The organism is Actinosynnema sp. ALI-1.44 (assembly GCF_001984155.1).
Lineage (GTDB): Bacteria > Actinomycetota > Actinomycetes > Mycobacteriales > Pseudonocardiaceae > Kibdelosporangium.
In genome coordinates this window covers 1-115,343 of record NZ_MTQO01000047.1, presented here as the reverse complement: position 1 = coordinate 115,343, position 115,343 = coordinate 1, and the positions used below count along the sequence as shown (strand labels likewise).

The 115,343-nt window shown below is 68.8% G+C and carries 103 protein-coding genes, 1 tRNA gene and 1 rRNA gene (1 of these 105 running past the window's edge); 54 read left to right on the top strand and 51 right to left on the bottom strand.

Features of this window, described 5'->3' with window-relative positions:
- The 3 genes in view from ALI144C_RS25630 to ALI144C_RS25620 are tightly spaced (each overlapping or abutting the next) and all read left to right on the top strand, a layout consistent with a single transcriptional unit that may run on beyond the window.
- On the top strand, positions 1 to 629 hold the 3' portion of the coding sequence (locus ALI144C_RS25630; RefSeq protein ID WP_076989719.1) for an ArsA family ATPase. Its footprint begins 532 nt before the window's first position; only the last 629 of its 1,161 coding nucleotides appear in the window; the start codon falls outside the window, past its left edge; its stop codon occupies positions 627 to 629.
- Positions 626 to 1,003, top strand: coding sequence for a hypothetical protein (locus ALI144C_RS25625; RefSeq protein ID WP_076989718.1), 378 nt, complete (start codon positions 626 to 628; stop codon positions 1,001 to 1,003). Before ALI144C_RS25630 ends, ALI144C_RS25625 begins: the two co-directional genes overlap by 4 nt.
- Positions 1,003 to 1,956: an ROK family glucokinase gene (locus ALI144C_RS25620; protein WP_076989717.1), complete on the top strand. Its 954-nt coding sequence runs from the start codon at positions 1,003 to 1,005 to the stop codon at positions 1,954 to 1,956. The genes ALI144C_RS25625 and ALI144C_RS25620 overlap by 1 nt, the downstream gene beginning before the upstream one ends.
- Positions 1,957 to 2,028: 72 nt before the next feature.
- On the opposite strand, the gene ALI144C_RS25615 is transcribed toward ALI144C_RS25620, so the two are convergent.
- From ALI144C_RS25615 to ALI144C_RS25590, 6 genes are all read right to left on the bottom strand, one after another.
- Positions 2,029 to 3,183: a glycosyltransferase family 4 protein gene (locus tag ALI144C_RS25615; RefSeq protein WP_193441226.1), complete on the bottom strand. Its 1,155-nt coding sequence runs from the start codon at positions 3,181 to 3,183 to the stop codon at positions 2,029 to 2,031.
- 9 nt (positions 3,184 to 3,192) lie between these two features.
- The gene (locus tag ALI144C_RS25610; protein WP_143230862.1) at positions 3,193 to 4,533 is read right to left on the bottom strand and encodes a hypothetical protein; all 1,341 of its coding nucleotides are present in this window, start codon (positions 4,531 to 4,533) and stop codon (positions 3,193 to 3,195) included.
- A 90-nt stretch (positions 4,534 to 4,623) separates the two neighbouring features.
- A complete protein-coding gene (locus ALI144C_RS25605; RefSeq protein ID WP_076989716.1) occupies positions 4,624 to 5,679 on the bottom strand; it encodes an NlpC/P60 family protein in 1,056 nt (351 codons plus the stop codon).
- Between the two features lie 398 nt (positions 5,680 to 6,077).
- On the bottom strand, positions 6,078 to 6,278 hold the full coding sequence (locus ALI144C_RS25600) for a hypothetical protein (RefSeq protein ID WP_076989715.1): 201 nt from the start codon (positions 6,276 to 6,278) through the stop codon (positions 6,078 to 6,080).
- Positions 6,279 to 6,373: 95 nt separating this feature from the next.
- On the bottom strand, positions 6,374 to 8,296 hold the full coding sequence (locus tag ALI144C_RS25595; protein ID WP_076989714.1) for a HelD family protein: 1,923 nt from the start codon (positions 8,294 to 8,296) through the stop codon (positions 6,374 to 6,376).
- A 68-nt stretch (positions 8,297 to 8,364) separates the two neighbouring features.
- Positions 8,365 to 9,960, bottom strand: a complete 1,596-nt coding sequence (locus ALI144C_RS25590; RefSeq protein WP_237774311.1) for a D-alanyl-D-alanine carboxypeptidase family protein — start codon at positions 9,958 to 9,960, stop codon at positions 8,365 to 8,367.
- A 104-nt stretch (positions 9,961 to 10,064) separates the two neighbouring features.
- Here ALI144C_RS25590 and ALI144C_RS25585 point away from each other — a divergent pair, with 104 nt between their 5' ends.
- From ALI144C_RS25585 to ALI144C_RS25565, 5 genes are all read left to right on the top strand, one after another.
- Positions 10,065 to 11,072: a LacI family DNA-binding transcriptional regulator gene (locus ALI144C_RS25585; protein WP_076989712.1), complete on the top strand. Its 1,008-nt coding sequence runs from the start codon at positions 10,065 to 10,067 to the stop codon at positions 11,070 to 11,072.
- Between the two features lie 111 nt (positions 11,073 to 11,183).
- A complete protein-coding gene (locus ALI144C_RS25580) occupies positions 11,184 to 12,545 on the top strand; it encodes an ABC transporter substrate-binding protein (protein WP_076989711.1) in 1,362 nt (453 codons plus the stop codon).
- A 52-nt stretch (positions 12,546 to 12,597) separates the two neighbouring features.
- The gene (locus ALI144C_RS25575) at positions 12,598 to 13,488 is read left to right on the top strand and encodes a carbohydrate ABC transporter permease (RefSeq protein WP_237774310.1); all 891 of its coding nucleotides are present in this window, start codon (positions 12,598 to 12,600) and stop codon (positions 13,486 to 13,488) included.
- Positions 13,488 to 14,357 carry a carbohydrate ABC transporter permease gene (locus tag ALI144C_RS25570; protein ID WP_076989709.1) on the top strand — a complete coding sequence of 290 codons (870 nt, stop codon included), beginning with the start codon at positions 13,488 to 13,490 and terminating at the stop codon, positions 14,355 to 14,357. The genes ALI144C_RS25575 and ALI144C_RS25570 overlap by 1 nt, the downstream gene beginning before the upstream one ends.
- 33 nt (positions 14,358 to 14,390) lie before the next feature.
- Entirely contained in the window at positions 14,391 to 16,016 is a 1,626-nt protein-coding gene (locus ALI144C_RS25565) for a glycoside hydrolase family 13 protein (RefSeq protein ID WP_076989708.1), read from the top strand.
- 48 nt (positions 16,017 to 16,064) lie between these two features.
- On the opposite strand, the gene ALI144C_RS25560 is transcribed toward ALI144C_RS25565, so the two are convergent.
- From ALI144C_RS25560 to ALI144C_RS25540, 4 genes are all read right to left on the bottom strand, one after another.
- Positions 16,065 to 18,026: an NPCBM/NEW2 domain-containing protein gene (locus ALI144C_RS25560; protein WP_076989707.1), complete on the bottom strand. Its 1,962-nt coding sequence runs from the start codon at positions 18,024 to 18,026 to the stop codon at positions 16,065 to 16,067.
- An 11-nt stretch (positions 18,027 to 18,037) separates the two neighbouring features.
- A complete protein-coding gene (locus tag ALI144C_RS25555; RefSeq protein ID WP_076989706.1) occupies positions 18,038 to 18,802 on the bottom strand; it encodes a hypothetical protein in 765 nt (254 codons plus the stop codon).
- The gene (locus ALI144C_RS25550) at positions 18,799 to 21,573 is read right to left on the bottom strand and encodes a glycosyl hydrolase family 95 catalytic domain-containing protein (RefSeq protein WP_076989705.1); all 2,775 of its coding nucleotides are present in this window, start codon (positions 21,571 to 21,573) and stop codon (positions 18,799 to 18,801) included. The genes ALI144C_RS25555 and ALI144C_RS25550 overlap by 4 nt, the downstream gene beginning before the upstream one ends.
- Before the next feature lie 380 nt (positions 21,574 to 21,953).
- Complete coding sequence (locus ALI144C_RS25540) at positions 21,954 to 23,660, bottom strand: DEDD exonuclease domain-containing protein (RefSeq protein WP_076990043.1); 1,707 nt, start codon at positions 23,658 to 23,660, stop codon at positions 21,954 to 21,956.
- A 298-nt stretch (positions 23,661 to 23,958) separates the two neighbouring features.
- Between ALI144C_RS25540 and ALI144C_RS25535 the strand changes: the two genes are divergently transcribed.
- Positions 23,959 to 25,302 (top strand): NYN domain-containing protein, encoded by a 1,344-nt coding sequence (locus ALI144C_RS25535; protein ID WP_143230860.1) that lies wholly within the window; start codon positions 23,959 to 23,961, stop codon positions 25,300 to 25,302.
- Here ALI144C_RS25535 and ALI144C_RS25530 read toward each other — a convergent pair.
- Positions 25,299 to 26,264 (bottom strand): helix-turn-helix domain-containing protein, encoded by a 966-nt coding sequence (locus tag ALI144C_RS25530; protein WP_076989703.1) that lies wholly within the window; start codon positions 26,262 to 26,264, stop codon positions 25,299 to 25,301. The genes ALI144C_RS25535 and ALI144C_RS25530 overlap by 4 nt on opposite strands.
- A gap of 53 nt (positions 26,265 to 26,317) precedes the next feature.
- On the opposite strand from ALI144C_RS25530, the gene ALI144C_RS25525 reads away from it, so the two are divergent.
- The 6 genes from ALI144C_RS25525 to ALI144C_RS25500 all read left to right on the top strand — a co-directional run bounded on the left by ALI144C_RS25525 (position 26,318) and on the right by ALI144C_RS25500 (position 29,844).
- On the top strand, positions 26,318 to 26,704 hold the full coding sequence (locus tag ALI144C_RS25525) for a cupin domain-containing protein (RefSeq protein ID WP_076989702.1): 387 nt from the start codon (positions 26,318 to 26,320) through the stop codon (positions 26,702 to 26,704).
- A gap of 30 nt (positions 26,705 to 26,734) precedes the next feature.
- Positions 26,735 to 27,016 carry an Lrp/AsnC ligand binding domain-containing protein gene (locus ALI144C_RS25520; RefSeq protein ID WP_054289701.1) on the top strand — a complete coding sequence of 94 codons (282 nt, stop codon included), beginning with the start codon at positions 26,735 to 26,737 and terminating at the stop codon, positions 27,014 to 27,016.
- 348 nt (positions 27,017 to 27,364) lie between these two features.
- Positions 27,365 to 27,661 carry a hypothetical protein gene (locus tag ALI144C_RS25515; protein ID WP_237774309.1) on the top strand — a complete coding sequence of 99 codons (297 nt, stop codon included), beginning with the start codon at positions 27,365 to 27,367 and terminating at the stop codon, positions 27,659 to 27,661.
- Between the two features lie 5 nt (positions 27,662 to 27,666).
- Positions 27,667 to 28,587: a hypothetical protein gene (locus ALI144C_RS25510; RefSeq protein WP_076990041.1), complete on the top strand. Its 921-nt coding sequence runs from the start codon at positions 27,667 to 27,669 to the stop codon at positions 28,585 to 28,587.
- Position 28,588: 1 nt separating this feature from the next.
- Positions 28,589 to 29,080, top strand: a complete 492-nt coding sequence (locus ALI144C_RS25505; protein ID WP_076989700.1) for a hypothetical protein — start codon at positions 28,589 to 28,591, stop codon at positions 29,078 to 29,080.
- The gene (locus ALI144C_RS25500) at positions 29,077 to 29,844 is read left to right on the top strand and encodes a hypothetical protein (RefSeq protein ID WP_076989699.1); all 768 of its coding nucleotides are present in this window, start codon (positions 29,077 to 29,079) and stop codon (positions 29,842 to 29,844) included. The genes ALI144C_RS25505 and ALI144C_RS25500 overlap by 4 nt, the downstream gene beginning before the upstream one ends.
- 35 nt (positions 29,845 to 29,879) lie before the next feature.
- Here ALI144C_RS25500 and qcrB (ALI144C_RS25495) read toward each other — a convergent pair whose 3' ends face one another.
- From qcrB (ALI144C_RS25495) to ctaE, 5 genes are all read right to left on the bottom strand, one after another.
- Positions 29,880 to 31,454 carry a cytochrome bc1 complex cytochrome b subunit gene (gene qcrB / locus ALI144C_RS25495; protein WP_076989698.1) on the bottom strand — a complete coding sequence of 525 codons (1,575 nt, stop codon included), beginning with the start codon at positions 31,452 to 31,454 and terminating at the stop codon, positions 29,880 to 29,882.
- A gap of 145 nt (positions 31,455 to 31,599) precedes the next feature.
- Positions 31,600 to 33,267 (bottom strand): cytochrome bc1 complex cytochrome b subunit, encoded by a 1,668-nt coding sequence (gene qcrB, locus ALI144C_RS25490; protein WP_076989697.1) that lies wholly within the window; start codon positions 33,265 to 33,267, stop codon positions 31,600 to 31,602.
- Positions 33,264 to 34,403, bottom strand: a complete 1,140-nt coding sequence (gene qcrA / locus ALI144C_RS25485) for a cytochrome bc1 complex Rieske iron-sulfur subunit (RefSeq protein ID WP_076990040.1) — start codon at positions 34,401 to 34,403, stop codon at positions 33,264 to 33,266. The genes qcrB (ALI144C_RS25490) and qcrA overlap by 4 nt, the downstream gene beginning before the upstream one ends.
- Positions 34,404 to 34,450: 47 nt before the next feature.
- On the bottom strand, positions 34,451 to 35,299 hold the full coding sequence (gene qcrC, locus ALI144C_RS25480) for a cytochrome bc1 complex diheme cytochrome c subunit (protein WP_076989696.1): 849 nt from the start codon (positions 35,297 to 35,299) through the stop codon (positions 34,451 to 34,453).
- A 60-nt stretch (positions 35,300 to 35,359) separates the two neighbouring features.
- Complete coding sequence (ctaE, locus tag ALI144C_RS25475) at positions 35,360 to 35,989, bottom strand: aa3-type cytochrome oxidase subunit III (RefSeq protein WP_076989695.1); 630 nt, start codon at positions 35,987 to 35,989, stop codon at positions 35,360 to 35,362.
- A 129-nt stretch (positions 35,990 to 36,118) separates the two neighbouring features.
- Between ctaE and ALI144C_RS25470 the strand changes: the two genes are divergently transcribed.
- Together ALI144C_RS25470 and trpD are read left to right on the top strand one after the other, a co-directional pair.
- A complete protein-coding gene (locus tag ALI144C_RS25470; protein ID WP_076989694.1) occupies positions 36,119 to 36,529 on the top strand; it encodes a hypothetical protein in 411 nt (136 codons plus the stop codon).
- A gap of 5 nt (positions 36,530 to 36,534) precedes the next feature.
- Complete coding sequence (trpD, locus tag ALI144C_RS25465) at positions 36,535 to 37,575, top strand: anthranilate phosphoribosyltransferase (protein ID WP_076989693.1); 1,041 nt, start codon at positions 36,535 to 36,537, stop codon at positions 37,573 to 37,575.
- Between the two features lie 229 nt (positions 37,576 to 37,804).
- Here the strand turns inward: trpD and ALI144C_RS25460 are convergent, their stop codons facing one another.
- Positions 37,805 to 38,203, bottom strand: a complete 399-nt coding sequence (locus ALI144C_RS25460) for a cytochrome c oxidase subunit 4 (RefSeq protein ID WP_076989692.1) — start codon at positions 38,201 to 38,203, stop codon at positions 37,805 to 37,807.
- A 19-nt stretch (positions 38,204 to 38,222) separates the two neighbouring features.
- Complete coding sequence (gene ctaC / locus ALI144C_RS25455; protein WP_076989691.1) at positions 38,223 to 39,155, bottom strand: aa3-type cytochrome oxidase subunit II; 933 nt, start codon at positions 39,153 to 39,155, stop codon at positions 38,223 to 38,225.
- A gap of 162 nt (positions 39,156 to 39,317) precedes the next feature.
- On the opposite strand from ctaC, the gene asnB reads away from it, so the two are divergent.
- Complete coding sequence (gene asnB, locus ALI144C_RS25450; protein ID WP_076989690.1) at positions 39,318 to 41,243, top strand: asparagine synthase (glutamine-hydrolyzing); 1,926 nt, start codon at positions 39,318 to 39,320, stop codon at positions 41,241 to 41,243.
- A 43-nt stretch (positions 41,244 to 41,286) separates the two neighbouring features.
- Here asnB and ALI144C_RS25445 read toward each other — a convergent pair whose 3' ends face one another.
- Positions 41,287 to 41,751, bottom strand: coding sequence for an XdhC family protein (locus ALI144C_RS25445; RefSeq protein ID WP_076989689.1), 465 nt, complete (start codon positions 41,749 to 41,751; stop codon positions 41,287 to 41,289).
- Entirely contained in the window at positions 41,748 to 42,683 is a 936-nt protein-coding gene (locus ALI144C_RS25440) for a carbohydrate kinase family protein (protein WP_076989688.1), read from the bottom strand. The genes ALI144C_RS25445 and ALI144C_RS25440 overlap by 4 nt, the downstream gene beginning before the upstream one ends.
- Before the next feature lie 205 nt (positions 42,684 to 42,888).
- Here ALI144C_RS25440 and ALI144C_RS55735 point away from each other — a divergent pair, with 205 nt between their 5' ends.
- The gene (locus ALI144C_RS55735; RefSeq protein WP_168211350.1) at positions 42,889 to 43,062 is read left to right on the top strand and encodes a hypothetical protein; all 174 of its coding nucleotides are present in this window, start codon (positions 42,889 to 42,891) and stop codon (positions 43,060 to 43,062) included.
- A gap of 89 nt (positions 43,063 to 43,151) precedes the next feature.
- Here ALI144C_RS55735 and ALI144C_RS25435 read toward each other — a convergent pair whose 3' ends face one another.
- On the bottom strand, positions 43,152 to 43,517 hold the full coding sequence (locus tag ALI144C_RS25435; RefSeq protein WP_076989687.1) for a HesB/IscA family protein: 366 nt from the start codon (positions 43,515 to 43,517) through the stop codon (positions 43,152 to 43,154).
- A 182-nt stretch (positions 43,518 to 43,699) separates the two neighbouring features.
- On the opposite strand from ALI144C_RS25435, the gene ALI144C_RS25430 reads away from it, so the two are divergent.
- The gene (locus ALI144C_RS25430; protein WP_076990039.1) at positions 43,700 to 44,344 is read left to right on the top strand and encodes a DUF3043 domain-containing protein; all 645 of its coding nucleotides are present in this window, start codon (positions 43,700 to 43,702) and stop codon (positions 44,342 to 44,344) included.
- Positions 44,345 to 44,406: 62 nt separating this feature from the next.
- On the opposite strand, the gene ALI144C_RS25425 is transcribed toward ALI144C_RS25430, so the two are convergent.
- The 4 genes from ALI144C_RS25425 to cobU all read right to left on the bottom strand — a co-directional run bounded on the left by ALI144C_RS25425 (position 44,407) and on the right by cobU (position 47,815).
- A complete protein-coding gene (locus tag ALI144C_RS25425; protein WP_076989686.1) occupies positions 44,407 to 45,393 on the bottom strand; it encodes an aldo/keto reductase family protein in 987 nt (328 codons plus the stop codon).
- Between the two features lie 61 nt (positions 45,394 to 45,454).
- Positions 45,455 to 46,168, bottom strand: a complete 714-nt coding sequence (locus tag ALI144C_RS25420; RefSeq protein WP_076989685.1) for an adenosylcobinamide-GDP ribazoletransferase — start codon at positions 46,166 to 46,168, stop codon at positions 45,455 to 45,457.
- Positions 46,168 to 47,274 carry a nicotinate-nucleotide--dimethylbenzimidazole phosphoribosyltransferase gene (gene cobT, locus ALI144C_RS25415; RefSeq protein WP_076989684.1) on the bottom strand — a complete coding sequence of 369 codons (1,107 nt, stop codon included), beginning with the start codon at positions 47,272 to 47,274 and terminating at the stop codon, positions 46,168 to 46,170. Before cobT ends, ALI144C_RS25420 begins: the two co-directional genes overlap by 1 nt.
- A 13-nt stretch (positions 47,275 to 47,287) precedes the next feature.
- Positions 47,288 to 47,815: a bifunctional adenosylcobinamide kinase/adenosylcobinamide-phosphate guanylyltransferase gene (cobU, locus tag ALI144C_RS25410; protein ID WP_076989683.1), complete on the bottom strand. Its 528-nt coding sequence runs from the start codon at positions 47,813 to 47,815 to the stop codon at positions 47,288 to 47,290.
- A gap of 62 nt (positions 47,816 to 47,877) precedes the next feature.
- Between cobU and ALI144C_RS25405 the strand changes: the two genes are divergently transcribed.
- A complete protein-coding gene (locus tag ALI144C_RS25405) occupies positions 47,878 to 48,075 on the top strand; it encodes a hypothetical protein (protein WP_076990038.1) in 198 nt (65 codons plus the stop codon).
- A gap of 43 nt (positions 48,076 to 48,118) precedes the next feature.
- Here ALI144C_RS25405 and ALI144C_RS25400 read toward each other — a convergent pair whose 3' ends face one another.
- Positions 48,119 to 49,210, bottom strand: a complete 1,092-nt coding sequence (locus ALI144C_RS25400) for a branched-chain amino acid aminotransferase (protein WP_076989682.1) — start codon at positions 49,208 to 49,210, stop codon at positions 48,119 to 48,121.
- 164 nt (positions 49,211 to 49,374) lie between these two features.
- Here ALI144C_RS25400 and ALI144C_RS25395 point away from each other — a divergent pair, with 164 nt between their 5' ends.
- Complete coding sequence (locus tag ALI144C_RS25395; protein WP_076989681.1) at positions 49,375 to 49,665, top strand: hypothetical protein; 291 nt, start codon at positions 49,375 to 49,377, stop codon at positions 49,663 to 49,665.
- 13 nt (positions 49,666 to 49,678) lie between these two features.
- Here ALI144C_RS25395 and gcvT read toward each other — a convergent pair whose 3' ends face one another.
- Positions 49,679 to 50,767 carry a glycine cleavage system aminomethyltransferase GcvT gene (gene gcvT, locus ALI144C_RS25390; protein ID WP_076989680.1) on the bottom strand — a complete coding sequence of 363 codons (1,089 nt, stop codon included), beginning with the start codon at positions 50,765 to 50,767 and terminating at the stop codon, positions 49,679 to 49,681.
- Positions 50,768 to 50,795: 28 nt separating this feature from the next.
- Positions 50,796 to 52,025 (bottom strand): APC family permease, encoded by a 1,230-nt coding sequence (locus ALI144C_RS25385; protein ID WP_083753374.1) that lies wholly within the window; start codon positions 52,023 to 52,025, stop codon positions 50,796 to 50,798.
- Between the two features lie 154 nt (positions 52,026 to 52,179).
- On the opposite strand from ALI144C_RS25385, the gene ALI144C_RS25380 reads away from it, so the two are divergent.
- The gene (locus tag ALI144C_RS25380) at positions 52,180 to 53,658 is read left to right on the top strand and encodes a leucyl aminopeptidase (RefSeq protein WP_076989678.1); all 1,479 of its coding nucleotides are present in this window, start codon (positions 52,180 to 52,182) and stop codon (positions 53,656 to 53,658) included.
- 595 nt (positions 53,659 to 54,253) lie between these two features.
- Here ALI144C_RS25380 and sucB read toward each other — a convergent pair.
- Together sucB and lpdA are read right to left on the bottom strand one after the other, a co-directional pair.
- Positions 54,254 to 56,020 (bottom strand): 2-oxoglutarate dehydrogenase, E2 component, dihydrolipoamide succinyltransferase, encoded by a 1,767-nt coding sequence (sucB, locus tag ALI144C_RS25375; RefSeq protein WP_076989677.1) that lies wholly within the window; start codon positions 56,018 to 56,020, stop codon positions 54,254 to 54,256.
- A gap of 52 nt (positions 56,021 to 56,072) precedes the next feature.
- Positions 56,073 to 57,443, bottom strand: coding sequence for a dihydrolipoyl dehydrogenase (gene lpdA / locus ALI144C_RS25370; protein WP_076989676.1), 1,371 nt, complete (start codon positions 57,441 to 57,443; stop codon positions 56,073 to 56,075).
- Positions 57,444 to 57,631: 188 nt separating this feature from the next.
- On the opposite strand from lpdA, the gene ALI144C_RS25365 reads away from it, so the two are divergent.
- Entirely contained in the window at positions 57,632 to 57,967 is a 336-nt protein-coding gene (locus ALI144C_RS25365; protein ID WP_143230858.1) for an oxidoreductase, read from the top strand.
- 10 nt (positions 57,968 to 57,977) lie between these two features.
- Here the strand turns inward: ALI144C_RS25365 and lipB are convergent, their stop codons facing one another.
- Genes lipB through ALI144C_RS25340 form a run of 5 tightly spaced genes read right to left on the bottom strand, consistent with a single transcriptional unit; the run spans position 57,978 to position 61,804 of the window.
- Positions 57,978 to 58,712: a lipoyl(octanoyl) transferase LipB gene (gene lipB / locus ALI144C_RS25360; RefSeq protein ID WP_076989674.1), complete on the bottom strand. Its 735-nt coding sequence runs from the start codon at positions 58,710 to 58,712 to the stop codon at positions 57,978 to 57,980.
- Positions 58,709 to 59,287 (bottom strand): phosphatase PAP2 family protein, encoded by a 579-nt coding sequence (locus tag ALI144C_RS25355; protein ID WP_083753373.1) that lies wholly within the window; start codon positions 59,285 to 59,287, stop codon positions 58,709 to 58,711. The genes lipB and ALI144C_RS25355 overlap by 4 nt, the downstream gene beginning before the upstream one ends.
- Positions 59,288 to 59,319: 32 nt before the next feature.
- On the bottom strand, positions 59,320 to 60,210 hold the full coding sequence (locus ALI144C_RS25350; protein ID WP_076989672.1) for a TIGR01777 family oxidoreductase: 891 nt from the start codon (positions 60,208 to 60,210) through the stop codon (positions 59,320 to 59,322).
- Between the two features lie 53 nt (positions 60,211 to 60,263).
- Positions 60,264 to 61,196, bottom strand: a complete 933-nt coding sequence (locus ALI144C_RS25345; protein WP_076989671.1) for an LLM class F420-dependent oxidoreductase — start codon at positions 61,194 to 61,196, stop codon at positions 60,264 to 60,266.
- 14 nt (positions 61,197 to 61,210) lie between these two features.
- Complete coding sequence (locus ALI144C_RS25340; RefSeq protein WP_076989670.1) at positions 61,211 to 61,804, bottom strand: TetR/AcrR family transcriptional regulator; 594 nt, start codon at positions 61,802 to 61,804, stop codon at positions 61,211 to 61,213.
- A 182-nt stretch (positions 61,805 to 61,986) separates the two neighbouring features.
- On the opposite strand from ALI144C_RS25340, the gene ALI144C_RS25335 reads away from it, so the two are divergent.
- Together ALI144C_RS25335 and ALI144C_RS25330 are read left to right on the top strand one after the other, a co-directional pair.
- Positions 61,987 to 62,487, top strand: a complete 501-nt coding sequence (locus ALI144C_RS25335; protein WP_076989669.1) for a hypothetical protein — start codon at positions 61,987 to 61,989, stop codon at positions 62,485 to 62,487.
- 19 nt (positions 62,488 to 62,506) lie between these two features.
- Positions 62,507 to 63,418, top strand: coding sequence for an oxidoreductase (locus tag ALI144C_RS25330; protein WP_076989668.1), 912 nt, complete (start codon positions 62,507 to 62,509; stop codon positions 63,416 to 63,418).
- Here ALI144C_RS25330 and ALI144C_RS25325 read toward each other — a convergent pair.
- The 3 genes from ALI144C_RS25325 to ALI144C_RS25315 form a co-directional block, all read right to left on the bottom strand.
- Positions 63,399 to 65,945 carry a M14 family zinc carboxypeptidase gene (locus ALI144C_RS25325; protein WP_237774308.1) on the bottom strand — a complete coding sequence of 849 codons (2,547 nt, stop codon included), beginning with the start codon at positions 65,943 to 65,945 and terminating at the stop codon, positions 63,399 to 63,401. The genes ALI144C_RS25330 and ALI144C_RS25325 overlap by 20 nt on opposite strands.
- A gap of 64 nt (positions 65,946 to 66,009) precedes the next feature.
- Positions 66,010 to 67,500, bottom strand: coding sequence for an alpha/beta hydrolase (locus ALI144C_RS25320; RefSeq protein WP_076989667.1), 1,491 nt, complete (start codon positions 67,498 to 67,500; stop codon positions 66,010 to 66,012).
- Positions 67,501 to 67,518: 18 nt separating this feature from the next.
- On the bottom strand, positions 67,519 to 68,976 hold the full coding sequence (locus tag ALI144C_RS25315) for an alpha/beta hydrolase (protein WP_168211348.1): 1,458 nt from the start codon (positions 68,974 to 68,976) through the stop codon (positions 67,519 to 67,521).
- A 158-nt stretch (positions 68,977 to 69,134) separates the two neighbouring features.
- Here ALI144C_RS25315 and lipA point away from each other — a divergent pair, with 158 nt between their 5' ends.
- Together lipA and ALI144C_RS25305 are read left to right on the top strand one after the other, a co-directional pair.
- Positions 69,135 to 70,136 carry a lipoyl synthase gene (gene lipA / locus ALI144C_RS25310; protein ID WP_076989665.1) on the top strand — a complete coding sequence of 334 codons (1,002 nt, stop codon included), beginning with the start codon at positions 69,135 to 69,137 and terminating at the stop codon, positions 70,134 to 70,136.
- 101 nt (positions 70,137 to 70,237) lie between these two features.
- Complete coding sequence (locus ALI144C_RS25305) at positions 70,238 to 70,927, top strand: DedA family protein (RefSeq protein WP_083753372.1); 690 nt, start codon at positions 70,238 to 70,240, stop codon at positions 70,925 to 70,927.
- Between the two features lie 7 nt (positions 70,928 to 70,934).
- Here the strand turns inward: ALI144C_RS25305 and ALI144C_RS25300 are convergent, their stop codons facing one another.
- Positions 70,935 to 71,972 (bottom strand): saccharopine dehydrogenase family protein, encoded by a 1,038-nt coding sequence (locus ALI144C_RS25300; protein WP_076989664.1) that lies wholly within the window; start codon positions 71,970 to 71,972, stop codon positions 70,935 to 70,937.
- A gap of 50 nt (positions 71,973 to 72,022) precedes the next feature.
- Between ALI144C_RS25300 and ALI144C_RS25295 the strand changes: the two genes are divergently transcribed.
- Positions 72,023 to 73,186, top strand: coding sequence for a GNAT family N-acetyltransferase (locus ALI144C_RS25295; RefSeq protein ID WP_076989663.1), 1,164 nt, complete (start codon positions 72,023 to 72,025; stop codon positions 73,184 to 73,186).
- 57 nt (positions 73,187 to 73,243) lie between these two features.
- On the opposite strand, the gene ALI144C_RS55730 is transcribed toward ALI144C_RS25295, so the two are convergent.
- A complete protein-coding gene (locus tag ALI144C_RS55730; protein ID WP_168211347.1) occupies positions 73,244 to 73,726 on the bottom strand; it encodes a malectin domain-containing carbohydrate-binding protein in 483 nt (160 codons plus the stop codon).
- Positions 73,727 to 74,143: 417 nt separating this feature from the next.
- On the opposite strand from ALI144C_RS55730, the gene ALI144C_RS25285 reads away from it, so the two are divergent.
- A complete protein-coding gene (locus ALI144C_RS25285) occupies positions 74,144 to 74,632 on the top strand; it encodes a LamG domain-containing protein (RefSeq protein ID WP_076989661.1) in 489 nt (162 codons plus the stop codon).
- A gap of 7 nt (positions 74,633 to 74,639) precedes the next feature.
- On the opposite strand, the gene ALI144C_RS25280 is transcribed toward ALI144C_RS25285, so the two are convergent.
- From ALI144C_RS25280 to ALI144C_RS56405, 3 genes are all read right to left on the bottom strand, one after another.
- Positions 74,640 to 76,085 (bottom strand): hypothetical protein, encoded by a 1,446-nt coding sequence (locus ALI144C_RS25280; RefSeq protein WP_076989660.1) that lies wholly within the window; start codon positions 76,083 to 76,085, stop codon positions 74,640 to 74,642.
- Positions 76,082 to 77,881, bottom strand: coding sequence for a dynamin family protein (locus ALI144C_RS25275; RefSeq protein ID WP_076989659.1), 1,800 nt, complete (start codon positions 77,879 to 77,881; stop codon positions 76,082 to 76,084). Before ALI144C_RS25275 ends, ALI144C_RS25280 begins: the two co-directional genes overlap by 4 nt.
- A 115-nt stretch (positions 77,882 to 77,996) precedes the next feature.
- Positions 77,997 to 79,493: an IniB N-terminal domain-containing protein gene (locus ALI144C_RS56405; protein ID WP_076989658.1), complete on the bottom strand. Its 1,497-nt coding sequence runs from the start codon at positions 79,491 to 79,493 to the stop codon at positions 77,997 to 77,999.
- 393 nt (positions 79,494 to 79,886) lie between these two features.
- Here ALI144C_RS56405 and ALI144C_RS25265 point away from each other — a divergent pair, with 393 nt between their 5' ends.
- From ALI144C_RS25265 to ALI144C_RS25245, 4 genes are all read left to right on the top strand, one after another.
- The gene (locus tag ALI144C_RS25265) at positions 79,887 to 81,287 is read left to right on the top strand and encodes an Hsp70 family protein (protein ID WP_076989657.1); all 1,401 of its coding nucleotides are present in this window, start codon (positions 79,887 to 79,889) and stop codon (positions 81,285 to 81,287) included.
- A 20-nt stretch (positions 81,288 to 81,307) separates the two neighbouring features.
- Positions 81,308 to 83,689, top strand: coding sequence for a helix-turn-helix transcriptional regulator (locus ALI144C_RS25260; protein WP_237774307.1), 2,382 nt, complete (start codon positions 81,308 to 81,310; stop codon positions 83,687 to 83,689).
- 242 nt (positions 83,690 to 83,931) lie between these two features.
- On the top strand, positions 83,932 to 85,185 hold the full coding sequence (locus ALI144C_RS25250) for a M14 family metallopeptidase (RefSeq protein ID WP_237774306.1): 1,254 nt from the start codon (positions 83,932 to 83,934) through the stop codon (positions 85,183 to 85,185).
- A 21-nt stretch (positions 85,186 to 85,206) separates the two neighbouring features.
- Entirely contained in the window at positions 85,207 to 86,490 is a 1,284-nt protein-coding gene (locus ALI144C_RS25245) for an MFS transporter (RefSeq protein ID WP_237774305.1), read from the top strand.
- Here the strand turns inward: ALI144C_RS25245 and aceE are convergent.
- On the bottom strand, positions 86,433 to 89,207 hold the full coding sequence (aceE, locus tag ALI144C_RS25240; RefSeq protein ID WP_076989652.1) for a pyruvate dehydrogenase (acetyl-transferring), homodimeric type: 2,775 nt from the start codon (positions 89,205 to 89,207) through the stop codon (positions 86,433 to 86,435). The two genes, ALI144C_RS25245 and aceE, sit on opposite strands and share 58 nt — an antisense overlap.
- Before the next feature lie 346 nt (positions 89,208 to 89,553).
- On the opposite strand from aceE, the gene ALI144C_RS25235 reads away from it, so the two are divergent.
- From ALI144C_RS25235 to ALI144C_RS25225, 3 genes are all read left to right on the top strand, one after another.
- Positions 89,554 to 89,985, top strand: coding sequence for a DUF3052 domain-containing protein (locus ALI144C_RS25235; RefSeq protein ID WP_076990035.1), 432 nt, complete (start codon positions 89,554 to 89,556; stop codon positions 89,983 to 89,985).
- Positions 89,986 to 90,081: 96 nt separating this feature from the next.
- Positions 90,082 to 90,543 carry a peroxiredoxin gene (locus tag ALI144C_RS25230; protein ID WP_076989651.1) on the top strand — a complete coding sequence of 154 codons (462 nt, stop codon included), beginning with the start codon at positions 90,082 to 90,084 and terminating at the stop codon, positions 90,541 to 90,543.
- Positions 90,544 to 90,577: 34 nt separating this feature from the next.
- Positions 90,578 to 90,649 (top strand) — tRNA-Val (locus ALI144C_RS25225).
- 357 nt (positions 90,650 to 91,006) lie between these two features.
- On the opposite strand, the gene ALI144C_RS25220 is transcribed toward ALI144C_RS25225, so the two are convergent.
- Both ALI144C_RS25220 and ALI144C_RS25215 read right to left on the bottom strand, forming a co-directional pair.
- Complete coding sequence (locus tag ALI144C_RS25220; protein ID WP_076989650.1) at positions 91,007 to 91,993, bottom strand: hypothetical protein; 987 nt, start codon at positions 91,991 to 91,993, stop codon at positions 91,007 to 91,009.
- A gap of 30 nt (positions 91,994 to 92,023) precedes the next feature.
- Positions 92,024 to 93,298: a Shedu anti-phage system protein SduA domain-containing protein gene (locus ALI144C_RS25215; RefSeq protein WP_202819059.1), complete on the bottom strand. Its 1,275-nt coding sequence runs from the start codon at positions 93,296 to 93,298 to the stop codon at positions 92,024 to 92,026.
- A gap of 180 nt (positions 93,299 to 93,478) precedes the next feature.
- Between ALI144C_RS25215 and ALI144C_RS25210 the strand changes: the two genes are divergently transcribed.
- A complete protein-coding gene (locus tag ALI144C_RS25210) occupies positions 93,479 to 95,800 on the top strand; it encodes a CHAT domain-containing protein (protein WP_076989648.1) in 2,322 nt (773 codons plus the stop codon).
- Here ALI144C_RS25210 and ALI144C_RS25205 read toward each other — a convergent pair.
- Positions 95,797 to 96,438 (bottom strand): nicotinamide mononucleotide transporter family protein, encoded by a 642-nt coding sequence (locus ALI144C_RS25205; protein WP_076989647.1) that lies wholly within the window; start codon positions 96,436 to 96,438, stop codon positions 95,797 to 95,799. The two genes, ALI144C_RS25210 and ALI144C_RS25205, sit on opposite strands and share 4 nt — an antisense overlap.
- A gap of 42 nt (positions 96,439 to 96,480) precedes the next feature.
- Positions 96,481 to 97,800 (bottom strand): NAD(P)/FAD-dependent oxidoreductase, encoded by a 1,320-nt coding sequence (locus tag ALI144C_RS25200; RefSeq protein WP_076989646.1) that lies wholly within the window; start codon positions 97,798 to 97,800, stop codon positions 96,481 to 96,483.
- Between the two features lie 587 nt (positions 97,801 to 98,387).
- Between ALI144C_RS25200 and ALI144C_RS25195 the strand changes: the two genes are divergently transcribed.
- The 12 genes from ALI144C_RS25195 to ALI144C_RS25140 all read left to right on the top strand — a co-directional run bounded on the left by ALI144C_RS25195 (position 98,388) and on the right by ALI144C_RS25140 (position 109,901).
- Positions 98,388 to 99,512, top strand: coding sequence for a PucR family transcriptional regulator (locus ALI144C_RS25195; RefSeq protein ID WP_237774304.1), 1,125 nt, complete (start codon positions 98,388 to 98,390; stop codon positions 99,510 to 99,512).
- Positions 99,513 to 99,679: 167 nt separating this feature from the next.
- A complete protein-coding gene (locus ALI144C_RS25190; protein WP_330359608.1) occupies positions 99,680 to 100,615 on the top strand; it encodes an ACP S-malonyltransferase in 936 nt (311 codons plus the stop codon).
- Entirely contained in the window at positions 100,612 to 101,589 is a 978-nt protein-coding gene (locus ALI144C_RS25185) for a beta-ketoacyl-ACP synthase III (RefSeq protein WP_076989643.1), read from the top strand. The genes ALI144C_RS25190 and ALI144C_RS25185 overlap by 4 nt, the downstream gene beginning before the upstream one ends.
- A 66-nt stretch (positions 101,590 to 101,655) precedes the next feature.
- Complete coding sequence (locus ALI144C_RS25180) at positions 101,656 to 101,898, top strand: acyl carrier protein (RefSeq protein WP_042189672.1); 243 nt, start codon at positions 101,656 to 101,658, stop codon at positions 101,896 to 101,898.
- 72 nt (positions 101,899 to 101,970) lie between these two features.
- Positions 101,971 to 103,200: a beta-ketoacyl-[acyl-carrier-protein] synthase family protein gene (locus ALI144C_RS25175; RefSeq protein ID WP_076989642.1), complete on the top strand. Its 1,230-nt coding sequence runs from the start codon at positions 101,971 to 101,973 to the stop codon at positions 103,198 to 103,200.
- A 93-nt stretch (positions 103,201 to 103,293) separates the two neighbouring features.
- Positions 103,294 to 104,343: a BMP family lipoprotein gene (locus ALI144C_RS25170; RefSeq protein WP_076990034.1), complete on the top strand. Its 1,050-nt coding sequence runs from the start codon at positions 103,294 to 103,296 to the stop codon at positions 104,341 to 104,343.
- A gap of 7 nt (positions 104,344 to 104,350) precedes the next feature.
- On the top strand, positions 104,351 to 105,814 hold the full coding sequence (locus ALI144C_RS25165; RefSeq protein WP_076989641.1) for an ABC transporter ATP-binding protein: 1,464 nt from the start codon (positions 104,351 to 104,353) through the stop codon (positions 105,812 to 105,814).
- Entirely contained in the window at positions 105,811 to 106,830 is a 1,020-nt protein-coding gene (locus ALI144C_RS25160; protein WP_083753367.1) for an ABC transporter permease, read from the top strand. Before ALI144C_RS25165 ends, ALI144C_RS25160 begins: the two co-directional genes overlap by 4 nt.
- The gene (locus ALI144C_RS25155; RefSeq protein WP_076989640.1) at positions 106,827 to 107,681 is read left to right on the top strand and encodes an ABC transporter permease; all 855 of its coding nucleotides are present in this window, start codon (positions 106,827 to 106,829) and stop codon (positions 107,679 to 107,681) included. The genes ALI144C_RS25160 and ALI144C_RS25155 overlap by 4 nt, the downstream gene beginning before the upstream one ends.
- Positions 107,682 to 107,684: 3 nt before the next feature.
- Positions 107,685 to 108,281 carry a cysteine hydrolase family protein gene (locus tag ALI144C_RS25150; protein WP_076989639.1) on the top strand — a complete coding sequence of 199 codons (597 nt, stop codon included), beginning with the start codon at positions 107,685 to 107,687 and terminating at the stop codon, positions 108,279 to 108,281.
- Positions 108,278 to 109,147 (top strand): carbohydrate kinase family protein, encoded by an 870-nt coding sequence (locus tag ALI144C_RS25145; RefSeq protein WP_076989638.1) that lies wholly within the window; start codon positions 108,278 to 108,280, stop codon positions 109,145 to 109,147. The genes ALI144C_RS25150 and ALI144C_RS25145 overlap by 4 nt, the downstream gene beginning before the upstream one ends.
- A complete protein-coding gene (locus tag ALI144C_RS25140) occupies positions 109,140 to 109,901 on the top strand; it encodes a nucleoside phosphorylase (protein ID WP_076989637.1) in 762 nt (253 codons plus the stop codon). Before ALI144C_RS25145 ends, ALI144C_RS25140 begins: the two co-directional genes overlap by 8 nt.
- Positions 109,902 to 109,904: 3 nt before the next feature.
- Here the strand turns inward: ALI144C_RS25140 and ALI144C_RS25135 are convergent, their stop codons facing one another.
- Both ALI144C_RS25135 and ALI144C_RS25130 read right to left on the bottom strand, forming a co-directional pair.
- Complete coding sequence (locus tag ALI144C_RS25135) at positions 109,905 to 110,522, bottom strand: hypothetical protein (RefSeq protein WP_076990032.1); 618 nt, start codon at positions 110,520 to 110,522, stop codon at positions 109,905 to 109,907.
- A gap of 20 nt (positions 110,523 to 110,542) precedes the next feature.
- On the bottom strand, positions 110,543 to 111,046 hold the full coding sequence (locus ALI144C_RS25130) for a DUF3145 domain-containing protein (protein WP_143230856.1): 504 nt from the start codon (positions 111,044 to 111,046) through the stop codon (positions 110,543 to 110,545).
- 352 nt (positions 111,047 to 111,398) lie between these two features.
- On the opposite strand from ALI144C_RS25130, the gene ALI144C_RS25125 reads away from it, so the two are divergent.
- The 4 genes from ALI144C_RS25125 to ALI144C_RS25110 all read left to right on the top strand — a co-directional run bounded on the left by ALI144C_RS25125 (position 111,399) and on the right by ALI144C_RS25110 (position 114,937).
- Positions 111,399 to 112,688 carry a hypothetical protein gene (locus ALI144C_RS25125; protein WP_076989635.1) on the top strand — a complete coding sequence of 430 codons (1,290 nt, stop codon included), beginning with the start codon at positions 111,399 to 111,401 and terminating at the stop codon, positions 112,686 to 112,688.
- Between the two features lie 233 nt (positions 112,689 to 112,921).
- Positions 112,922 to 113,272: a histone-like nucleoid-structuring protein Lsr2 gene (locus tag ALI144C_RS25120; RefSeq protein WP_076989634.1), complete on the top strand. Its 351-nt coding sequence runs from the start codon at positions 112,922 to 112,924 to the stop codon at positions 113,270 to 113,272.
- A gap of 213 nt (positions 113,273 to 113,485) precedes the next feature.
- On the top strand, positions 113,486 to 114,325 hold the full coding sequence (locus tag ALI144C_RS25115) for an alpha/beta fold hydrolase (RefSeq protein ID WP_168211346.1): 840 nt from the start codon (positions 113,486 to 113,488) through the stop codon (positions 114,323 to 114,325).
- Between the two features lie 33 nt (positions 114,326 to 114,358).
- Positions 114,359 to 114,937 (top strand): N-acetylmuramoyl-L-alanine amidase, encoded by a 579-nt coding sequence (locus ALI144C_RS25110; protein WP_076989632.1) that lies wholly within the window; start codon positions 114,359 to 114,361, stop codon positions 114,935 to 114,937.
- A gap of 188 nt (positions 114,938 to 115,125) precedes the next feature.
- Here ALI144C_RS25110 and rrf read toward each other — a convergent pair.
- Positions 115,126 to 115,242 (bottom strand): 5S ribosomal RNA (gene rrf / locus ALI144C_RS25105).
- Positions 115,243 to 115,343 lie beyond the last annotated feature (101 nt).

Sequence of the window (115,343 nt, the reverse complement as noted above, 5' to 3'; positions counted from 1 at the left end):
GCAGGCTCGCCGCGCACCTGGCGGAACTGCGGGACATCCTGGCCGATCCCCAGGTCACCGGCGTGCGGCTGGTGCTGACGCCGGAGCGGCTGGTGGTGGCCGAGAGCAAGCGGACATTGGCGGCGTTGGCGTTGCGGGACATCCGGGTCGACGGGATGATCGCCAACCGGCTGGTGCCCAAGGCGGGCCTGCGGCGCGGCCCGGCGGCCACGTGGCTGCGGACGAGGCGCGGCGAGCAGGACACGGTGCTGGCCGAGCTGAAGGCGTCCATACCGATCGACCTGCACGTCGTCGAGCACCGCGCGGCCGAACCGGTCGGCCTCGAGGCGTTGGGGTCGCTGGCCGACGAGCTCTACGGCCGGGCGGATCCGTTGGGCACCACCACCTCCCGCCCGCCGTCGTTGCTGCAGATCCGCCCGGAGGGCACCGGATACGTACTGCGGGTCGCGATACCGTTGACCGACGAGTCCGATGTGAACCTGGCGAGAGTCGGTGACGACTTGGCGATCACAGTGGACGGCATGCGCAGACTGGTGCCGTTGCCGGCGGTGTTGCGGCGCTACGAGGTCGCGGATGCCTCTGTGGACGGTGACGGCCTGCTGCTGCAGTTCGCCGGGGCCACGCCGTGAGCGCGGAGCCGGGAACGCGGCTGCTCGAAGAGATCGTGCTGCTGCTCGACGCGGTGGCCGAACGGCTCGGTCCGTACCTCGACCAGGTCGCGGCCGAGCACGACGGCCCGGCGGACAAGTGTCCACTGTGTGCCATCGGGGCGCTGGTGCGTGGCGAGCCCAACGACCTGGCCGCGACGACACTGGACCGCGCCGCCGACATCGTGGCGCTGCTGCGTGCCGTGCTCGCCGACCGGTGGGAGCCCGGTGTGCCGCACATGCCCGGTTTCCGCCCGCCGGGGCGTCCCGGCCGCGCGCCTGAACCGAAACGGCGCGAGAATAGGCCCGTGCAGCACATCCAACTCCGCCGCTCGCGACGCCCCGGAAACGACTGATGCTGACGGTCGGTGTCGATGTCGGCGGGACGAGCGTGCGAGCTGGTGTCGTCGACAAGCGCGGCACGATCCTGGACACCGCCCGAGTGGGCACGCCGTCCGGCGCGGAGGCGCTGAACGACGCGGTGGTGTCGGTGATCACCTCGCTGACCGCGCGGCACGCCGTCTCCGCGGTGGGCCTGGCCGTCGCCGGGTTCGTGGCCACGGACCTCAAGACGGTGATGTTCGCGCCGCACCTGGCGTGGCGCCGGGCCGACGTGGCCGACCGGATCTCCCGCAAGATCGACCTGCCGGTGGTGCTGGAACACGACGCCAACGCGGCGGCGCTGGCCGAGTACCGCTACGGCGCGGCGCGGGGCGCGAAGGTCGCCACGCTGATCGCCATCGGCACCGGTATCGGCGGTGGCCTCTTGTTGGACGGCAGGATCTTCCGCGGCGCGCACGGTGTGGCGCCCGAACTGGGGCATTTGCGGGTCGTCCCGAACGGCAGGCCGTGTTCGTGCGGCAAGTCAGGCTGCTGGGAGCGGTATTGCAGCGGCACGGCGTTGAGCGCGACCGCGATCGAGCTGCTCGCCGGGCATCCCGGCCAGTCGACGGTGCTCGCGCGGGAGGCCGCGGGTGATGCGCGGTCCATCACCGGCCGGAAAGTCGCCGGTGCCGCACGCGACGGGGACCCCGTGGCGTTGCGTGCGATGGCTGAGCTGGCCCGGTGGCTGGGTGAGGGCCTCGCACTGGTCGCGGACATCTACGACCCGGAGGTCATCGTGATCGCCGGGGGCGTGTCCGAGTCGGCGCCGCTGTTCTTCGACGACGCCCGCGAGATCTACCGCGACCTGGTCACCGGTTCCGGCTACCGCCCGCTGGCCCGGATCCGCACCGCTCAGCTGGGCGACGACGCCGGTCTGGTCGGCGCCGCGACCCTGGCCAGGGACGTCGCCAACGGCAGGCGCTGACGGCAGGCGTTGTGCAACCAATGTGGCCTTCGTAGCCAAAAGCGCACCCAAAGTGGCCTTCGTTGCGTCCGGCTAGCGGCGGAAGGGCGAGAGCCGCGTGTGCTCGCCGGACAGCAGGGTGGACAGGCGGCTGGCCAGCGTGTCCCACCGCCAGGCCGACGACACCCACTGGCGACCCGCCTGGCCCATCGCGGCCGCTGCGGCCGGGTCGGCCAGCAGCGCGCCCACCCGGTCGGCGATCTGCTCGACGCTGCGGCCGTCCACGACGTGCCCGGTGACGCCTTCCCGGACGGTTTCCGGCGCGCCGCCCGAATTCCCCGCCACCACGGGCAATCCGCACGCGGACGCCTCGAGGAACACGATTCCCAGGCCTTCCACGTCCAGTCCGCCGCCGCGGGTGCGGCAGGGCATGGCGAACACGTCACCGGCGACGTAGTGCGCCGGGAGTTCCTCCCAGGACACGGATCCGGTCAGCACCACGCTGTCTTCGACGCCGGTGCTCCTGGCCAACGCGGTGAGGTGCTCGGCGTGCCTGCCGCCGCCGACGAGCAGCAGCGCGGCGCCGGGGACCTGGCGGCGGATCGCGGGCAGTGCCCTGATCAGCATGTCCTGGCCCTTGCGGGGCACCAGCCGGGACACGCAGACGACCGTCGGCCGGTCGGAAAGGGTGTGGCGCTTGCGGATCAGCTCACGCCCCGCCGGGTCCGGGCGGTACAGCCCGGTGTCCACACCGGACGGCAGGAACTCCAGCGCCGCGTACCGGCCGAACGCCGCCGCGAACCGGGACCGGGTGTACTTGCTGACGTAGGTGATCACGTCCGCGGTGGATCCGATGCGGCGCAACGCCTGGCGGGATCCCGGCAGCATGGACCAGCCGACCTCGTGGCCGTGGGTGGAGGCGACGACTCGCCGCGCTCCCGCCTCGCGCAGCGTCGGGCCGAGCAACGCCAACGGGGCCGCGGCACCGAACCACACCGAGGTGCACGCCTCCGCACGCAGGATTTCCTTGGCGCGCTTGGCCACGTCCGGCGTCGGCAGCATCAGCGAAGTCGGGTGACGGACCACCGGGAAGGGCATGGCGGCGTCGAACGCCTCCGCGCCGTCCCACGACGGCGCGTACACGACCAACTCCTCGGCGGGCAGCCTGGTCGCCAGTGCCTGCAGGTAGGCCTGGATGCCACCGGGCCTCGGCGGGAAGTCGTTGGTCACCAGAAGGGTCCGAGCCACGCGAGCACCCTATCCGAGGGTCTCGCGCAGGTACTCCTGCCAGCCCGCGACGAACTGCTCCGTGTTCAGCCCGATCACCGAGACCAGCAGGTTGTCGATTTTGTCCTGGCCGACCCGGCCCGTCTTGGCCAGCACCCGGTACAGCTCGACCAGCTTGTCCTCGCCGAGTTTGTCCGCGACGAACCGGGCGGCCGAGAAGGACTTCTGGTAGGCCATGTCCAGTGTGCGCCCCTGGCCGCGGAACTCCTCGTCGGACGGCAGCCTGCCGGGCGGGCCGCTGGTCAGCATGGACGCGTTCAGGTCGGGCGCGGCCTGGGCGAGCGGGATGCCGCTGTCGCGGTAGCCGACGTAGTCGGCGAACCCCTCGAGCACCCACATCGGCGAACCGTCCACAGTGGAACCACGGGCGGCGATGTGGGTGAACTCGTGCCGCAGCACGATCCGCAACGCGGTCACCGACAACGCGTCGGCCGAGGTCGCGCTCATCACCACCCGCTGTCCCTCGGCGGCACCGCGGTCGGTGTCCACCCGGTCGGCGACCGAGACCGCCACAACGGACTCGACCGGGAAGTTGGGGCCGACCAGTGCCTTCATCTCTTCGTTCGAGTCCGGCAGCACCACGACGGCCTGCTGTGACCACCCGGTCGGCCACACCCCGGCCACTGACTGGACCGCGCCGTCCAGTTCGGCCGCGACCCGTTTGGCCATCGCCTCCCGCGCGGGGTGCGTGAGCACCACGCCCCGCGCGGTCGTGATCACCAAGCACGGCCCGAAGTCCCATGGCCCGCGCCAGGTCCGCCTGCCGACGCCCAGCAGGTCGGTGTCCGACCGGATGAACCACGAGTCCGCGCGTTTGACCAGCAGGTAGCCCATCGGGCGGTGGGTCGGCGACGGATCGGCGCCACGCAGCGCGTACACCAGGTCGATCTCCGGCGCCCACAACTCCTGCGCTCCGGGGACGTTCGGCAGCACGGACGGATCCAGCGACCGCAGCGGCTGCAGGGTGTAGGACCACTCCCGCAACGGCACGTTGGCGAGGTTGGCGAACAGGGCGCGTTGCGCATCGCGGAACGCGGGCTCGGCGTCCGGGTCGACGCTGGCCATGAAGGCCCTCTCGTCCCGCTTGCCCAAGGCCTCAGCGCGCGAGCGCAACATGGACTGCGCCGCTTGGGCTCGATCACCTGACGGGGGCGGGACGACGGCGGCCTGGTTGGGCGGCGTGGACGACTGGGTCGTCGCCGGCGGCGGCTGGACGGCTTCCTGCCGCCACGGTGGGGCTGTGACCAGGGCGAGACCGCCGAGCAGCGCGACCGCCACTCCGGCTACCAGCAAGGCGCGCAACCGGGCCACACCTGAGATCGTATTGCCCCGGTCACCCAAAATGACGAGACCCCTGGCCCGCACCACCGGCCAGGGGTCTCGGTCAAGAGATGCTCGGCGTCAGCCGACCACGCGCTTGGCACCGAAGTAGTCACGACCGCCGCCCTCGACGGACGTCTCGGTCTTGACCGGGGTACCGGTCGTCGACGCGTGCACGATCCTGCCACCGCCGATGTACATGGCGACGTGGTGGATCGAACCCGCGCTGCCGCCGTAGAACAGCAGGTCACCGGGCTGCAACGCGTCCCTGGCGACCGGCTTGCCGACGCCGTACTGAGCGCGGCTGGAGCGCGGCAGGCTGACGCCCGCCTGGGCGTAGGCCCACATCATCAGACCGGAGCAGTCGAAACCACCCGGCTTCGACCCACCCCACACGTAGGGGTCGCCACGGCGGCTGAGCGCGGCGTTCATGGCCGTACCGGCGGAGCCGGGCGGGCCGATGTACACGCCGTTGTCGGCGGGTCCCTTCAGCTTGTCCGTCTCAGCCTTGGTGAGCTTCGCCTGCGCCGCCTTGACCTCGTCGATCTGCGTCTGCAGGGCCCGGCGGCGGTTGTCGATCTCGGCCTGCAGCTTGGCCGCCGCGTCCCGAGCCTCGGCGGCGCGCTTCTGGGCGTCCGCGGCCTTGGTCTCGGACTCCGTCGCGGTGGTGACGGCCTTGTGCAGCTCGGTGAGCGCTTTGTTGTTGTCCGCCGCCAGCACGTTCAGCGCCGACGAGCGGTCGAGGAAGTCCTCGGCGGAGGTACCGGTCAGCAGGGCGGACAGCTTGTTGAACCGGGCACCGCGGAAGGACGCGGAGCTCAGCTCCTCCACCTGACCGCGGTACTGGGTCTCGGTCGCCGCCGCGGTGGTCTTGGCCTGGTTGGCCGCCGCGAGGTCCGCGGTCGCCTTGTCCAGCTCCGCCTGCTTGGCGTTCTTGTCGTCCGTCGCCTTGTTGAATTCCTCGTTGATGACCTCGGACTGGGCCGACAACTCGCGGAACTTCTTGAGCGCTTCGGATTCGTTGTTCTGGGCGGGAGGTTGCGCGATCGCCGGAGCGGGGATGGTGCTGACCATCGCGATGACGGCGGACGCTGTCAGTGCTCCACGCATGCCGCGCTTGAGTCTTTGCGACGCCACGTCGCGCGTGTCTCCTTCGTTTCCGCTACCGCCGAGGGAAGGGACAACGCTCGCTGGGGCGCGGGGGCACCCTCGGCGAGCGGCCGGACAAGCGAGTGGACACGCACTCTGTGCTCCGGCATTGCTCCCAAACCGGTGGGGGTCCGGTTCAGTTCCCGACGAACTGACCCGGCGGCGTTCTCGCGTCATCACCCTTGGTGGGTGACCGGGGGCCGCGAGATCTCGGACAGGTTACGAAAGGAGGCGGCACCCGTCCAGCGGCTCGGCGAAAAAACTCGGTTGAGTGACCGTCAAACCCCAACGGAGCAGTGCGGACCGCCCGATGTGACGACGACAACAGCCCAGGTCACCACGCTGTGCCGCCGTTCACCGCTTGGTGGGTACCGTTTACCGCCCGATCAGGCGACCTCGGGCGTGTTCACCGGGGTGATCGGGATCAGCCGGAGCTTGGGAACCATTCCCGCGCCCGCGAGGACGTCGATCGCGCGACGCTCGGACGAGTCCAGCTCGACCGTGCTCGGCGGACCGAGAAGGACACTGACAACGCACTCCTGGCAAGCCTTTCCCCGCACTTCACAGCTGTCGCAGTCGACGACCATGTCCAGCTCCCATGCCAGTCATTCGATCGTATGTTCGATCGACTGACGCAACCATAGCGGTCACCACTGACAGGTTTGGACGGGCTAGCCGATCATCACCGAAGACGTAGAACTGCCAGTCGGTGCGTCGGCCGGGTCATGGCCACGTACAGGTCATTGCGGCCACGCGGAGCGCCGTCGACGATCCCGTCCGGATCCACCACGACCACCGAGTCGAACTCCAGCCCTTTGGCTTGTCCGGGTGTCAGCACCACAGCGTCCGCACCGTGGTGCGCCACATGCGTCAGATGCCGTTCCGGTGTGATGAGGGCCACTCGTCCCGGCAGTCGCGCGACCAGTTCGCCGACCACGTCCAGGCTTCCCGTCACGTCGAGCGGTGGCACCCCGGTCGACCGGACCGAGGTGGCCAGCCGGACGCCCGGCTGGTGCGCGGCGAGCACGTCGTTGGCGGCGGCCATGATCTCGGCCGGTGTGCGGTAGTTGACGGTCAGCTCGGCCTGCTTCCACCGGTCGGCCACATGCGGCTGGAGCACGTCTTGCCACGCTGTCGCCCCGGCCGGGTCGCTTGTCTGGGCCAGATCACCCACGACCGTCATGGACCGGCTGGGACAACGGCGCATCAGCATCCGCCACGCCATCTCCGACAGCTCCTGTGCCTCGTCCACCACGATGTGCCCGTAGGTCGTGCCGTCACAGGCGTCGATCAGGGCGGCTGCCTCGTCGAGCAACGGGATGTCCGCAGGCGACCACGGCCCCGGCACCAGACCGGTCACGGCCAACGGCGGCCAGATCACGTCCAACGTGTCCTGGAGGCGGGCGTCGGCGAGCAGGGCGTCCCGCAGCCGTGCCACGTCCGTGTCGTCCAGCAGGCTCCGGGGCGCGGTGTCCGTCCAGTCGACGATGACACCCGCCGCCTCCAGCGCCCGCAAGTCCGCCGCGCTCAGCCGTCCGTCGGGGTCGCCGCCGTCGATGGCCTCACCGCTCTCGGTTAGCGTCACGGCCTCCAACCGCGCTGCGAGACGGTCGGCGAGCACCGCGACAACCTCACGGTGGAACACCAGCCGCGCCTGGTTGTGCGGCAGGCCCGCGTGCCGAGCCCGGTCGACCGCCCGGCGGCAGTCCACGGGCGACAGCGACAGCGTTTCCTGTTCGAACAGGACGTCCACCGGCTCGCCGGGCACCCGGACACTGCCGCGCACGGCCGCCGCGAGTTCCTCGGCCGCCCGCGCGCTTCCTTTGCGTCGGGCCTCCTCGGGTGTGGCGGGCCGGTCGATCGGCGTGCCCGGGTACAGGTCGGCGATGGTGGCGGTCACCACGCTGTTCTCGCCGAGGCCGGGCAGCACCTGTCCGATGTAGTCCAGGAACAACGTGCTGGGCCCGATCACCAGGACGCCGCGGGTGCGCAGGTGCGGCCGGGTGTAGAGCAGGTGCGCGACCCGGTGCAGCGCGACGGCTGTCTTGCCCGTTCCCGGCCCGCCCTGCACCACCAGGACACCGGCGTAGGGGTCACGGATGATCCTGTCCTGTTCGGCCTGGAGGGTCGTGACTATGTCCGCCATGTGCTCGGTGCGGCCCGCGCTCACGGCGGCCAGCAACGCCGCGTCACCAGCCAGGTCCTGCTCGCCGACCGCGCCGGCGATGAGTAGTTCGTCGTTCACGTCGACGACCGTGCGGCCCCGGGTCGTGATCCGCCGTCGCAGCCGCACGCCCTCGGGCGCCGCTGCCGTGGCTGTGTAGAACGGCCGCGCCGCGGGGGCGCGCCAGTCGATCAGCAGCGGTTCGTCGTCCTCGAACAGCCCCGCTCGGCCGATGTAGAGCCTGCTGCCGTCGGTCAGGTCGACCCGGCCGAAGCAAAGACCGTCGGCAACGGATTCCAGCCGGGCGGCCTCACCGGCCCAGTAGGCGCGTTCGGCCGGTTGCGCCGTGGCGAGGTGCCGGACGGCTTCGGCGCGCAGTTCGTCGAGCCGGTCGTAGAGGACGGTGAGATGGGCCTGTTCCAGGTCTACCTGTGCGGACACGCCGTCGAGGGTGCCTGGCTGACCTGCGAAGAAACAGTCTTGTTCTTTCCGTCCCCGTCAGCCGCCCGTCAGCCGCTGCCGAATTCCCAGTGCCACGGTTCCTCCCGGCCACGCCCCGGCTGGGCCCACGGCGGGTTGCGCCAGCCGAACCGGCCCGCGTTGGCACGCAGCCACGCGTGCTCGGCCGTGCCGAACGACTGGGCGCCGCCGCAAAGGTCGACCGCGAGGCCCCAGCCGTGGTTGCTGGTCCCTGGCACCGCGGCCAACGCGGGTTTCACGCCGTACAGCCGGACCTGCTCCTCGAACGTGCGGTACGAGTCCGTCACGCACAACGGCCGCCCGAACGCCGAACCGAACGCGGCGGACAGTCCCTGGAACGAGAACGCGGCGTCACACCGCAACCGGTGGGTGCCTACGCCGATGGGGCACAACGCGGACGCGGGGATGAGCCCGTTGGGATAGCCACTCCACCCACCCGTGGGCAGGTCCACTCCCCCGCATCGCCACACCAGCCCGGTGTCCGTGCGCTGGGGGACGGGTTGTGCGGGACGACGAGGCGACGATGGTCGTGCGTAACCGAGCACGGACGGCGGGATGTCCGACACGACGACACTGACGAGCCGGGCGTCGGCGGTGATCATCGTGCGCGGGTCCAGCACCACGCCGACGCTCTGCACGCCGTAGCGCTCCGGCCCGATGAACACCAGGTCACCCGGCCGCGGGTCGGTGACGGGCTGCAGCACGGCCATCTGCTCGGCCGCGGAGCCCCGCAGGCCGAAGGCGGAGCGGGTCAGTCCGTCGCACGAGTAGGCGTCCGGGCCGTCGCCTTGCGGCGCGTACGGCTTGCCCAGCGCCCCGACGGCGGCTGTCACCGCGCGGATCGTGCTCTCCGGCATGACTTGCAGACGCTCGCCCGACGGCAGCGCGACTTCCGTGGCGCTTGCGCCAGGCTTGATGCCCGCAGCGGCCAGTTTGTCGGTGTAGGCGCGCCAGTTCGCCGCTGTCTGCTCGTTGCGGGTGCGTTGCGCTTGTTGCAGCGCCACGACAGCGGAGTTGGTCGCGGCGAGTTTCGCCCGGAACTCACCGGTGAGCGCCGCCGCCCGGTTGGTGGCGTCGCCGTTGCGACGGTCCAGGTCCGCCTTGCGGTCCGTGGCGTTCTTCACCGCGGCGGATGCCGCCTCTTCGGCACGCACGGCGGCCTGGTGGCGTCGAATGGCGCCGGTCAGTTCTTCGGTCTCGGCTTCCTGCACACGGGCCATCAGGCTGGAGCCGCCGAGGAAGTCCGCCGGGGACCGGGCCAGCAGGAACACCTTGAACTGGTTGGGACGGCCGTGCGCGGCGAGCAGCGCCGCGGCGTAACGGTCCATGTCCGCCTGACGCGCCCGTACGGCGGCGTCGGCTTCTTCGCGGGCGGCGCGTGCCGTGTCCAACCCGGCCGACGACTCGCGCACGGCTTGCTCAGCCGTGTGGATGTCGTTGGCGAGCGAGCCGAGTTCACGTTGCACGTCTGATGCCGTGCGCTGCAATTGCGCGACAATTGGGTCCGCGAACGCCTCGCCCGGCCGCGTGTCGGGCACTGCGGTACCTGGCGCGACACCCGCCTCTTCCTGCGGCTGCGCACCCAGCAACACGGCCACAGCCAGCAGTCCCGCACCTACTCGCACACCAGGCACAACGGCCGGGCCGCTGGTTCGTAACGCCCTGATCCGGTGAACGTGACTGCAAATGGCCGCAAACAGCCTGCAAGGATTGTCATATAGTTGCGGTCATGACGCGAAGACTTGCCGAAGTCGCCCGCAAGGTCGGCGTGAGCGAGGCGACCGTGAGCCGGGTGCTCAACGGGAAGCCGGGTGTCTCGGAGAGCACCCGGACCGCCGTGCTGACCGCGCTGGACGTGCTGGGCTACGAGCGGCCGACGCAGCTGCGCGGCGAACGGGCCCGGCTGGTCGGGCTCGTGCTGCCCGAGCTGCAGAACCCGATCTTCCCCGCGTTCGGCGAGATCATCGGCAACGGGCTGGCCCAGCAGGGGTTCACGCCGGTGCTGTGCACCCGCACGGCAGGCGGGGTCTCCGAGGCCGACTACATCGAGTTGCTGTTGCAGCAGCACGTGTCCGGCGTGGTGTTCGCCGGTGGCCTGTACGCGCAGGCCGACCAGGGCCACGACCACTACGGCAGGCTGACCGAACGCAACCTGCCGACCGTGTTGATCAACGCGGCCATCGAGCACCTCGGTTTCCCCCGGGTGTCCTGCGACGACGCGGTGGCCGCCGAACAGGCGCTGACCCACCTGGTCTCGTTGGGGCACACCAGGGTCGGCATGGTCCTCGGCCCCAGCGACCACGTGCCGTCCCAGCGCAAGCAGGACGCGTTCGCCGCGGCGGCCAAGGCGGCGGACCTGGCCGTCGAGCCGGACTGGTTCGAACACGCGATGTTCTCGCTGGAAGGCGGCCAGGCCGCGGCGGCGCGCCTGGTGAAACGGGGGATCACGGGCATCGTGTGCGCCAGCGACCCGCAGGCGCTCGGCGCGATCCGCGCGGTGCGCCGCCAGGGGCTGTCGGTCCCGCAGGACGTGTCGGTGATCGGGTACGACGACTCGGCGTTCATGAACTGCGTCGACCCGCCGCTGACCACCATCCGCCAGCCGATCGAGGCGATGGGCCGGGCCGCGGTCGACCTGTTGACCATGCAGATCAACGGCTCGTCGGTGACCGACGAGGAGCTGCTGTTCGAGCCGGAACTCGTCGTCAGGGGGTCGACCGCGCCAGCTGCTCGGTAAGCTGTTCGTTAGTTGCGAAATTTCATCGACATATTGCGGATACTCGTTCACGTCTCTTAAGGTGAGCGCCATCACACAGCGTCATCGGAAGCTGAGATGGGGCGGCTTGCCATGCAGAGAACCCTTGCCCGCAGGGCGGCAGTTCTTGTCGTCATCACCGCATTAGGCCTGCCGGCCTGCGGGAGCGAGTCATCGAACCAGCAGACCGGCAGCGGCAAGGTGGCCATCACGGTCACCGGCCAGCCGCCGAGCAGCCAGGCGGTCGAACGCAGGATCTTCGACGCGGACGTGGCCGAGTTCGAGAAGCTCAACCCGGACATCGACATCGTCCCGCACGAGGGGTTCATGGACCCCAAGACGTTCTCCGCGAAACTCGCGGGCGGCCAGCTGGAAGACGTCTACTACGTCTACTTCACCGACCCGGCGAGCATCATCGCCCGCAGGCAGGCCGCCGACATCACCGACCACGTCAAGGACATGGCGGTGATCAAGCAGCTGCAACCGGCGCTGCTCGACATCTTCAAAGACCGCAACGGCAAGGTCTACGGCCTGCCGACGGCCAACTACTCGATGGGCCTGCTCTACAACCGGGCGCTGTTCACCAAAGCCGGACTCGACCCGGACAAGCCACCGGCCACCTGGGACGAGGTGCGCACGGCCGCGCAGAAGATCGCGGCGCTGGGCAACGGCACCGTCGGGTTCGCCGACCTGAGCAAGAACAACCAGGGCGGCTGGCACCTCGTCACCTGGGCGTATGCCATGGGCAGCCAGATCGCCAGGCAGGAAGGCGGGAAATGGACGGCTGACTTCAACAACGCCAAGGTCAAGGAGGCCCTGCGGTTGCTCAAGGAGATGCGCTGGACCGACAACGCCATGGGCGACAAGCAACTGCTTGAGGCCACGGACGTGCAGCGCCTGATGGGAGCGGGCCAGCTGGGCATGTACCTCGGCGCACCGGACAACGTCCCCGTCCTGGTCAAGGAGTTCAAGGGCAAGTACGACGACTACGGCGTAGCCGCGATGCCCGGCGGGCAGGGCACCCTGCTCGGCGGCGAGGGCTACATGATCAACCCGAAGGCGTCGCCGGACAAGATCAAGGCCGGGTTGAAGTGGATCGACTGGAAGTACCTCGCACCGGACCGGATCGAGCCGCGGATCAAGCAGTACCTGGACGAGAAGCAGCCGATCGGCCTGCCCGCGACCCCGACGCCGGACATCTACACCGGCGACACGCGCGCCAAGCAGTCCGAGCTGAAAACCAAGTACGCCAACGTGCCCGAGAAGAACTTCGCGTCCTACCTGGACGGCAACACCAAGCTCAAGGGCAACCTGGAACCGCCGAACGCCCAGCAGATCTACGCCGCGCTGGACAACGTGATGCAGGGCGTGCTGACCAACAAGGACGCCACCGTCGACCACCTGCTGTCCGAAGCGGAAGCCAAGGTCAACAGTGCCCTCGCTCAAGTCAAGTGAGGCACCGGCCTCGACCGGCTCCCCCCAGTGGCCGGTCGAGGCCCCGCCCGCGGTGAGGACGACGACCAGGTTGCGGCGCAAGATCAACGACAACCTGACGGCGTACGGGTTGCTGGCCGCGGCGCTCGTGGTCTTCGCTCTGTTCTCCTGGTACCCGATCGTGCGCGGAGTCCTGTTGTCCTTCCAGGAGGTCAACTTCGTCGACCCGCCGAAGTGGGTCGGATTCGACAACTTCGCCCGGCTGTTCGCCGACCCGCTGTTCGCCACGGCATGGCTGAACACGCTGCAGTTCACCGCGATCGCGTTATTGCTCGGCTTCGCGGTGCCGTTCGTGACCGCGGTCCTGCTCAACGAACTGCGGCACGCCAAGGCGTTCTTCCGCGTCGCGGTGTACCTGCCGGTGATGCTGCCGCCGGTGGTCGTGGCGATGCTGTGGAAGTGGATCTACAACCCGGGCCCCGGGCTGGCCAACGCCGCGCTCGGCGCGGTCGGCCTGCCGGACAGCGCATGGTTGGATTCTTCAAGCACGGCAATGGTTTCGTTGGTTATCGTGTCCACATGGGCCAACATGGGCTCGACCACGCTGATCTACCTTGCCGCGTTGCAGACCATCCCCGGTGAGCTCTACGAATCGGCCGAACTGGACGGCGCCGGGTTGTTCCAACGCCTGTGGCACGTGACGATCCCGCAGACCCGGTTCGTGCTGATGGTGTTGTTGCTGTTGCAGGTCGTTGCCACGATGCAGGTGTTCACGGAACCGTACGTGATGACCGGTGGCGGACCGGAGGACTCCACGGTCACCGTGCTGTTGTTGTTGTACCGCTATGCGTTCACGTACAACGACTTCGGATCGGCGAGCGCGATGAGTCTGTTGCTGCTGGTGGCACTGGGCATCTTCGCCGGCGTGTACCTGCGACTGACCAGGACGAGGAGCGAGGACTGATGCGTACCCTGGTCTCGCCGACCCAGCTGCGCAGCGGGCGCGGCAAGGCGATCTACTGGCTGGTCTTCACCGTCGTCATGCTGCTGTTCCTGCTGGCGTTCGTGTTTCCCTTGTACTGGGCCATCACCGGCGCGATGAAGGCACCGGCCGAGCTCGTCCGCACGCCACCGACGTTGTTGCCGGAGCAGTGGCACCCCGATGTGTGGGGTGAGTCGTGGCAACGGCTGGACCTGCTGAAGTACTTCGGCAACACCGTGCTCGTCGCGCTGGGCGCGTGGCTGGTCCAGCTGGCGGTCGACGTCCCGGCCGCGTACGCCCTGTCGAAGCTGCGGCCGGTTCTGGGCAACAAGATCCTGGCGCTGATGCTGGCCACGCTGATGGTGCCCGCGTCCGCGCTGCTGGTGCCGACGTACGTCACGATCACCGACTTGCCGATCTTCGGTGTCAACCTGATCAACTCGCCGACCGCGATCTGGTTCCCCGCCGCCGCGAACGCGTTCAACATCTACCTGCTGAAGCGGTTCTTCGACCAGATCCCCGGCGAGCTGCTCGAAGCGGCCGTGCTCGACGGCGCCGGTCAGCTCCGCATCCTGGTGCGGATCGTGCTGCCGATCGCCAAGCCGATCATCGCCGTGGTGTCGATCCTGGCCGTCGTGGCCGCGTGGAAGGACTTCATCTGGCCGCTGCTGGTGTTCCCCGATCCGACCAGGCAGACGCTCTCGGTGGCGCTGCAGCGGATGGAGATCGACATGCCGCTCAACATCCTGCTCGCCGGGCTCGTGCTGGCCAGCGTGCCGATGGTGCTGCTGTTCCTGTTCTTCCAGCGGCACATCCTGGCCGGCCTGACCGCGGGCAGCGTCAAGGGCTGACAACCCAAGCAGCCATCACAGGGAGGAACCCCCGTGTCCGTTTCCAATGACCTCTCCCCGGACACGCCCACCGCTTGGTGGCGTGGCGCGGCGATCTACCAGGTGTACCTCCGCAGCTTCGCCGACGGCAACGGTGACGGGATCGGCGACCTCGCCGGCGTCCGCTCGCGCCTGCCGTACCTCGCGGACCTGGGCATCGACGCGATCTGGTTCTGCCCGTGGTACCCGTCGCCGATGGACGACGGCGGCTACGACGTGTCGGACCACCGGGACATCGACCCGTCGTTCGGCACGCTCGACGAGGCGGAACTGCTGATCGCGGAGGCGCACGCGCTGGGTATCCGGATCATCATCGACATCGTGCCCAACCACTGCTCGGACGAGCACCCGTGGTTCGCGGCCGCGGTGGCGGCGGGGCCGGGATCACCCGAGCGGGACCGGTTCTGGTTCCGGCCCGGTCGCGGCGAGCACGGCGAACTGCCGCCGAACGACTGGCAGTCGAGGTTCGGCGGGCCCGCGTGGACCAGGGTCGCGGACGGCGAGTGGTTCCTGCACCTCTACAGCTCGCGCCAGCCGGACTTCAACTGGACCAACCCCGAGGTGCACGCGGAGTTCCGCGACATCATCCGGTTCTGGTTCGACCGCGGCGTCGACGGGCTGCGCATCGACGTGGCCGACGGGCTGATCAAGGACCCGGAACTGCCCGACGTGCACGGCGTGGCAGGCGGCCCGTTGCCGTTCTCGGACATGGACGGCGTGCACGAGGTCTACCGCGCGTGGCGTGAGATCGCGGACTCCTATCCGGGCGAGCGGATCTTCGTCGGCGAGATGTGGCTGCCCGACCCGGTCCGGTTCGCCCGCTACCTGCGGCCGGACGAACTGCACTCGGCGTTCAACTTCGACTTCCTGTCGTGCCCGTGGGACGCCAAGCGGCTGCGCGAGGTGATCCAGTCCAGTATGGACTCCCACCGGCCGGTCGGCGCCCCGCCGACCTGGGTGCTGTCCAACCACGACGTGACCAGGCACGTCACCCGGTACGGCCGGTCCGGCGACACGGGGTTCGAGTTCGCCGACCGGCGGCACGGCACCCCGGTCGACCGTGACCTGGGCACCAGACGGGCCCGCGCGGCGGCGTTGCTGACCATGGCGTTGCCCGGGGGCGTGTACGTCTACCAGGGCGAAGAGCTGGGGCTGTGGGAGATCGAGGACATCCCGGACGAGCTGCGCCAGGACCCGGTGTTCGAGCGCACGAAACACGCCGACCCGGGCAGGGACGGCTGCCGGGTGCCGATCCCGTGGGGGTCGGCCGCTCCCCCGTTCTCGTTCGGCACCGGCGGCGCGTGGCTGCCGCAGCCCGCGGAGTGGGCGGCGTACACGGCGGAGGCCGAGGCGGCGGACCCGGACTCGATGCTTTCGCTGTACCGCAGGGCTTTACGAATCCGGCGGGACGAGCGGGCACTGGGGGACGGCGAGATGCACTGGGTCGTGTCGTTGGCCGACGTGATCGCGTTCAGCCGTGAACCGGGGTTCACGTGTGTGGTGAACCTCGCCGCCGAGCCGGTGCCGCTGCCCCGGCACGAGTCGATCATCCTGGCCAGTGGGCCGGTGCCCGGGGACCACCTGCCCCCGGACACCGCCGTCTGGCTGCGGACTCTCTGAACAACCCTGCACGGTTCCTCCCCGGCTGTCGGCCGGGGAGGAACCGTTTCAGCAGGCCAGCGTAGGTGTGGCCCAGTCGCTACGGTCGTAGCTCACGCCGTCACCGCCGTCGGTGACCACCAGGCGCAGGAACTTGGCGCCCCGCAACGCACCGCTGATCGAGATCGGGTCGTCCCGCCAGGTCCGGACGCCGCTGTCGGCGACCTTGGTGCCGTCGGCCCAGATCTCGAACGAGGCCGAGCCGACCTTGTTGGCGTCGTTGCGATCGTCGTCGATGCCGACGATCGACGTCACGGCCGAGCAGCGGCCGCCGAGGTAGTAGACGATCTCGGTCGGCGCGTGCGCCCCCATTCCCTTGGCGTAGACATTTCCGTTGATGGTCAACGGTTTCCCGTCCTTGGGTTTCCACGCGCCGTTGGACATGTCCCGTTCGACCGGGCCGTACCCGCCGCTTTCCCACGCCGACGGCACGTCACCGAGCGCGGACGTGCCGCGTGGTATCTCCGGCGGGACGATCAGGTCGGTCGTCGTGGTGACACTGCCGCCACCGTAGTCGACGCCGCTGGTCAGCTCGGGTTTCCCGGTCGTCGCGGCCGGGGTGATCCGCCACCGCCCGGAGATCGACTCGCCCGAGGTGAGCACCAGCTTCCGCTGCTGGGACAGGACCTCCACGCGCCAGCCGGACGGGACGGACAGCCGCAGACGCGGGTTGATCACCGGCAGCACCGCGTGGTTGGTCGCGCTGACCGTGACCTCGAACGCCTGTCCCGGTGGGATGATCCTGGCCGGGATGCCCGGCGTGGCCGCGCCGAGTTCCAAGCCCGAGCTCACCAACGGGTCGGCGGACCACCAGTTCCTGCCGGACACCCGGTAGACGACCGTGCCGTGCGCCGGGACGACCGAGGTGATGTCGCCCGCGGTCTGGAAGTCCTTGTGCTGCCACAGGTCGCGGACCACGTATCCCGGTCGGCGCGGCAGGCCGAGCGCCGACGCCGAGGTGCCGATCTTCGTGGCGGTGGCGTTCTCGTTGAACAACGCGACCGCCGTGTCGCCGTTGGCCAGCGGCTTCACGAACACCCATTTACCGTCCATCTGGGACACTACGCGTCCCTGAACACCGAGCCTGTCCTGATCGAGCGCGATGATTTCCTTGTTACGCAGGATGTCCAGGTTCTCCGGGGAGATCTTGCGCAGGTCGGCGCCGATCAGCAGCGGCGCGGCCATCATCGCCCACAGGCTGAAGTGCGACCGGTACTCCGTGCCGGTCATGCCGCCGTTGCCGACCTCCAGCATGTCCGGGTCGTTCCAGGCGCCGGGTTTGGCGTACGGCGCCAGCGGCGCGTTCTTCTTGAGGATTTCGACGACCTTGGGCCAGGTGTCGGTGATGTCGCCGGTGGTCCGCCACAGGTGCCCGACGTCGGCGCCCCACTCCCACGGCTTGTTCTCGCCCCACTCGCAGAGCGAGTAGACGATGTCGCGGCCGGTTTTCCGCAACGCGTCCCGCATCTTCGTGTAGCGCTGCTTCGCATCCACGCCCTGGTTGTTGCAGTTGTCGTATTTGAGGTAGTCCACGCCCCAGTCCGCGAACGTCTGCGCGTCGACCTCCTCGTGGCCAAGCGCACCGGGCATGGTCTTCGCGCACGTCATGGTGCCCGCGCTCGTGTAGATCCCCAGCTTCAGGCCACGCGCGTGCACGTAGTCGGCGATCGCTTTGATACCGCTGGGAAACCGTTGCGGGTGGTGTGTGAGCCTGCCGTTGGCGTCGCGTTCCGGCGCCGCCCAGCAGTCGTCGATGTTGACGTACTGGTAGCCCGCGTCCTTCAGGCCCTGCCGGACGAACAAGTCCGCGGTGTCCTTGATCAGGTTCTCGTCGATCGCGCAGCCGGTGGCGTTCCAGTTGTTGAACCCCATCGGCGGTGTCAGCGCCTGCCCGTCCGGCAGCGCCGACGCGGGAGCGGGCGGGACGACCACGAAGGCCAGCCCGACCGCCAGTGCGACAAGTCTTTTCACCCCGTGCCTCCTCAGACGAGCTGGTAAGCGCGGTAGTTGCGGGTCAACTGGTATGTGTTGCGCAGGCCGGAGCTCTCGATGCTGCGGTAGATGCCCCACTTGGGGCGCAGGTAGTTCTTGTCACGCCAGAGGTCCACGTCCGTGGTGCGGCCACTGGCCTTGACCGTCGAGCCGTCCTTGACTGTCCACGCGAGGTAGCCACCGCTGTTGGCCGCCTTGAACTCGAACTCGATGTCGATCCACTTGTTCTGCAACTGCTCGTAGTCGCACAGGACGTGCTCGGTGTTGGCGTCGTTGTCCTTGAGCGTCAACACCGTCAGCGTCGGCTTGCTCTTCTGGCGGGGCGTAAGCGTCCACAACGGACCACCGACGTCCTGCACCTTCATCTGCATGATGTGGGTGAACCTGGTGGTCGCGGTCAGCGAGCTGGGCCAGAACGCCTGGTAGGCCAGCCGCCACGTGGTGTCCTTGTTGATCTTCAGTGCGTTGCCGTTCTGACGCATGCCCTTGCACTCGTTGCGCTGCCGGTCCGAGCCGTCCCGGTCCCCTGTGTGCATGTCGAACCGCCAGTGGTCGCCTTCGACGTAGATGTGCTTCACACCGGGGTGCGACTTGGCCCGGTCGTCTTCCAGGCCCTCGAACGCGTTCAGGCCGTTCTTGGCCGGATCCGGGCTCCACTTGAGCTGCCACGACGCGGCCGCTGCCGTCCCGGTGCCCAACGCGAGCGATGCGCCCACGCCGAGTGCCAGCGCTGTCCGTCGGTTCATGGTGTTCATCGGTGATCTCCTCCTTCAGCAGGGGCGGCGGAGGACTTCTTCTGCAGGGTGATGGCGAAGATGTGCGGCCTCGGGGTGGCGGCCGCGGGCAGGGTGATCGAGACCAGGTCACGCACCGGGTCGAGCGTGATCTTCTGGTGGAAGATCGCCAGCCGGGTGGGTGACGGGCCGGTGCGGGTGTGCATCTGGTTGGTGCGTAGGGCTTCCGTCTCACCGAACGCCGGTGCCGTGCGCCAGTCGGTGATCCGCAGCGGAGCGTTCGCCGCCCCGTCTGCGTAGTTGATGGTCACTGTCCGGTCGGTGTTACCGTTGTCGCTGGCCGCGAGCAGGTGCACGGTCGTGTACTTGCCCGGCGGGAGCTGGATCGTCTGGGCTTGCGGAACGATGTTGTTCGGGGCGCCTTCGTTGCCGTTGACGAACTCGAACGGGATCCCGTCGTCGTTGGCCTGCCCGGTCTGCGGCAGCTGCGCGGCCGGGTAGGTGTTGCCCGCACCGTCGAAGTCCCCGTCGCCCATGTGGAACTCGTTGGTGAAGGCATCGTTGTTGAGGACGGCTGCCAGGTCGACAGTGACGGTTGTGCCCTGGTTCGGCAGCGGGGGCAGACCCCACGGCCGGGCCGGTGTACTGATGGGCACCGGTTTGATCGCCAGGTCCGGTTTCCGGCCCTTCGCGTGGACCAGGACTTCCTGCCCCTGGGCGAGGTCGATGACGAGGGTGCCGTCAGCGTCCTGGTGCCACTTGCGCGTGCCGTGGACCTCCGGGTCCGGGATGCCTGCCTTGAGCTTGAGCGGCTGCCCGGCCAGGCTGCGCACCGAGACGAACTCGGTGCGGCCGTCCTTCATCGACGCGGTGACGAGAAAGGCCCCCTCGGTCCGGAAATCCCGCAGTGCGACATCCCGCCACCCGGTGGGTACGGCCGGGAAGACCCGGATGACACCACCCCAGCTCTGGCAGAGCATGTCGTGTACCGACTGCGCGCCCGACAACGGCGTTTCGATGACCGGGCCCGCCTCGAAGTACATCGTGTTCGCCTGGGCGAACCGCGCGACGAACTCCCGCAGGTGCTTGAGCGCGTCGTCACCGCGGCCGAGCCCGGCGGAGATCGAGGACGCGCCGGTGAAGCTGTACCCGCGCAACGCGCCTTCGAAGCTGATCCAGTGCTTGAGCGAGCGCTCGATCAGGTCCCGCTGCCCCGACTCGGCGCTGACCAGGTACAGCGGATACACCGCGAGCATGTGCGAGTAGTGCCGGTGCGACTTGGCGAACGGCACACCGGCCCCCACCATGAAGCCGTCGGCGTCGACCGGGTAGTCGACGAGATCGCGCAGCACTTCCCGCCACTTCGGCGCGAGCGGGTCGTCCGGCTTGGTCTCCAGCAGAGTCCGGCAGCTCCACCGGATCAACGCCAGGTCGTAGTTGCAGTCGGGAGCGGTGCCGTACTCCGGTGAGAACGTGGGCGCGAGATGCAGGCGGCCGTCCATCCCCTTGGCCAGGAAGTGCAGGTAGTAGTTCATGGCCCGGCGCAACGTCGGGAACAGGATGGCGAGGACCCGGTCGTCCATGCTGTGCCGGTAGTGCAGCCACACGTTGTGCAGCAACCACGGCAGGTCGCCGATTTCCGGGTCGGCGGAGAATCCGGGGGCGCCGACGTAGCCCGCGTCGTCGAACTGGGCGTCGGTGCTGCGCCGCAAGCCCATCGAGTCACCGCGGAACTGCGGCCTGAGCGCGTCGATGAGGATCTTCTGCGTGGCTTGGACCGTGCGTGGGATCGGGTCGAGTTCGAGGTGGTTGGAGCCGTACGCGAGCCAGTACTCGAGCTGGACGTTGAGGTTGTTCCACAGCGACGGCCATGGCGTCGGCTCGATCCACGGCCCGGTGGTGGCCATGATCGGGCCGTTGCTCCGGGAAGCGGAAGCGATCTTGTAGAGCTGGATCCAGTAGAAGCTCTGCAGGAGCTGGTCGGGGATGGACAGGAAGCTCTTTCGGTAGAAGGCGTGCCACCAGTCCCTGTGTTGCTGCCGGAGCAACCGGTCCGGCGCGGCGAACCGCACGGCTTTCCTGACATCGGCCTCGGCCGTCGTCTGTGGGTATGAGTGCTGCACAGACAGCAGGAAAGTGTTGCCGCGCTTACGATAAGCTGTCGCCGTCTGTCCACCCGCGACCATCGGTTGCGTGACGACGGTGATGTCCCGCTCAGTGGTGGTCACCGGCTTGGGGTTGCGCGGGAAGTTCACGGGCGGCGGTTCGCGAATGGTCCTCGGGCTCAAGGCCTCGGCGGGTTCGAATGCGAGCGTGTGCTCGCCGTCGACCTCCAGACTCAGCAGATCGGTCTCGGCGTGCACGAACAACCGGATCCGGACGTCGCCCTCGTCGGTTCTGATGGCGCCGGTGAGTTCCGCGTTCCAGAGGTCAAGCCGCCAGTCGACCCCGGTGATGGTGCCCTGGGGCGTCAGCAGCAACTTGCCGACGGGAAGCCGCGCGACACCCCACTCGTTGCCGAACTCCGGCCGATGATCCTGGACGCGACTGTGGTCGACGGTGATCCGAACGGCATTGACCCCCGGCTCCCGATACAGGGCGACGGCGAGGAAACCGTTGCCCAGGAACGGTCCCTCGTACCAAGCCCTCGGCACCCGTTGCCACACCATGTCGCACGAGCCGAGAAACCGCGCCCAGTCGATCTCCTGCGCGGCGTCGGCACTCGCGGGCAACGCCCCCAACACGGTCCCGGCGACAGCGCCACCCAGCAGCCCCCGGCGAGAGATCTCCATCCGCACTCCACACTGAGTCGCCCGAAAGATCGGATGTCTAGCTCCCGGTGAGGGTATGGAAACCTTTTCAGCGCGTCAACACCCGCCCGTTCAGGGAGGTGAAGCGCCAGGTAGACAGCTTCTCGTCCGCCGAGGGCAAGATAGATCGGATGTGGAACGGCTGTCGTGACGGTGGAACCCTGCAACCACCATGGGCGTACTCCGCCATGCCATCAAGCCCTGATCGATGCCGGGATCACCAAAGTCCTGATCGCGGTCATCGACCCGACGTCTCGCGGCAGGGGTGGAGCGGCCAGGCTTCGCGATGCGGGATCGCGGTGGAGGTCGGCGTCCTCGCTGACGAGGCGCTGTTTTCTGGTGGTGATCGCAGATCATCGGGATCAGTCGGACCGCGGGGCGTGATTGGCGCCCCAGGCCGAGTCGACCCTGTGCAGCCATGGCCGCCAGCTCGCGGCCGACGCGGCGGGCACTGCCCACGGTGACGTGCACCGGACCATCCGGGTGCCGGGGCGCTCCAGCCAACGCAGGACTGCGGCGACCTCCTCGTGCGGGGCACCGTACAGCGGCCCGGCGGACGGGATCACAGTCTCCGCGGACGCCACAAGCATCTCGACCACAGGCATCGGCGGTACGCCCCGTGGCGCGTTGCCTGCTGATGCCAGCCGACCGTGCCGCACGACCGCGAAGTCCCAACCGCCTGTGCCGTCCGGGCGTGCGCCGATGAGCTCGGTGATCGACGCGAGAGCCGCGAGGTGTTGGCCGCGGTCGAGCGTGCGGACGAGCACCGCTAGACGATCACGGCCCTCCGCTGCCTGCTCGAACCTTTGCGCGTCCGCCAACTGCGACAGCCGGGCGGCGGCGCGCCACAGGGCGTCGACGCGCTGGCCGGCGACGAGACTGTGTACCGCCTCCACATAAGGCCGGTATTCGGCGACCGTCTGGTGCCCGGCGCACGGCGCGGCGCAACGGCCGATTTCCGCCAACAGGCACGGCGTGCCCTTGGGGGACCGCACCGGGATTCGTTGCGTGCAGGGTCGTATGCCCGTGCCCTCCTGGAGCGCGACTGCCGCGCCTTCCGCCGCGCGGTGCGACCGGAACGGCCCTAATGCGCCGTCTCGGGGCATGCGTACGACCGACAACCGTGGGAACGCCTCGTCGGTGAGCGTCAGCCACCAAGCCTGGTGCTTGTTGCGGGAGCGACGGTTGTACATGGGTTTGTGCGCCGCGAGCAGCCGTAACTCCCGCACTTCCGCTTCGAGGGCGTGCGCGCACGTCACCGAGTCCACCCGCACCGCGAGGCCGACCATCTCACGCAGCCGACGACGCGTCTCGCTCGCGGTGAAGTACTGCCGGACGCGTCTGCGCAGGTTCGACGCCGTACCGACGTACAGCACCTCCTCACGCGGCCCGCGGAACATGTACACGCCGGGGTCCGTCGGCAGGTCCGCCGCGAGGGTTCGTTTGCGCCGCTGTTCCGGCGTGACCTCAGGGATGTAGTCGAGCAGTTCCTCCAGCGACTGCACGCCGACCGACCCGACTCGTTCCAGCAGGCTGTGCAGGACGTCCACGGTCGCTCGCGCGTCCGCCAGCGCGCGGTGGTTGGGCGTGGTGCTCGCCTGGAACAGCGCGGCCAGCGCCGACAGGCGGCAACTCGGCGCCTCCTCCTTGCTCAGCACACGCCTGGCCAGACGCGCCGTGCAGACGACCGCGGGCCGGGGCCAGTGGTAGCCGTGCCGTCGGCACGCGGCCTTCATGAAGCTGACGTCGAAGCCCGAGTTGTGCGCGACGAGCACCGCGCCCGCCGCGAACTCCAGGAACGCCGGGAGCACCTCGTCCAGCGGCGGCGCCTGGTAGACCATGGCGTCGGTGATGCCGGTGAGCGCCACGATCTCCGGTGGGATGCCCCTGCCCGGGTCGACGAGCGTGGCGAACTCGCCGATCACCTCCCCGCCGCGGACCTTGACCGCGCCGATCTCCGTGACCATGTCCTGCTCGGCGCTGCCACCCGTGGTTTCCAGGTCGAACACCACGAAGGTGGTGGTCCGCAACGGCGTGCCGAGTTCGTCGAACGACAGCTGCGTGTTCATCAGGCGGCACACTAGAGCCGACCACCGACAGTGTTGGATGTCCTCGCTTCGCTCGGACGGGTTCGGCCGCCGGAAGCCGGTCGTTGCCACTCCACCCCACGCGACCGACATCTACGCTCTGACCTGCTGACCAGCGTGGCTGGGGCGGTGTCGGGCGTGGTGCGGAGCGTCAACGACCGGCGCGGCCGAACCAGGGCCGGATTGCCCGAGCCCCACCAGGATGGGCCGCGGCCGGACCTGGTTGGTCCAGCCGGGGTCCCGGCGGGTCAATTCGGACTCAGCCAACTAACCTGGAGAGATGGCGCCGCACGAACGGGACGAGAACGACGAGCCGATGGACGAGCTCGTCGAGACGTCCGAGGTGGACTGGGACGGCATCCCCGACGCCGTGCGGTCCCGCCTTGCCGAAATCGGCGCGGAAGCCATCAGCGGCCTCAACCGGGTGGACATCCCCCAGTCGCTGCGCGCGGTGGCGAAGTTCGCCCCGGCCAAGCGCGCCCGTCTCGGCGGCGCGTCGATCATGGCGGCGCTGCGCAGCTCGACGAGTTTCCGCACGGCGGTGGTCGAATGGTGCCGTGAGCACCGGCCCGGCGCGCTGGAGGTCAGCGGCGCCGAACCCGCCTCGGCGGCGGCCGCGGCCGTTCTGCTCGGCGACGAGACAGCCGTGCACTACCTGGAGCTGGTCTCGCGGCGCGCGGGTGACGCGGTGTTGCGTGCCGAGCGCGACGCGGCGCTGACCAGGGCAGACCGCCTGGAGAACGAGCTCAAGCAGACCATCGGCAAGCTGGAGGTGGCGCAGGGCGCGGCCGAGGTGGTCCGGGCGGACACCGAGGTCGAGCTGGACCGGCTGCGCAAACGTCTGCGCGAGCAGGGCGTGAAGCTGCGCGAGGCCAAGGACGCGGCCCTGGCGGCGCAGAACGAGATGGAACGGCTGCGCACCGAGGTGGCGGCCCAGATAGCGGACCTGACGGGCCAGCGCGACCGGGAACGCGACCGCGCGGAGTTCGAGCGCAAGAAGGCACGCCGCGCCGAAGCGGACGCCGAGGTGGCGCGCCAGTCGGCCAGAGAGGCCAGGCAGGCCGACGAGGTGCGCCTGGCCCTCCTGGTGGACACATTGGACGGAGCGGTGACCGGCCTGCGCCGGGAACTGGCCCTCGGTGGCGGCGGCCCCCGCCCCGCCGACCTGGTCCGAGGGGCGACAGCGGCACAGGGCACAGTCGGCCGCGTCGAGGACCCGGCGGCGTTGGACAGGCTGCTGGCGCTGCCGTCGGTGCACCTCGTGGTGGACGGGTACAACGTCACGAAAACGGGCTACCCGGACCTGCCGTTGGCCGACCAGCGCGAACGCCTCACCCACCAGCTGTCGGCGTTGGCGGCGCGCACGTCGGCAGAGGTGACGCTGGTGTTCGACGGCGCGGGCGTGGTCGCGGTACCGTCAGCGGCGCCGCGTGGTGTGCGGGTGCTGTTCAGCGACCCGGGCGTGCTCGCCGACGACGTCATCCGCGCGTTGGTCGCCGCTGAGCCCGAGGGTCGCCCGGTGGTCGTGGTGACGTCCGACCGAGCCGTGGCGGATTCCGTGCGACGGCGTGGAGCGCACCCGGTGCCGTCAGCTGTGCTGCTGGCCCGTCTCGGCCGGGTCTAGGCGCCCGGCCCGAACCGGCGGCGATAAGCCGACGGGCTCAGGCCCGTGTGCCGACGCAACTGGGCACGCAGGTTCGCGGCCGTGCCGAACCCGCTCTCCCTGGCCACCAGTTCCAGACGCAGCTCACCCCGTTCGATCAGCCGACAGGCCAAGGTGATTCGTTCTCCGGTCAGCCACGCCAACGGGGTGGTGCCCAACTCGGTGCGGAAACGGCGGTGCAGCGTCGCCTGGCTGGCGGCGGCGCGGGACGCCAGGTCGGCCACGGTCAACGGCTGCTCCAGCCGGGACCGGGCCCATTCCAGCACCGGGGCGAGAGAAGTGTCCGGCACATCGGGAATCGGGCGTTCGACGAACTGCCGCTGCCCGCCGTCCCGCCTGCCCGTGAACACCAGACGGCGGCTCACCGCGTTGGCGACCTCCGCGCCGTGGTCGCGGTGGATCAGGTGCAGGCCGAGGTCCAGTGCCGCCGCGCTGCCCGCGGCCGTCAGGATGTCGCCGTCGTCGACGAACAACACGTCTGGTTCCAGGTGGACAGCGGGGTGGCGGTTCGCGAATTCGTCCGCCCACTGCCAGTGCGTGGTCGCGCGGCGTCCATCGAGGACACCCGCGGCCGCGAGGCTGAACGCGCCCGTGCAGAAGCTGACCAGGCGGGCACCCCGGTCCGCCGCGCGGGCGATCGCCGCGAGCACCGGTGCCCCCGGGCCGTTGAGCGGGTCAGGGCGGTTCGGCACGATCACGGTGTCCGCTTCGTCGACGGCGTCCATTCCCGACACCCCGGTCATCGTGAACATGCCGAGGTGCATCCGGATCCCGGGCTCCGGCGCGCACAGCGAGAACGAGTACCACGGCCGGTCCAGTTCGGGCCTGCGCAGGCCGAACAGCTCGGTCGCCACGCCCAGTTCGAACGGGTTCGAGCCCTCGTCGACGATCACCGCCACCCGGTGCGAGGATTCTTGCGCCATATGCGATTCCTAGCACTCCCCCGGTCCGGGTGCCAGGGATCAGGATCGACGCCATGAATCCGATCGACCTGAAGACCGCCCTCGAGAGCTTCGAGGACGCGTGGAGCCCGCGGATCGTGGCCTACCTCAACGACTACGACATCCGGATCGCCAAGTTCGCCGGTGAGCACGTCTGGCACGTGCACGAGAACACCGACGAGTTCTTCCTCGTCCTCGACGGCGAGATCGAGATCGGCCTGCGTGAACCGGCAGGCGAACGCACCGTCGCACTCCAGCGGGGCCAGGTGTTCGTGGTGCCGCGCGGCACGTTCCACAAGCCCTCGGCCAAGCTGGGCGCGTCGGTCCTGCTGGTCGAGCCGACCGGCACGCTGTCAGTCGGTGACCAGCACGACGAGGTACCGGACCACGTCGACGTCACCACGGGACACGTGGCCGTCTAGGCTGGTGGCACCGACCAGGGAGGACACGCCGTGATCAAGGCGATCGTGATGATCCAGGTGAATGCGGACTCGATTCCCGAGACCGCGCAGGCCATCGCCGACGTCGAAGGCGTCACCGAGGTGTACTCGTGCGCCGGTGACGTCGACCTGATCGCCATCATGGGCGTGGCCAGGCACGAGGATCTCGCCGAGCTGATCCCCGGCCGGATCAGCAAGATCCCCGGCGTGGTCGCGACCGACACGCACATCGCGTTCCGGTCCTACTCCCGGCAGGACACCGAGGCCGCCTTCTCGATCGGCGCGGACGCGTAGCTGTCGCGGGTCGCGAAGTAGGTGACACTTCTTCCAGTTTCCGCATGTCCCATCGCGTTTCGCGAACAGCGGATGCCCGAAAGACAGCTCCGGCACGCCCAAACGGGAACGCCGGTTTCCGCAACGAGTCGTTCGCATGAAGAGATCAAAGAAACCTCGCGGTGTACGACACAGCGGATACTGCATTTCGGTGAATTGCCGCGACGTTCGATGCGGTGACCCAAGCAGTCCGGGAACATGTCCCACGACGTCACTCGACTCCAGGGGGACGATGTGGGGACACACGGAGCGGAACTCGGAGCTGATCTTTACAAGCTTCTGGTAGTCGCGAAGGACAACCTGCCGTCAGTGGCTGCCGAATACCGCGAGGCCACGAGCAAACTGAACGCGGTGCTGACCAACCTCGACGGCGTCATGCGCAGGCCCGACCGGTTCGGGGATTCCCTCGGGCCTGTGCACAGCGCTTGGGCCACACTGCAAGGTGATCTGGCCAAGTTCCTGACTGAGACGGATGTCAGCCTCACCGACACGGCCGACGCGTTGAGCCAGGCGGTGGAACAGTACGCGGCCACGGACCATGGTGCCAAGACGGAGCTCGACCGCCTGCGTCAAACAGTCGGTGAGCCCAAACCGGACCAGGGGTGAAGCGGATGAGCTTCGACGAACTCATGACGCACGCCGCCGCCATTCAGCAGAAAGCGATAAAACGTGCCGTAACGAACAACGAAACGGATCCCGAGTATGCTCGCGGCGGCGTCGAGGGCTATTACCGCGACATCCCCGAGCTGTTCCGGCCGTTCGCCGACATGCCCGAACCCGCTGGTTATCAGCCTCTGATCGACGATCTCAAGGTAGTACTGCGAAAACTGTCCAGCGGCGAGAACAAGGACCCGGTCACCAACGACATCTACCTGGCCAATGTCGTCCTGGCCAACATGACCACCGCGAGTGACTACCTGGAGGACTGGACCGGCAAAGCCGCGATGGCCTTCAAGCAGAACTTCCTGGACACGTTTCCGCCTGTCGCCCGCAACCAGTTCATCCTGGCCAGTGTCCTGAAGGCGTCCCTGGAAGCACACCAATCCATGTGGGCGAAGGCCCGCGACGACGTGGACAAGATCGCGCACACGACCATGGACGCGCTGGACAACGCCGCTTGTAGCAACAAGAACGCTTGGACCATCGGCTTCACTGTGGTCGCGTCGGTAGCGGCGGTCGGCGCGTCCTTGCTCACCGCAGGCACCGCCGCGCCGATCGCGGTCACCGCTGTAGGCGCCGCGGCTCAGGTAGCCGCGGCTGCGCCGCCCTCGAACACGGAGAAGCAGTACGCGGGCGAAACGGCTGTCCAGATCACCAATGCGATGAAACAAGCTCTCAACGCGTTGGCAGACCTCATCCGTGACGTCGAGACCAAGGGCAACGGTGGCGTTCCGGGGATCGCGCCCGCACTGACCGCGGTAGGCGACCTGGTCGGCGCGAACCGTGCGCTCCTGGTCGCCAATCGACCCGCACTGGCGGACGGCCGTGGACGCCCCATGACCGGGGCCGACCAGATGGGTGAGGCGAGCTGACATGGACTCACTCGCCGACCGGCTGGACAGCATCCGCCTGAGAGTCCAGGCCCCCGGGTCGGAAATCTACGCCGACCTGCGCAACCGCAAGGAAGTCTCGATCTCGTTCGGCGAGAGCGTCTACGAGTGGATGACCGAACGCACTCTGGAACACCTCCTCGCGAGTATGGGCCGGCTGCTCTACGTGGAGTGGATCCGGAAGTACCGCGCTGAACTCGACGAGTCCTTCCTCAACGCGGCAGGACCGGAGACCCAGAATGACCGGGACTTCATCGCGGCCCGTGCCGCCATGGAGTCGAGCGGACGTTCTCAGGACGGGCGCGTGACGCTCTCGGTGGTGGGAATGCAGAATCTGGAAGTCCACATTGTCCGGGGAACGATCCGTGAACTGAACGAGAGCGAGTTCGCCGCCCGGCTCCACGAGGCTGTCCAGGATCTGGCCGACAGCTACCAGGCAGGTATACGCGATCTCAAACTCAGGTACTTCACGTGACACGACGTCAACGGTGGATCGTGATCGTGGTTGTGGCCGTTGTGGGGACGGCCACGGCTGTCTTGCTCGGCTCCAGGTGGTTCGGGGCGTCGTGCGACATCCCTGAGGCGGTGCCGCCGAACGAGGGCTCGGCCGACGCGTCTCCGGGCGGTCTGCACGTGATCGACCAGGGGTTCACACAACCGGTGGACGAATTCAACTCGGTGAGTCTCGGCGTGGTGCTGGAGAACCCGCACGACCGGATCGCGTATCACACACAGGTCACTCTTCGGCTCCTTGACGCGCGAGGCGCGGAGATCACCGGTTACGAGAAGGCCACGGATGAGATCCCCATCATCATGCCGGGCCAGCGGATCGGTGTCGGGATGACGATCAGCCCGGCCAGGGCCAGCGAACTGCGAGTGACCAAGTTCGTGACCGAGACGCGGACCTCTCAGTGGCTGGCTGTCGACGCGTTGGGAGACGACTTCGGACCAGTCACCGCCGAGTATCGGCAGACCGTTCGCAAGGATCCCCAAGTCGCACACAGCACGGAGATCCGGTTTGTGCCGCAGTCAGTCGCGTGCCGCCCGTTGTGGGGTGCGAATCCGGCAGCCGTTTTCCGCGACGCCAACGGAACCGTCGTCGGCGGCACCCGGCAGTACACGGTGGTCACCGGGGCCTGCTCGAGCTTCGGCCGGGAAACGTGGGTCATCCCCCGCAAAGCCATCCCGCCCGTCGACGACAGCCGTACTCAGCTGTACCCCTACTGCGACATCCGCTGACTGCGCGTTCGGTCGACCATCGCCAGGAGAGTCGGCTAGGTTCGCTCTGAGCGGGCGCGCTCCAACGCCTTGGTCTCGTCGAGTGGGTCCGGGCTCAGCAGTGTGCCCGCGACCGGGCGTCCGGCTGAGCCGAGCTTGTTCATCTTCTTGGGCACGGCCGTGCCCTGGTAGACCAGTGGGCGGTCCGCCAGCGGCTGGTGCAGTTCGATGAATTCGCCGTGTGGCAGTCGCTTGATGATGCCCGTCTCGACTCCGTGTGCGAGCACCTCGCGGTCCGCGTGCTGCAGGCCGAGGCAGATGCGGTACGTGATGAAGTACGCCAGCGGCGGCAGCACCAACAGTCCGATCCGGCCCATCCACGTGGTCGCGTTCAACGAGATGTCGAACTTCTCCGCGAACACGTCGTTGGCCGCTGACAGCAGCATCACCATGAAGTACGTGATCGCCATGGCACCCAACGAGGTGCGGACCGGCACGTCACGCGGACGCTGCAGCAAGTTGTGGTGCGCGTAGTCCTTCGTGAACTTCCGCTCGATCCACGGGTAGGCCGCCGCGATCCCGGTCAGCAACGGCAGGCCCAGCATGAACGGGAAGAACGCGGCCGGGATCGTGTAGTCCCACAACGAGATTTCCCACGCGGGCCACAGCCGGACCAGACCGTCCGTCCACGCCATGTACCAGTCCGGCACGATGCCCGACGAGATGTGCGCGGTGTTGAAGGGCCCGAAGTTCCAGATCGGGTTGATCTGGAACAGGCCGCCCAGCAAGGCGATCACGCCGACCACGATGGCGAAGAAGCCGCCGCCCTTGAGCGAGAAGTACGGCATGATCCGCACACCGACCACATTGGACTCCTTGCGGAGGTGGCCGGGGAACTGCGTGTGCTTCTGGTACCACACCAGCCCGACGTGCACGGCCACCAGCGCGAGGATGAGGCCGGGGATGATCAGGATGTGCGCGGTGTAGATGAACGGGATGAACTCCTCACCGGGGAACTCACCGCGGAACAGCAGCCAGTTCAGCCAGGTCCCGATCACCGGGATGGACATGATCAGCCCGGAGGTGACCCGGATCCCCGCGCCGGAGAGCAGGTCGTCGGGCAGCGAGTACCCGGTCAACCCCTCGATCGTGCCGATCAGGAACAGCACGATCCCGATCACCCAGTTGGTCTCACGCGGGCGCCGGAACGCGCCGGTGAAGAACACCCGCAACATATGCAACACGAGCGCTGCCATGAACAGCAACGCGGCCCAGTGGTGCACCTGGCGCACGAACAAGCCACCGCGTACCTCGAAGGAGATGTTCAACGCGGACTCGTAGGCGCGGGACATCTGCACGCCACGCAGGTTCGTGAACGACCCCTGGTACTCCACGTGCTGCATCGACGGGTCGAAGAACAGCGCGAGGTACGTACCCGACAGCAGCAGGACGATGAAGCTGTACAGCGCCACCTCACCGAGCAGGAACGACCAGTGCGTCGGGAACACCTTGTTGAACTGACGCCGTAGGCCACCGGCCGCGTGCAGCCGGTCGTCAGCCCAGTTCCCCACCGCCGCGGCCGCTTTGGCCGCCGGATTCGGACCCTTGGTCGGTGTCGTCAGGCCACTCATGGCGCCTCCCCAGGCTTCGCCTGATCACCATTCTGTGGCCGCCGGGCACCCGCACCCTAGGGACCTAGGTCCCGGACGCGGCAGGACCCCCTCCCGGGCGAAATCGCCCGAAAGGGGGTCCTGAGAGGTGTTGCGCCAGGTCAGGTCAGTGCTCGACCGGCCCGCCGCCTCCGGCGGCACCGTGGCCGTTCGTGCCGTGCCCGTTCGTGCCGTGCCCGTTGTGCTGGGCAGCGCGAGCCGCCTCCAGGGCCTTGGTCTCCTCGACCGGGTCCGGGGCCAGCAACGTGCCCTTGACCGGCCGTCCGGCCGAGCCGAGCTTGTTCATCTTCTTCGGCACAGCGGCACCCTGGTACGCCAGCGGGATCGGGTGGCCGTGGTCGTCGACCGGGCCCAGCGGCTGGTGCAGCTCGATGAACTCACCGTGCGGCAGCCGCTTGATGATGCCCGTCTCTACACCGTGTGCCAGGACCTCGCGGTCCGCGTGCTGCAGGCCGAGGCAGATCCGGTACGTGATGAAGTACGCCAGCGGCGGCAGCACCAGCAGTCCGATCCGGCCCATCCAGGTCGTCGCGTTCAACGAGATGTCGAACTTCTCCGCCAGGACGTCGTTCGCGGCCGACAGCAGCGAGACCATGAAGTACGTGATGGCCATGGCACCGAGCGAGGTGCGGACCGGCACGTCACGCGGACGCTGCAGCAAGTTGTGGTGCGCGTAGTCCTTGGTGAACTTCTTCTCGATCCACGGGTAGACCGCCGCGATCCCGGTCAGCAACGGCAGGCCCAGCATGAACGGGAAGAACGCGGCCGGGATCATGTAGTCCCCGAGGTAGATCTCCCACGCGGGCCACAACCGGATCAGGCCGTCCGTCCAGCCCATGTACCAGTCGGGCACCGTGCCGGCCGAGATGTGCGCCGGGTTGAAGGGCCCGAAGTTCCAGATCGGGTTGATCTGGAAGAGGCCACCGAGCATGGCGATGACGCCGACGACGATGGCGAAGAAGCCGCCGCCCTTGAGCGAGAAGTACGGCATGATCCGCACGCCGACGACGTTGGTCTCCTTCTTGAGCACACCGGGGAACTGCGTGTGCTTCTGGTACCACACCAGGCCGACGTGCACCGCGACCAGCGCCAACAGGATGCCGGGCACCAGCAGGATGTGCGCGGTGTACAGCATCGGGATGACTTCCTCGCCGGGGAACTCGCCCCGGAACAGCAGCCAGTTCACCCAGGTGCCGATCACCGGCAGCGAGAGGATCAGGCCCGACATGATCCGCAGACCGGCGCCGGAGAGCAGGTCGTCCGGCAGCGAGTAGCCCGCGAAGCCCTCGATCGCGCCCAGCATGAACAGCAGGATGCCGATCACCCAGTTGGTCTCACGCGGGCGCCGGAACGCACCGGTGAAGAACACGCGGAACATGTGCAGCACGATCGCGGCCATGAACAGCAGCGCCGCCCAGTGGTGCACCTGGCGGACGAACAGACCGCCACGCACCTCGAACGACAGGTTCAGCGCCGTCTCGTAGGCCCGGGACATCCCCAGACCACGCAGGTTGGTGAACGCGCCCTGGTACTCGACGTGCTGCATCGACGGGTCGAAGAACAGCGCGAGGTACGTACCCGACAGCAGCAGGACGATGAAGCTGTACAGCGCGACTTCACCGAGCAGGAACGACCAGTGCGTCGGGAAGACCTTGTTCATCTGCTTGCGCAGGCCACCAGCGGCGTGCAGCCGGTCGTCGGCCCAGTTGCCCGCCGCCGCGGCGAACTTCGCCGCGGGGTTGGCCTGTTTGGTTGGCGTCGTGAGTCCGCTCATGACTTCCGCTCCCAGAAGGCCGGTCCTACTGCCTCGTTGAAGTCCGACCTGGCGTAAAGGTAACCCGTCTCAGTGTCGACCTGAATGGGCAGCTGCGCCAGTTTGCGGGTGGCCGGGCCGAAGATCGGCTTGGCGTACTGCAACGCGTCGAACTGCGACTGGTGGCACGGGCACAGGATCCGGTTGGTCCGCTGTTCGTACAACGAGGTCGGGCAACCGAGGTGACTGCAGATCTTCGTGTACGCGTAGAAGTCGCCGAAGTTGTAGTCCTCCTGGCCCTGGTGCTTGACCACCCGCTTGGCGTCGTCGGGACGCAGGCGGATGAGCATGACCGGGTTGTCCGACCGGCGCAGCGCCTCGACCAGGGCGTGCTCGTCGACCCGCTCGGTGCCGGCCAGCATGCCCTCCAGCTTGGCGTAGTCGACGCCGCCGGACGAGGTCTTCGGCGCGTGGAACGGGAACACCGTTTCCATCGCGCCCGCGTCCAGGTCCTCCGGCTTGACCAGCTCGAGGGCGTGCGCGTCGCCCGTGTCGCGGCGCAGGAAGACGCGCTCGCCGTCCTTCGCCAGCCACCCGGTGTGCCACAGGCCGTTCTCGTTGGCCGACTCCTTGTGCGGGTTGTGGATCAGGCTGCCCAGCGGCAACGCGGCCGTGGCCAGCCCGAACGCACCCGCGCCGAACAGGGCGGAACGCTTGATGATCGACCGGCGGGCGATGGTGCTGCGGTCGCCCGCGTCGGCCAGGTGCGCCACGAACGTCTGCCGGTCCACCTCGGACGACGGACCTTCGTGCCGCTGCTGGATCGCCACCTCGTGGGGCAGGAACTTCTTCGCGTACATGACCACACCGACGCCGACACCGAGGATCGACAGACCCAGCGTCAGGCCGAGCAGCGGGGTGTACAGCAGGTACAGCCAGTGCTCGTCGTTGGTGGGCGGGACGTACTCCCACGGCCACCAGAGGAACACGCCGATGAACGCCAGCCCGGCCAGCCCGGCGAGGGTGAACCAGGCGGCGACGGCGCGCTCGGCGCGCTTCTCCGCCTTGGTGCCCTTGACCGGCCACGGGTCGGTGTACTCGGCGAACTCGACCCCGTCGAGCTTGCCGCCCAGCTTGAGCAGCTGGTCGCGGTCCATCTCGGCGAGCTCGGCCTCGGTCGGCAGGCCTTCTTTGTTCTGCTCGCTCACGACTTGGCTCCGATCCACAACGTGATGCCAATCAGCGCCGCCATACCCACGATGAACGCGATCAGTCCCTCGGACTGCGGGCCGATCCCGCCGATGGGCGCACCACCTGGGTTGTTGTTCCCGTCGGTCACCGACTTGACGTACGCGATGATGTCCTTCTTCTCCTCCGGCGACAGCTGGCGGTCGGAGAACCTGGGCATGTTCTGCGGACCGGACAGCATCGCCGCGTAAAGCTGCTCCTCGGTCGCCGGGTCGAGCTCCGGGGCGAACTTGCCGGAGGACAACGCACCGCCGCGACCGGTGAAGTTGTGGCAGGAGGCGCAGTTCATCCGGAACAGCTCGCCACCGCGCGCCGGGTTGTCCCCGCGCAGCTTCTCGCCCTTTTCCTCGGGCAGCTTGGGCCCGGGGTTGGCGCCGGCCGACTTGGACTCGATGTACGCGATCACCGCGTCGATCTCTTCCGGCGACAGCTTCGGTGGCTTGCGCTCGGCCTGGGCGGTCTGCGCGGCCATCGGCATCCGGCCGGTGGAGGTCTGGAAGTACACAGCCGCCTCACCGATGCCGATCAGGCTGGGGCCGCGGTCCTTCACGCCCTGCGCGCCCTCGCCGTGGCACGTGATGCAGGTGTTGTTGTAGATCTGCTCACCCTTGCGGATCAACGCCGGGTCCTGCGAAGCGTTGGCTGTCTGCGGCTCCGGGGCGATCGCGCTGTACAACGCGCCGACACCGATCAGAGCCACGAACAACGCGAGCAGTCCGGAGATCCGCCGACGCCGCTTGGAGGAGCGGGCTTGCTTGCGCGTCGCCTTGCTCTCCCCGGCGGCTTCCGCCTTCTTACTCGTCATGGTGATGGGCAACCTTGCTGGAGTCAGTTCGGGTTTCGGTTATCCGGTGTGGCGACCGTGTCAGGGGACGATGTAGATCACGGCGAAGAGGCCGATCCACACGATGTCGACGAAGTGCCAGTAGTACGAGACCACGATCGCGGCGGTGGCCTGAGCGGGCGTGAACTTGCTCATCCGGGTGCGGATCAGCAGGTACACGAAGGCGATCAGACCGCCGATCACGTGCAGACCGTGGAAACCGGTGGTCAGGTAGAAGACCGTGCCGAACCCGCCGGAGGGGATGGTGACACCCTCGTGGATCAGGTTCACGTACTCGATCGCCTGACCGGCCACGAAGATCGCGCCCATCACCAGCGTGAGGGTGTACCAGCGCCGCAGCCCGAACACGTCGCCCTTCTCGGCGGCGAACACACCGAGCTGGCAGGTGACCGACGAGAGGATCAGGATCACCGTGAACGGCGTGGCGAACGGCAGGTTCAGGTGGATCGGCTCACCGCCGGGGGTGAGCGGGGGCGGCCAGTGACCCGTGGAGTTCTGCGCCTTCACCGTGAAGAACATGGCGAACAGCCCGGCGAAGAACATCAGCTCACTGGACAGCCACACGATGGTGCCCACACTGACCATGTTCGGCCGGTTCAGCGAGTGCACACGCTGGCTGATCGAAGGCGCTGCTGTTGTCACGCGACGCATTATGGCTTGCGGATATTCACCTCGCCCGGTCGGGTACCGGTTGGGCCGTGGGGCGTGTCGCGGGCCGCTGGCGATAGCATCAGCAAGGTCGTGAACAGGACTGGTGAGTAGCCGGAGGGCGCTGAAGATATGAGCACGCAGCCGCTGACGATCCTTGTCTTCAGCCACCGCCCCCAGGTGCGCGAGAGCATCATCACAGCAGTCGGCCGCCGACCCGCGGCCGACCTCGGCAGGGTGACGTTCGTCGAGGCGGAAACGGTCGCCGACGTGATCTACCACATGGACGAGGGCGACTGTGACCTGGCGATCCTCGACGGGGAGGCGCAGCCGACCGGCGGAATGGGCCTGTGCCGCCAGCTCAAGCACGAGATCGAGGACTGCCCGCCGATCGTGATCGCGGTCCGCCGGAAGGACGACCGCTGGCTGGCCACCTGGTCGCAGGCGGACGCCGTGCTCGTGCACCCGCTCGACCCGCTGACGGCGGCGGAGACGGTCGCGGACGTGCTGCGCTCGCACAAGTTGCCCGTCGTCCGGGGCTGAGCCGGATGCGGCGCGATACCTGGCCTGCGCTGCTCAACCACTTAGTCGACGGCGGTGACCTGACCGCCGAAGACACCGCGTGGGCGATGAACGAGATCATGTCCGGCAACGCCACGAACGCGCAGATAGCGGGGTTCGCGGTGGGACTGCGCGGCAAGGGCGAGACACCAGCCGAGATCGCCGGAATGGCGGCCGGGATGCTCGAGCACGCCACCCGCGTACCGCTGGCCGCCCGCGCGGTGGACGTGGTCGGCACAGGCGGCGACCGGTCCGGCAGCGTGAACATCTCGACGATGAGCGCGCTCGTGACGGCGGCGGCCGGGGTGCCGGTGGTCAAACACGGCAACCGGTCCGCGTCGTCCAAGGCGGGCACGGCGGACGTGCTGGAACTGCTGGGCATAGCGATCGGCCTCGGCCCGGCGGGAGTGCTCAGCTGTGTCGAGGAACTGGGCATCGGCTTCTGCTTCGCGCCCGTCTACCACCCGGCGCTGCGGCACGCCGGTCCCGTCCGCAGTGAGCTGGGGATCCCCACGGCGTTCAACACACTGGGGCCGCTGACGAACCCGGCGCAGCCCGCGGCGGGACTGATCGGCTGCGCGTTCGAGCGGCTCGCCCCCGTGATGGCGGAGGTGTTCGCCGCCCGTGGGGCGTCGGTGCTGCTCGTGCGTGGAGACGACGGGCTCGACGAGATCACCACCTGCGCGACGACCACGGCGCGAGTGGTCGAGGGCGGCAAGGTCCGGACCGAACGTATCGATCCGGCTACATTTGACGTCCCCCTGGCGACACCAGCAGACCTGCGCGGCGGCGACGCGGCACACAACGCGGAAGTGGTGCGCCGGATGCTCGCGGGGGAAAAGGGCCACGTGCGCGATGCCGTGCTGTTGAACGCCGCGGGCGCGGTGGCCGCGTATCGGGGCTTCACGGACGATCTGACGGCCGATCTCCGCGCCGGAATGGACCAAGTCGCCGACGCGGTTGATTCGGGCGCGGCGACGGCCCTGCTGGACCGCTGGGCGGCGCTGTCGGCGGCCCTGGCCAAGTAGACCGCACGACGAGGTGCAAACCACAACGGCTCGCACGCAAGTGCAGAGCAGGCGGCGTGCGCGCAAGCGCAGAGTGGTGCTTCGGGGGTCATAAAACATGCGCCGGGAAGAACACGACGCGAAGACCTCCTGCCCAGAGGTCAGCCCCCGGCGAGGGAAATCTTGAACCCTCAAACCAACGGCAAAGGGCCTCCCACCACAGGCGGGAAGCCCAGAGCCGAAAGAAAAGTCAGTCCTTGTCAGGCTGAGTGTGGTACTCGAACACCAGCCCACCAACGGTGATCAAGATCAGCACCATGCCGATCACGATCAACCAGATGTGGAAGAAAGCCAGAGCGAACCCGGTCAGTGCCGCCGACGCGGCCACACCCACCGGCCAGTAGCTGCCCGGGCTGAAGAAGCCCAGCTCACCGGCACCGTCGCTGACCTCGGCGTCCGGGTTGTCCTCTGGGCGCTCTTCGACGCGGCGGGCCACGAAGCTGAAGTAGCTGCCGACGATCAGCGACAGGCCACCGGTCAGCGTCAGCCCGACGATGCCGACCACCTCCTTGGCCCACAGGCCGTAGAGGATCGCCGCCACGAAGAAGAACGACGTGCAGATGTGGAAGATCTTGGCTTCGACCTTCATTGGTTCTCTCCCCTGCCCCTCAGCCCGACGCCGTCCGCGCGGTGCGGTCGGTGTTGAACGGGGACGTGGTCGTCGCGTACGGAGCACACAACTGGCCGCAGTTCATCTGGGTCAGCGCCTCGGACGTGGTGTACGGCGCGCCCGTGCTCGGGTTGGTCTGGCCACGCAGGCTGATGAACTGGTCGAACTGCTCGCCTGGCAGCGCGCGGACCTCGAAGTTCATGAAGGCGTGGTACGAGCCGCAGAGCTCGGCACACCGGCCGACGAACGAACCGGGGCGGGCGATCTTGTTCTGGAACGTGTTGTCCTGGTTGTTCTTCTCCGGGTACGGGAAGACGTCCCGTTTGAAGTGCATCTCCGGCACGTAGAACGAGTGGATCACGTCACGCGACCGCAGCTGGTACTCGACCGTGCGCCCGGCTGGCAGGACCAGCAGCGGGATCTCCCTGCTGCTGCCGACGGTGTGGATCTCGCCGCCACCCGGTGCCGTCGGCTTCCTGCCGCCGACCTCCTTGTAGCTGAAGTCCCAGTTCCACTGGAAGGCGAGTGCCTCGACCTTCACGTCCGGCTTGTCGGTCTCGGCGAGCACCTTGTTCTCGGTGCTCGCGGTGAAGACGAACAGCACGACGACGATGATGACCGGCACACCCGTGTAGATCAGCTCGAGCGCGTTGTTGTACTGCGTCTGCTTGGGCAGCTTGTCGGACTTCTTGCGGTGGAACGCGACCGGCCACAGGATCAACACCCACGTGATCACACCGACGACCAGCGACGCGATCACCGACCCGGTCCACAGCTTGCGCATGTCCTCGGCCTGCTCGGTGACACCGACGGGCCAGCCGAACCGCAGCACCTCGTCGGTCGAGCAGCCGGTCACCGCGAACGCGACCAGGCCGACCAGCCCGATGACCTTGGCCAGCCTGCGCTTGCGCGAGCGCTCCTCTTGGCTCACCGTTCGCTCTCCTCCTTGCCGCGACTTGCAGCGATTGCTCCTGCGGGAGCGTAGCTCAGCGACATATGTGACGCGGATCAGGGGCCGGGGCGCGTCGCCCACGTTCCGTGTCCGGGCATACTGGCCATTCCAACACCACTCGAATGGAAGGTTCTCAAGAGAGTGTGCGGTCTGCTTGGCCTGGTCTGCCCTTCCGAACTCGACGCCGACACGGCCCGCGCCGCGGTCGACGCCGCGCTGCGCTGCCAGCGGCACCGCGGTCCCGACGAGAGCGGTACCTGGGCCGACCGCGGGGTCATCTTCGGGTTCAACCGGTTGTCGATCGTCGACATCGCGCACTCCCACCAGCCGCTGCACTGGGGCCCGGTGGACGCGCCGAACCGGTACACCATCCTGTTCAACGGCGAGGTGTACAACTACCTCGAGCTGCGTGCGGACCTCAAGCGCGAGTTCAACCTGAAGTTCGCCACGGACGGCGAGGCCGAGGCGATGGTGGCCGCGTACCACTTCTACGGCCCCGATGTGGTGAAGCGCTTCCGCGGCATGTTCGCCTTCCTGATCTGGGACTCGTACAAGGGCGAACTGTTCGGCGCGCGTGACCCGTTCGGCATCAAACCGCTGTTCTACACCTCCGGCCCCGGCGGGATGGCGTTCGCCAGCGAGAAGAAGAGCCTGCTCGCGCTCAGCCGCGCACTGAGCGTGTCGCCGCGGATCGACAAGACCGCGTTGCAGCACTACGTCGTACTGCAGTACGTGCCGGAGCCGGAGACCATGCACGACACGGTCCGGCGGATCGAGTCCGGCACGTCGTTCAGGGTCACGCACGACGGCACGATGACCACCAACCGGTACTTCGACCCGGTGTTCCAGCCGTTGTCGGTCAGCCAGTACGAGTCCGGCCGCCTGCACTCGGACATCGCCGCTGTGATGCGCGACTCGGTCGCCAAGCACATGCGCGCGGACGTGACGGTCGGCTCGTTCCTGTCCGGCGGCATCGACTCCACCGCGATCGCGGCGCTGGCCAAGCAGCACAACCCGGACCTGATCACGTTCACCACCGGGTTCGAGCGCCAGGGCTACTCCGAGGTGGACGTGGCGGCGGAGTCCGCGGCGGCGATCGGCGTGAAGCACGTGGTCCGCACGGTGTCGGCGCAGGAAGTGATGGAGTACCTGCCGCTGATCGTGTGGTACCTGGACGACCCGGTGGCCGACCCGGCGCTGGTGCCGTTGTGGTTCATCGCCCGCGAGGCCAGGCAGTACGTGAAGGTCGTGCTGTCCGGCGAGGGCGCGGACGAGCTGTTCGGCGGTTACACGATCTACCGCGAGCCGATCTCCCTCGCGGCCTTCGAGAAGGTGCCGGGCGCGCTGCGCAAGGCGATGGGCAACCTGTCGACGAAGATGCCGGAAGGCAAGCGCGGCAAGGACTTCCTGCGCCGCGGCGCGCTGTCGCTGGAAGAGCGCTACTACGGCAACGCCCGGATCTTCCGCGACGACCAGATCCGGCGCGTGCTGCGGACGTTCAACCCGGCCATCGGCCACATGGACGTGACGGCGCCGCACTACCGCGCCTCGCGCGACTGGGACCCGGTGACCCGGATGCAGCACGTCGACCTGTTCACGTGGCTGCGCGGCGACATCCTGGTCAAGGCCGACAAGGTGACCATGGCCAACTCGCTGGAGCTGCGGGTGCCGTTCCTGGACACCGAGGTCTTCAAGGTCGCGTCCCGCATCCCGTTGGAAGAGAAGATCACCAAGGAGACCACGAAGTACGCGCTGCGTGCCGCGATGCGCGACATCGTGCCCGCGCACGTGCTCAACCGGCGCAAGCTGGGTTTCCCGGTGCCGGTGCGGCACTGGCTGCGTGAGGAGCTCTACGAGTGGGCCGCGGGCATCATCCGCGACTCCGGAACCGACCCGTTCCTGGACAAGGCCGCCATCCTGGAGATGCTCGAGGAGCACCGCCGCAACGAGATCGACCACAGCCGCCGGTTGTGGGCGCTGCTGGTGTTCATGATCTGGTACGGCATCTTCGTCGAGGGCCGGATCCGCCCGCAGGTCCCCGAGCCGCACTACCCCGTTCGTCTCTGACCATGAAAAAGGGGCCCCAGCTGGGGCCCCTTTTCCGTGCGCCTCAGAAGTCGAAGCCGCCGGGGCGGGCGTTGCGGTCCGCCACCAGGCCCGCGATCGTCGCGACGGCGATCTCGGGCGGGGTGCGCGACCCGATGTTCAGGCCGACCGGGCGGTGCACCCGCTTGATCTGCTCGTCGGGCACGCCCAGCGCCTTGAGCGCCTGCACGTGCGGGCCTTCGTGGCGGGGGTTGCCCATCACGCCGACCCACCTGACCGGGTACGCCAGCACGTCACGCAACACGGTGCCCAGCTCGTCGCGGTGGTGGTCGGTCACCACGACGTCGTAGGTGCCGTCCAACTCCGGCAGCGCCTCGGACGGCTCGTGGACGAAAGCGGAGAACCCCAGGTCCTGCGCGTAGCGCACGAGGTGCCGGGCCACCGGTGTGTCGAACACCGCGACCAGGCCGCGGTGCTCGACCTCCGGCACGACCCTGCCGTGCGCCACGTCGCAGGAGGGGTCTGTCATGACGGCAGGATCGCCGCGATGTCCTGCGCCGCTTCCGGGCCGAACGCGCCGCTGATCCGCGTCACGGCCTCGGCGGCGTCGAAGGTCCACTCCTGCGGGCCCATCGTCTCCAGGACGAGCACAGCGATGTAGGAGCCCAGCTGCGCGGCCCGCTCCAGGTCGAGGCCGTGGGACAGCCCGGCGAGGAACCCGGCGCGGAACGCGTCGCCGACGCCGGTCGGGTCGGCCTTGGCCAGCTCGGGCACGGCGGTCACGTGCACGACCGGGCCCTTGCGGTCGATGATCTCCGCGCCCTTCTCGCCGAGCGTGGTGATCCGCATGCCGACCTTGTCGAGCACCTCGGCCTCGGTCCAACCGGTCTTCTTGAGCAGCAGCTCCCACTCGTAGTCGTTGCTGAACAGGTACTTGGCGCCGACGAGGAACTCGCGGACCTGCTCGCCGTTCATCCTGGCCAGCTGCTGCGACGGGTCGACGGCGAAGGTGTAGCCGCGCTGGCGGCACTCCTGTGCGTGCCTGATCATCGCGTCCGGGTCGTCCGGACTGATCATCACCAGGTCGAGCTCGCCGACCTGGTCGACGATCGGCTTGATCTCGATCTGCCGGGACTCGGCCATCGCGCCCGCGTAGAACGAGGCGATCTGGGACATGTCTTCGTCTGTCGTGCAGACGAACCGCGCGGTCTGCGCCGTCTCGGAGATGTGCACTCCCCGGCAGTCGACGCCGTGCCGCTCCAGCCACGAGCGGTAGTCGTCGAAGTCCTTGCCCGCGGCGCCGACGAGGACGGGGTTGCAGCCGAGCACGCCCATTCCGAAGGCGATGTTCGCGCCGATCCCACCGCGGCGGACCTGGAGGTCGTCAACGAGGAAGCTGAGCGAGAGCCGGTGGATCTGTTCCGGCAGGACCTGCTCGGCGAAGCGTCCCGGAAAGTGCATCAAGTGATCGCTTGCGATACTTCCGGATACGGCAACGGGCACTTCAGCCCTCCTGTCTTGTGCGAGCGACGACGTCAGCCACCAGTGTCCCGCCTCGGCAGGACACACGACATCGCCACCCGTGCGGGTGGTTCACCGGCTGCCACACCACACTACCGAGCGGTAAGCATGGGAAGTTCGTTTTCCCCTCAATAACGTGAGGTCTGTGAACATCACCGAGGCCGATTCGATCGACGAGCTGATCGCCGACTGCGCCGACATCCCGCCATCCGTCCGGCAGTCCCCGGCTCAGGGATTCCCGCCGCAGCGGCTGGCACCGGCGTGGGAGGTCACCGAGGGCTGCCACGCACAGGTCAAGGACCTCGACGAGTACGTCTGACCCGTCCGCCGAGATCGTCTGACAGGGCGCGAAAGGGCCGCTGCCGAGTACGGCAGCGGCCCTTTTGTCGCTTTTGTCGCCCGTGGGGCTCAGTGGAACGAGTCGCCGCAGGCGCACGAGCCGGTGGCGTTCGGGTTCTCGATCGTGAAGCCCTGCTTCTCGATGGTGTCCACGAAGTCGATGACGGCACCCTCGACGTACGGGGCGCTCATCCGGTCGACGGCCACCTTGAGGCCGTCGAAGTCACGGTAGAGGTCGCCGTCGAGCGAGCGCTCGTCGAAGAACAGCTGGTACCGCAGACCGGCGCAGCCCCCTGGCTGGACGGCGATCCGCAGGTGCATGTCGTCGCGACCTTCCTGCTCGAGCAGTGCCTTGGCCTTGCTCGCGGCGTTCTCGGACAACGTCACGCCGTGCGTGGTCGCCGCTTCGGTCGTGTTCTCCTGCGCGGTCGTCATGACACTCCCTTGAAGATCCGACTACAGCGGTGCGAACACATCGCCGTGGTGTCTTATTCCATGGTGACACACGTTCGGGGGCAGTCGCCTTGACGCGTGGTCGCACGGCACCACCGCACCTGCCGCGCGACGTGGCGCATCCGGCGAACCAGCCGGTCGGGGCTTGTCATAACCTAGTGGACGTGAGGTTCCTGCGCCGCAATTCAGATGACAAGGCCGACACCGCCGCTGTCGAGGAGACAGGGGTCGATGTCGAGGAGCCCGCGAACCGCGCGTTCACGGCGGGCAAGGGCAAGCCGACGCCCAAGCGCCGCGACGCGGAGGCCCGCAGGCGCGGCCCGGTCGCGCCCGCTCCGCAGACCACGCGCGAGGCCATGCGCCGCGCGAAGCAGACTCGCCCGTCCAAGGACGAGCGCCGCGCCGCCACCGCGGAGCGCCGTGAGCGGATGATGGCGGGCGACGACAAGTACCTGATGCCGCGTGACCGCGGCCCGGTCAAGGCCTACGTGCGTGACCTGGTGGATTCGCGCCGCAACCTGCTCGGGCTCTTCATGCCGCTGGCAATTGTGGTGTTCGTCGCATTGCTGATGCCCAACCCGATCGTGCAGAACTACGCGACGCTCGTGTGCCTGGCGATGCTGATCATGATGATCCTCGAGGGCGTCATCAACGGCCGCAGGGTGACCAAGCTGGTCAGGGAGAGGTTCCCGAAGGAGACGGTCCGGGGCGCGTCGATCGGCTGGTACGCGTTCGTGCGGGCGAGCCAGATCCGCAAGCTGCGGGTGCCCAAGCCCCGCCTCAAGCCCGGCGACGCCATCCCCCGCTGAGTTTCCAGTCAGTTCTTCCCGGTGAACCGGCCCGTGCGAGTCACGCACGGGCCGGTTTCGGCTCACGGGGTCTGGGTGAGCCTCGGGTCGGTCGTGACGACGTCGTCGAGGACCGCGTCGATCTTGTCCAGCAGGCCCTGCTCCAGCACGACACCGGACGCCTTGACGTTCTCGGTGACCTGCTCGGGCCGGGAGGCGCCGATGATGGCCGACGAGACGTTCTTGTTCTGCAGCACCCACGCGACGGCGAACTGGGCCAGGCTCAGCCCGGCCTCGGCGGCCAGCGGCTTGAGCTGCTGGACGCGCTCGAGCACGTCGTCCCGCAACCAGCGACCGACGAAGTTCTTGCCGGACTCGTCGGTGGCCCGCGACCCCTCGGGAACCGGCTGGCCGGGCAGGTACTTGCCGGTCAGCACGCCCTGCGCGATCGGCGAGAACACGATCTGGCCGAGGCCCTCCCGCTCGGACGCGGGGATGACCTGCGACTCGATCACCCGCCACAGCATGGAGTACTGCGGCTGGTTGGAGATGAACGGCACCCGCAGCTCACGGGCCAGCGCGGCGCCCTGGGTGATCTGCTCGGCGGTCCACTCCGACACACCGATGTAGAGCGCCTTGCCCTGCCTGACCAGCTCGGCGAACGCCAGCATGGTCTCCTCGAGCGGGACCGTGCGGTCGAACCGGTGCGCCTGGTAGACGTCGACGTAGTCGGTCTGCAGCCGCTTGAGCGACGCGTTGGCCGACTCGATGATGTGCTTGCGGCCGAGGCCGCTGTCGTTGGGCCCCTTGGGGCCCGTCGGCCAGAAGACCTTGGTGAGGATTTCCAGGCTCTCCCGCCGCTGCCCGGCAAGCGCCCGCCCCAGCACCGACTCGGCGGCGGTGTTGGCGTAGACGTCGGCGGTGTCGAACGTGGTGATCCCGGCGTCGAGCGCCGCCCGCACGCAGGCGACCGCCTGCTCCTCCTCGACCTGCGAGCCGTGCGTGATCCAGTTGCCGTACGAGATCTCACTGACCGTCAGTCCACTGCGGCCAAGCCTCCGAAACTCCATGCCGACAACTTAACGCCAAATTCGTTCGCAACGCTAACCGTGTCCCCCAAGTCCGCCCAGGTCAGCTGCTCGCCAGCGCACAGACGACCAGGATCACCGTGACTGTCAGCTCACACGCCGCGCCGAGGACGTCGCCGGTGATGCCACCGAACCGCCTGCGGATGTGCGCGGTGAACACCGCCAGCGCGGCGGCGGCGAGCAGCACAGCGAGCGGCCCGGCCCACAGGCGGTCCGGAACGGCAGGAACCGCCGCGGCGGTGAGGAAAACGAACCACCCGGCAGGCACGTACACCGACTGGGACCCGGCGACCAGCGCCCCGAGCCCGTCCGGACGGGCCGCAGGCGTTCCCCGGCGGCAGCACCACGCGAAAGAGGCACGCCCCGCGGCGAACGCCAGCACGACCGCTCCCCAGTGGGCAGTCGCGAGCGCAACCGATTGCAGGCCCAGCACGACAACGAGGGCCACCACGGCGAACGCGCCGACGCCGCCGTCCTTCATCACGGCCAAAGCGCGCTCCGGCGGCCCGTAGCACCCGAGGCCGTCCACGGTGTCGGCCAGACCGTCGAGGTGCATTCCCCGCGTCGCCAACGCCACCAGGCCCACGCACAGAAACCCGCCGAGCAGGCCGTGCGCCCCCTGCAGCACGGCCGCCACGAGCAGGCCAAGAACCACCCCGACCAGGGGCGCCACGGCGATCGCCCGGCGTGCCCCGGCCGCGTCGACCCGCCCTGGCCGCAGCGGCAGCACCGTCAGCCAGGAGAAGGCGAGCAGCACTAGGCGTCGGCTGGGTCGGAGAGGTCGGCTGGGGCGGAGGTGTCCGTGTCGGCCGGACGGGCGGCGTCGGCCGGGCCGGAGATGTTGGCGTCCTGGAACGTCGCCATCTCCGCCAGGATCCTGGCCGCCATCGCCACCAGCGGCAGCGCGGTCAACGCACCCGAGCCTTCGCCGAGGCGCATGTTCATGTCCAGCAACGGCTCCAGGCCCAGCTGTTCGAGGGCCAGCTTGTGCGACGGCTCGGTGCTCTGGTGGCCCGCGACCCACCACAGGCGGGCGCCCGGGGCCAGCTCCTCCGCGACGAGGGCCGCCGCGCCCGACACCACGCCGTCGAGGATCACCGGTGTCCTGCGAACCGCCGCCTGGGCGAGGAATCCCGCCATCGCGGCGATGTCCGCTCCGGCCGTCGTGCGCAGCAGCGCCGCCGGGTCCGCGCTGACCTTGCGGGCGCGGCGCAGCGCGTCCCGGATCGCGGCCGTCTTGCGCATCCACGTCCGGTCGTCGATGCCGGTTCCCCTGCCGACCACCGCGACCGGCTCGGCGCCGGTCAGCGCCGCGACGATGACCGCGGCCGGGGTCGTGTTGCCGATGCCCATGTCGCCGGCGACCAGCAGGTCCGCGCCGCCGTCGACTTCCTGGTCGGCGATGGTCTTGCCCGCTTCGACCGCCGCTTTGACCTCGTCCTCGGTGAGCGCGTCCTCGTGGTCGATGGACCCGGAACCCTGCCTGACCTTGAACTCCGTCACCTGCTCCGGCGCGGCCGTCCGCACCGCGACCGACATGTCCACGACCCGGACCGTCGCACCGGCGGTCGCCGCGAGCACGTTCACCGCCGCACCACCGGCGAGGAAGTTCGCCACCATCTGCGCGGTGACCTCACTGGGGTACGCCGACACGCCCTTGGCCGCGACGCCGTGGTCACCCGCGAACACCACCACCCTGGGCCGGGTGAACGGCTTCGGCGGGCAGACGCCCTGGCACGCCGCCACCCACACCCCGAGCTCCTCGAGCCTGCCCAACGCGCCCGCGGGTTTGGTCAGCTGGTCCTGCCTGGCCAGCGCGTCCCGCTTGGCCGACTCGTCGGGTGGGGAAACGTACGGGAACACCCCGGAACCTCCATCAACGCAACCGCATCGGTATACCGGCCACGAGCAGGAGGACCTCGTCACAGCGTTGCGCCAACGCGGTGTTGAGGGCGCCGAGCTCGTCACGGAAGAGCCTGCCAGAGCGCGTGTGCGGGACAACGCCCAGCCCGACCTCCGACGACACCAGCACGACGCGGGCCTCGGTCGCGGCGACGGCCTCCACCAGCATCGCGCCCTCCCGGCGGACCAGGTCGAGCCCCGCGCCTTCCCACGCGCCTGCCGCGTCCATCACCCCGGTCAGCCACGTGGCGATGTCGTCGACCAGCGTCCAGCCCTTCGCCGCGCGCACCACGTCGGCGAGTTCCCGTGACGCCTCGACGGTCCGCCACGTGTGCGGCCGCCGGGCGATGTGCGTGTCTATCCGGGCCGTCCACTCCGGATCGGTCGGGTCCCTGCGGCCGGTGGCCACGTACAGGACCTCTTCGTCGGCGGGCAGCAGGCCCTCCGCGTGCGCCGACTTGCCGGAGCGTACCCCGCCCAAAACCAGTGTCCTGCGCGTCACGTGTCCCTCACGTAGCCGGGTGACATAGCCTCGGCCCAAAGCTACCGGTGAAGGCGGTGGATGTGGACTACCGATGGCGCTGCCAGGACGCGGGCGGCCGGGACGTCCCGGGCGACGAGCCCCTGTTCGGTGGCCAGACCGAGGCGGAGGACTGGCTCAGCCAGTCCTGGCAGGACCTGCTGGCCGCCGGGGTCGACCGCGTGACGCTGCTGCACGGCGAAGCCGAGGTCTACGGCCCAATGTCCCTGCACAGCTCGTGAGTGGTTTCCGGGGTTGGAACCCCGGAAAACACTCACGAGAGTTTCAGGCCAGGCGGTGCAGCCAGCCGTGGGTGTCCGGGGTCACGCCGCGTTGCAGGTCGTTGAGCGCCGCGCGGAGCTTCATGGTGACCTCGCCGGGCTGTCCGCCGTTGACGGTGAACTCGCCGGTCGAGTTCTTCACCGTGCCGACCGGGGTGATCACCGCGGCCGTGCCGCAGCCGAAGACCTCGGTCAGCTCGCCGGTCGCGGCCTTCTTCTCCCACTCGTCGACCGAGATCCTGCGTTCCTCCACTGTGTACCCGAGGTCGCGGGCCAGTGTCAGCAGGCTGTCCCGGGTGATGCCCGGCAGCAGCGCGCCCGACAGCTCCGGGGTCACCAGGCGGTCGCCGAACACGAAGAACAGGTTCATCGCGCCGACCTCCTCCACCCAGCGCCGCTCCACGCCGTCCAGCCAGACCACCTGGTCGCAGCCCTCTTCGACCGCTTGCGCCTGTGCGACGAACGACGCCGCGTAGTTGCCCGCGCACTTGGCCGCGCCGGTCCCGCCTGGCGCCGCGCGCACGTAGTCGGTGCAGATCCACACCTTCACCGGCTTCACGCCGCTGGCGAAGTACGGGCCCGCCGGGGAGGCGATCATCGCGTACAGGTAGTGGTTCGCAGGCCGGTTCACGCCCAAAGTGGACTCGTCGGAGATCATGAACGGCCGCAGGTACAGCGACGCCTCGGCGCGGTCGGGCACCCACCGGCTGTCGATGGACACCACCTGGTGCAGCGACTCGAGGAACAGGGACGTCGGCAGTTCGGGCATCGCCAGGCGGCGCGCGGAGTTCTGGAACCGCTCCGCGTTCGCGTCCGGGCGGAAGGCCACGATCGAGCCGTCCTGGTGGCGGTAGGCCTTGAGGCCTTCGAAGATCGCCTGACCGTAGTGCAGCACGGTGGCCGCGGGGTCCAGCGTGAGCGCGTGGTACGGCTCAAGCGAGGCGGAATGCCAGCCCTGGTCGCTGCTCCAGCGAATCGTCACCATGTGGTCGGTGAAATGCTGTCCGAAGCCAGGATCGGCCAATACCTCCGCGAGCCGCTCCGGGGTCGCCGGGTTCGGGCTGGAGGTCTGGTGGAACGACAGCGTGGACGTCATGGGTGCACGTTAGTCGGCGTCAGCGCCGCGAGAAAGTCGTCATCCCGAGGATCGGACGTCCTACTTTCGGGTACACCTGGGAATCGGGCGGCCCGGCGCGGATTGGCATCGAATTAGGCACCAATCCGAACTGTCCGCCACGGCGCCGCGACTAGGATGGCGCCGTGGTGAACAGTGGTGAGAACGCCGTGTCCGCTGGGACCGGATCCGACTTCCGCGTCGCGATCGTCGGCGCGCTGATGCCGTTCGGCCTCGGCCTGCTCGTGCTGCTCGGCTACGCGTGGCTGAGCTTCTTCGGCGCGATCCTCGGCCTGCTCGGCGCGCTGTGGTGGGCCCTGTGGTGGCGCAAGAAGCACAACAAGAAGTTCTTCCCGCGCGACGTCGAGGGCGGCCCGTTCGTGCTCACCCTCGTCCTCGCCGTCCTGTTGTTCATCGTCACGATCGCCGCCACGTAGGCCCCGGGCGCACTCAGCGCACGTTCGTCTGCACGAACGGCGGCTTCACGACCTCGAACCGCAGTTTCCGTCCCCGCACGTCCAGCGTGACCTCGGTACCGAAGTCGACATCCGCCGAAGTGTCGATCAGGGCGAGCGCGATACCGGTCTTGAGCGTCGGGGAGAACGTGCCTGACGTGGTCACGCCGATCTGCTTGCCGTCGGCGTCCAGCACGGCCATGTCCGGCCGCGGCACACCGCGCTCCAGCGCACGCAGGCAGCGCAGCCGCCGCGCGGGCTCCTTGCGCTCGGCCACGAGCGCCTCGCGGCCCCAGAACTCGTCCTTCTTCCAGCCCACCGCCCACGTCGACCCGGCCTGCACCGGGCTGATCTCCAGCGACAGTTCGTGACCGTGCAGCGGGTAGCCCATCTCGGTACGCAACGTGTCACGCGCGCCCAGGCCACAGGCCGTGGCGCCCGCCTCACGCAGCGCCTCCCACACGACCGGCGCGTCGCCCCATGCGGGGATCAGCTCGTAGCCGTGCTCGCCGGTGTAACCGGTGCGGCACACGCGCACGTTGATGCCACGCCACTCCGCGTCGCGGTAGGCCATGTACTCCAGCTCGGTGGGCAGTCCGAGTCCGTCGAGCAGTTCAGCCGAACGCGGGCCCTGCACGGCCAGCACGGCGTGGTCGCGGTGCTCGTCGGTGACTGAGATGCCCTCGGGCGCCGCGGCGATGAGCATGCGGGCGACCTCGGCGGTGTTGGCCGCGTTCGGCACGAGGAACACGTCCTCGCTGCCGACGAGGTAGACGATGATGTCGTCGACCGTGCCGCCGGTCTCGGTGCAGCACAGGGTGTACTGGGCCTTGCCCGGTGCGATCCGGTTCAGGTCGTTGGTCAGGCACCGGTTGACGAAGTCGGCCGCACCCGGTCCGGTCACGCGGACCTTGCCGAGGTGCGACACGTCGAAGATGCCCACGTCCTCACGGACCGCCGTGTGCTCGGCGACCACACCGGTCTTGTACTGGATCGGCATCTCCCAGCCCCCGAACGGGGCGAAGGTGGCGTCTAGGCTCGCGTGCAGGTCGTGCAAGGGCCCTCGTAGCAGCTGCTCAGTCACGCCAGCGAACGTTACAGCGCGCCCGCACCTACTTTCGGGCGTACCTGGAGGTGACGGCGCCCGCGACACAGCCGACGACCATCACGAGCACCACGACAGCCAGGTACTTCACCGACATGTTCATCCCGATGAGCACCGAGAGACCCAGCCCGAAACACGCCGCCCGGCGCGGCCACGCCCGGTCCGACGGCAGCAACAGGCGGGCGGCGGCGTTGGTGAACGCGTAGTAGAACAGCAGCAGGCACGCGGCGATGCCGATCGCCTGCGGCGGGTTCAGCAGACCGGCGGCGACGGCCACGGCGGCACCACTCAGGCAGGCGGCGGGGGCGGACACCCCGCGTGAGCCGACGATCGCCAGCGCGGGTGGTACGTCGGAGAACTCGGCCATCGCGCTGAGCGTGCGCCGGATCGACCCGATCGCCAACAACAGCCCGTACGCCGTGGCGATCCCGGCGACACCAGCCATCAGTGGCTGGAGTGACAACGCGTCGGCGGCGGCGAGCGCGTCCATCAGCGGCGCGGGTGACAGCGCCAGCCGCGGTCCGCCCAGCTGGTGCAACGCGGCGCTGCCGACGGCGACGGTGACGGCGAGGGTGCCGACCATGATCACCGGGACGGCGACGTGCAACTGACGGGCCGAGTACTCCTGCTCGGACGAGGAAGTGACGTACTCGAACCCCAGGAAGCCGAAGAACATCGCCCCGGCAGCGGCGAGCAGGCCACTGGCGTCGTCCGCACCCGCGACATCGGCGGGTAACGGCAACGGCGGTGGTGGCGCGATGGCGAACGCCACAGCTATGAACAACGCCATACCGATGAGCGTGATCACCATTACGGCGATGGCCACGCCACGGGACGGGCGGACCCCGAACGCGTCGGCGACAGCGGCGACGAGACTCACCACGATCGCCGCCACGACCGGCTGCTCCGGTACGACGTACACACCGAACGTGCCCGCGATCGCGGCACCGGCCACGATGCGACCGACCAGCGCGGCACTCCCGGCCATCCGGCCGGGCAGAAGCCCCAGCTGGTGGCGGCTGTACAGGTAGCCGCCGCCCACGCCGACGAACCGGCGCGACTGGTCGGATGTGGAGAAAGCGCTGCACAGGGCAGCCAGGAACGCGACGACGGCACCGGCCAGCAGCCAGGTACCCGCAGCCGCTGCCGCGGGCGAGACGGCGACCAGCAGCCCGGCACCGAGCATCCCCGACAGGCCGGGGATGATCCCGGCGGTGGCCCTCAGCCGGTCCGACACGGCTCGTTGCACCTGGACACAGTGTCAGACGGGGCCGGTGTACCGGAACAGCGGGCCACTTGGTTCACTCGTTTTCTCCATCACCCTGGCGGGTCACAAGGCCGCCGGTGGTCGTTAGCATGCGTCACTAAACAAGCCCGACGAGGAGTAGCCCGTGACCGCCCCCAAACTAGCCCTGTCCGAACAAGCAGCCGCTGATATCACCGCCGACGTCGTGGTGGTCGGGACAGTGCAGCAGGACGGCGATGGCTTCACCCTCGCACCGGGTGCCGATGCCGTCGACGCCGCGTTCGACGGTTCGCTCGTCGACGTGCTGACCAGCCTCGGTGCGACCGGCAAGGCGGAAGAGGTCGTGAAGCTGCCGACGCTCGGCAAGCTCAAGGCCGGTGTGGTGCTGGCAGTGGGCCTCGGCAAGCAGGACCCGACCTCGGAGCAGGTCCGTCGTGCGGCGGGCGCGGCGGCCCGTGCGCTGTCGGGTGTGAAGCGCGCGCACAACCTGCTGTCCCAGGTGGACTTGCAGGCAGCGGTCGAAGGAACCGTGCTCGGTGCGTACACCTTCACCGAGTACAAGTCCGACGCGGGCGACGGCCCGGTCGGCCGTGTCGACTTCGCGGCGGAGAACTCCAAGGAGAACAAGGCGACGCTGAAGGCCGCGACGGCGATCGCGGAAGCGGTGTCGACGGCCCGTGACCTGATCAACACCCCGCCCAACGACCTCTTCCCCGCCTCCTTCGCCGACCGCGCGGCCAAACTGGGCGAAGCGGCGGGCCTGACGGTCGAGGTGCTCGACGAGAAGGCGCTGCGCAGGGGCGGCTTCGGCGGCATCCTCGGCGTGGGCAGCGGCTCCTCGCGGCTGCCGCGCCTCGTGCGGCTGTCCTACAAGGGACCGAAGGCGTCGAAGAAGGTCGCGCTGGTCGGCAAGGGCATCACGTTCGACACGGGCGGTATCTCGCTCAAGCCCCCGGCCAACATGGAGGAGATGACCTCCGACATGTCCGGCGCGGCGGCGGTCGTGGCGTCGGTCGTGCTCGCGGCGAAGCTGAAGTACCCGCTCGAGGTGATCGCGACCGTGCCGATCGCGGAGAACATGCCGTCGGGAACGTCCTACCGGCCCGGCGACGTGCTGACGATGTATGGCGGCAAGACGGTGGAAGTGCTGAACACCGACGCGGAAGGAAGGCTGATCCTCGCCGACGCGATCGTGCGCGCGGGCGAGGACAACCCGGACTACCTGATCGAGACCGCGACCCTGACCGGCGCACAGCTGGTGGCGCTGGGCAAGCGCACGGCGGGCGTGATGGGGTCCGACGACTTCCGCGACCGCGTGGCCCGCATCGGCCAGGCAGTGGGCGAGAACTCGTGGGCGATGCCGCTGCCGGACGAGCTGCGTGGCGACCTGGACTCACGGATCGCGGACCTGGCGAACGTCACCGGCCACCGCTGGGGCGGAATGCTGGCGGCGGGCCACTTCCTGAAGGAGTTCGTCCCGGCCGACCTCGAGTGGGCGCACATCGACGTGGCAGGCCCGGCCTACAACAGCGGCGGTGCGTTCGGCTACACCGCCCGCGGCGGCACGGGCGTACCGGTCCGCACGATCGCGGCGGTCCTGGCCGACATCGCCGAGAACGGCTGACAACCCCAAGGCACACGGTCCCTCTGTCCACTGGGCAGAGGGACCTTTGTCGTTCAGCGCAGGACGAGTTGCGCGGCGTGCACCCCTTGGTCGGCGAGTGTGTCGTGGAGCATCCGCGTGTAGACCGACTCGGCCGCGTAGGCGATGCCCGACACCGCGCGGCCACGGTAGTGAACAGCAAGGTGCCGTGGCCCCTGTGCCGCATGTCCGGCACAACCGCGTGGACCACCGCTGCCGCAGCCACAACGCTGAGTGCCAGCGCGCTTCTGATGTCCGCCACTGTGGTGTCCAGGACGGGCTCTGCGAGGTCTCCGTCCGGCAGCCGAATCCAGGACCTGACACAGCAACCAGCGAAGCCCACAGCCAGCCTGCGCTAGTGCAGAGCAACCGCAGCCCGAGAAGACTTGCGCGCAAGCGCAAGCCGTCAGCATCGCGCCTGCCCACCCATCGACCAGACCCCACTTGCCCGCTGGCCGATCAGGCTCGGGTTGCGCACCAGCCGATAGGGTTGGCTCTCCCTCACTCCGCCTGGATCGACAACGTGAAAAAGGCCCTTCCCGTCGTTCGGCGGGAAGGGCCTTTCTCGTTGCTGCCGCTACAGACCGAGTTCGGCCTCGAAGTTGCCTTCCTGCAGGCGGCGCTTGATCGTCGTCAGGAAACGACCGGCGTCCGCGCCGTCCACCAGGCGGTGGTCGTAGGTCAGCGACAGGTACACCATCGAACGGATCGCGATCGAGTCCGCGCCGTTCTCGTCGGTGATCACCACTGGGCGCTTCACCACCGCACCGACTCCGAGGATGCCCACCTGCGGCTGCAGGATGATCGGGGTGTCCGACAGGGCTCCCGCCGTACCGAGGTTGGTCAGTGAGAAGGTTCCGCCTGCCAGCTCGTCCGGCTTGATCTTGTTCGACCTCGCGCGGGCCGCGAGGTCCGCGATCTTGCCTGCCAGGCCCGTCAGGTTGAGGTCACCCGCGTTGTGGATGACCGCGTTGAGCAGGCCCTTCTCCGTGTCGATCGCGATCCCGAGGTGCTCGGCACCGTGGTAGGTGACCTCTTTGGCCTCCTCGTTGATCGACGCGTTCAGCTTCGGGTGCTGCTTGAGCGCTTCCACCGTCGCCTTGGCGAAGAACGGCAGGAACGTCAGCTTCACGCCTTCGCGGGCCAGGAAAGAGTCCTTCGCCTGCTGCCGCAGCCGGGCGATCTTGGTGACGTCCACTTCGAACAGCTGCGTCAGCTGAGCCGAGACCTGCAGCGACTCACGGGTGCGCTGCGCGACGATCTGGCGCAGCCGCGGCAGTTTCTCGGTCTTGCCGCGCAGTGCGGACGCCTCGGCGGTCGGCGCGGCCGACGGGGCCGGAGCCGCCGCTGTCGCTGCCGGGGCCGCGGGAGCGGGCGCGGGCTTCTTCTTGGCCTCGACCGCCGCGAGCACGTCCTGCTTGCGGATGCGGCCGCCGACACCGGTACCGGTCACCGAGGACAGGTCGATGTCGTTCTCGGACGCCAGCTTGCGCACCAACGGCGTCACGTACGGCGCGTCGCCGCCTGCCGAGCCGTTGTTCTGCGCAGCCGGAGCGGGCGCTGGCGCCGGTTCGGGCTTGGGCGCCGGGGCCGGTGCTGGTGCCTGGGCGGGAGCCGGGGCCTGGGCGGCGGGCTCGGGTTTCGGTTCCGGCTTGGGCTCGGGCTTCGGTTCCGGCTTGGGCTCCGGTGCCTGCTGTGCTGGTGCCGCGTCGGCCGAGCCGACCACCGCGAGCTGGCCGCCGACCTCGACGGTGTCGTCCTCGCCCGCCGTGATCTCCAGCAGCGTTCCGGCCACCGGGGACGGGATCTCGGTGTCCACCTTGTCGGTGGACACCTCCAGCAGCGGCTCGTCGACCGCGACCGAGTCGCCGACCTGCTTGAGCCAGCGGGTCACGGTGCCCTCGGTGACGCTCTCGCCGAGCTCCGGCATCGTCACCGGGGTTCCGGACGCCGCGCCGCCACCACCGCCGGACGAGGCCTGCGGGGCAGGCTCCGGCTCGGGGTCCGGCTCTGGCTCGGGCTCCGGCGCAGGAGCTTCCTCCTGCTGCGGTGCCGACTGCTGGGGCGCCGACTGCTCGGGCGCCGAATCCCCACCGGAGGCGCCGCTGCCGTCACCGATCACCGCGAGTTCCGCGCCGATCTCGACGGTCTCGTCCTCCTGGGCGACGATGCGCTCAAGCACACCGGCCGCGGGCGACGGGATCTCTGTGTCGACCTTGTCGGTGGAGACTTCCAGCAAGGGCTCGTCGACCTCGACGGTGTCGCCCACCTGCTTCAGCCACCGGGTGACCGTGCCCTCGGTGACACTCTCACCAAGGGCCGGCATCTGGACGGAGAAGGCCATTGTTTCGCTTACTCCTCGTGCGTTTGAGCTTGGCTGACCTCGAGCCCGTGCGTCAGCCGTGCACGTGCAGGGGCTTGCCGGCAAGGGCGAGGAATGCCTCGCCGATGGCTTCGGTCTGCGTTGGGTGTGCGTGGATCAGCGGGGCGACGTCTTCCGGATACGCCTCCCAGCCGTAGATCAGCTGTGCCTCGCCGATGAGTTCCCCGACTCGTTCACCGACAAGGGTCATGCCGACCACGGGGCCGTCCGGTGCCTTGATGACCTTAACGCCCCCGGACGTCTTCAGGATCTTGCTCTTGCCGTTGCCGGCGAGGTCGTAGACCAGGGTTTCCGCCGAGCCGTACTTCTCCTTGGCCGCGGCCTCGGTCAGGCCGACCGACGCCACCTCCGGCTTGCAGTACGTCACGCGCGGGATCCCGGCCTCGTCGATCAGCTTCGGGTTCTGCCCGACGATCTGCTCGGCCACGAAGATGCCCTGCTGGAAGCCGCGGTGCGCGAGCTGCAGGCCTGGCACGATGTCGCCGACGGCGTACACGTTAGGCAGGTTGGTGCGCAGCCGCTCGTCGGTGAGCACGAAACCGCGGTCCATGGTGACCCCGGCCTCCTCGTAGCCCATCGCCGCGGTGTTCGGGCCACGGCCGACGGCGACCAGCAGCAGGTCCGCCTCGAACTGGTCACCGGACTCCAGCGACACGGTGACCGCGTCGTCGGTCTGGGTGGCGCCGGTGAACCGCACGCCGGTCTTGAACTTGATGCCGCGCTTGCGGAAGGCGCGCTCGAGCTGCTTGGAGGCGTACTCGTCCTCCAGCGGGACCAGCCGGGGCAGCGCCTCGACGATGGTCACCTCGGCCCCGAAGGAGCGCCACACGCTGGCGAACTCGACACCGATCACGCCGCCGCCGAGCACCACGACCCGCTCGGGCACGTAGTCCAGGTTCAGCGCCTGGTCGGAGGTGATGATCCGGCCGCCGATGTCCAGGCCGGGCAGGGTCTTGGCGTACGACCCGCTGGCCAGCACGACGTTCTTGCCGGTGTAGCGGGTGCCGTCGACGTCGACCGCGTTCGGCGCGACGAACGTGCCCGTGCCCTCGACCATCTTGACCTTGTTCAGCTTCGCCAGGCCCTGCAGGCCCTTGTAGAGCTGCGAGATCACGCCGTCCTTGTACGAGTTCACGCCATTGATATCGATGCCTTCGAGCGAGCTCTTGACCCCGAACTGGTCACCTTCGCGCACGTTGTCGGCGATCTCGGCGGCGTGCAGCAGCGCCTTCGTCGGGATGCAGCCGCGGTGCAGGCAGGTTCCGCCCAGCTTGTCCTTCTCCACCACGATCACGGACAGGCCGAGTTCGGCGGCGCGGAACGCGCAGGCATAACCGCCCGACCCGCCACCCAAGATCACCAGGTCAGCGGAGGTGTCACTCACAAGGTCTCCTCGCGAAGCTTTCGTCTCTTTCGGACCACGCCGGTGGGCGGGAGGTCCGACCACACGCCATCTTGTCACTTCACCGGGCAGGCTTGCGAACTGGCCAGGTGTGTCGTGCGGGTGCACAGGTACGTCTCAGGTCACCGGTGGAGAATGTGCGATATCGGACAGTGAAGGAGGTCGTCCAGGTGGGGATTTTCGACAAGCTGCGCCGCAAGCCGAAGGCAGGCGTCACACGCACCGCCACCTCGAAGGACATCGATCACCTGGCGGCGTGGGCCCAGTCCAGGCGGGGTGTCGAGGCGTACGTCGAGCCGCGCACCAATGTGACACATACGACTGTGGTCCTCATCGCCTCCGACGGCGAGTGGACGCGCAGGCGCATCGACGACGAGGCCGCCGCCCGGAGCTTCGGCAAGAAGCACAGCATCCCGGTGTACGACGCGGGGATCGTCGGCTACCCACAGCGCATGCGCGACTACACCCGGCGCAAGGCCGAGGAGGAGAAGCGCCGCAACTCCTGAACCCGGGACCTCAGGACTTCAGCGCGAACGTGACGCCGGGCGTGGCGGGTTCGCCCGCGCGGGGCAGCCAGTGGTCGGCGACGGGCAGGGTGCCGTCCAGGGCGGCCAGCACCGCGTCACGGGCCAGCGGCAGCACCTCGGCGACGGTCACGTCGCGGCCCAACTCCCAGCTCAGCGACGTCACCCCGGCGTCGCGGATGCCGCACGGCACGATCCGGTCGAAAGCGGTCAGGTCGGCGTTGCAGTTGATCTCGAAGCCGTGCATGGTCACGCCGCGCTGCACGCGGATGCCGATCGCGGCGATCTTGCGCTCGGGCCCGCGCGAGTCGGCGGCCAGCCAGACCCCGCTGCGGCCCTCGACCCGGCCGGTCGCCAGGCCGAACCGGGCGCACACGGAGATCAGCGCCTCCTCGATCCGCCGGACGTACTGCACGACGTCGATCGGATCGGCCAGGTGCACGATCGGGTAGCCGACCAACTGGCCCGGACCGTGCCAGGTGATCTTGCCGCCGCGGTCGACGTCGATCACGGGCGTGCCGTCGGCGGGGCGCTCGTCGGGCTGGGTGCGCTTGCCCGCGGTGTAGACCGAGGGGTGTTCGAGCAACAGCAGCGTGTCGGGGGCGGTGCCGGAAGCGCGGGCGTCGGCCAGTTCACGCTGGAGGTCCCACGCGGCGAGGTAGTCGACGACGCCGATCTCACGCGTGTCCACGGGTCGCGTGGTGGCACGGCAGGATGTCTCGATCACGGGGAAACCCTACGCTCCCGGAGCGGGATCAGCCGCAACGCGGCGGCAACCAGCAGCCCGACAGCGGTCACCCCGAGCGTGCCGCCCAGCACGTCGGTGAACCAGTGCACGTCCAGCAGCACCCGGCAGGCGGCGCTGATCACGACCAGCGTGACGCCGAGCGCGATCGCCTTGCGCAGCAGGTGGCGCGCCAGCCAGCCGCACAGCACGATCCCGGTGAACGCGACGCTGGCCATCGACACCACGTGCCCGCTGGGGTAGCTGAAGTCCACATAGTCCCGTGGCCGGACCCGTTCGTACACGCCCTTGAACAACGACACGGCACGGCACGCGGCGAGCAACACCATGCACCGCAGGAGAACGTTCACCACGAAGGCGTCGCGCCGCGCCCGGACCGCCGCGATCGCGAGGACGAAGAACCACACGATCGGCTGGACCGGTCCGAGGATGTCGGACACCACCCAGATCACGGTGCCCGCGGTCGTCTGCCAGATCCCGCCGGTGATGTCGGACACGGCGAGATCCAGCGACCACGCCGAATCCCGCACCAGGTACCCGAGCAGGAGAAACGTCACGAGCAGGGCAAGTCCCCACGCACAAGCTCGGGTCAACGCTTGGCCACCGAGCCCAACGCCTCGTCCACGGTGGTGTACGCGAACGCGAAGCCGTTGTCCTGCAACACCTTGGGTATGACGTGCTGGCTGGCGAGCGCGCCTTCGTCGGCCAGTTCGCCCAATGCCAGCCGCAGCGCGAACTTCGGCGCGACCCACGGCGCGGGCCTGCCGAGCGCGCGGCTCAGCGCCCGGGTGAACTCGGCGTTGGTCACCGGGTTGGGCGCGGTCATGTTCACCGGGCCGCGCACCGATTCGGTCCTGAGGATGTGCAGCACGGCGTTGATGTGGTCGGCCTGGTGGATCCACGGCATGTACTGGCGCCCGTCGCCGAGCCGCCCGCCGAGCATGAACGAGAACAGCAGCCGCAGCGGACCGAGCAGCCCGCCGTCCTTGCTGAGCACGAGCCCGGTCCGCAGGATCGCGACGCGGGCGCCCGCGTCCACCGCCGCCTGGGTGGCACCTTCCCATTGCTTGCACATCTGGGACAGGAAGCCGACGCCGGGCGGCGTGGTCTCGTCGACGACGCGGCCGCCCGTGTCGCCGTAGTAACCGACAGCGGAAGCGTTGACCAGCAAGGGGATGTCGCGTTCGGCGACCTCGGCGGCGAGCACCTCGGTCGGTTCGACGCGGCTGTCGAGGAGTACCTGCTTGCGCGCGTTGCTCAGCCGGGTCAGCGTGATCGGGGCGCCGCAGAGGTTCACGACCGCCTCGGCGCCATCCAGTGCCCCGTCGTCGATCCGGCCCGACGGCGGATCCCACGAGCGCTCGTCCGGCGCCGACGCCGTGCGCCGGACCAGCCGCACCACGTCGTGGCCTTCGCTGCGCAGCGCCGAAACGAGCAGGGTCCCGATCATGCCGGACGAACCGGCGACGACGACGCGCATGGGCCGATCCTAGTGAGGAACGCCCATTCGCGCCGATCCGCCCGAACGGGTGGTCACAGCTGCGGCGCGACCTCGGCCGCGATCAGTTCGAGGTGGTCGAGGTCGTTGAGGTCCAGCACCTGGAGGTAGATCCGGCTGACACCGGTGCTCTCGCGCCACTGCCCGATCCGGTCGACGATCTCGGCCGGGGTTCCGGCCAGTCCGTTGCGCTTGAGCTCGTCCACGTCCCGGCCGATCACGCCTGCTCGCCGCGCGACCTGGGCGTCGTCCCAGCCGACGCAGACGACCTGCGCGATGGACCGGACCATGCCCGCCGGGTCGCGGCCGATCGCCCGGCAGGCGTCGTCGACCCGCTCGTACTGCGCGGCGGCCACGTCCTGGGTGGTGAACGGCAGGTTGAACTCGTCGGCGAACCGGGCGGCCAGCGCCGGGGTGCGCTTGGTCCCCCGACCGCCGATGATCACCGGCGGCCGTGGCCGCTGCGCCGGTTTCGGCAGCGCGGGCGAGTCGGTGACCTGGTAGTGCTTGCCCGCGTACGAGAACCTCTCGTGCAACGGGGTGGTCCACAGGCCGGTGATCACCTCGAGCTGTTCGGTGTACATGTCGAATCGGTCACCCAGTTCGGGGAACGGGATGCCGTACGCGGCGTGTTCCTCGGCGAACCAGCCGCTGCCGATGCCGAACTCGACACGGCCGCCGGACATCTGGTCGACCTGGGCGACGGTGATGGCGAGCGGTCCTGGCAGCCGGAAGGTCGCCGCGCTCATCAGGGTGCCCAGCCGGACGCGGCTGGTCTGCACCGCGAGCCCGGCGAGCGTGGCCCACGCGTCGGTCGGGCCGGGCAGCCCGTCGACCGTCCCCATCTTGAGGTAGTGGTCGGAGCGGAAGAACCCGTCGTAACCGGCGTCCTCGGCGGCTCGCGCGACCTTCAGCAGGTCGCCGTAGCCGGCCCCTTGCTGCGGTTCGGTGAAGATCCTCAGTTCCACCGCCCCAACGTAACTCAGTGGTCACGCCGGATCCCATCGATCATATGGATCAGAACGGTGAACACCTCGGCACTGGCCTTCTTCGAGTCGCTCGCCTCGGCGATGATCTGCGCGCCCGCCGCCAGCGACGCGTGCATCATCCGGGCGGTCGCCTCCAGCGGGACGTCGCCGAGTTCACCCTCGCCGATCAGCTGTTCGAGCATGCCGCGCACGATGCCGTAGCTGTACTTCTCCTCGGCCTCGCGCCAGCGCTCGAAGCCCATCGCGATCGGCGCCTCGCGGATGACCAGCCGCTGGTAGGTCGGGTCAAGGCAGACCTTGATGAACTCCTGCACGCCTTCCAGCGCGCGTTCCCACGGCGCGCCCTCGCCCTCGACCGATTTGTGCAGCTGGGCCGACGCGCGGTTGGACACCTTGTTGAACGCGGCCTCGAAGAGCGCCTGCTTTCCGCTGAAGTGGTGGTAGAGCGCGCCTTTGGTGACGCGGGCGCGCTTGACGATCGCGTCGAGCGAGGTGGACGCGTACCCGTTCTTGGTGAACAGGTCGATGGCGGAGTCGACCAAGGCCTCCTTGGTGGATTCCGAGTAGTCCGCTCGACGCGACCGCATTATCGACATCCTCGCAACAGTACGACATACCGATGGTACGTACTCGTGGTATGTTGACCGTGTCGCACATACCGATGGTATGCCGCAAACCGGCGGTATGACCCAGGTCACGAACTCAGGAGGGGACTCGGGGCCGGGCGGACACGTGCGCGGTGGCCTGACCAAGGCTGGAGGGAACCGACATGAGCTGGAACGACTACTACGAGCGGCGCGACGCGATCGACTCGGTACTGGTGCGGGCCGGGAAGAACCCCGGCGGACCGCTGCCGCAGTCACCGGCGTTCACCGACCCGGCGCAACTGCTCCTGGCGATGCACTACCGGTGGACGATGAAGCTCACCGGCAGGCTGGGAACGGCACTGTCCGAGGCGGAGAACGACCCGTCGGCCGACATGGTCGACGCGATCTCGGACGCGTGGCGACAGGTCGTCGCCGACAACCCCACGTTGTACGCGGTGCTTGAGGCCCACGCCGACCGCTACGAGGAACTGCGCCCGCAGCGCCAGGCGGAGAAACGCACGCTCGCACTGGCCGCGGGCCTGGCCGAGGCGCACGAGCCGACCGAGGAGATCACCCGAGTGGGAGCGGCATTCCGGACGCTGCTCCAAACGGCCGCCGAGCAGCCCGCCCGCAAGTGCGGCGTGGTGGAACAACTCCTTCGCAGGCTCGTGGCGAGCGCCTGACACGGCATATATTCGCCGGATGGCGCACTGGTCAGAGGCTGACATCCCCGATCAGACCGGCCGGACGGCGCTGGTCACCGGTGCCAACTCCGGTCTGGGTCTGCGCAGCGCCAAGGTGCTCGCCGGGATGGGGGCGCGCGTTCTCGTCGCCGCCCGCGATCCGGAACGCGGCCGCAGGGCAGTCGCCGAGGTCGGGCGCAACGCCGAGCTGATCGAGCTGGACCTGGCCGACCTCGCCTCCGTTCGCAAGGCCGCGACGAAGGTGCGGGAACGGACCGGCGACAAGCTCGACATCCTGATGAACAACGCGGGCGTGATGGGGACGCCGTTCACCAGGACCACGGACGGTTTCGAGTTGCAGTTCGGCGTGAACCACCTGGGGCACGCGGCGTTGACGTGGCTGCTGTTGCCGGCCGTCAAGGATGGCCGGGTGGTCACCGTGACCAGCCTGGCGTCCCGGGGCGCGGGCCTGGACCTCGACGACCCCAATTTCGAGCGCCGCCGCTACTCGATCGCCGCGGGCTACAGCCAGTCCAAGCTGGCCAACCTGATCTTCATGGTCGAACTGGCCCGCCGCGCCGAAGCCGCGGGCCTGAACCTGATCAGCACCGGCGGCCACCCGGGGATGGCGGCGACGAACCTGGTGGGCAACTCGGTGCGGATGCGGGACCGCAGTGTCCCCGGCCAGATCCTGGACTGGGGTATGCGCCGGGTGCTGCCGTCGGCGGCGGTCGGGGCCTTGCCCCAGTTGTACGCGGCGACCGCGCCGGATGTGCGCAACGGCGACTACTTCGGTCCCAAGTGGGCGATGGAGTTGTTCGGCCCGCCGGTGAAAGTACGGCCGAGAGCCGCCGCCACGAACGAAGCGCTCGGGCGGCGGCTCTGGGACGTCACTGCCGAACTGACCGGTGTCACACCGGATTTCTCGTAGCACTCCAATACACGGCGTTGGCGACCTGGGCGTAGAGGCCCTTGGGGTGCGCACGGAACAGCGGCTCCGTGCCGAACATGACCACCTTGGCGCCACGCTCGTCGGCACCCGAGACGACCACGGGCTGCCCGCTCGCCGCGACCGGACCGCCGGTTCCGTCCGCGTTGGGCCGCCAGTGCCCCGCCGCCAACAGATTGCCCGTGGCGTACCGCTGTTCCACGGTCACACCCGCGCCGAGCCCGGTGAACCACTGCGGCGAGTACACAAAGGACTGTGGTAGTGCGTCGGTCCCGATCGGTCCGGTTCCGTTGGTGACGTTGACGATCCCGTTCGCGTCACCGCGACCCGCGACCGCCGTGACTTCCAACAGCTTCGCGTCGGCGTTGAACTTCGACCCCGTGGCACCACGGGTGATCACGCCGCCGCGTGCCGCGAACGCGTCCACCGCGGCCTTCGCCGCCGCGTTGAGCTGGTCGTAGCGCAGCCCTGACGACACCAGCAGGACGTCCACCCGCGACAGGTCGAAGCCGTCGTTCAGCGTGGCAGTGGACACCGGGCGCACCTCGAAGCCCATGTCCCGCAACGCGAACAACTCGTCACTGCCGACCGCCGCCGCCAAGGTCGGCCGCCGCAGCACCACACCCGCCTCGCCCGACGGGGCCAGGCCGAAACGCACGCCGTAGCGGTCCGCGACCTGCAAGGCGGCCACCCGGGCCGAAGCCGGGACGACCACGGACCCGTTCGACCGCCGCCGGAGCTCGATGCCCCGGCCCAGCAGGTCGTTGACCGCCGAGGCGTCCTTGCCGTCCCGCACGGTGATCGCCAGGTCCTGGCCCGGCCCGGCGTCGACGCCACCGGTCGGCGACGCCGCGGTCACGGGCTTGCTCGAGACCCGCAGGTCACCGCCCTGGACGATGTCCACGGACGCGCCCCACAGCAGGCGGTGGCTCCAGCCGGAGATGTCGTACATCACCTCGGCGCTGGCCGAGACATCCCTGCCCTGCTCCAGCATCGCGTTGGCCAGTGCCCGCTTGGGCTGGTGCATGTCGACGATGTACGACCCGGCCGGGTAGGTCCGTCCCGCCAGCGAGAACGGCCGCTCCGCCTGACGGACGCGGACGTCGTGCGCGACGAGCTGGTCGACCAGGCGCGCGGCGGCCGCACCGGATCGCTGGGTGGAACCGGCCGGGATCACGTAGGCGCGCGGGAACTTGGTCGTGAACCGGTCCTCCGGCCCGAAGCCGGGCACGAACCCGTCCGGGATGTGGCGCTGCGCCTCACCGGCCGCGCCACGCCGGAAGATCTCGATCTGGTTGGCGACCAGGGCCTGTCGGTTGTCCCGCACGTACGCGAGGCTGGCCGTCATGCTCGCCTCGGACACGTCGGTGTTGATCGCCGAGCGGCGGCGCAGCTCGGTCTCCGGCAGGGTGTAGGCGTCGTTGTTGACCCGCTGCGGGATCTCGATGGTGTACGAGATCGCGCCGTGGAACATCGAGTACTGGGCGGTGTAGATCGGCGCCCAGCCGTCCCACTCGCCGGACGGGTAGTCGCGGAACGGGATCTGCGTGTTCTGCGCCTCCGGGTGGCCGGTCGCCTTGACGGCCTTCTCGATGTTCAGGCCGTTGGCGTAGCCGTGCTTGATGAACAGGTCGAAGTCGTAGTTCTGGCCGTGCGGCGGGCCGGTCGGCTCGATCAGCGTGCCGTCGACGTACCCGTGCTCGTCGAGCATCAGCACCGGCTGGACCGTCTTGACGATGTCCCGCATCGCGACGCCCTCCGGCTGCGTGGAGGTGACGAAGTCGCGGTTGAGGTCGAAGCCGTTGGCGTTGGCGCGGGTGCCGAGGTTGCGGCCGTCCGGGTTGGCCGTGACGTTGAAGTAGATCCGGCTGTGGGACAACAGGTCCAGCGCCTTGCGGTCCCGGGTGGTTGCCAGGTACTCGATCTGCCGCAGCGCGGCGTCGGTGCCTTCCCACTCGTTGCCGTGGATGTTGTTGTTGATCCAGACCGGCGTCTTGTACTCCCGCGCCAGGCCGCGGTCACGGGCCGCCGACGCCGGGTCGTTCTCGATCTGGTCGCGCCAGCGCTCCTGCTGCCGGGTCTCCGACGGGCGCTCCGGCGCGGTCAACGTGACCAGGTACAGGTCACGGCCGAGACCGGACTGCCCGACCACCTCGACCGAGATCCGGTTGCTGCGGCCCTGCAGCGCGTTGAGCCTTGGCGCGATCGCGTGGTACGGCGTGAGCCCCAGTTTGATGGACTTGTCAGCGGGATCTTCGGGGTAGACCCGCAGCTGCGTGGTGCGCGGGTAGCCCTCCCGCGACCCGGGTTTGTTGCCTGCCAGCGCGGAACGGTTCGCGACCGACGGCGGATCCACCGCCGCGACCTCGTTGCGTTCCGGGCCGTTGCCCGGCTCCTCCCCCTTGGGCGACCGCGCGGGCGCCGCCGCGGCGGACGGGGCCAGCGTGACGACCATCAGCAGTGACAACAGCGAAGCGACTACCGGTCTGCCGACCGGACGTTTCTGCACGAAAAGCACCTCCCAGTGGACTGGGGTAGTCAGTCAACTGGGAGGTGCCCGTGTCAACCCTTCCTCAGAGGGGGAATTGCCCTTGGCGCAACTGCTTGACCAGCTCGGCGTGCTGACCGGACGTGACGGCCGGTGTCTGGCCCGCTGGCCCGCACGCGACGTCACGGGCCGGGAGTTTGCCGTTGACCAGGAACTCCGTGCCGATGGCGTCGACACACGGGTTGCCCGCGATGATGTACGTACCGTGCCCGCTCTCGTCCGCTGTCACCAGCTTCGCCCGGTCGCCCATCGCGGCTCGCATGTTCCGCGCGCCGCCCAGCGGCGTGGCCGGGTCGCGCAGGTTCTGCGTCAGCAGGACGTTGCTGGGGCCACGGTCGGTGATCCGGACAACCGGCTCGATCGGCTTTGTCGGCCAGAACGCGCACGGCCACACGTTCGACGGCATGCCGTTGGTGATCGGGTACTTGTGCTTGTCGCGCAGCACCTGGAGCTGGTGCAGCGGGAGGTTGCGGGGCCAGGGGGCGTCCCCGCACACGACACCCCACAGGGTGGCAACGGTCTCCTGGCTCCCTCCTGGAGCGTTCGGGACCCCGCTGGGATCGCCACGCAGAAGCTGCTGCCACATTGCGGCCAGCTGCGGGTACTCGGACGGACCGTAGAGCGCGCCGCGAGTCACCCCACGAAGCATGTTGCCAGTCACGTGCGCGATGGGCTGGGCATCCAGCTTGGTGGTCAGCGCGAGGTATGTGTCCCGGACCGCTTTGGGTGTCGCGCCGAGGCCGTAGGTGGCGTGCCGCTCGGCGGCCCACTTGGCGAAGTCCTCGAAGACCTCCTCGGTGGACGCGCCCCAGTTCTGCCAGACGCCACGCCAGACCCCGCGCGGGTCGACCACGCTGTCCAGCACGATCCGGTCCGACTGGCGCGGGAACATCGTCGTGTACACCGCGCCGAGGTACGAGCCGTAGGAGATGCCGAAGTACGAGATCTTCTTCTCGCCTAACGCCTCCCGGATCCGGTCCATGTCACGCGCGGTGTTCGCCGTTGTCACGTAAGGCAGTCGGTCGCCCGAGTTCTCGAAACACTGCTTCGCCACTTGGCGCGCGTACTCCACCGACGGCCGGATGTCCCCGTTCGGCGACGGGTACGGGATCACCCTGGTGCCGACGATCTGCTGCGGGGTCAACGCGCAGCTGTTCGGGGTGCTGCGGCCGGTGCCGCGCGGGTCGAACCCGATCAGGTCGTACGCGTCGGTGACGCTCTTGGGCGCCATCTGCCCGATGATGTGCGGCAGGCCGAGCCCGGGGCCGCCGGGACCGCCCGGGTTGAGCAGCAGCACGCCCCGCCGGGCGGCCGGATTGGTGGACTTCCTGCGTGACACCGCGACGTCGATCTTCGTGCCGTTGGGCTTGCGGTAGTCCAACGGCACGCTGAGCGTCGCGCATTCCAGCGGTATCCCGTCGCAGGGCCGCCATTCGAGTCCCGGTGCCGCGTTCGCGGCAGTGACCGGGACTACCAGTGTTCCGGAGATCAGTGCGCTCACCAGGAGCGATCGCATCCGCTTTCCTCCATGAAGTCAGGAGATCCCTTTCCGGTTGTGCGGCGCGCCCTCCTTGCGCGCGGTTCGGGGCTCGGGGCCACAGTGCACGTCCGTCGCCGGACGTACGCCTGAGACGAGGAAGTCCGTGCCGATCCGGTCGACGCAGGCGTTGCCGGCTGCCAGATAGGAGCCGTGGCCGCCCTGGTTCACGGTCGCCAGGCGGGCCCGGTCGCCCAGCGCCGCCCGCATCGCGCGTGCCCCGGACACCGGTGTCGACGGGTCGCGCATGTTCTGCGTCAGCAACACGTTGCCCGGGCCACGGTCGGTGATCCGCACCTGCGGCTCGATGCGCCTGGTCGGCCAGAACGCGCACGGCCAGACGTTCGACGGCATCCCGTTGCTGATCGGGTTCCGCGCGCGGTCGGCGAGCACGTCCCATTGGTACCGCATGACGTCACGGGACGAGGGCGCGTCGTTGCAGGCGACGCCCCACAGGGTGGCCGCCATGCTCTGGTCGATCGGGAACTCGATGTCCGGGACCGTCTCGCCGCGGTCGAGCGCGCGCCACATCTGCGCCGTTCCGGGGAAGTTGTCGTCGCTGATCAACGCGACCCTGTTCAGCGCACGGAACGTGTTGCCGGTCAACTTCCCCACCGGATGGGCATCCAGCTTCGCGGCCAACGCGAAGTACTTGTCCCGCACCGCTTTCGGCGTGGCCCCCAGGCCATAGGTCGAGTCCCGGCCCGCCATCCACGCGGCGAGGTCGCCGAAGCGCTCCTCGATCGCCGGACCCCAGTTGCGCCACGCGCCCTGCCACAGATCGCGCGGGTCGAGCACGCTGTCCAACAGGATCCGGTCCGACTGGGCCGGGAACAGCGTCGTGTACACCGCACCGAGGTACGACCCGTACGACGTGCCGAAGTATGAGATCTTCCGCTCCCCCAACGCGACCCGGATCCGGTCCATGTCCCGCGCGGTGTTCGCCGTCGTGATGAAGGGCAACCGGTCGCCGGAGTTCTCGAAACACTGCTTGGCGACCTCACGCGCGTACTCCACCGACTGGCGGATGTCCCCGTTCGCGGCCGGGTACGGCACCAGCTTGCTCAGGTTCGCCTGATCCGGTGTGAGCGCGCACGTGTTCGGTGCGCTGCGGCCGGTGCCCCGCGGGTCGAACCCGATCAGGTCGTAGGCGTCGGTCAGGCTTCTCGGCGCAGCCTCGGCCATCTGCAGCGGCATGTCCAGCCCGGAGTTGCCCGGCCCGCCCGGGTTGAGCAGCAGCACGCCCCGCCGGGCCGCCGGGTTGGTGGACTTCTTGCGGGACACCATCACATCGATCCTGCGGCCCGCGGGTTTCCGGTAGTCCAGCGGCACGCTGACCGTGGCGCACTCCAACGCCAGCCCGTCACACGGCTGCCAGGACAACTGCGTGGCTTCGGCGGCAGCCGGGATGGCCAGCACCCCGGCGATCATGACACTCACAACGAGCAGTCGCATGCGTCCCCCTCTTGGCATGTCACCGCCATAAAGTGGCTGCGACCTCGCCGACGTTAGGGATCACCACGGCACCTCCGCATCGGCTTGCCGGACCATGCGAGCCCTTAGGGGTCTCACGTGACCCCGGACACGTTCGGACAAGGCGTAACCTGTGATCTGTGACTGTGGCGCCGGAGGGACGAAAGCTGCTGCGTGTGGAGGTCCGCAACAGCCAGACCCCGATCGAGAAGAAGCCGCCGTGGATCAAGACCAAGGCGCGGATGGGCCCGGAGTACACCGAGCTCAAAGCCCTGGTCCGGCGGGAGGGCCTGCACACGGTCTGCGAGGAGGCCGGTTGTCCCAACATCTACGAGTGTTGGGAGGACCGCGAGGCCACGTTCCTCATCGGCGGCGACCAGTGCACGCGGCGGTGCGACTTCTGCCAGATCGACACCGGCAAGCCCGCGACGCTGGACCGCGAGGAGCCGCGCAAGGTCGCCGAATCGGTTCAGGCGATGGGCCTGCGGTACTCGACCGTCACCGGGGTCGCCCGTGACGACCTGGCCGACGGCGGCGCGTGGCTGTACGCCGAGACGGTCCGCCAGATCCACACGATGAACCCGGGCACCGGCGTCGAGCTGCTGATCCCGGACTTCAACGCCGACCCTGACCAGTTGGCCGAGGTGTTCGGCTCGCGGCCCGAGGTGCTCGCGCACAACCTGGAGACCGTGCCGCGGATCTTCAAGCGGATCCGGCCGGGCTTCCGCTACGAGCGGTCACTCGAGGTGATCACCCAGGCTCGCGAGTTCGGCCTGGTGACCAAGTCGAACCTGATCCTCGGCATGGGCGAGACGCCGGACGAGGTCACCGAGGCGCTGCGCGACCTGCACGAGGCAGGCACGGACATCGTGACCATCACGCAGTACCTGCGCCCGTCGCCGCGCCACCACCCGATCGACCGGTGGGTCAAGCCCGAGGAGTTCGTGCAGCACAAAGAGGCAGCCGAAGAGATCGGGTTCGCCGGCGTGATGGCCGGTCCGCTGGTGCGGTCCTCGTACCGCGCCGGACGGCTCTACGCCCAGGCCATGGCCCATCGTGGCGAGGCTGTGCCGGAGAACCTGGCGCACCTGGCCGAGCAGGGGCCCGCCAGCCAGGAGATCGGGTCGCTGCTTTCCCGGTAGGGTGGACTCCATCGACCGGGGGACGTTTCGTGGAACCAGCACGCTTGCCTGTACGTCTCTCATGGGCATAACCGCCCGATGACCGGAGAGGGACGAATCCAGTGGCTTTGGTAGGCGACGTTCTCGACTGGCTGGCGCAGCTGCCGCAACCCGCGCTGGTCGGCGCGACCGGCGGACTGATCCTGCTGGAATGCACCATCGGCCTCGGTTTCATCGCACCAGGCGAGGCCGGGCTGCTGATCGCGTCGACCACGGTGTCGGCCGGGCCGGAGGGTTTCTCACTGGCCCGGTTCCTCGTCCTGTGGGCGGTGGTCACGGTGGCGGCGGCCTGCGGTGACTCGATCGGCTACGCCATCGGCAAGCGGTTCGGCCCGTCGCTGCGCGAGACGAAGCTGATCCAGAAGTACGGCGCGGAAGGCTGGGACAAGACCACCGGCATCCTGCGCAAACGCGGCGCGTGGGCGGTGTTCTTCGGCCGCTGGCTGCCGGTGGTGCGCACGCTGATGCCCGCCGCGGCGGGCACGGCCGGTCTGCCGTACCGCAAGTTCCTGCCTGCCGCGATGCTCGGCGCGGCCACGTGGTCGCTCGCGCACATCTCGATCGGCGCGTCACTGGGCGCGGCGGCCAAACAGCTCGAGAAGTACCTCAACACCGGTGGCCTGATCGTGGTGGCGGCGCTCGTGCTCGTGGGGTTCATCGTGTTCACGGTCCGCAAGCGCAAGAAGGCCAAGGCCAAGGCACTCGCCGCGACCCAGGCACCCGAGTCCGAGCGCGCCGTCGAGTCGGCCTGAGCCTCTTTCAGGACGTGACGGTGACCGCACCGGCGGTCACCCCGTCCAGAGTCCGCACGAACCCGGCCCCGAACGCGGTGGCCGGGGTGTGCGAACCGGGTTTCACGCGGGCGATCCCGGTCGCGATCCGCACGACGGCGTCCGCGGTGATGTCGTAGGAGTTGGGCGTGACCAGGGTGGCGGTCGCGGTGCGGCCGGAGTCGTCGCGGGCCTCGCCCCAGAACTCCGCGCGGCTGCCCGCCCGCCGCTTGTCCCCCGGCCCGGCGATCAGGCCGACCAGTTTCTTGCCGATCCGCTGCGCCACGTCGGTGCGCATCACCGGCGCCGAGAACCGCTGGGCCCGGCTGACCAGCCCGGCGGGCAGCCCGACCGCCGTGTAGTTGGTGATGTTCGGGATCCCGGTCGACCGGTACGCGGAGGCGACATCGCCCCACGGCAGCGACACGACCCCGCGCGTGCCCGACGGGAACGCGGCGCTCACCGTGGAGTGTCCGACTGGGACAGTCACCAGCTTGCCGTCCCTGCGGACCCGGCCACCGGCCGCCATCCCCTCGACGGTGGTCTTGAGCGTGCCGGGGCTGAACCCGCCGCCCGCGATGAACGCGAGCTTCAACGACGTGGCCCCCGGCAGCGCCTCGGCCAGTGACGCGGCCAGGCAGTCGCTGGGCACGACGTCGAACCCGGCGCCGGGCAGCAGCACGACCCCGGCGGCCTCGGCCTCGTCCGAGCGGCGGAAGATCTCCTCGAACACGGCGATCTCGCCGGTGATGTCCAGGTAGTGCGTCTTCGAGGTCAGACAGGCGTTCACCATCGGCCGGGCCGTCGCGGAGAACGGGCCGGCGCAGTGGGCGACCGCGTCGATCCCGTCGAGTCCGCCCGATGCGCTGTCCAAGCCGAAGATCCGGTGCTCGAGGCCCAGTTCGGCGGCCAGTTCCCGCACTTCGGGGTTGCGCCCGGCCAGCACGGGACGCTCCCCTCGCTGGACCGCCAGACGCGCGACGAGCTTGCCGGTATAGCCGTTGGCGCCGTACACCATCCACGTCATGACCCTGGATGTTACCGCCGAGTAGCAGTGTTCGCCGATAAGTTGGCGACATGGGAATTCGCCGGATCTCCGCAGACCAGGCCGACCTTCGTACGATCGAGTACGCCTTCTCCCACTCGCCGCTGCCCGAGGACAGCCGCGCGAAGTGGCAGGAGTCCATGTCGTACTTCACCGAAAGCGTTGTGCTGATCAACGAGGAGAACGGCGTTTCGGTCGCCGAAGCCTCCGCGATCCCCCTGCGGCAGAACGTCCGCGGCACGGTCCACCCGATGGCCGGTGTCGCGGGCGTGGCCGCACAGCCCCAGGTGCGGCGCCGCGGTTACATCCGGGATCTGCTGACGGAACTGCTCGGCCAAATGCGCGACGAGGGCCACGCTGTCAGCGTGCTCTACCCGTTCCGTGCGTCCTTCTACGCCAAGTTCGGCTACGTCGGCATGCCCAAACCGCGCTATGCCCGGTTCGACCCGGCGGGACTGGGCGAGCTGCGCGCGCTGGAACTGGACGGAGAGACCGAGTGGCAGCAGATCGGCACCGGGCATCCGCTCTACCGCGGGCTCAAGGAGCGCCTGTTGACCCAGCGACACGGGTTCGCGGTGTTCCCCGAGTCGCGGGACGTGCGGTTCCGGGACCGCAACGAGCACTGGCTCGTCACCGCCAAGTCGGGTGGCGAGGTGATCGGCGCGGCCGCGTACCGCATCGAACGGGACGGCGGCAAGGCCATCCTGCGCGCCGACAGCTTCCTGTACACGAGCCCGCTCGGCCGTTCGCTGCTGTTGCAGTTCTTCGCCATGCACGCCGACCACATGCAGGAGATCGTGGTGCCGGTCGCGCCGGACGAGTTCCCCGAACTGTGGGCCACCGACCTCACCGGCCCCATCGAGGTCAAACCGTCGGCCGGGCACGCGCCGATGGGACGTGTCCTGTCGGTGGAGGCGCTCGAAGGCATGGCGGTCGGACCGGGCCGGATCGGTGTCGAGATCGTCGACGACCCGTTCATCGCCGGGAAGTACGTCCTGGACGGCACATCCGGCCGGTTGGAGGTCACCTCGGGCGATCCGACCGTCACCCTGACCCCGGCAGGTTTCGCCGCGCTGGTCTACGGCGTGCTCACCCCGGAGGACATCGCCCTGCGTGGCCTCGGCACCATCCCCGACCCGGCCGGACTGGCCACGCTGTTCCCCCGCCAGGTCCCCTACGTCTTCGCCGAGTTCTAGAAAAAGCTCGTGAGTGGTTACCGGGGTTCCAACCCTGGTAACCACTCACGAGGTCTTTTACTTGTCGGGGCGTTCGGTTACGCGGACGCCGTTGACGATCGGCGCACCCGCCCGTGAGACGAAGCGGATGTTGAGCTGACCGTCGTCGACCTGGACGAACTGCGACGTGGCCAGGGCGGCGAAGCCACCGACCTCACCGGCGACGTCCAACGCGGGTGTGACCAGCTTGCCCTCGATGATCACGTCGAACAGCCGCGCGTTCGGATCCGTCCAGCCGAGCTCGGCGTAGTTCAGCTCGACCTGGTAGGTCCCCTTGCCCAGCCCGTCGAACCGGTACTCGTAGGCACCTTCCCGCTGGGTCTGGTAGTGCGCCTGCTCCCCGGTGCCCGAGATCGACTCGGTCGTGCTCACCGGCTTCGACGACTGGCCGAGCCAGCCCGCGCCGCCGGTGGAGTACGCCTGGTCCGGGCTCCACGTGTCGCCGAGCGCGTCGACGCCACCGGTGCCGCCCGAGTCGAAGCCGACCCGGGTCTTGGGCACGACCACCTTGATCGGGATGCCGATCGGCGACGGAGCCGGTCTCGTTCTCCAGGCCGACCGTGGCGCCCGCGCCGGACTCGGCCGGGTTGTTCTGATCGATCCCGTTGTACTGCACCTGGATCCGGCCGCCCTCGGTGAGGACCAACTCGGCCGACAGGCGGCCGCCCGGCGCACCGGTCCCGGCGAAGGCCAGGTACCCGTCGGTGTGCACCGCGGCGGTCTTGTACGTCTTGCCGTAGAACGTGACCGGGAACGGCAGGTTGGCGTTCGCCGAGGCGTTGTCACCGGTCCGCTGCAACGCGGTGGCGGTGTCGACCCACGACGGCGTGACGTGCCGCGGGGTGTAGCCGTAGCCGTCGACCTTGGGCTCCAGCGCGAAGTCCGCGACGGCGTTCCCGCTGACGTTCACGCTCTTGCGTGGGCAACACTGCCACCTCGGCTTCGGTCTCGGTCACCGTGGCCAACACCGGGCCGGTCGCCGCGTCCAACTTCGACGAGGGCTCCGGTTCCGTGCTGAACGACCGGACCGGCAAGGGGCACAACGGAACCATGGCCGGCGCCGGATGGTCCGCCGCCGGGAACACGTGCGGTGCCCTGTCGTTCGGCGGGGCACGGGTTGGCTCGACTGATCGGAATGTCAACGGTACGGGCGCCGTCCCAGCCAACGCGTGGACCCATCTCGCCGTGATCTACGACGCCACAACCATTCGGCTGTACGTCAACGGGGTCCAGGTTTCCTCGGTCGCCAGCGCCGGGAACCTCGCTGGGTCCGGCAATCCCCTCCGGATCGGCGGGAACCTGATCTGGGGTGAGTACTTCTGCGGGCCGGTCGACGATGTCCGGGTCTACAACCGGGCGTTGAGCGCTGCCGAGGTCACCGCCGACCGTTCCACTCCCGTGTCGTGAACACCGGTCAGCCCCGGGGCCATCCGGGCTCGGCCATGACGGGCCGGTTCAGCATGGCCTCGCAGCTCCGGACGACGACCCGGGCGGCCTCGCGCTCGGAGCTGTCCAGCATCGGGTTCTCGGACTGCTCCCGCCACCTGGTCAGGGCGTCGCGAACGGTGGCGTGCACTTCGCCGGGGGACGGTTCACGATCGAAGCCGAGCCGGGAGCCCTGGCTCGTACCCGCTCCGCCGATGAGCCGCACGGCTTCGCCTGCCAACTCCTCCGGCAGCCTGGTGCGCCCGGACAGCAGGCCGCCGAGCAGCCGCAGTTCGTGGAACTCGTGCGCCCCGGCCAGTACCCGTTCCACCTCGGTGACGAGGTTCGCGGCGCCCGGCTTGGGCTCCATCCTCAGCACCACGTCCAACCCGAGCAGCGCCGACCGGGCTTTGAGGACCTTTCGCCGGTCGATGAACAGCACGCGGACCGACTCCTTGAGCTCGTTCAGCCCGCTGCGCTGCACGAGCTCGGCAGCCAGTTTGTTCCTGCTGTCGGCCCCTTGCCTGATCAGCGCCGTCGACAGGCGGATGCCGAAGATCCCCAGCCGCTCGGCGAGCTCACGACGTGTCGCAGGCGGCAGTGCGTGCTCGGCGCGGGTGAACCGGTCCGCTGTCAGCAACAGCTCGTCGGTCTCCTGGCGCGGGGCCGTGGCGAGGGACGCCAGGCTCCGGTAGAGCTCCTCCGGCAACGTCCTGCCCGCCTGGCCGACCAGCCCCGACACCGCCACCACGTTCTGGCACAGACCACGCACTCGCGCGTCACCGCGGTAGCGGCGTGCGACCTGTTTGGACGCTGTCAGCGCGTCGATCCGGCCACCGCCGGTCTCGTCGGCCCTGGAGAGCAGGACGATCGCGTTCACCGGCGCCGCCCTGGCCACCGGGTGGTCCTGGGTGGACTGGAGGAAGCGCACGTCCAGCACGTGCACCTGCGGGGTCAGGTACAGCAGTGCGTCCGCTTCCGCCGCCAGCTGCTCGGCGATCTCGTCGGCGATCGGCGGGGTGTCGATCAGCGAGATGTCCCGCAGCACCCGGGCAGGCCAGTCGACGACGATCTTCGCCATCCCGTCCGGGTCGTACCCGGTCAGGTCGAGGTCCAGCCGCCCGTCCACCCTGCCCAGCGGCGGCTCACCCGGCGGCCCGTGTCTCATGTAGACGGTCGCGCTCGGCTGCGGGCCGTCCTGGTACCAGGTGAAGACCGGGCCCTTCACGTCGACCGGGGCCACTTCGTCGCCCACGATCGCGTTCACCACGGTCGACTTCCCGCTGCCCGCGCGGCCGGCCACCGCGATGCGCAGCGGCGAGTCGAACCTGCTGATGTGGTGCCTCAGCCAGTTCGTCGCCCTGGGGCTGTCCTGGTAGAGCCTGAGGGCGTCGTGCAGCAGCGCCCACACCGCCTCGTCGACGGTTGCGCTCACGCGGAGATCTCCAATGGGTCGCGCGCTCCCGGCAGTGTTCCCGCGATCTTGGTCAGCTGGCCGTGCAGGTGCGTCAACTGGGTCAACGCCTGCCGCAACTCCTGCTCCTTGTGCTGCCGCGCGGCCAGTTCGGCCTGTGCCGACTTCTGGGCGGCGGTGGCCTCGTCGGTCAGTTTCTGCTGGATCTGTTCGGCCAGTTCGGTGAAGTGGTCGCGCAGGCCGCGCTGGATCCTGCGGGCCGCGTCCCTGCAGTCCTTGGAGAACCGCAGGAAGAAGTCGTCCACGTGCCGCTGGGCCACGGCCTTCGCCGCCGCCTGGCGCCGCTTGAGCCGCGACTCGCCTTCCTCGCCGATGCTCTTGCCGCCGAGGGCCAGGCCCGCGCCGATCGAGATCGGGTTGATCAGCGGCAGCCCGGCAAGGCTGGTGATCAGGCCGAACATCAGTACACCGCCGTAGGATCCGCGCAGGCCCGTGAAGACCATCTGGCCAGGCGTGAACTTCTCCATCTTCGGTGGCTGCGTGTCACCGGGGTCCATGTCCGCGTCGTGCGGGATCACCGACGCGGGCAGCACGTCCTGCCGATCGGGGAAGCACTCCGCCACCCGGTCGGCCACCCACCACGCGCGTCGCACCAGCCAGTTGAAGTTGACCTCGGCCGCCTCGGTCAGGTTCTTGTTGAGCCATTCCTCGAACTCGTCCCAGGTCTTGGCCGGGTCGGCCTCGTCGAAGGCGGTGTCCACCTCGCGGACGATCTTGCGGGTGCGGTCACGCAGGTCGTACTCCAGGTCCGAGATCAGGTCGGCCATCTCGTCGCCGAGGACGTTCTGCCACTTGCCCGTCCACCGCCGCAGATCCGCCACCTTCTGCTGGGCCCGCATGTACTCCGCGACCGCCGGTGCGGTGCTGTCGTCCGGACGCGCGGCGAGCTCCTTGTTGACCTGACCGACCAGCTCCGCGAGGACCGTGCCTGCCATCGACGCGAAGTTCTGCCGGGACAACGGGTTCGACGCGACCGGCAGGACGTCCGTGCGCAGACGTTCCAGCAGCGCGGGGAAACCCGACTCGGCGTTCATCGCCTCGTCGTCGTTGGCCATCGCCCGCAGCCGCAACGTCGACGACACCGGCACGATCGCCGCCGAGACCCCTGCCCTGGCAAGGTGTCGCCGGTTGCGCTCGACCACGGCACGCCACTGCGCGGCCAGGTCGATCTTCGTCAACGCCACCAGAATCGTCGGGCACGAACGGTGCACGTGGCGCAACAGCTCCAGTTCCGTCGCGGACAGCTCCTGAGACGCGCCGGATGCGAGCACGACCGCGTCGGCGCCGTTCAACGCGGCGAACGTGCTCTGCGCGCGCAACTGGTGCAGGTTGCCGACCGCGGGCGTGTCGATGATCACCAGCCCGGCGGCGAGAATCTTGCGTGGCAGCCGGACTTCGGTGGTCACCGGGTCCGCGCCGCGGTGGTACGCGTTCTCGACGGGGAGCGGCATGCGGTGTGGTTCCGCGCCTGCCGCGTCGAACAGCAACTGAGCTGCGGCTGGTTGTTCGGCGTAGCGCACGATCGTGGGCGCGGCCGTTGTCACGTCGTCGCCGACCGCGCACACCGAAGCGCCGACCAAAGCGTTCACCAGTTGGCTTTTGCCTTGGTTGGCTTCGCCGATCACCATCACCCTGATCTGCGGGTCCAGCAGTTGGGCCCGCTTGGCTCTGAGCCGTTCGGCCAGGTCAGGTCTGTGGTGGACGACGGACGCTCCGATGGTCTGGTCCAGCACCTCGAGCCAGGTCGCCGCAGTCACCCGAACAGTGTGCCGTGCTCGACCGTTCGGGTGAAAGGGTGTCCACGTCACAAGAAACCGGAAGCCGGGTCCGCCCCCCGAGGGTGAACCCGGCCTCCGGCCGTGTGAACTGGGCTTACAGGCCCAGGTGCAGGTCGTCCGCGACGTTGTGCACGACGTCGGAAACCGGGTTGTGGTCAAGCAGGCCACCGACACCGTTGTGGGCGGCGTCCGCGCCGGGCAGCTTCGGCAGGTCGACGTTCGGCACGTCGAGCTTCGGCAGGTCCAGCTTCGGCAGGTCGACCTTGGGCAGGTCCAGCTTGGGCAGCTCGAACTTCGGCAGCTCCGGCGCGTGCGGCACGGCCGGGGTGTCGACCGCGGGGACGTGGCCGCTGACAGTGCTGGTCACCGTCTCCTGGACCGTGCTGACCGTGTGCGTGACCTGCTCGACAGGCAGCTGCGGCAGCGCGGGGACGGCGGGGACGTCGACCGGCAGGTCCGGGGACGGCAGCTTGACGTCGCTGAGCGGGATCTGCGGCAGGCCGGGGATCGCGGGCAGCTGCGGGACGGCACCGAGCAGAGCACCGGTGACGGCGGTCGGGTCGGTGACGGCCTTGTTCGGCACGTTCGTGATGTCGCCGGACAGGCTGGGCGCCAGGTCCTGGTTGAGGCCGACACCCTTGAAGGTGGTCAGGCTGACGGTGTTGTCGAGCGGGCCGCCGAGGTCGATGCCGCCGTAGGCCTGGCCACCGGTCTCGTGCTGCGGGCCGAGGTAGAAGCCGCTCTCGGCCGAGCCGAACGGCGAGTGCACGCCGCCGTTGATCGCCAGGCCGTCCTCGTCGAGGCTGACCGCGCTGGCCGCGCCGAACGCGCCGACCGGGGTGTCGAGACCGCCACCCGCACCGAGGTGGATGCCGTCCTTGCCGACATCGACGCCGGCGGTGCCCGCGGCCGAACCGTACGCAGTAGTCACACCGGCGTCGCCGCCAGCGCTGACGCCGTGCTTGCTGACCTCGAACTCGCCGGAACTGGCGGCGGCCACACCCGGGACGACGGACACGGAGCCGTCGAAGTCACCCTTGGCGCCGTGCTTGTCGACCTCGAGGCAGGCAGAGCCCTCGGCGTCGCCGACAACCGTGCTGACCTTGCCCTCGCCACCGGCGTGCGCGCCGTGCGGGCCGTACTCGACGTGACCGGCGCCCCACGCGTCCGCGACGGGCGTGGACACCGAACCCTCGGCGCCGCCCTTGAAGCCCTCGGGGCCGTACTCGTAGTAGCCGCTGCCCTCGACCTCGCCGAACGGCAGCTTGTAGCCGCCGCCGAAGCTGTCGCCACCGGCCGGGATGTTGATGCCCGAGGCGTTGGTCGGGACCAGGTCGGTCACCAGCGGGAGGACGTCACGCACGTCTTCGGGGGTGATCCCGTTCAGGCCCGCCTTGGCCAGCAGGCCGGTCGGGTCGGCCTCGAACGCCTTCATCGCCGCCGAGTTGGTCAGCAGGTCGAGGCAGAAGTCGTGCAGCGTGGGCTCGGCGGGGGCCGGGGCGGCGGCAGCGGCGGGAGCCGGGGCCGGGGCGGCAGGTTGCGGCGCGGGGGCCGGAGCCGGAGCCGGCTGGGGAGGGTCGTTCTTGATCAAGGGGAATCTCTCCTACGGGGTACAGGGACTGCGACCGGGCAGGCGCTCGGTGATCAAGACCCACCGGTGCGGCACCCGCGGTCCGCCAGAGCAGGTCCACTGGCGAACCATCGACACCGGTGGGTCGGTGGATCAGTGAGCTGCCAGGCAGGGGCTGCCCGGCTTGGGACCGAACGCTATGAGCCGGGCCGTCCCCCGACATCGGGGATCACTCCGAGTCATCACCCTCCCCGATCGGGGTTACAACCAATGACCCATTAGGGGCATTAGGGTGTCCCCCTATGAGATCAGCACCACTTCGGCGAGATGAACTGGTGGTTGGTATGAAGATGTGACCCATCCGGGGGTAACCCGGAAGTGCGCCCGTTCGATTGAGCACGGAAGGCACCCTGCATGCCATACGTCTTGGGGATCGACGTCGGAACCTGCCGCACCGCGGCAGCGCTCTGCCGCCAGACGGGATCCACCTGGGGCGACCCCGAGGCGGTCCCCCTGGGTGACCGCGCCCCCACCGTGCCCACAGTCGTGTACTTCGCGCCCGACGGGGCCGTGGTCGTCGGCGACGCCGCCGAGCGGCACGCCACGACCGACCCGGCCAACGCCGCCAGGGCATTCGCCCGGCGCATCGGCGACGAGGTCCCCCTGGTGATCGGCCGCGAGGTGTGCCCGGCCGAGACGTTGACCGCCGTGCTGATCGCCTGGGTGGTCAAGGAAGTCTCGGCCGCGGAGAGCCAGTCCCCCAAGCACGTCGTGATCACCCACCCCGCGGGGTGGGGCAACCACCGCAAGCGTTTGCTGCACAACGCACTTCGCCAAGCCAACCTCGACGACGTCACGCTGCTGCCGGAACCGGTCGCCATCAGCGAGAACCACGCGGCCGCGCACGACGTGCCGCCGGGAAAGGCGCTGGGTGTCTACGACCTCGGCGCGACCGGCCTGGCCACGTCCGTGGTCCGCAGATCACCGATCGGCACGTTCGAGGTGCTCAACACGGCGGAGAGCGTCGACTCCAACGGCGGTGACAGCTTCGACGACGCGGTCTTCGACCACGTGCGCACCAGCAGCGGCGGGATCGACCCGGCCGACCCGGACGCGTGGCTCAAGCTGGCCCGGCTGCGCCAGGAATGCGTCGCCGCCAAGGAGTTCCTGTCCGCGGGCAACGAGGTGACCGTGCACGACGTGACGCTCACCCGTTCCGCGTTCGACGACATGATCCGCACGTCGGTGCAGGCCGGAATCGAGGAGCTGCTGCGGATCATCCGCCCGGCCGCCGAGCTGGACACCGTGGTCGTCGCGGGTGGCTGCGCCCGGATCCCGCTGGTCGGCGACCTGGTCAGGGCCGAGGTGCCGGGCCGTGCGGTCGTCGCGCCGGAGCCGGAGATCGCGTGTGCCCGCGGCGCCGCGCTCGTGGCCGGCCGGGTCACCCCGATCCCACGGGCCGCGCCGCTGCCGGTGCTCGCGTCCGACGAGCCGCCGCAGCGGCCGTCGATCGACATCGAGCCGCTCGAACTGCCCCTGCCCCGGTCACCGATGCGCAAGCTGGCCGGCAAACCCAAGCTGACCGGCGGAATCACCGCGCTGGTGCTGGCCGCCGGGGTCGGTCTGACGTTCTACCTGCGCGGCGAGGAACCGCCGAAACACGCGCCGACGCCGGGCGCGGTCGCGCCGGCGGTCAACAACACCAAGGCGACCCCCGAGACCCCACCGCAGCGGAGCCCGGAGTCCGCGAACACGAAATCCGGGCCCCACAGCAGTACCCCCACTGGCACCAAGACAGGCGAGGACGGCCGTTGAGCCAACGAGCAGCGACCCGTGTGCGAACCACAACCGTGATGGACGAGTCAGCGAAAAGGGTGCTGGACGCGGCCGAGGCCGATCCCTTCGCGCCGCTGACCCTCGCGGTCATCGCACCGGGCGGCTACGGCAAAACCGCTGTTCTCAAGGCCTTTCGCCGGGCGTACGAGACCGCGGGCGTGCGGGTGTGCGACCGGCCGGGGGACCCCGACACGGCCGTGATCGTCGACGACGCGCACAAGCTCCCGGTGGCGCGTCTGCGGGAACTGGCCGGGGACGTGGCCGCGGGGAACGTGCCCCGGCTGGTGATCGCGTTGCGGCCGTGGCCGCGTTCGGCGGAACTGGGCGAGCTCACGCGAACCCTGGGGCAGACAGTGATGCTGGCCCCGATGGACCGCGCGCAGGTGCGTCTCCATGCGTCCGGCGCATTCGGCGCCGCGCCCGCCGCGGAACTCGTGGAGTTCCTGTTCAGGCAGACCGGCGGGGTGCCCGCGTACGTCGACCGGCTGGTGTCGGCGATGTCGTCACGGCCGGTGACCGAAGTGCCCGACGCCGCGCTGGCCGGGTTCCGCTACGACTTCGATCTGCTCGACCCGGACGTGCTGCGGTACGTGCTCGCCACCCAGGCCGGAGCCGGGCTGCGCACCGATCTGCTGGCGAGCCTGCTCGGCCGGGACGCGGGCGACGTGGTGACCGTGATGGAGGCGGCGCGGGCGACCGGGCTGCTCGGGCAGGACGGCACCCTGCTGCCGATCTGCGACCGCGCGGTTCGCGCGGTGACCCCGGCCGAACGCGCGCTGGCCGTGCGGCAACAACTGGCCGAGTTGCTGCTGGAACGCGGCGAGTCCGTGCTGCCGCTGGCCCGGTCGCTGCTCGGCAGCGGCGTCGGCGGTGCCGGTGTCGCCGCGGCTTTCCACGCCGCGGCGCACGAATCGCTGACCGAGGACCCGGCGTCGTCAGCGAAGTTGTTCGCCGCGGCCGTGTCCGCCGGACGCCCGCTCGCCCAGTGCGCGGCGGGCTGGGCGCACGCCTCGGCACTGGCCGGGGATCTGGATTCGGCCATGCGCCTGGCCGACCAGGCGATCTCCAGCTCCGAGGACAAGGCCAGCGGCGCCAGGGTCGCGGCGACCGCGCTGGCGCACCGCGGTCAGCTCGGCCGCAGTGCCGAGTTGTACCAGTGGTCCGGTGACGTCTCGTTCGCCGCGATCGGCCGGATCGGCACGGGCACACTGGTCGACCTGACCGCGGCCGACGAGTTGCCGACGTTGCTGTCCGGCGCGGCTTCGCTGATGGCCCAGGGTGTTCGCGAGTCGGTCCGCGGCAGTTCGGTGGACGCGCTGTCGTCGTTGGTGCGCGCGGCCGGACTGCTCGAACCAGCCGGTCGCGGGGTGCTGCTGCCGGACAGCCCCGCGGCACTGGCGGCGCTGGTCGGATTGCACTGCGGCGAACTCGGTGTCGCCGAGTCGGTGCTGGACCGCGCGGTGCAGTCGAACATGGGCGGCCCGTTGCTGGCCACACGGCACAAGCTGCTGCAGGCGTGGCTGTCCATGATGCGCGGCCAACTCGCCACCGCCGCCGAACACCTCGCCGGGGTACGGCCCCGCGAACCGCGGGACTGGCTGTTCGCCGTGGCGCTCGAGGCCGGGCTGGCCCGGCGCAACAGCGACGTCCAGGCACTGCGGCGGATCTGGGCGCAGGCGTGCGAAGCCGTCGTGCGCCACCCGGTGGACCTGTTCACGATCCTCCCGCTCGGCGAGTTCGCGGTGGCCGCGGCGAAGTTGAGCGACCAGGCCCGGCTCGGGCCGCACCTGCGCGAGGCCTACGCGCTGACCGCGCAGCTTGGCAACCCGGAGCTGTGGACCACCACGCTGCACTGGAGCGGCCTGCACGCGGCGATCGTCGCGGAGAACCCCGGCGAGGCCGCCGACCACGTCGCCGCACTGGCGGGCAACCAGAGCCGGTTCGGCCGGGCCCTCGGTGACGCGGCGCAGTGCTGGCTCGACGTGGTGGCGGGCAAAGTCGACCCGGTGCGCGCCGAGCAAGCCGCCCGTGGCCTGCACGACATGGGCATGGTGTGGGACGGCTCACGACTGGCCGGGCAGGCCGCGATCCGGACGGCCGACCGCAAGGCCATGGTCACGTTGCTGGACTGCGCCCGTGAACTGCAGGGCAAGCAGGCCGCGACCGACCCGATCCCCACCGAGGCCAGCCCGTTGAGCGAGCGCGAGCAGGAGGTCGCGGCGCTGGTGTTGCAGGGCATGACCTACAAGCAGGTCGGCGACCAGCTGTTCATCTCGGCCAAGACCGTCGAGCACCACATGGCCAGGATGCGCCAGCGGCTCGGCGCGAGCAGCCGCAGCGAACTGCTCACGCAACTGCGGGCACTCACGTCCCGGACATGAACTACCCGATCGAGTGACTGCGACAGCGGGCGCCGGGGTCGTACCCCGACGCCTGCCAGGCTCTGGCGCACTTCTGGCAGTTCTCCGACGACGACACCAGCGACCTGGGCGGAACGTGTCCGGTCCGGACTGCCAGCTGGACGAAGCGCAAGATCGCTTTCATGGAAAGCATCCAGCACCCTAGCAACACCGCCGGTCGGCCGTTGACATCCCATGTCCGCGTCTGGTGACGTCCTTGTGGCGTGAAGAAGGGACATGACATGGGCATATCCGGAAAACTGGCGGCGTTGACGACGGCAGGTCTGCTGCTGTCCGGCCTCCCCGCACTCGCCGCCGACGACGTGCCTCGAACGGGGTTCGAGCAGTCGAACGGCGCGCGATGGACCACGATGGCCGAGGAGCACGCGCTGCTCGACCAACTGAGCCGCAAGGTGAATGTCAGCCAGATCGGGACGACTGTCCAGGGCCGCCCGTTGAACCTGGTGCGCGTCGGCCGGGGCGGACCGACGACCGTGCTGTTCCTGTGCTCGCAGCACGGCGACGAACCGGCCGGGCGGGAAGCGTGCCTGATCAAGATCCGGGACCTGGCCTACCGCAAGGACTCTGTGCCCGCCGGGACGACATTGTTGTTCGTGCCGACCGCGAATCCGGACGGCCGCGAGGCCAACACGCGCGGCAACGCCGACGGCGTCGACATCAACCGCGACCATCTCGCCCTGGAGACACCGGAAGCCCGCGCGGCCGCGGCGGTGATCCGCGACTACCAGCCGGACGTCGTGCACGACCTGCACGAGTTCGGGCCGCGCCCGTTGGTGTACGACAAGGACGTTCTGTGGCTGTGGCCGCGCAACCTTAACGTGCACAAGCGTGTTCACGACGAGTCCGAGACGTTGTCGCGTTCGTACATCCGGACCGCCGTGGAGTCACGGGGCCTGACCAGCGGCGTGTACGGCATCCTCGTCGACCCGGAAACCGGTGAACCGACCCAGCAGATCGCGGGCGACGGCCAGGAACGCATCCTGCGCAACACCACCGGGTTGAAGCACAGCCTGGGTCTGCTCGTGGAAACCAACGACACCCCCAACCCCGGCGAGGACCAGCCCGCCGCCGCGCGGCGCCGGGTCGCTTCCCACCTCTACGGCGTGAGCGGGACTTTGCGGCTGGTCAAGGAAAGGCGGGGACAGCTGGAGGCGGCGACCACCCTCAGCCGGGTGACCGCGCCGTTCGACCGCGGCCCGATCTACTTCGGCGGCGCCGACAACGAGACCCCACCGGCGAGCAAGGTCGAGCCGAACCCGCCCTGTGGCTACAAGTTGACCGCCGAGCAGTACGCACAGGTCAAGGACAAGCTGGCGCTGCACGGAGTGCAGTCACGCCGTGACGGTACGGGCAGGCTGGTTGCGTTGGCACAGCAGGCGAGGCCCTTGATCCCGTTGTTGCTGGACGCGCGAGCCGACTTCGAACTGACACAGGGTATACCTAGTAAGCACTGCTAAGTATTTCACCTGGGGGTCGTCGTGACGCGTGAACGCGTGCCGAACGAGGTGTGGGTCCTTGTCTCGGCCGCATTCCTCATCGCCATCGGATTCGGGATGATGGCACCGGTCGTGCCCGCGTTCGCCACGACGTTCGGCGTCGGCGTCACGGCGGCCTCCTTCGTGGTCAGCGCGTTCGCGATCGTCCGGCTGGCCTTCGCGCCGGTCGGCGGGAGACTCGTCGCCAGGTACAGCGAGCGACCGGTCCTGATGAGCGGCCTGGTGATCAACGCGGCGGCCACCGCGGCCTGCGGGTGGGCGACGTCGTACTGGCAGCTCATCGGTTTCCGGTCGATCGCGGGCATCGGCTCGGTGATGTTCACCGTGTCGGCCGTGGGCCTGGTGCTGCGCCTGAGCCCGATCGGCTTGCGCGGCAGGGTGTCCGGGCTGTGGTCGACGAGCTTCCTGTTGGGCAACATGGCCGGGCCGTTGGTCGGCGGCGTCTTCGCGGGCGCGTCGATCCGGTTGCCGTTCCTGATCTACGGCGGCGGGACGCTGCTCGCGGGCGTGCTGATCTGGACGCTGCTCACTCGATCAGGCAGCGCGGCCGATCCATCCACTTTGGACCTTCCGGAGTTCACCGTGCGGCAGGCGCTGCGCCGCCCGGCCTACCGGGCGTCGCTGCTGTCGTCGTTCACCGTCGGCTGGATCTCGTTCGGTGTGCGGTATTCGCTGATCCCGCTGTACGTGGTCGCCACGCTGCACGAGTCCAGCACGATCGCGGGCATCGGACTGTCGATCTACGCCGTCGGCACGGCGTCCGTCCTGCTCGTCGCGGGCCGGATCGCCGACCTGCGCGGCCGCAAACCCGTGGTGCTGACGGGACTGACGGTCCTCACGGCAGGCTCGGTCGCGCTCGGCCTCGCGCCGTCGACGCCGTGGTTCTTCGCGGCGTCGCTCCTCGCCGGGCTCGGCTCCGGCCTGGTCAGCCCGGCGCAGACGGCGACGGTCGCCGACGTGATCGGCACCGGCGTGCGCGGCGCACCGGTGCTGGCGTTCTTCCAGATGGCCGCCGACTTCGGCGCCATCGTCGGCCCGCTGGTCGCCGGCGCCCTCGCCGACTGGTGGAGCTACCGGGCCGCGTTCATCGCGTGCGGCGTGATCTCCCTGCTGGCCCTCGTGCTGTGGTCGACGGCCCCGGAGACACTCGCGGGCGGCCCGAGGAGGCCGCCCGCGAAGGGTTCCGACAGGTCCGGCAAGGACGACGATCAGGCCACGCCCGGGTCCGAGGTGTCCGGACCGGCGGCGGACACGTCGTCCAGCTGATACTTCCTGGTCGCCTCGACCACCTTGGCCTTGTCGATCTCACCGCGGCGGGCCAGCGCGGCCAGCACACCCACGACGACCGACTCGGCGTCCACGAGGAAGTGGCGACGCGCGGCCGTACGGGTGTCGGAGAAGCCGAACCCGTCCGTGCCCAGGGTGACCATGTCGCCGGGCACCCACGGCCGGATCATGTCCGGAACCGCGCGCATCCAGTCCGACACCGCCACGACCGGGCCCTCGGTCTCCGACAGCACCGACGTCACGTACGGCACGCGGGGCTCGGCCTCCGGGTGCAGCAGGTTGTGCCGGTCGATGTCGACGGCCTCACGGCGCAGCTCCGAGTACGACGTGGCGGACCACACATGGGCCTGCACGCCCCACTCGTCGTTGAGCAGCTGCTGGGCCTTCAACGCCCACGGCAGGCCCACACCGGAGCCGAGGATCTGCGCCTTCGGGCCGTTGCCCGCCGGAGCGCCCGCGTAGTGGTACAGCCCGCGCAGCAAGCCCTCCACGTCCAGGTCCTCCGGCTCGGCGGGCTGCTGGTACGGCTCGTTGTAGACGGTCAGGTAGTAGTAGATGTCCTCGGCCTGGTCGCCGTACATCCGGCGCAGACCGTCCTTGACGATGTGCGCGACCTCGAACGACCACGCGGGGTCGTACGCGACAACCGCCGGGTTGGTCGACGCCAGCAGCAGCGAGTGCCCGTCGGCGTGCTGCAGGCCCTCACCGGTCAGCGTCGTACGACCGGCCGTGGCACCGAGCACGAAGCCACGCGCCATCTGGTCCGCCGCCGCCCACAGGCCGTCGCCCGTGCGCTGGAAGCCGAACATCGAGTAGAAGATGTAGATCGGGATCATCGGCTCGCCGTGCGTGGCGTACGACGTGCCCACCGCGGTGAACGACGCCGTCGACCCGGCCTCGTTGATGCCCTCGTGCAGGATCTGGCCCTTTTCGCTCTCCTTGTAGGCGAGCATGAGCTTCGCGTCGACCGACGTGTACAGCTGGCCGTTGCGGTTGTAGATCTTCTGCGTCGGGAACATCGAGTCCATGCCGAACGTGCGCGCCTCGTCCGGGATGATCGGCACGATCCGCGGCCCGATCTCCGGGTCCTTGGCCAGGTCGCGGACCAGCCGGACGAACGCCATCGTGGTGGCGACCTCCTGCTTGCCCGAACCGCGCCGGATCACGTCGTAGACCTTGTCGCCGGGCAGCACCAGCGCCTTGGCCTTGGACCGCCGTTCCGGCACGAACCCGCCCAGCTGGCGGCGCCGCTCGGACAGGTACTGGATCTCCGGTGAGTCCGTGCCCGGGTGGAAGTACGGCGGCAGGTACGGGTCCTTCTCCAGCTCGGCGTCGCTGATCGGGATCCGCAGCGTGTCGCGGAAGCCCTTCAGGTCGTCGAGGGTCATCTTCTTCATCTGGTGCGTGGCGTTGCGGCCGGCGAAGTGCGGACCCAGGTTGTATCCCTTGATCGTCTTCGCCAGGATCACCGTCGGCTGGCCGTTGGTCTCCGTGGCCGCCTTGTACGCCGCGTAGACCTTGCGGTAGTCGTGACCACCGCGCTTGAGGTTCCAGATCGCGGTGTCGTCCAGGTTGACCACGAGTTCCTTGGTCCGCGGGTCGCGGCCGAAGAAGTGCTCACGGACGTACGCGCCGTCGTTGGCCTTGTAGGTCTGGTAGTCGCCGTCCGGAGTGGTGTTCATCAGGTTGACCAGCGCGCCGTCGCGGTCGCCGTGCAGCAGGGTGTCCCACTCACGGCCCCAGATGACCTTGATGACGTTCCAGCCCGCGCCGCGGAAGAACGCCTCCAGCTCCTGGATGATCTTGCCGTTGCCGCGGACCGGGCCGTCCAGGCGCTGCAGGTTGCAGTTGATCACGAAGGTCAGGTTGTCCAGGCCCTCGTTCGCCGCGACGTGGATGAGGCCACGCGACTCCGGCTCGTCCATCTCGCCGTCGCCGAGGAACGCCCATACTCGCTGGTCGGACGTGTCCTTGATGCCCCGGTCGTGCAGGTAGTGGTTGAACCGGGCCTGGTAGATGGCGTTCATCGGGCCGAGGCCCATGGACACCGTCGGGTACTCCCAGAAGTCCGGCATCAACCGCGGGTGCGGGTACGACGGCAGCCCGGCGCCCGGCCCGGCGTGCGAGTACTCCTGGCGGAACCCGTCGAGCTGGTGCTCGGAGAGCCTGCCCTCCAGGTACGCGCGCGCGTACATGCCGGGCGACGCGTGGCCCTGGAAGAACACCTGATCTCCCCCGCCGGGGTGGTCTTTGCCGCGGAAGAACCAGTTGAACCCGACCTCGTAGAGCGTCGCCGACGACGCGTAGGTCGAAATGTGTCCACCGACACCCACGCCGGGCCGCTGCGCCCGGTGCACGGTCATCGCCGCGTTCCACCGGATCCACGCACGGTAACGGCGTTCGACCTCTTCGTCACCGGGGAACCACGGCTCCTGCTCGGTGGGGATGGTGTTGACGTAGTCCGTGCTCGTCAGCGACGGGATGCCGACACGGCCTTCACGCGCGCGCTCGAGCAGCCGGAGCATCAGGTAGCGAGCGCGTTGCTGCCCACCGTCCTTCAGGACGGCGTCGAACGACTCAAGCCACTCTGACGTCTCCTCGGGGTCGATATCGGGCAGGTGAGCGGCGAGGCCGTCGCGGATGACGTGCACCCTGCCAGGGGTGCTCGCGCTGTTTGAGTTGGATTGCGGGGCCAAGGGATCTCCTCGCCTGGTTCTCTCGTTGTTTCCTACGCCAATTCAACCCGGTTGGCGTGCGTCATACCTCATCGTCGTCCCGATCGGGTCCCACGTCATCACTACTGGTGAGTAACCCGATGGCGGTGTCGCCCACACTCGCGGAAGTGGTATTGCCTCTACATGGCACGGGACGCCGACGACGCATACCGTCACCGTAGTGCGGGCGCGGTTGGACTCCCGAGCGGACACAGTTGGGGCCTAACCCGGTGTGGACGGTTGCGCAGTCGGGTACCGGGAGTGTTCGCTATCGCCTAACACGCGGTGCCTCCGGCGCCGCATTGGTTCACATGGAGGAGTGGAAGCCGTGGTGGCCGCGGGAGACGCCGGCAAAGCAGGCGTCGCCGAGAAGCTTGGGATCGAGCCAGGCATTGTCGTCCAGGAGATCGGCTGGGACGAGGACGTCGATGACGACGTGCGTGCCGCCATCGAGGAACGCAGCGGAAGCGACCTGCTGGACGAGGACGCCGACGAGGTGGTCGACGTCGTCCTGCTGTGGTGGCGAGAAGACGACGGCGACCTCGCCGACACGCTCCTCGACGTGCGCAGTCCGCTCGCCGACACCGGGACGATCTGGGTGATGACACCCAAGACCGGGCGGGACGGGCACGTCGAACCGAGCGAGATCGCCGAGGCGGTGTCGACAGCGGGCATGGCCCAGACGTCGAACATCAACGTCGGCGAGGACTGGACGGGTACGAGGCTGGTCTCGCCGAAGTCCGCGAACACGCGCCGCTGAAATCCCAAGGAGTCGGACCGTCTGGGGCCTCACCCAGACGGGGCACTAGGCTGGGCACAGGCAGGTAAGCGTTCGCGAAGTGGGAGGACACGCAGAATGGCGGTCGAGGTCGGTTCGAAGGCCCCGGACTTCACACTCAACGACTACAACAAGCAGCAGGTGGCGCTGTCGTCCTTCCAGGGCGAGAAGAACGTGCTCCTGGTGTTCTACCCCTTCGCGTTCAGCGGCATCTGCCAGGGCGAGCTCTGCCAGGTGCGCGACGAGCTGGCGACCTACGACAACGCGAACGTGCAGGTGCTCGGCGTGTCCGTGGACAGCCCGTTCGCGCTGAAGGCGTGGGCGGACCAGCAGGGCTACACCTTCCCCCTGCTGTCGGACTTCTGGCCGCACGGCGAAGTGGCACAGGCCTACGGGGTGTTCAACGACAAGGCGGGCCTGGCGCTGCGCGGAACCTTCCTGATCGACAAAGAGGGAACGGTCCGCTACGCGGAGGTCAACCAGCCGGGAGAACCCCGAGACCAGGAGGCCTGGAAGAAAGCACTGGCCAACCTGGCATGATTGAAACGGCGGTGCCCAGCGGGGCACCGCACCAGGGCGCATAGCTCAGCGGAAGAGCACCTCCCTTACAAGGAGGGGGTCGCAGGTTCGAAACCTGCTGCGCCCACGTCCTCAGGGCTACCCTGCTCGGTGCTTCGCACCTTCGCCGGGTCGTCCGTTCCACTTTGGGGGGCCGAGCCCCCCAAACCCCCCACGGTGCCAGCTCCTCTCGACCCAGCGCTGGGCTCGACTCGCTTTCACCAGCGGGCGGCTTCGCCGCCGGGCGCTAAGCGCCGGAGGCGCTTTAGGGGTGAGTGTGGTCGGATTTGTGTGGGTGAGGTCCGCCTACACGAAGAGCCAGAGCGACAGCCAAACGGACCTCGCCCATACCGAAAGCGCGTCAGCGCAGACCCCGCCTTCGTGTCCCCTTCCTCTTGGTGGTCTGCCCGCCGGCGAGGCACGCCCTTAGCAGCCAAAGCCAGACTCAGTGAGGAAGCCGGGAAATAACCTGACCGGCACGTTCGATCATGTCGGTGGCGAATCGCTCGCTGAAGCCCGCTGCGAAGCCGACCATGACGAAGAGGCCCAGTGTGGCGTTGATCGCTCCGACGGTGAGAGCGAACTGCGCAACGGCACCGAAAACAGCGCCGACCAGTGGACGGAAGCCGCCGAGGATGCGCAGGTGCCGGATGGAGGTGTTGAAGTCGAGTACGAGGGTTCCCTTGGACATCCGCTGGAAGATGCTGACCACGGCTCCCAGAGCACCGAACAGGCAGGCCCCGATGAGTCCGGCCGTGTTCAACAGGGTGGGCCACAGCCGGGCGCTGGCGATGCCCACGGCGATGATCAACAAAGCCGTGAGGACCGTGCCGACCAGGGCGCCTTGGAAGTAGATGAAGCGAGCTTGGCGCTGGATGGCGGCCTCCACGCGGGCAGCGGCGTGCGCGACTTCCTTCTGCGCGGTGGTCACTACTGCCAGTCGGTCCGTGTCCTGCTCCTTGAGCAGGTCGGCCGCCAGCAGGATCCTGGTCATCGCCGAGTACAACGCTTCGACCAGCGTCTTGACCTGGGTCCCCGGCAGCATCTCGCGCGCGAGGTCGACGGCCGCTCGACAGTCCGCCTCCGACTTGACCAGGTCCGCGTCAGCCGAGTTCAGCGTGGTGTGCAGCTCCCAGCCGGTGCGGGTCTCCACCAGCGCCGCGCCGCCGCGCTCACGTCCACAGAAGTAGCTGTTGTGGATGACGCCGGTCTGCTTCTCGAACTTCGCCCGCAGCGCACGCTCGAGCGCCTCGGCCTCATCCTGCACCAGTGTGTCCGTGGCCTGCGCGAACACTTCGCGCACGACCACGATCATGCCGAACGTGACCTTCGCGTGGTCGTTGGTCACGCGGGCCCAGTGCTCCATGGTGTGCTCGCCTGTCCAACCCGACACGTCGGTTGGCTGCGTCGTCGCCACCGGCTCGGTGCTCATGTCCTCATCTCTGCTCGGCACGGCGTCCTGTTACGAGTCGCTGTCCGGATATGTCAACGCACGCTGGGCGTTGTCCACGAGTTCTTTGTACGTGAGTACTTCGACCCGGCTCAGGTGGTTGTTGAGGGTCCTGAACACCTCGTTGATCTCGGTTTCCGGGATGTCGGGGTGCATCGCAGGATGACCGACCAGGACCGTGACACTCGAACGGCGGGTTTCGATGCCGAACTCGTCGAGGATGCTTTGCCGGTTCTCGTCGAGCCCAACCAGGTAGTTCAGGCCCTGCGCGACTGCGTCATGAACCTCAGCTGTCGGCACCCAGGCACCACGGTGGCGCTTCACGATCGGCCGCGCCGCCATCGAACGCTTGATCTCGACGATGTGCAGACTGCCGTCGGCGCGTATCAACGGGATGTCCACCTCGTCACCGGGAACCAGCCGCCGCCTGGCAGCGACGCCGACGAACCGTCCACCGAATATCCATGACTGATTCCAGAGGACTCGTTGCAGGTGCGATTCGGTCGCGATCCGGTCTTGCACGACTGCTCTGATCGCAGCCAGACTGTCCGACCGCTTCTTCAGCTCAACGGCCTTGAGCGATGCCTGACCGTCTTCGTCCTTGGCGAGCACTTCGAGAGCCGCCGGTGAAACGACGAGACGCGCTGCGGTCTCAGCAGGATTTTCCACGTCGATCCTGTCTCGGAGCACTCGCTCCAGCCAGAGTGCCGTCTCCGCCCGGCCTCTCACAATCCGGTAGCGGCCCAGACGGTCGTCCGGCGCGTCCAGAAAACGCGCATCCCGAAACAGGCCGGACAGGTGATCCAGCAGTTCCGCTGCGGTGGCGTCAGGTCGTCCAGCCAGGAACTCCTGCGCTGTCCGCACCGTGAAGTCAGACAACGAACCAACAATCTTGGCCACGTAGTTCCTGGAGTTTTCGTTGCGGGCACCGTCCTGGAACAGCCGGTAGTTCTCCTCGAAGCTCCCCTTGAGCAGCCGCCCAGAAGCGAAGTCGATCGAGTCCTGGAGAAGGCGGACCACATGCCACTCGGGCTCCTCCGATGCGCGCAGTCTCGCCACTTCCAGCAGATCGATCAGCTTCCGACCGCCTCTGCGGTTGCGGGTTCTGCCGCTGTGCATGTGCTGGACGACCGCGGCGATGGCGTCTTTCACGTCTGGCGCGGCCGCTTGCTTCTCGACCAACTCGAGTTGGAGTTCTAGCGAGAAGTCCGCCCTGGCCGACGTCATTTGCGTCTCGGGCGGACGACCATGTCGCCCTCGGCTGCCATCGGGGCGATGCCGCTGCACTCCGGTTCGTACTCGAAGCCGTCGTCTTTCGGCGGCGGTGGGACCGGCTGATCGTCATGAGGCTCGAGCGGCTCGGTGCTCATGCTCCAATCTCGGCGTCGGCCTGCGTGTTGTTACGGGTTGTTACGCCATTCGGGTGCGGCGCTTGAAACCGTGTCACCCGTCGAGTTGTCTTGCGGCGTGAAGGACCTGCGCCGCATCCAATCGCGGGCCGATCTGGGTGACACGGACGCGATGCGCGCACTCGCCAGAGCACTCGCCCTCGTCGGGCGGCTCGACGAGGCATTGGCTTGGTGGTGGCGGGCCGCCCAGACGGAACCCGCTGTTCTCGGCGAGGCCCTCCGGTACCTCGACCGGTTGGGCGGCACCCGCGACTTCTCGTCGTGGCTGGAACGAGCCGCCACGGTGTCGCCATACGTGGCGAAGAAGTTCGCTCGGGGGTTGGAGGTCGGTGACTCACCGGAGGCATGGCTTGAGCGTGTCGAGAAGACGCGGCATCCGGACCCATACGGGGAGTTGTGCCGACGGTGGGTGGACGCCGGGCAGATCGACACGGCCGTCAGGTGGTTCACGCGCTTCCTCGACGAGCAGCGTCCGGTGGATGCCGAGGAGTTCGTGTCGCAGATCGTCGTTTTCAACCTGCGTGACCGGGACGGCATCGTCGCGGAGGCGCTGCGGCTGCTCGCCGAACGGGGAATCGTCCCGGCCGCTCGTGAGCTGGCCGAGAGAGCGTCCGCCAAAGGCGACGCCGAGGAGGCGGAGCGGTGGTGGGAGTTCGCCGCCGCGCAGGGTGACTGGCGCAGCCTGTGGGGCCTGGTCGACCTGTACGCCGAGCAGCGCGACCGCGAAGCCGACCTCGAACGGATCCTGGCGCACCTCGCGCCACGGTCCCCACGGGCAGGCGCGCTGCTGCGGGTTTGGCGCGCCGACGGCGGCAGGCTCGCTGATCTCGTCCGCGGGGATCCGGTGGCGCGCGCGGTCGCCGGCATGCCACGGGACCTCAGAGGCGAGCGGGCGAGAATCGTCGACGACATGATGGCCGCACCCGGCTACCTCGACCCTGACATCGAACGGCCGCGCTACCTGCTGGCGAGCATGCCCGGGTCGGCCCCGCCGGACGCGGACATCGGCTTGGTCGTGCAGGTTTCCGAGCAGGACGAGACGCGGTGGGGGTCCATCCGGGCTCAGCTGCGTGGCTTGGCCGCCGACGGTGACGGCGCCGAGATCGTCGTCTCGGTCCAGGCCGAGGACGGCCTCATCCCCACCGGTGACCTCGAACAGCGACTGCACGTGCCCGTCGGCGGCCCGTCGTCCCCGATCCGGTTCTCCTTTCGGACCACCGGGCCGGGGACGTTCCGGGTCCGGATCATGGCGTGGGCGGGTGGCACGTTCCTCGCCCAGCTGGAAACCAGGACCGAGGTCTCCCGCCATGGCGACCGTGCGAGCGACCCGACCCCGGCGGTGGCGATCCTGGACAACGTCCAGCCGACGAGAGGCGCGACCGCGCTGATGGTCCAGCGGCGCGGCGACCGGTTCGAGTTCCAGCTGCTGTCGGACATGCAGCCGTTCGAGCCCGCGTGGTCGAAAACGCTTGCGGACGATCCGCGGGCGGCCGTCGAACGAACGGTCGAGATGCTGAAGCACATGGCCGAGGGCAAGGCGCGGCGGGCGGCGACCAACGCGCGGCGGTGGGTCAGGGAAACCGGCGTCGGGCTGTGGCGCGACCTCGTGCCGCCGGAGATCCACGAGCAGTTCTGGCAGATCCGCGACCGGATCAGCTCGCTGACCGTGGTGACCGACCACGACGTGCTGCCGTGGGAGCTGCTGCACCCGTTGCGCAAGGGGTCCGACGACGGTTTCCTGGTCGAACAGTTCCCGGTCGTGCGTTCGGTGTTCGGCCCGGAGTTGGCGCACCGGATCGGGTTGCGGCCGATGACCTACGTCATGCCCGAGCGCTCCCCCGCCGACGCGGCCGACGAGATCCAGCAGGTCATGCGGCGGTTCGGCGCCGGTGACACCGTCACCCACGTGGACGATCTGCTCGACCGGATCGACTCGGGTACGTGCGGCGCGCTGCATTTCGCCTGCCACAACAGCTTCTCGCTGGACGACGACGGCTCGAAGATCCGGATGTCCGGCGGCGACTTCCGGCCGCGGCTGCTCAACAGCGCGGTCACCGGGCAGACGCTGGCCGCCACCAGTCCGTTGGTGTTCCTCAACGCGTGCCGCACAGCGGGTGCGGCACCGGAATACACCAGGACAACAGGCTGGGCGCAGCAGTTCATGGCGGCGGGCGCCGGGGCTTTCGTCGGTACGCTGTGGCCGGTCCGCAGTGACAGCGCGCTGGAGTTCGCCACGATCTTCTACGACGAGTTGGCGTCCGGTGCGTCACTGGGCATGGCCGCGCACTACGCGCGGGGCGTCTCGACCAACGACGACGGGGACCCGACCTGGTTGGCGTACACCGTCTACGGCCACCCGTCGGCCGTCACGGGCTACTAGGTGGTAACGGCTTTCCGCACCGTGCGCGACGGTGGAGTGCGTTTGGCGTCGCGGATCCAGCTGAACCAGCCCCAGATCACCAGAGCGGCGAACGCGGTGTACACCACCGCGCTGAACCACAGGCCGGAATCGATCTGCAACGGCACGCCGACCGCGTCGACAACCAGCCACACCAGCCAGAACTCCACCAGGCCACGGCCCTGCAGCGCGAACGCCACCGCGGTCCCGACGAAGATCGCGGCGTCCGGCCAAGGCGCCCACGAGGCGTCCAACGCCTCCAGCAGCAACGCCACGCCCACGGTCCCCGCCACGAGCGCGCCGATGGTCACGAGGACCTCGGTGAGGGTCGAGCGGCGCACGACGACACCGAACACCGGGTCCCGGCGCCGGGTCCACGCCCACCAGCCGTAGACGCTGATCAGCAGGATGATCACCTGCCGGGCGGCGAGACCACCGAGGTGCGCGGAGACGTACACGCTGAACAGCAGCACAGTCGCCGCGACCTGCACGGGCCATGTCCAGAGGGTGCGGTACTTGGCGAGGAACACCACTGCCAGCGCGCAGATCTGGCCGATCAACTCGGCGAGCGAGATCCGTTGGCCCAGCACGGTAACGCCGTGTTCCAGAAAGAACCGCACCCGATCCTCCTCACCCCAGCTACCTAGCCCACAACAGTGCTACTAGGTCTGGCTGTTCCGCGCCAGGGTGTGAGCTGTCTCTCGTACCACGACCTCCCAGTCGCGGCGCGGATCCTGGATCTGGCCGAGTGACACGATCTCGCGCCGCGACAGCAGCACCGTGAGCCAGTCCAGCAGTACGCGCAGCTTGCGGCCGGTGGTCGGGACCCGGCTCCAGTGGTACGCGCGGTGCATCAGCCACGCGGGCCAGCCGCGCAACCGGATCCCGTACACCTGGGCGACGCCCTTGTGCAGGCCGAGGCTGGCCACCGAACCGGCGTGCTTGTGCCGGTACGGCTTGATCCTGCCGCCGCGCATCGAGGCGATGATGTTGTCCGCCAGCACTTTCGCCTGGCGGACAGCATGCTGCGCGCTCGGCGAGCACAAGGCTCCCTGACCGGACAGATCCGGCACCGCCGCGCTGTCCCCCGCGCCCCAGACGCCTTGCAGCCCCCTGGCCTGCAAGGTTTCCGTGCAGATCAGCCTGCCGCGGAAGTCGATCGGCATGCCCGAGCGCATCGCCAGCGGGTTCGCCTTGACACCCGCGGTCCAGACCACGGTGTCGGCGTCGAACGACGTGCCGTCCGACAGCTCGACGTGCCCGTCGACCATCGACACGAGCTTGGTGCCGAGCTTGACCTCCATACCGCGCTTGACCAGCCTGCGGATGGTGTAGTCGGACATCGACTGGCTGACCTCGGGCAGGATCCGGTCGGCCGCCTCGACGAGCACCCAACGCATGTCCGAAGGTGACAGTCCCTTGTGGACACGCATGGCGTACCGGGCCATGTCCTCCAGCTCACCGAACACCTCGACACCCGCGTACCCGCCGCCGACCACGACGAACGTCAGCGCCCGCTGTTTGCGTTCCGGCGTGCTCGACGCGACGTCCAACCGCGACAGGACGTGATTGCGCAGGTAGATCGCCTCACCGACGGTGGCGAAGCCGATGCCCGACTCGGCCAGGCCCGGGATGGGCAGCGTCCGCGCCACCGAACCCGCGGCCATCACGAGAATGTCGTACGGCATCGACGTCGGCAGCCCCTCGGCCGGGACGACCGTCGCGACCTTGCGCTCATGGTCGACCCCGGTGACCTTGCCGGTCACGACCGTGCACTCCGGCAGCGCCCGCCGCAGCGGCACGACCACGTGCCGCGGTTCGACCGAACCAGCGGCCGCCTCCGGCAGGAACGGCTGATAGGTCATGTTCGGCTGCGGATCGACGACAGTCACGGTCGCCTCACCCGTACGGAGTTTCCGCTGCAATCGGATGGCGGTGTACATCCCGACATACCCGCCACCGACGATCAGGATGTGTGTCATACGAGAAGCGTGCTCCGGCGACAGCGGCGGCGGCTCACCTCAGCGACCAGCCTTCCTCCCGCCACAGAGGGATTCCGGCCGGGACCTACGTCCCACACGATAGGGGGACACGGGTGGCGTGGAGATCAAGAACAGTCCATAGTGGATCTACCGGTGGGGACCGGGGAGAAGGCCCCTGGAGCGCAGCGCACCACTACGCTCCAGGGGCCATTGACGTCGACGCTTCGCGTCTTCGCCGATGGCCTGTCGCCGATCTTCTGGGGGCCGAGCCCCCAGACCCCCACGGTGCGAGCTCCTTCTGACCCAGCGGTGGGCACGTCTCGCTTGGACCAGCACTCGCGCCTTCGCGCTCGGATTGGCGCTGGGCGCGTCGTGAAGGTCACCTTACCGGCATCGGATGCCTCGGAAGTTCCCCAATCGCGGCAGGCAACCAGCGCACGTGCTCGGTTGGGGTTGGAGCGGCGCTGTGCGGGGTGGGTTGTTCGTCGTGTAAAGCTGTGGGGGTGAGAGCAGGGGCCATTTCCGCCAAGACGCTTGCCGAGTTGGAACGTGCTTCCGGGAAGCTCGCTTCGGCCACTCTCGCGGCGATGGACTCCCAGTTTCCGTGGTTCAGCCGGATGCCCGCCGACCAGCGGGCCAGTGTGTTGCTGATCGCGCAGTCCGGGGTGGCCGGGTTCACCGCGTGGCTCAAGGACGACACCGCTTCGCTTCGGCTGACCACCGATGTGTTCCGGTCCGCGCCGCGGGATCTGTCCCGGTGGATCAGCCTTCGGCAGACCGTTGAGCTGGTGCGGGTCGCGCTGCAGGTTTTCGAGGGACAGGTCCCCGACCTGGCCGCAGACGAGAAGGAACGCGCGATTCTCAGCGAGGCGGTCCTGCGGTACGGGCGCGAAGTCGCGTTCGCCTCCGCGATGTCGTACGCCTCCGCGGCGGAGGCTCGTGGTGCCTGGGACGCGCGGTTGGAGGCGCTGGTCGTCGACGGCATCGTCCGTGGTGACGCCGAGGAAGCGCTGCTGTCCCGTGCCGCCGCGCTGGGGTGGGATCCGGCCGCGGAGGCGACCGTTGTCGTGGGCACCCGGCCGTCGGACGATCCGCCGACTGTCGTCTACGAGGTGCGCAGCCGGGCCGCCCGGTTGGGTCGCGCGGTGCTGTTGAGCGTTCAGGGCAGCCGTCTCGTCGTGGTCCTCGCGGGTCCGACCGAAGACCTGCTCGGTGAGGAGCGGCGTGGCCGCGCGCCGAGCAAGACCGTGCTCGACCGGATCACGGCCGCGTTCGGTGACGGCCCGGTCGTCGCGGGCCCGACGGTGGCGAGCCTGGCGGAGGCGCACCGCAGCGCCGCCGACGCGCTGTCCGGGTTGCGGGCCGTGGTCGGCTGGCCCGCCGCGCCACGGCCGGTCCGGTCGACGGACCTGCTGCCGGAGCGGGCGCTGGCCGGGGACCCCGAGGCGGAGTGGCAGCTGGTCGACCGGATCGCACGGCCGTTGGAGGAGGCCACCGGGTCGCTGTTGGAGACCGTCGACACCTACCTGGAGGTCGGCGGCGTGCTGGAGACGTGCGCGCGCCAGCTGTTCGTGCATCCCAACACGGTCCGGTACCGGTTGCGGCGGGTCGCCGAGCTCACCGGGCGCAACGCCAACGATCCACGGGATTCGCTGGTACTTCGGGTGGCATTGGCGGTCGGGCGCTTGGCCAGAGCACGGGGACTGTGGTAGCCAGCACAGTGACACACCTAACGTGCCTGCCTTGTTCGGTGATGACCGTTCACGTCGACAACGTTTTCCCGTTTCAGCCCGTCATCGCTCGATAACACTTGTAGACACGCTACAAATTCCGCGGACAGACTTGGTGACTGGCAGCATCCCGGCAGCGCGGCGCCGGAGTGTTCAGTACAGGTGTGATCGCGATACTCGCCCCTGGCCAGGGCTCCCAGACTCCCGGAATGCTGGCACCGTGGCTCGAGCTGGACGGTGCCGACGAGCGCATCGCCGGCTGGTCCGAGCGCGCGGGCCTGGACCTGCGCAGGCTGGGCACCACGGCCACGGCCGAGGAGATCGTCGACACCTCGGTGACCCAGCCGCTGGTCGTCGCGGCCGCGCTGCTGGCGCAGGCCGAGATCGAGAAGCGGTTCGCGCTCCCCCAGGACACGATCGTCGCCGGTCACTCGGTCGGTGAGCTCGCCGCGGCCGCGGTCGCCGGAGTGCTCGGCGCCGACGACGCCGTCGGCCTCGCCGCCGTGCGAGGCCGGGAGATGGCCGCCGCGTGCGCGCTGCACCCGACCGGCATGACCGCGATCCTCGGCGGTGACCGGCAGGCCGTGCTGGACAAGATCGCCGAGTACGGTGTCACCCCGGCCAACCAGAACGGCGCGGGCCAGATCGTCGCCGCGGGCGACAAGGAAGCTCTGGACAAGCTCGTCACGGACTTGCCGGAAGGCGCGAAGTCCCGTGCGCTGAAGGTGGCGGGCGCGTTCCACACGAAGTACATGGCGCCTGCGCAGGACGCGCTGCGCGATTACGCCGGCTCGGTCGCCACGAAGGACCCAGTCAGGACGTTGCTGTCGAACGCCGACGGCGCCGCGGTCACCACTGGTGCGGAAACCCTGACCAGGCTGGTCGACCAGGTGACCCGGCCGGTGAAGTGGGACGCCTGCATGGCGGCCCTCGGTGAGCGCGGGGTCGTGGCGGTCGTGGAACTGCCGCCCGCGGGCGCACTGGTCGGACTGATCAAACGGGAACTGCCGTCCGTCGCTCGGATCCGGCTCAAGACCCCGGAGGACTTGGACTCCGTCACGGAGTTCGTGGAGGGCAGCAAGTGAGCAGCTCGCTCAACATCGCGACCGGATCGGCCGCCAGCCGGATCGTCGGCGTCGGCAGCTTCCGGCCCGACCGGATCGTCACCAACGACGACCTGTCGCAGCGGATGGACACCAGCGACGAGTGGATCCGCACCCGTGTCGGCATCGTCGAGCGCCGGTTCGCCGGGCCGGACGAGTCGCTTGTGGACATGGCGGTCGCGGCGGGGACGCGCGCGATCGACGACGCGGGACTCCAGCCGTCCGATTTGGACACTGTGATCGTCGCGAACTGCACGATGCCGTCGCCCATCCCGAACGCGGCCGCGCAGGTCGCCGACCGGATCGGTGTCAAGGCCGCAGGCGCGTTCGACCTCAACGCGGCGTGCGCCGGGTTCTGCTACAGCCTGGCGACCGCGTCGGACCTGATCCGCTCCGGCTCGGCGGGCCGGGTGCTGGTGATCGGCGCGGAGAAGCTGACCGACTGGGTCGACCCGGACGACCGGGCGAACGCGATCATCTTCGCCGACGGCGCGGGCGCGGCCGTCGTCGGACCGTCGGAGACCCCGGGCATCGGCCCGGTCGCGTGGGGCAGCGCGGGCGACATGGTCGACATGATCTACAACCGCGACAACCGCTACATCTACCAGGAGGGCCAGACGGTCTTCCGCTGGGCCACCACGCAGATCGCGCCGATCGCGCTGCGCGCGCTGGAGCTGGCGGGCCTGCAGCCGTCCGATGTGGACGCCCTGATCCCGCACCAGGCGAACCTGCGGATCGTCGAGGCGATCGCGAAGCGGCTGCGCAAGGAAGGCGCACGGGAGAAGATGGAGGTGGCCGACGACATCATCTACACCGGCAACACCTCGTCGGCGTCCATCCCGATCGCGCTCGACAACATGCGCAAGGCCGGTCGGGTCAGCACGGGTGACGTGCTGCTGATGATCGGTTTCGGCGCGGGCCTGTCCTACGCGGGGCAGGTCGTGATCAGCCCGTAGACTCCCGCCGGGCGCGCCGCGCCCGGTCGGTGGATTCACCGCTCAAGAACCAGAAAGGGAAGATCGATGGCGAACGAAGAGGTCCTGTCAGGTCTCGCTGACATCGTCGAAGAGGTCGCGGGCGTGGCCAAGGACGACGTCACCGTCGAGAAGTCCTTCGTGGACGACCTGGACATCGACTCGTTGTCCATGGTGGAGATCGCCGTGCAGGCCGAGGACAAGTTCGGGGTCAAGATCCCGGACGACGAGCTGGCGAACCTCAAGACGGTCGGCGACGCGGTCGACTACATCACCAAGAACACGGTGTGATTTGAGCCGACGCTTCCGCCTCTGCGTGCTCGCCGGGGCGGCGTCGGCCCTGTACCGAGGCGGAGAGAGGGTATGAGCAACGACATCGTCATCACCGGGCTGGGCGCGACGACACCGCTCGGCGGCGACGTGACGTCCACATGGGACGCATTGCTCGCGGGCAAGAGTGGCGTGTCCATCCTTGACGCCGAGTGGGTCACGACCTTCGGGCTGCCGACCCGGATCGCCGCCCAGCTCGCGGTGGACCCGTCGGAGGTCCTGCCCCGGGTCGAGGCTCGCAGGCTGGACCGCTGCGAGCAGGTCGCGGTGATCGCGGCGCGGCAGGCGTGGGCGGACTCCGGCCTCACCACCGACTCGGTCGACTCCGAACGGCTCGCGGTGATCATCGGTACCGGTATCGGTGGCGCGAGCACGCTGCTCAACCAGGACGACCTGCTGGAAGGTCCTGGCCTGCGCAAAGTCTCACCGCTGACCGTGCCGATGCTGATGCCCAACGGTCCGGCGGCGCACGTCGGCATCGAACTGAAGGCCCGTGCGGGTGTGCACGCACCGGTGTCGGCCTGCGCGTCCGGCGCCGAGGCCATCGCGTGGGCGTTCCGGATGCTGCGCTCCGGCGAGGCCGACGTGATCGTGGCCGGTGGCGCGGAAGCGGCGATCGCCGGCATCACCATGGCCGGCTTCTGCCAGGCCCGCACCATGAGCACCAACAACGACGAGCCGACCAAGGCGTCGCGTCCGTTCGACGTCAACCGCGACGGCTTCGTGCTCGGCGAGGGTGCCGGGATCATGGTCCTCGAACGGGAGGAACACGCCAAGGCGCGCGGCGCCACGATCTACGGAAAGCTCGCGGGCGTCGGCACCAGCTCCGACGGTTACCACATCACCGCGCCGGATCCGGAAGGCGCCGGGCAGGCGCGGGCGATCACCACGGCGCTGCGCACCGGCGGGGTCGACCCGGCCGACGTCGGGCACGTCAACTGCCACGCCACCTCCACGTCGGTCGGCGACGTGACCGAGACGGTCGCGATCCGCAAGGCGATCGGTGAGCACCCGGTCCTGACCGCGCCGAAGGGGTCCTTCGGGCACCTGCTCGGTGCCGCGGGCGCGGTCGAGGCGATCGTCACCGTACTGTCCATTCGCGACAGCGTGATCCCCGCGACGCTCAACCTGGAGGAGCTCGACCCCGGAGTCGTGCACGACGTCGTCGCGGGTGAGCCGCGCAAGGTCGACCTCAAGGCCGCGGTGAACGACTCGTTCGGCTTCGGCGGGCACAACGTGGCGCTCGCCTTCACCTCAGCCTGAGGCACAAGCCGGTAACGATTTGAGAGATGAGGGCCGTCCTTCCCACGAAGGGCGGCCCTCATGTCGTATTTCGACGGTGTAGGTTCCCTGCTCATGCGAACCCGTCTGGTCTCCTTAAGCCTCTTGTCAGTGGTCGCGCTGGTGGCGACTGGGTGTGCGTCGGAGACGGCCCCGCAGGCGCCGCCCAAGAAGGCCGCGCTGGTGATCGCTCAGGGCGGACTCGGCGACGAGTCGTACAACGACCTCGCCATGTCCGGCTTCACCGCGTCGACCAAGGAGAAGGGCGTCGACGGCCAGAAGATCGAGTCGACCGACGTGGTCGCGCAGGGTGATCAACTGCTGCGCCGCGCGGGCACATCGGGTTACGGCCTGGTGATCGACCTCGAGTTCTCGCACGGCGAGATCCTGCCGGGCATCGCGTCGGCGTACCCGAACGTGCAGTGGGCGTTCCTGAACAACAAGATCAACGGCCCGAACATCGCGTCGGTCCTGTTCGCCGAGCAGGACAGCTCATACCTGGCCGGTGCGCTCGCCGCGATGATGACGACGCAGACCGGCAACCCGAAGATCAACCCGGACAAGAAGATCGGCGTGATCGGCGGGACCAAGTCGGTCGGGATCGACAAGTTCCTGTCCGGCTACATCGAGGGCGCCAAGTCCGTGGACAAGGACGTCCAGGTGCTCACCGCGTACAGCAACACCTTCGGCGATCCCACCAAGGGTTCGCAACTCGCCGAAAGCATGTTCCAGCAGGGCGCGGACATCGTCTACCACGTGGCGGGCGGCACCGGTGCGGGCGTCATCGAGGCGGCGAAGAAGAACAACCACTACGCCATCGGCGTCGACGACAACCAGGACAAGCTCGCGCCCGGGTTCGTGCTGACCAGCGTGCTCAAGCGGTCCGACCTGGCCGTGCGCAAGGTCGTCGAGCTCTACGCCGACGGCAAGTTCCCCGGCGGCCAGGTGATCAACCTCGGCCTCAAGGAGGGCGGCGTCGGCCTGACCGACTTCGAGTTCACCCGCAACGAGATCCCCGAGTCGGCCCGCACCAAGGTGGACGAGCTGAAGAAGAAGATCATCGCCGGTGAGCTGAAGGTGTGGAACGTGATCGACCAGGGCTACCCGTCCTGGATGCAGGGCTGATCCTGACATGAGTGTCCGGCTGGGCGCGCGGGGCGTCTCGCGCGCGTTCGGTGCCGTGCGCGCCAACCAGGGCGTCGACGTCGAAGTCCGGGCGGGCACGGTGCACGCGGTCGTCGGCGAGAACGGCGCGGGCAAGACCACGCTGATGCGCATCCTGTACGGCCTCGACCAGCCGGATTCGGGCACGGTCGTGATCGGCGACCGCCCGGTCCGGCTGCGCGGTGCGGCGGACGGCATCGCCAACGGCATCGGACTGGTGCCGCAGGAACTGGCGATGATCGGGTCATTGACCCTGTTGGAGAACCTCGTCCTCGGCGCCGAACCCCGCCGGGGCGTCCGGATCGATTGGGCCAGGGCCCGCGCCGAAGCCGAGGAACTCGCGTCCGATGTGGGCGTGGAACTGCCTTGGACGGCGGTCGCGGACACCGTGTCCATCAGTGTCCGTCAGCAAACCGAGATCCTTCGGGCGCTGCGGCGCGGCGCGGACGTGCTGATCCTCGACGAGCCGACCGCCGCGCTGGCCCCGGCCCAGGTGGACGATCTGCTGCGGCTGCTGCGCGAGTTGCGCGACGCCGGACGGACAGTGGTGTTCATCAGCCACAAGGTCGACGAAGTGCTCGCGGTCGCCGACGAGATCACGGTCATGCGCGGCGGCAAGGTGATCACCACCCGGCGTGCCGACGCCGTCGACCGGGCCGAGCTGATCGAACTCATCGTCGGCGAGCACGTGCGGACCACAGGTTTCGTGCCATCCGCCGTGATCGGCGACGAGGTGCTGACGGTCGACGGCGACGTCGCGTTGTCGGTGCGCGCCGGTGAGATCGTCGGTGTGGCCGGGATCGCGGGCAGCGGCCAGGACGAACTCGTCGAACGCGTCGTCGGCCTGCGCCCGGCAGGCGGCCGGATCACGCTGTCCGGAAAGGACATCACCGCGCTCGCGGTGGACCGCAGGCGGGCCGCCGGACTCGGGTACATCTCCGGCGAACGCCGCGCCGAAGGCCTGTCGATGGACGCGTCGTTGGCGGACAACGCCATCGCGGGGACCCATCGGGCCATCGGCAGGCGCGGCTGGCTCGCCCCTTCGAAGGTCCGCCGGTACGCCAAACGGGTGCTCGACAGTTACTCCGTCCGATATGGACGGCTCACGGCCGCGGCGCGGACGCTGTCCGGCGGCAACCAGCAGCGGGTCGTGATCGGCAGGGAACTCGACCGGGCGCCCGCGCTGCTCGTGGCCGCCGGACCGACCCGCGGCGTGGACGTGCTGGGCATGGCCTACATCCACGACCAGCTCAGGGCGTTGCGGGACAACGGTTCCGGCGTGCTGCTGGTGTCCGAGCAGCTGGACGAGCTGCTGGAGCTGTCCGACCGGATCGTGGTCCTGCACGGTGGCAGGGTGGCCGGTGAACTGCCCGGCGGCCCGGAAAGCCGCACCGCGGTCGGCGCCCTGATGCTCGGCAGGAAAGCCTCGTGAGCGTTTTCCAGGGTTCCAACCCCGGCAAGTACTCACGAGCTCTGACCAGGGTGGTTCGGGCGGCGGTGCCGTTTGTGATCGCGTTGGGGCTTGGCGGGATCGTTTTGCTGGCGACCGGGCACAACCCGCTGGCGTTCTACCAACTGCTCGTGCGTGAGGCGTTCGGTGGTGTCGACCGGATCGCCGCGACCCTCAGCGCGGCCACTCCCCTGTTGTTCACCGGCTTGGCCACGGCGATCGCGTTCCGCGCCGGGGTGTTCAACGTCGGTGTCGAAGGCGGGTTCGTCTTCGGCGGGCTGATCGCCGCGACCGTGGCGCTGCAGGCGGGCCTGCTGGCCGGGATGGTCGCGGGCGCACTGGCCGGGGTGCTGGTCAGCGCGTTGCCGGGGTGGTTGAAGGCGCGGTGGAACGTCGACGAGGTGGTCACCACGTTGATGGTCAACTTCGTGGTCGCCGGCGTCACCGGCTGGCTCGTCACGACCTTCCTGCAGGCCAAGGGAGTCGCGAACTCCGCGACAGCGCTGATCCCGCAGGGATCGTGGCTGCCTGACCTGCTGCCGCCGTACGGGCTCACCGCGGGTGTGCTCGTCGCGTTGGCGCTCGTCGTGCTGTACGCGGTGTGGATCAAGCACTCCGTACTGGGCTACGAACTGCGCCAGACCGGGCTCAACCCGAGGTTCAGCGCCGCGCAAGGAATCCGTGTCGGCCGCGTGATCATGGTGTCGATGCTGATCTCCGGCGCGATCGCCGGGCTGGGCGGCGCCGTGCACGCACTCGGCGTCGTGCACCGGTTCGTGGACGGGTTCTCCCCCGGTTACGGGTTCACCGGCATCGCGGTGGCACTGCTCGGCCGCAACAGCGCGGTGGGCGTCGCACTGGGCGCGGTGCTGTTCGGCGCGTTGGCCTCGGCGGGCACGACCGCGCAGTTGTTCAGCGACATCCCGCTGGACATCGTGGACGTGCTGTCCGGCACCGTGATGATCTTCGCGGTCGTCCGGCTGTGGAGGCAGAGATGATCACGGGCATCCTGACGTCCGCCTTGCTGCTGTGGACACCGCTGGCGATCGCGGCCATGGGCGGTCTGCTGCACCGCGTCGGCGGCGTGGTCAACATCGGCCTCGAAGGACAGATGCTCGTCGGGGCGCTGATCGGGGCGCTCGTGTCCGGCGCGACCGGCAACTGGGCGCTCGGCGTGCTCGCCGCGGGCGCCGCGGGCGGTGTGGTCGGACTGTTGATGTCGTTGTGCGTGACGAGGCTCGGCGCGAACGAGATCATCGCGGGGCTCGGGTTCACCATCGTGCTCAGCGGACTGATCGGCTACCTGCTGCGCAGCGTCTTCGACGTGTCCGGCACGCTGCGGGTGACCGGGCTCGACCCGCTGCCGCGCGTACTCGGTCTCGACCCGTTGTTCCTGCTCGCGGTCGTACTCGTCCCGGTGATCGCCTGGTCGTTGCGCAACACCGCGGCCGGGCTGCGGCTGCGGGCCACCGGCGACGGTTTCGACGCCGCGACCGCGCTCGGCATTCCGGCCAACGGCATACGCGACATCGCCGGGACGATCGCCGGAATGCTCGCCGGAATCGCCGGATCGCACCTTGTCCTCGGCCAGGTCGGCCTTTTCAATGAGGACATGGTGGCTGGCCGCGGGTTCATCGCACTGGCCGCGTTCTACTTCGGCAGGGCACGACCGCTGCCGACCGCGCTGGCGTGCCTGCTGTTCGCCGTGTTCGACGCCACACAGGCGCGGCTGCAGACCTCGGGAGTACCGGCCCAACTCATCCAAACTCTGCCGTATCTTGTGGTCATCGCGGTTCTGACGGCCACCGCCGTCCGCGATGCTCGGGGAAAATCTCGAAGGGCGGGCTGAACCATGGCCGACGACGACAAGGCTGACAACGTTGACATCGGGGTTGACAACTCGGTGGCGTTGATCATGATCGACGTGCTGGACGCGTTCTTCGTGCCCGGCAAGCCCGCCTACTACCCGGATTCGGTGAAGGTGCTCGACCCGTGCCGTGAGCTTCTCGCCAAGGCACGCGACCGGCAGCGGCTGATCGTGCACGCCGTGGAACGGCACCGGCCTGGCCTTGCCGACTTCGAGCACAGGAAAATCCCGGTGCACTGCGAAATCGGTGACGACCAGTCACCGTACGTGGCCGGTTTCGAGCCGCTGGACAGCCCGAACGAAGTAGAGCTCCCGAAACGGCGCTACTCCGCGTTCTATGCGACCGACCTCGATCTGATGCTGCGCGAGCAAGGCGTGAAATCGCTGGTCATCGCGGGCGTGAAGACGAATGTTTGCGTACGGGCAACTGTTCAGGACGCCTTCGCGGCGGGGTATGAGATCCTTCTCGTGAAAGAGGCCACCAACTCGAACCGGCCGCACCTGGCCGAGGCGTCGCTCGAGGACATCGACCGCTATTTCGGGTCCGTGGTGACGCTCGAGCAGGCATTGGAGCGACTGTGAGCAGGAAGGTCGCTGTCGTCGGATACGCCAGCATGGACCACTCCATGGAGTGCGACGAGTTCCGTGCGGCCGCCGGTACAACCTTGATCAAACGCCGCCTGTCCGACCCGTGGCCGGGCATCGGCGGCATCGCGCACACCGCACGCGGGCTGGCCGCGGCGGGCCACGAGGTGCACGCCATCACGTGGGTCGGCGACGACGAGCCCGGCAAGGAGTACATCGACCGGCTCAACGCGTACGGCGTGAACATCTCCGGCATCTCGACCGACAGCGTGCGCACCCCGTCGTGCTACCTGTTCTACGGGCCCGACGGCGAGACCGTCGTCGTGTACGACCCAGGCGACCGTGCGGCGGGCAACCTCACCGAGCAGCAGCGCGAGATCGTCAAGGATTGCGACTGGGTGTGCCTGATGGTCGGCCCGCGCCCGGCCAACCTCGAGGTGCTCGACCTGCTGACCGACAACCAGCAGCTGGCTTGGGGTGTGAAGGGCGACCCGGACGCGTACTCCCCCGGCGTCGTGCACCGCATCCTCGCGCGTTCCAGCGTCGTCAGCTTCAGCGCCCGCGAGCGCGTGTTCCTCGACCGGATCGTCGCGCCCCGCACCCTGCTGGAGCGCACCAGGCCGAACGCCCTGCTGGCCGAGACGCACGGCCCGGCCGGTGTCCGGATCTGGCGCGGCGACGTGCACGACATGGTTCCGTGCACCGAGATCGACGCGGTGGACACCACCGGCGCGGGCGACATGTTCTTCGCCGGGATGGTCGCCAGCCTGCTCGAGCGCCCCGACGAGACCCGCCAGGCCGCCGAACGCGGCGTCGAGGCCGCGACCGCGATGCTGCTCGAGCGACTGCCCGTCAATGGCTGACCCGGTTCGAACCGACACGTCCGAGCGCGCGTGGTTCCTGCGCTGTTCGGCGGACGAGGTCGCCGACCGCGCGGTACTCGTCGGTGACCGTGGCCGCGTCACCAAGGCCGCGACGCTGCTTGACGACGCGCGTGTCCTCAACGAGGACCGTGGCCTGTCCGCTGTGACCGGGACGTATCAGGGGCAACGGGTGACCGTGGCCGCGTTCGGCATGGGCGCTCCTATAGCCGGGGTTGTCCTGCACGAATTGGCCATGCTCGGTGTGCGGCGGTTCCTGCGGCTCGGGACCGTGCTGGGCGTCGGCGGGACCGCGCTCGGGTCGCTGGTTCTGGCCGAGGGTGCGGTTCGCAACGAATCCACATCTGGCACATATTTGCCAATCGGTTTTCCCGCGATCGCCGACCACGAGATGAACACGGCACTGCGTTCGGCGCTGGCCGCCGGATCACGGCCGTGGACCGCCGGGCTGATCGCGTCCTACGACGGCTTCTACACCGAGATGTTCGCCGCCGAACCCGCCAGGGCAGCCGAGACACGGGCCCGGATGGACGAGCTCGGTCGCTACGGCGTCAAGGCGGTCGACATGGAGACCTCGGCGGTGCTCGTCGTGGCGCGGGCGGTCGGCGCGCAGGCGGCGTCGCTGTGCCTGGCCAGCGTGGACGGCCTGAGCCAGGACAAGCTCACGGACGGGCGCACCGAAGCCGAGGTGGAGCTGCTGGTCACCGGACTGACCGCGCTCGCTTCAGTCGGCTGACCTTCAGTTGTTCGACGTGGCGCCGCACTCCTCGTGGCGCGGCGACTGGCCCTCCGGGCCGACGTCGATCTTCCACTTGTTGTCCTCCTTGATCAGCGGGAGGACGATGTGCCAGCGGATGCACTCCTTGGGCAGCTCGGGCGGCGCGTCGGCGATGTCCTGGGTGCTGGTGAAGCTGACCATCACGCGCAGCCTGTTGTCCGGTGCCGAGTCGATCCGGTGCAGCAGGATGCTGCCGTCCTTGGTGGTCCGGTAGTCCTCGCGCCACTTGTGCTCCGGGAAGGTGGCGGCTCTCGCCCTGGTGACCGTGGTCCGCCACTTGTTGTAGTCCAGGTCGTTGATGGAGTCGAAATGCGCCTGGAGCATCGGCCAGATCGCACGCTGCAGCGGGTGCTGGGCGAACTCCCCCCGCGCCTTGACCTGGCGGGAGCCCGGCTGTTTGACCGGCTGGTCCGGCGACGCCGCCGCAGTCGGCTTGCTGGGCTCCTCCATCACGTCCGGGTGTTCCACCGGCCGCAGGTACACCTCGCGCGCGGCGTACCCACCGGCCGCCGCTATGACGACGACACCCAGCGCGGCCACCCACAACCGTGGCCCGCGCTGCCCCCTATCTGCTTGCACGACTACGAGCGTGCCATGGATCACCCGACACGGTGAAGCCACGTCACCGGTGCGCCGTCACCGGCACGCCGGAACGGCTCCAACGCCTCGTCCCATGCGGCACCCAGCATCTCGTCCACCTTGTGCACGAAGGACTCACCGCCACGGCTGGCCGCCGCGACAGCACGCAACTGGTCCTCGCCGACCACGATGTCGCCGTTGGCTGACGTCCTGGCGCGCCACAAACCCAGGCCCGGTGCGAAGCAGAACCGCTCGCCGTCGACTCCGGCGCTCGGCTCCTCGGTGACCTCGAACCTGATCATCGGCCACGCCCGCAGAGCCTGGACCAGCTTGGCGCCAGTGCCTGCGGAGCCGGTCCACGAACATTCGGACCGCAGCTGGCCAGCGGCCGCCGGTTGGGCGGTCCACTTCAGCTCGGCCCGGACACCCAGGGTGCCCGAAATCGCCCACTCGACGTGCGGACAAACCGCAGACGGCGACGAGTGGACGTACACCACGCCACGGGTGCTGCCACTTGTGCTCACTGCTGACCTCCGCTACTCGACGAGGAAACGTCTTCCCCTACGACCTCGATGAGCGTGCGGTCAGGCGTGTGTACAAGTCGACCCGGCGCCTATTCTGCCTCCTGCGTGTGCAATTTCGCCACAAGAACGATCAGATGACACACCAGTCACTCCGATCGGCTGACTTCTGCGGCGTGTCGCTCCGGCGTGTCGGCTGGACCGGAGGTTGTTCACCAGTAGATACAGCGGATGTGTGTGGTGGCGGCCACTGGCCACCGCATCAGCACCCGAGCGGCAGGCACTCACGGCTACGGTGACACGCGGTACGTACTCGATCCGGAGTAGCCACCGCGCGAAATCAGGGGGAGTTGCCATGCGGCTCATCCGGCTGGGCGACGAGACGTCCACGGTCGGTGCCGATGTCAGAGCGGCGCTGGCGTCGTGGGGACGTGGCGACGGCGTGGTCGGCGGGATCGCCCTGATCGGCTGCAGGCCGCCGGACTGCCCCGAGGCGGTCGACGCGATCGTCATCCTCCCGCGCGGGATCATGGTCGTCGTCGGCGTCGACCTGCCCGACCCGGCGATGCGCCTGGACGCCCCGGTCAACGGCCAGTGGAAGGTCGACGGCTGGCCGCTGGTGCGCGCCGACGGCGCGGTGAACCCGGCCGCCGAGGCCGTCCGGTCCGCCACCGCCGTGGTGGCCCGCCTGCAGGTCGAGCGGGTCGAGCCGATGCCGGTCGGCACGATCATCGCGGTCGGCCCGTACGTCGCCAGGGTGAGCCAGCCGAGCAACGACCTCGCCCGCGGTATCCGGATCCTGCACCCCGAACCGACCACATTGCTGACCGCGGCCAGGGAATTGGCCGTCTACGAACACCGCTGCTCACCGCAACGGGCCAATGCCATTCTGGCCGCCTTGGTCCCCAATCATCCGCCGTTCACGCCGGAAGACCTCGCGACCGAAGGCTTCACCGAATCGGCGGGCGCCGGACTGGCCTCGGCGAGTACCTTGCTGATTCCCCGAGTGACGCTGGGCGAGCACCGCCCGGTGATGCCTGCCAGGTCCGCGGCAAAGGGACTCGGCTGGCTGCCGGTCACCGCGGTATTGCTCGTCGGGCTTCTGCTCGTCACCGGGATCATCGTCGCCATTGCCGCGGCGAGCGACCAGCCGACGACCGCCGAAGGGCCGAAGACGTCGGCCAGCGTGGCGCACCAAGCCACCGAAGTGGTCGACGGCGTGGCTTACGCACCGAAAGGCAAGGTCCAGGACACCGACTGCCACTCACGCGCATTCGGTGATATGCAAGTTTGGCTGCAAGCGAACCCGTGCACCTCGCTGACCCGTTCCCGCTATGAGAGCACCGCCGGTAATGAGCCAATCGCAGTACTGCTCGCTGATCTCACATTCCAGGACGCGGCGCGGGCAGCGGCGTTCCTGAAAGTGGCCTCGGCACCCGGCACGGGCAGCGTCATCGACCCGTCCGTGCACGGAACGCCCTGGCCGGACGGGCGCAGGCCGATCTTCGACTCGGCGGCATATCAGGCAAAGCAGACGGGGGCCGGGGTCCGCATTGTTCAGGTGATCTGGTTGGACAAGGCGTCAACACCGGACGATCCCGCACTGGTGGCCGCGGCGAGGAGATCACTCAACCTTCCTGCTTAATGGTCAAATGGCCACGGTGTCAACCCGATCAGGCGACGGCCGATGCACCCCGCCTGTCCAATGCGCCGAGTCCGGTAGCGTAGGAAAAGGACGCGCAGGTCACGCAAGGTCATCGGGGTAACACGGCCGAAAAGACCGAAGAAAATATCGGACGGGTTTATTTCAGTGGCATCGTCGTGGTTATCATTGACCGTAGGCTGGGGCTACACCGAAACTCACCACACGGAGGAACCGTGGCACAGAAGACAGTCGTCGAGCTGGTCGACGACCTGGACGGCGGAATAGCCAACGAGACCGTCGCGTTCACGCTCGACGGTGTCGAGTTCCAGATCGATCTCTCCGCCGAGAATGCGGGCAGGCTGCGGGACTCACTGGAGCCATATGTGGCGGCTGCTCGTCGAATCGGCGGGCGCAAGCAGCGACTGGCACCGGGCGGCGACGCGGCGGGAAAGAAGTCGGCGGAGGACGCGGCGCAGAATCAGGCGATCCGCGAGTGGGCACGCGCGCAGGGCAAGACGGTCGCCGAGCGCGGCAGGTTGCCGCACGCGTTGGTCGTCGAGTTCAAGGACGCCCACGGCGGCTGAACTCGCCGCTCGACCTGACACGGCGGAGAACTCCCCGGTATGCGCTTGCGCGTACCGGGGAGTTCTGTACTTGAACGGTGTGTCACCGAGTCGGTTGCCTTCGGTAGCAACACGTGTCGATCATGTTGCGGCGCGTGAGAATCGTATTGACACCTGCCGCCGCGATGCCGTTGGTTAATGGGGCAGCATCAGCCCATCAGGAGAGGCGGCCGGGTGGCGGCCACACAGTTCTTGGACAGACCAGACGGTCGTCTGGCCTATGACTTGCAGGGCCAGGGGCCACTGGTGGTGTGCGCGCCGGGGCTGGCCGACATGCGCTCGACATATCGTGAACTGGCCTCTCTTCTCGTCGGCGCCGGGTTCACCGTCGCCACGATGGACCTGCGCGGGCTGGGCGAATCGTCGGCGGAGTGGCCGTCCTACACGGAATCGGACATCGCCGCGGACATCCTGGCTCTGGTCCACGCGCTGAACGCCGGTCCGGCCATCCTGGTCGGCTGCGACTACAGCGCCTGCGCGGCCGTCGTCGCCGCGGCCAACGACCAGGAACGGGTGGCAGCGCTGGTTCTGTCGGGACAGCGGATGCGAGAGCACCCGGCGAACTTCATCGCCGCGGCGGGCCGGTGGCTGATCAGCAGGCGGGGAATCGGCCGGTTCCTGTGGAACAAGTCGTGGCCCGCGCTCTGGGGACGGCACAAGCCAGCGGATTTCCAGGCCCGCCGCAAGGCCATGGCGGCCAATCTGGCCGAGCCTGGGCGTTACGAGGCCGTTCGGGCCATGCTGCGGCCGGGAACGCAGAACTGCGAGCTCGCGATGCCGCATGTGACCTGCCCGGCTTTACTGGTGTGCGGGGACGCGGATCCGGCGTTCTCCAACGTGAGCCCGGAAGCCGAGGCGACCTACGTGGCGAACCGGCTGGCCGGTCCGACTGTCGTGCACATGGTGCGCGGCGCCGGGTACTACCCACACGCCGAGCAACCGGAACACGTCGCTTCGATCTTCAACGGTTGGTTGGCAACCAACCATCAGTTAAAGCTCTTGGGAAACGATTGACATGCGGTGTGTGTCGGCGTAATCGTTCCACGCATGACTGTTTCCCGCCGAAATCTCATGCTGGCGGGCGCCGGGGCTCTGGCTGCCGGTGTCTCGTTGGCCACCCCTGCGTCGGCGGCTCCAGCGGTGGACTACCCCGGCGCAGAGTGGATCCCAGCAACTCCGTCGAACTACACGGCGGCCAGCCGCCCGTCGACCTATCCGATCAACGTCGTGGTGATCCACGTGACCCAGGAGTACTTCCGCGACGCGGTCGCGATCTTCCAGGACCCCGCCAGGAAGGTCTCGTCGCACTACCTGGTCCGCTCGGGTGACGGCCACATCGCCCAGCTGGTCCGGGAGAAGGACGTGGGCTGGCACGCGGGCAACTGGAACTACAACACCCGCAGCATCGGCATCGAGCACGAAGGCTGGGTGGATCAGCCGCAGTGGTTCACCGCGCAGATGTACGCGGCCTCGGCGGCCCTCACGCGAGCCATCTGCACCAAGTACGGCATCCCCAAGGACCGCGGCCACATCATCGGCCACAACGAAGTCCCCGGCGCGACGCACACGGATCCCGGCCCCCTGTGGGACTGGACACGGTACATGCGCCTGGTGAACAACAACTAGTGGAAACACCGAAAGGGCCCCGCGGTCGACGGGGCCCTGCCAAAGTCGTGTGGGTTGAAGCGTGTCGTGCCCAGCGCTGGATCGGAAGGAACACGCACCATGGGGGTCTGGGGGCTCGGCCCCCAGAAGACACCAATGAGAGAAGGCCTGGTTCGCGCTTTCCGCGAACACAGGCCTCCCCAAACGAATTGCGGCAGTGTCCTACTCTCCCACACCGTACCCAGTGCAGTACCATCGGCGCTGAAGAGCTTAGCTTCCGGGTTCGGAATGGGACCGGGCGTTTCCTCTTCGCTATAACCACCACAAACCTATGAAATTAACAGACCACACCCCAAAACCACAGGAGCGTCCGGTCTGGTATCTCAGAAACCGTACAGTGGATGCGTAACATCTTTGTGAGCAAGTC

Bases quoted from the DNA above. Each gene is read 5' to 3' on its own strand.
- ALI144C_RS25620 (WP_076989717.1), top strand. From the start codon at position 1,003: ATGCTGACGGTCGGTGTCGATGTCGGCGGGACGAGCGTGCGAGCTGGT.
- ALI144C_RS25600 (WP_076989715.1), bottom strand. From the start codon at position 6,278: ATGGTCGTCGACTGCGACAGCTGTGAAGTGCGGGGAAAGGCTTGCCAG.
- ALI144C_RS25585 (WP_076989712.1), top strand. From the start codon at position 10,065: ATGACGCGAAGACTTGCCGAAGTCGCCCGCAAGGTCGGCGTGAGCGAG.
- ALI144C_RS25580 (WP_076989711.1), top strand. From the start codon at position 11,184: ATGCAGAGAACCCTTGCCCGCAGGGCGGCAGTTCTTGTCGTCATCACC.
- ALI144C_RS25570 (WP_076989709.1), top strand. From the start codon at position 13,488: ATGCGTACCCTGGTCTCGCCGACCCAGCTGCGCAGCGGGCGCGGCAAG.
- ALI144C_RS25555 (WP_076989706.1), bottom strand. From the start codon at position 18,802: ATGAACACCATGAACCGACGGACAGCGCTGGCACTCGGCGTGGGCGCA.
- ALI144C_RS25550 (WP_076989705.1), bottom strand. From the start codon at position 21,573: ATGGAGATCTCTCGCCGGGGGCTGCTGGGTGGCGCTGTCGCCGGGACC.
- ALI144C_RS25540 (WP_076990043.1), bottom strand. From the start codon at position 23,660: ATGAACACGCAGCTGTCGTTCGACGAACTCGGCACGCCGTTGCGGACC.
- ALI144C_RS25535 (WP_143230860.1), top strand. From the start codon at position 23,959: ATGGCGCCGCACGAACGGGACGAGAACGACGAGCCGATGGACGAGCTC.
- ALI144C_RS25530 (WP_076989703.1), bottom strand. From the start codon at position 26,264: ATGGCGCAAGAATCCTCGCACCGGGTGGCGGTGATCGTCGACGAGGGC.
- ALI144C_RS25525 (WP_076989702.1), top strand. From the start codon at position 26,318: ATGAATCCGATCGACCTGAAGACCGCCCTCGAGAGCTTCGAGGACGCG.
- ALI144C_RS25510 (WP_076990041.1), top strand. From the start codon at position 27,667: ATGAGCTTCGACGAACTCATGACGCACGCCGCCGCCATTCAGCAGAAA.
- ALI144C_RS25505 (WP_076989700.1), top strand. From the start codon at position 28,589: ATGGACTCACTCGCCGACCGGCTGGACAGCATCCGCCTGAGAGTCCAG.
- qcrB (WP_076989698.1), bottom strand. From the start codon at position 31,454: ATGAGTGGCCTGACGACACCGACCAAGGGTCCGAATCCGGCGGCCAAA.
- qcrB (WP_076989697.1), bottom strand. From the start codon at position 33,267: ATGAGCGGACTCACGACGCCAACCAAACAGGCCAACCCCGCGGCGAAG.
- qcrA (WP_076990040.1), bottom strand. From the start codon at position 34,403: ATGGACCGCGACCAGCTGCTCAAGCTGGGCGGCAAGCTCGACGGGGTC.
- qcrC (WP_076989696.1), bottom strand. From the start codon at position 35,299: ATGACGAGTAAGAAGGCGGAAGCCGCCGGGGAGAGCAAGGCGACGCGC.
- ctaE (WP_076989695.1), bottom strand. From the start codon at position 35,989: ATGCGTCGCGTGACAACAGCAGCGCCTTCGATCAGCCAGCGTGTGCAC.
- ALI144C_RS25470 (WP_076989694.1), top strand. From the start codon at position 36,119: ATGAGCACGCAGCCGCTGACGATCCTTGTCTTCAGCCACCGCCCCCAG.
- trpD (WP_076989693.1), top strand. From the start codon at position 36,535: ATGCGGCGCGATACCTGGCCTGCGCTGCTCAACCACTTAGTCGACGGC.
- ALI144C_RS25460 (WP_076989692.1), bottom strand. From the start codon at position 38,203: ATGAAGGTCGAAGCCAAGATCTTCCACATCTGCACGTCGTTCTTCTTC.
- ALI144C_RS25445 (WP_076989689.1), bottom strand. From the start codon at position 41,751: ATGACAGACCCCTCCTGCGACGTGGCGCACGGCAGGGTCGTGCCGGAG.
- ALI144C_RS25440 (WP_076989688.1), bottom strand. From the start codon at position 42,683: ATGCACTTTCCGGGACGCTTCGCCGAGCAGGTCCTGCCGGAACAGATC.
- ALI144C_RS25435 (WP_076989687.1), bottom strand. From the start codon at position 43,517: ATGACGACCGCGCAGGAGAACACGACCGAAGCGGCGACCACGCACGGC.
- ALI144C_RS25425 (WP_076989686.1), bottom strand. From the start codon at position 45,393: ATGGAGTTTCGGAGGCTTGGCCGCAGTGGACTGACGGTCAGTGAGATC.
- ALI144C_RS25400 (WP_076989682.1), bottom strand. From the start codon at position 49,210: ATGACGTCCACGCTGTCGTTCCACCAGACCTCCAGCCCGAACCCGGCG.
- sucB (WP_076989677.1), bottom strand. From the start codon at position 56,020: ATGGCCTTCTCCGTCCAGATGCCGGCCCTTGGTGAGAGTGTCACCGAG.
- ALI144C_RS25350 (WP_076989672.1), bottom strand. From the start codon at position 60,210: ATGCGCGTCGTCGTCGCCGGTTCGTCCGGCATGATCGGGACCCTGCTC.
- ALI144C_RS25340 (WP_076989670.1), bottom strand. From the start codon at position 61,804: ATGCGGTCGCGTCGAGCGGACTACTCGGAATCCACCAAGGAGGCCTTG.
- ALI144C_RS25335 (WP_076989669.1), top strand. From the start codon at position 61,987: ATGAGCTGGAACGACTACTACGAGCGGCGCGACGCGATCGACTCGGTA.
- ALI144C_RS25330 (WP_076989668.1), top strand. From the start codon at position 62,507: ATGGCGCACTGGTCAGAGGCTGACATCCCCGATCAGACCGGCCGGACG.
- ALI144C_RS25320 (WP_076989667.1), bottom strand. From the start codon at position 67,500: ATGCGATCGCTCCTGGTGAGCGCACTGATCTCCGGAACACTGGTAGTC.
- ALI144C_RS25315 (WP_168211348.1), bottom strand. From the start codon at position 68,976: ATGCGACTGCTCGTTGTGAGTGTCATGATCGCCGGGGTGCTGGCCATC.
- ALI144C_RS25300 (WP_076989664.1), bottom strand. From the start codon at position 71,972: ATGACGTGGATGGTGTACGGCGCCAACGGCTATACCGGCAAGCTCGTC.
- ALI144C_RS25295 (WP_076989663.1), top strand. From the start codon at position 72,023: ATGGGAATTCGCCGGATCTCCGCAGACCAGGCCGACCTTCGTACGATC.
- ALI144C_RS25265 (WP_076989657.1), top strand. From the start codon at position 79,887: ATGCCATACGTCTTGGGGATCGACGTCGGAACCTGCCGCACCGCGGCA.
- ALI144C_RS25230 (WP_076989651.1), top strand. From the start codon at position 90,082: ATGGCGGTCGAGGTCGGTTCGAAGGCCCCGGACTTCACACTCAACGAC.
- ALI144C_RS25220 (WP_076989650.1), bottom strand. From the start codon at position 91,993: ATGAGCACCGAGCCGGTGGCGACGACGCAGCCAACCGACGTGTCGGGT.
- ALI144C_RS25200 (WP_076989646.1), bottom strand. From the start codon at position 97,800: ATGACACACATCCTGATCGTCGGTGGCGGGTATGTCGGGATGTACACC.
- ALI144C_RS25195 (WP_237774304.1), top strand. From the start codon at position 98,388: ATGGACTCCCAGTTTCCGTGGTTCAGCCGGATGCCCGCCGACCAGCGG.
- ALI144C_RS25180 (WP_042189672.1), top strand. From the start codon at position 101,656: ATGGCGAACGAAGAGGTCCTGTCAGGTCTCGCTGACATCGTCGAAGAG.
- ALI144C_RS25175 (WP_076989642.1), top strand. From the start codon at position 101,971: ATGAGCAACGACATCGTCATCACCGGGCTGGGCGCGACGACACCGCTC.
- ALI144C_RS25170 (WP_076990034.1), top strand. From the start codon at position 103,294: ATGCGAACCCGTCTGGTCTCCTTAAGCCTCTTGTCAGTGGTCGCGCTG.
- ALI144C_RS25165 (WP_076989641.1), top strand. From the start codon at position 104,351: ATGAGTGTCCGGCTGGGCGCGCGGGGCGTCTCGCGCGCGTTCGGTGCC.
- ALI144C_RS25155 (WP_076989640.1), top strand. From the start codon at position 106,827: ATGATCACGGGCATCCTGACGTCCGCCTTGCTGCTGTGGACACCGCTG.
- ALI144C_RS25150 (WP_076989639.1), top strand. From the start codon at position 107,685: ATGGCCGACGACGACAAGGCTGACAACGTTGACATCGGGGTTGACAAC.
- ALI144C_RS25140 (WP_076989637.1), top strand. From the start codon at position 109,140: ATGGCTGACCCGGTTCGAACCGACACGTCCGAGCGCGCGTGGTTCCTG.
- ALI144C_RS25125 (WP_076989635.1), top strand. From the start codon at position 111,399: ATGCGGCTCATCCGGCTGGGCGACGAGACGTCCACGGTCGGTGCCGAT.
- ALI144C_RS25110 (WP_076989632.1), top strand. From the start codon at position 114,359: ATGACTGTTTCCCGCCGAAATCTCATGCTGGCGGGCGCCGGGGCTCTG.